The 114,222-nt window shown below is 65.7% G+C and carries 109 protein-coding genes and 2 pseudogenes (3 of these 111 cut by a window edge); 57 read left to right on the forward strand and 54 right to left on the reverse strand.

All coding sequences use genetic code 11. The features are described from left to right. Window positions 1–16: the end of a DUF3556 domain-containing protein gene (locus ADBZ9O_RS10135; RefSeq protein WP_526530781.1), read on the forward strand. Its footprint begins 1,724 nt before the window's first position; the window shows 16 of its 1,740 coding nt (coding positions 1,725–1,740); the start codon falls outside the window, past its left edge; it ends in the stop codon at window positions 14–16. On the opposite strand, the gene ADBZ9O_RS10140 is transcribed toward ADBZ9O_RS10135, so the two are convergent. The 3 genes from ADBZ9O_RS10140 to ADBZ9O_RS10150 all read right to left on the reverse strand — a co-directional run. Further along, window positions 1–1,458, reverse strand: partial view of an FAD-dependent oxidoreductase gene (locus ADBZ9O_RS10140; RefSeq protein ID WP_526530783.1) — the 5' portion only. Its footprint begins 15 nt before the window's first position; the window shows 1,458 of its 1,473 coding nt (coding positions 1–1,458); the start codon lies at window positions 1,456–1,458; the stop codon falls past the left edge of the window. The two genes, ADBZ9O_RS10135 and ADBZ9O_RS10140, sit on opposite strands and share 31 nt — an antisense overlap. Continuing rightward, complete coding sequence (locus ADBZ9O_RS10145) at window positions 1,455–1,868, reverse strand: hypothetical protein (RefSeq protein ID WP_526530785.1); 414 nt, start codon at window positions 1,866–1,868, stop codon at window positions 1,455–1,457. Before ADBZ9O_RS10145 ends, ADBZ9O_RS10140 begins: the two co-directional genes overlap by 4 nt. A 102-nt stretch (window positions 1,869–1,970) precedes the next feature. Beyond that, window positions 1,971–2,618, reverse strand: a complete 648-nt coding sequence (locus ADBZ9O_RS10150; RefSeq protein WP_526530787.1) for an SDR family oxidoreductase — start codon at window positions 2,616–2,618, stop codon at window positions 1,971–1,973. A 137-nt stretch (window positions 2,619–2,755) separates the two neighbouring features. Here ADBZ9O_RS10150 and ADBZ9O_RS10155 point away from each other — a divergent pair, with 137 nt between their 5' ends. Both ADBZ9O_RS10155 and ADBZ9O_RS10160 read left to right on the forward strand, forming a co-directional pair. After that, window positions 2,756–3,901 (forward strand): thiolase family protein, encoded by a 1,146-nt coding sequence (locus tag ADBZ9O_RS10155; RefSeq protein WP_526530789.1) that lies wholly within the window; start codon window positions 2,756–2,758, stop codon window positions 3,899–3,901. After that, window positions 3,898–4,698 (forward strand): enoyl-CoA hydratase/isomerase family protein, encoded by an 801-nt coding sequence (locus ADBZ9O_RS10160; RefSeq protein ID WP_526530791.1) that lies wholly within the window; start codon window positions 3,898–3,900, stop codon window positions 4,696–4,698. The genes ADBZ9O_RS10155 and ADBZ9O_RS10160 overlap by 4 nt, the downstream gene beginning before the upstream one ends. Here ADBZ9O_RS10160 and ADBZ9O_RS10165 read toward each other — a convergent pair. The 7 genes and pseudogenes from ADBZ9O_RS10165 to ADBZ9O_RS10195 all read right to left on the reverse strand — a co-directional run bounded on the left by ADBZ9O_RS10165 (window position 4,695) and on the right by ADBZ9O_RS10195 (window position 13,918). Further along, window positions 4,695–5,918 (reverse strand): hypothetical protein, encoded by a 1,224-nt coding sequence (locus ADBZ9O_RS10165; RefSeq protein ID WP_526530793.1) that lies wholly within the window; start codon window positions 5,916–5,918, stop codon window positions 4,695–4,697. The genes ADBZ9O_RS10160 and ADBZ9O_RS10165 overlap by 4 nt on opposite strands. Before the next feature lie 66 nt (window positions 5,919–5,984). Beyond that, a complete protein-coding gene (locus tag ADBZ9O_RS10170) occupies window positions 5,985–6,743 on the reverse strand; it encodes a fasciclin domain-containing protein (protein ID WP_526530795.1) in 759 nt (252 codons plus the stop codon). A gap of 200 nt (window positions 6,744–6,943) precedes the next feature. Next, complete coding sequence (locus tag ADBZ9O_RS10175) at window positions 6,944–9,802, reverse strand: AfsR/SARP family transcriptional regulator (RefSeq protein WP_526533025.1); 2,859 nt, start codon at window positions 9,800–9,802, stop codon at window positions 6,944–6,946. Between the two features lie 83 nt (window positions 9,803–9,885). Continuing rightward, window positions 9,886–10,419, reverse strand: coding sequence for a hypothetical protein (locus ADBZ9O_RS10180; RefSeq protein WP_526530797.1), 534 nt, complete (start codon window positions 10,417–10,419; stop codon window positions 9,886–9,888). Window positions 10,420–10,820: 401 nt separating this feature from the next. After that, window positions 10,821–11,264: a hypothetical protein gene (locus ADBZ9O_RS10185; RefSeq protein WP_526530799.1), complete on the reverse strand. Its 444-nt coding sequence runs from the start codon at window positions 11,262–11,264 to the stop codon at window positions 10,821–10,823. A 608-nt stretch (window positions 11,265–11,872) separates the two neighbouring features. Further along, window positions 11,873–12,106 (reverse strand): annotated as a pseudogene (locus tag ADBZ9O_RS10190) (PE family protein); the annotation flags it as partial. A 507-nt stretch (window positions 12,107–12,613) separates the two neighbouring features. Then, a complete protein-coding gene (locus ADBZ9O_RS10195) occupies window positions 12,614–13,918 on the reverse strand; it encodes a PGRS repeat-containing protein (RefSeq protein WP_526530801.1) in 1,305 nt (434 codons plus the stop codon). Between the two features lie 143 nt (window positions 13,919–14,061). Between ADBZ9O_RS10195 and ADBZ9O_RS10200 the strand changes: the two genes are divergently transcribed. Further along, window positions 14,062–14,349 carry a nickel-binding protein gene (locus tag ADBZ9O_RS10200; protein ID WP_526530803.1) on the forward strand — a complete coding sequence of 96 codons (288 nt, stop codon included), beginning with the start codon at window positions 14,062–14,064 and terminating at the stop codon, window positions 14,347–14,349. A 15-nt stretch (window positions 14,350–14,364) separates the two neighbouring features. Further along, window positions 14,365–15,552 (forward strand): ABC transporter permease, encoded by a 1,188-nt coding sequence (locus tag ADBZ9O_RS10205; RefSeq protein WP_526530805.1) that lies wholly within the window; start codon window positions 14,365–14,367, stop codon window positions 15,550–15,552. On the opposite strand, the gene ADBZ9O_RS10210 is transcribed toward ADBZ9O_RS10205, so the two are convergent. Beyond that, window positions 15,460–16,818: an MFS transporter gene (locus ADBZ9O_RS10210; RefSeq protein ID WP_526530807.1), complete on the reverse strand. Its 1,359-nt coding sequence runs from the start codon at window positions 16,816–16,818 to the stop codon at window positions 15,460–15,462. The genes ADBZ9O_RS10205 and ADBZ9O_RS10210 overlap by 93 nt on opposite strands. A gap of 82 nt (window positions 16,819–16,900) precedes the next feature. On the opposite strand from ADBZ9O_RS10210, the gene ADBZ9O_RS10215 reads away from it, so the two are divergent. Beyond that, on the forward strand, window positions 16,901–17,866 hold the full coding sequence (locus ADBZ9O_RS10215) for a GlxA family transcriptional regulator (protein ID WP_526530809.1): 966 nt from the start codon (window positions 16,901–16,903) through the stop codon (window positions 17,864–17,866). A 2-nt stretch (window positions 17,867–17,868) separates the two neighbouring features. On the opposite strand, the gene ADBZ9O_RS10220 is transcribed toward ADBZ9O_RS10215, so the two are convergent. Continuing rightward, window positions 17,869–18,909 (reverse strand): aldo/keto reductase, encoded by a 1,041-nt coding sequence (locus tag ADBZ9O_RS10220; protein WP_526530811.1) that lies wholly within the window; start codon window positions 18,907–18,909, stop codon window positions 17,869–17,871. A gap of 91 nt (window positions 18,910–19,000) precedes the next feature. On the opposite strand from ADBZ9O_RS10220, the gene ADBZ9O_RS10225 reads away from it, so the two are divergent. From ADBZ9O_RS10225 to ADBZ9O_RS10240, 4 genes are read left to right on the forward strand one after another with little or no spacing between them, the layout of a single operon-like run. Continuing rightward, window positions 19,001–19,597, forward strand: a complete 597-nt coding sequence (locus tag ADBZ9O_RS10225; RefSeq protein ID WP_526530813.1) for a TetR/AcrR family transcriptional regulator — start codon at window positions 19,001–19,003, stop codon at window positions 19,595–19,597. A gap of 8 nt (window positions 19,598–19,605) precedes the next feature. Next, complete coding sequence (locus ADBZ9O_RS10230; protein ID WP_526530815.1) at window positions 19,606–20,163, forward strand: gamma carbonic anhydrase family protein; 558 nt, start codon at window positions 19,606–19,608, stop codon at window positions 20,161–20,163. A 58-nt stretch (window positions 20,164–20,221) separates the two neighbouring features. Next, window positions 20,222–21,394 carry an NAD(P)H-binding protein gene (locus ADBZ9O_RS10235; RefSeq protein WP_526530817.1) on the forward strand — a complete coding sequence of 391 codons (1,173 nt, stop codon included), beginning with the start codon at window positions 20,222–20,224 and terminating at the stop codon, window positions 21,392–21,394. An 11-nt stretch (window positions 21,395–21,405) separates the two neighbouring features. After that, window positions 21,406–22,095 carry a CPBP family intramembrane glutamic endopeptidase gene (locus tag ADBZ9O_RS10240; RefSeq protein ID WP_526533027.1) on the forward strand — a complete coding sequence of 230 codons (690 nt, stop codon included), beginning with the start codon at window positions 21,406–21,408 and terminating at the stop codon, window positions 22,093–22,095. A gap of 45 nt (window positions 22,096–22,140) precedes the next feature. Here the strand turns inward: ADBZ9O_RS10240 and tet(V) are convergent, their stop codons facing one another. Together tet(V) and ADBZ9O_RS10250 are read right to left on the reverse strand one after the other, a co-directional pair. Beyond that, entirely contained in the window at window positions 22,141–23,433 is a 1,293-nt protein-coding gene (tet(V), locus tag ADBZ9O_RS10245; protein ID WP_526530819.1) for a tetracycline efflux MFS transporter Tet(V), read from the reverse strand. Window positions 23,434–23,505: 72 nt separating this feature from the next. Continuing rightward, complete coding sequence (locus tag ADBZ9O_RS10250; RefSeq protein WP_526530821.1) at window positions 23,506–24,330, reverse strand: enoyl-CoA hydratase/isomerase family protein; 825 nt, start codon at window positions 24,328–24,330, stop codon at window positions 23,506–23,508. A gap of 136 nt (window positions 24,331–24,466) precedes the next feature. Between ADBZ9O_RS10250 and ADBZ9O_RS10255 the strand changes: the two genes are divergently transcribed. Genes ADBZ9O_RS10255 through ADBZ9O_RS10265 form a run of 3 tightly spaced genes read left to right on the forward strand, consistent with a single transcriptional unit; the run spans window position 24,467 to window position 27,381 of the window. Beyond that, complete coding sequence (locus ADBZ9O_RS10255) at window positions 24,467–25,564, forward strand: CaiB/BaiF CoA transferase family protein (RefSeq protein ID WP_526530823.1); 1,098 nt, start codon at window positions 24,467–24,469, stop codon at window positions 25,562–25,564. A gap of 57 nt (window positions 25,565–25,621) precedes the next feature. Then, complete coding sequence (locus ADBZ9O_RS10260; RefSeq protein WP_526530825.1) at window positions 25,622–26,386, forward strand: 3-hydroxyacyl-CoA dehydrogenase; 765 nt, start codon at window positions 25,622–25,624, stop codon at window positions 26,384–26,386. A 5-nt stretch (window positions 26,387–26,391) separates the two neighbouring features. Further along, window positions 26,392–27,381 (forward strand): NAD(P)H-dependent flavin oxidoreductase, encoded by a 990-nt coding sequence (locus ADBZ9O_RS10265; RefSeq protein ID WP_526530827.1) that lies wholly within the window; start codon window positions 26,392–26,394, stop codon window positions 27,379–27,381. Between the two features lie 198 nt (window positions 27,382–27,579). Here ADBZ9O_RS10265 and ADBZ9O_RS10270 read toward each other — a convergent pair whose 3' ends face one another. Further along, entirely contained in the window at window positions 27,580–27,705 is a 126-nt protein-coding gene (locus tag ADBZ9O_RS10270) for a hypothetical protein (RefSeq protein ID WP_526530829.1), read from the reverse strand. Window positions 27,706–28,077: 372 nt separating this feature from the next. On the opposite strand from ADBZ9O_RS10270, the gene ADBZ9O_RS10275 reads away from it, so the two are divergent. From ADBZ9O_RS10275 to ADBZ9O_RS10315, 9 genes are all read left to right on the forward strand, one after another. Beyond that, complete coding sequence (locus tag ADBZ9O_RS10275; RefSeq protein ID WP_526533029.1) at window positions 28,078–30,345, forward strand: MMPL family transporter; 2,268 nt, start codon at window positions 28,078–28,080, stop codon at window positions 30,343–30,345. Continuing rightward, window positions 30,342–31,046 carry a TetR/AcrR family transcriptional regulator gene (locus ADBZ9O_RS10280; protein WP_526530831.1) on the forward strand — a complete coding sequence of 235 codons (705 nt, stop codon included), beginning with the start codon at window positions 30,342–30,344 and terminating at the stop codon, window positions 31,044–31,046. The genes ADBZ9O_RS10275 and ADBZ9O_RS10280 overlap by 4 nt, the downstream gene beginning before the upstream one ends. 43 nt (window positions 31,047–31,089) lie before the next feature. Next, window positions 31,090–31,671, forward strand: a complete 582-nt coding sequence (locus tag ADBZ9O_RS10285; RefSeq protein WP_526533031.1) for a class I SAM-dependent methyltransferase — start codon at window positions 31,090–31,092, stop codon at window positions 31,669–31,671. Window positions 31,672–31,696: 25 nt separating this feature from the next. Beyond that, entirely contained in the window at window positions 31,697–32,368 is a 672-nt protein-coding gene (locus ADBZ9O_RS10290; protein ID WP_526530833.1) for a TetR/AcrR family transcriptional regulator, read from the forward strand. Window positions 32,369–32,527: 159 nt separating this feature from the next. Beyond that, the gene (locus ADBZ9O_RS10295; protein WP_526530835.1) at window positions 32,528–33,376 is read left to right on the forward strand and encodes an ABC transporter substrate-binding protein; all 849 of its coding nucleotides are present in this window, start codon (window positions 32,528–32,530) and stop codon (window positions 33,374–33,376) included. Between the two features lie 42 nt (window positions 33,377–33,418). Continuing rightward, window positions 33,419–34,222 (forward strand): amino acid ABC transporter permease, encoded by an 804-nt coding sequence (locus ADBZ9O_RS10300; protein ID WP_526530837.1) that lies wholly within the window; start codon window positions 33,419–33,421, stop codon window positions 34,220–34,222. A 62-nt stretch (window positions 34,223–34,284) separates the two neighbouring features. Beyond that, window positions 34,285–35,034 (forward strand): amino acid ABC transporter ATP-binding protein, encoded by a 750-nt coding sequence (locus ADBZ9O_RS10305; protein ID WP_526533033.1) that lies wholly within the window; start codon window positions 34,285–34,287, stop codon window positions 35,032–35,034. Between the two features lie 51 nt (window positions 35,035–35,085). Beyond that, complete coding sequence (locus tag ADBZ9O_RS10310) at window positions 35,086–36,681, forward strand: gamma-glutamyltransferase family protein (RefSeq protein ID WP_526530839.1); 1,596 nt, start codon at window positions 35,086–35,088, stop codon at window positions 36,679–36,681. 9 nt (window positions 36,682–36,690) lie between these two features. After that, window positions 36,691–37,395 (forward strand): DUF1275 family protein, encoded by a 705-nt coding sequence (locus tag ADBZ9O_RS10315; protein WP_526530841.1) that lies wholly within the window; start codon window positions 36,691–36,693, stop codon window positions 37,393–37,395. A gap of 4 nt (window positions 37,396–37,399) precedes the next feature. Here the strand turns inward: ADBZ9O_RS10315 and ADBZ9O_RS10320 are convergent, their stop codons facing one another. Further along, window positions 37,400–38,125, reverse strand: coding sequence for an SIR2 family NAD-dependent protein deacylase (locus tag ADBZ9O_RS10320; protein WP_526530843.1), 726 nt, complete (start codon window positions 38,123–38,125; stop codon window positions 37,400–37,402). 36 nt (window positions 38,126–38,161) lie between these two features. Here ADBZ9O_RS10320 and ADBZ9O_RS10325 point away from each other — a divergent pair, with 36 nt between their 5' ends. Beyond that, a complete protein-coding gene (locus ADBZ9O_RS10325) occupies window positions 38,162–38,524 on the forward strand; it encodes an Rv1152 family transcriptional regulator (RefSeq protein ID WP_526530845.1) in 363 nt (120 codons plus the stop codon). Between the two features lie 11 nt (window positions 38,525–38,535). On the opposite strand, the gene ADBZ9O_RS10330 is transcribed toward ADBZ9O_RS10325, so the two are convergent. After that, window positions 38,536–39,375 carry a class I SAM-dependent methyltransferase gene (locus tag ADBZ9O_RS10330; protein WP_526530847.1) on the reverse strand — a complete coding sequence of 280 codons (840 nt, stop codon included), beginning with the start codon at window positions 39,373–39,375 and terminating at the stop codon, window positions 38,536–38,538. Between the two features lie 94 nt (window positions 39,376–39,469). Here ADBZ9O_RS10330 and ADBZ9O_RS10335 point away from each other — a divergent pair, with 94 nt between their 5' ends. Together ADBZ9O_RS10335 and ADBZ9O_RS10340 are read left to right on the forward strand one after the other, a co-directional pair. Next, on the forward strand, window positions 39,470–39,913 hold the full coding sequence (locus tag ADBZ9O_RS10335; RefSeq protein ID WP_526530849.1) for a PPOX class F420-dependent oxidoreductase: 444 nt from the start codon (window positions 39,470–39,472) through the stop codon (window positions 39,911–39,913). A gap of 16 nt (window positions 39,914–39,929) precedes the next feature. Beyond that, window positions 39,930–40,136: a DUF5302 family protein gene (locus ADBZ9O_RS10340; RefSeq protein ID WP_526530851.1), complete on the forward strand. Its 207-nt coding sequence runs from the start codon at window positions 39,930–39,932 to the stop codon at window positions 40,134–40,136. 53 nt (window positions 40,137–40,189) lie between these two features. On the opposite strand, the gene ADBZ9O_RS10345 is transcribed toward ADBZ9O_RS10340, so the two are convergent. The 8 genes from ADBZ9O_RS10345 to ADBZ9O_RS10380 all read right to left on the reverse strand — a co-directional run bounded on the left by ADBZ9O_RS10345 (window position 40,190) and on the right by ADBZ9O_RS10380 (window position 49,057). Further along, window positions 40,190–41,440, reverse strand: a complete 1,251-nt coding sequence (locus ADBZ9O_RS10345; protein ID WP_526524756.1) for an IS30 family transposase — start codon at window positions 41,438–41,440, stop codon at window positions 40,190–40,192. Between the two features lie 83 nt (window positions 41,441–41,523). Continuing rightward, window positions 41,524–42,747 (reverse strand): MFS transporter, encoded by a 1,224-nt coding sequence (locus ADBZ9O_RS10350; RefSeq protein WP_526530853.1) that lies wholly within the window; start codon window positions 42,745–42,747, stop codon window positions 41,524–41,526. Window positions 42,748–42,812: 65 nt separating this feature from the next. Next, a complete protein-coding gene (locus ADBZ9O_RS10355) occupies window positions 42,813–44,450 on the reverse strand; it encodes a monocarboxylic acid transporter (protein WP_526530855.1) in 1,638 nt (545 codons plus the stop codon). Further along, complete coding sequence (locus tag ADBZ9O_RS10360) at window positions 44,447–44,797, reverse strand: DUF485 domain-containing protein (protein ID WP_526530857.1); 351 nt, start codon at window positions 44,795–44,797, stop codon at window positions 44,447–44,449. Before ADBZ9O_RS10360 ends, ADBZ9O_RS10355 begins: the two co-directional genes overlap by 4 nt. Before the next feature lie 150 nt (window positions 44,798–44,947). After that, window positions 44,948–46,678 (reverse strand): sodium/solute symporter, encoded by a 1,731-nt coding sequence (locus ADBZ9O_RS10365; RefSeq protein WP_526530859.1) that lies wholly within the window; start codon window positions 46,676–46,678, stop codon window positions 44,948–44,950. Next, complete coding sequence (locus tag ADBZ9O_RS10370) at window positions 46,675–47,070, reverse strand: hypothetical protein (protein WP_526530861.1); 396 nt, start codon at window positions 47,068–47,070, stop codon at window positions 46,675–46,677. The genes ADBZ9O_RS10365 and ADBZ9O_RS10370 overlap by 4 nt, the downstream gene beginning before the upstream one ends. Beyond that, window positions 47,057–47,836, reverse strand: a complete 780-nt coding sequence (locus ADBZ9O_RS10375) for a LytR/AlgR family response regulator transcription factor (RefSeq protein WP_526530863.1) — start codon at window positions 47,834–47,836, stop codon at window positions 47,057–47,059. Before ADBZ9O_RS10375 ends, ADBZ9O_RS10370 begins: the two co-directional genes overlap by 14 nt. A 30-nt stretch (window positions 47,837–47,866) precedes the next feature. Then, window positions 47,867–49,057, reverse strand: coding sequence for a sensor histidine kinase (locus tag ADBZ9O_RS10380; protein ID WP_526530865.1), 1,191 nt, complete (start codon window positions 49,055–49,057; stop codon window positions 47,867–47,869). 188 nt (window positions 49,058–49,245) lie between these two features. Here ADBZ9O_RS10380 and ADBZ9O_RS10385 point away from each other — a divergent pair. Both ADBZ9O_RS10385 and ADBZ9O_RS10390 read left to right on the forward strand, forming a co-directional pair. Then, window positions 49,246–49,344 (forward strand): annotated as a pseudogene (locus tag ADBZ9O_RS10385) (HhH-GPD-type base excision DNA repair protein); the annotation flags it as partial. Between the two features lie 17 nt (window positions 49,345–49,361). Continuing rightward, complete coding sequence (locus ADBZ9O_RS10390) at window positions 49,362–50,987, forward strand: recombinase family protein (RefSeq protein WP_526530867.1); 1,626 nt, start codon at window positions 49,362–49,364, stop codon at window positions 50,985–50,987. Between the two features lie 522 nt (window positions 50,988–51,509). On the opposite strand, the gene ADBZ9O_RS10395 is transcribed toward ADBZ9O_RS10390, so the two are convergent. The 12 genes from ADBZ9O_RS10395 to ADBZ9O_RS10450 form a co-directional block, all read right to left on the reverse strand. After that, entirely contained in the window at window positions 51,510–51,809 is a 300-nt protein-coding gene (locus tag ADBZ9O_RS10395) for a phage head completion protein (RefSeq protein WP_526530869.1), read from the reverse strand. Between the two features lie 228 nt (window positions 51,810–52,037). Continuing rightward, on the reverse strand, window positions 52,038–52,430 hold the full coding sequence (locus tag ADBZ9O_RS10400) for a hypothetical protein (protein WP_526530871.1): 393 nt from the start codon (window positions 52,428–52,430) through the stop codon (window positions 52,038–52,040). Window positions 52,431–52,976: 546 nt separating this feature from the next. Next, on the reverse strand, window positions 52,977–53,375 hold the full coding sequence (locus ADBZ9O_RS10405) for a hypothetical protein (RefSeq protein ID WP_526530873.1): 399 nt from the start codon (window positions 53,373–53,375) through the stop codon (window positions 52,977–52,979). A gap of 73 nt (window positions 53,376–53,448) precedes the next feature. Continuing rightward, window positions 53,449–54,237, reverse strand: a complete 789-nt coding sequence (locus ADBZ9O_RS10410; protein ID WP_526530875.1) for a hypothetical protein — start codon at window positions 54,235–54,237, stop codon at window positions 53,449–53,451. Between the two features lie 132 nt (window positions 54,238–54,369). After that, complete coding sequence (locus ADBZ9O_RS10415; protein WP_526530877.1) at window positions 54,370–54,765, reverse strand: hypothetical protein; 396 nt, start codon at window positions 54,763–54,765, stop codon at window positions 54,370–54,372. Window positions 54,766–54,858: 93 nt separating this feature from the next. Further along, window positions 54,859–56,736, reverse strand: a complete 1,878-nt coding sequence (locus ADBZ9O_RS10420; RefSeq protein ID WP_526530879.1) for a phage tail protein — start codon at window positions 56,734–56,736, stop codon at window positions 54,859–54,861. A 142-nt stretch (window positions 56,737–56,878) separates the two neighbouring features. Further along, window positions 56,879–57,280, reverse strand: coding sequence for a phage tail assembly protein (locus tag ADBZ9O_RS10425; protein ID WP_526530881.1), 402 nt, complete (start codon window positions 57,278–57,280; stop codon window positions 56,879–56,881). A 108-nt stretch (window positions 57,281–57,388) separates the two neighbouring features. Further along, window positions 57,389–58,366 carry a hypothetical protein gene (locus ADBZ9O_RS10430; protein WP_526530883.1) on the reverse strand — a complete coding sequence of 326 codons (978 nt, stop codon included), beginning with the start codon at window positions 58,364–58,366 and terminating at the stop codon, window positions 57,389–57,391. Then, window positions 58,347–58,520 (reverse strand): hypothetical protein, encoded by a 174-nt coding sequence (locus ADBZ9O_RS10435; RefSeq protein ID WP_526530885.1) that lies wholly within the window; start codon window positions 58,518–58,520, stop codon window positions 58,347–58,349. The genes ADBZ9O_RS10430 and ADBZ9O_RS10435 overlap by 20 nt, the downstream gene beginning before the upstream one ends. Window positions 58,521–59,047: 527 nt before the next feature. Continuing rightward, entirely contained in the window at window positions 59,048–59,506 is a 459-nt protein-coding gene (locus ADBZ9O_RS10440) for a hypothetical protein (protein ID WP_526530887.1), read from the reverse strand. Further along, a complete protein-coding gene (locus ADBZ9O_RS10445) occupies window positions 59,503–59,703 on the reverse strand; it encodes a hypothetical protein (RefSeq protein WP_526530889.1) in 201 nt (66 codons plus the stop codon). Before ADBZ9O_RS10445 ends, ADBZ9O_RS10440 begins: the two co-directional genes overlap by 4 nt. 199 nt (window positions 59,704–59,902) lie before the next feature. Then, window positions 59,903–60,220, reverse strand: coding sequence for a hypothetical protein (locus ADBZ9O_RS10450; protein ID WP_526530891.1), 318 nt, complete (start codon window positions 60,218–60,220; stop codon window positions 59,903–59,905). Between the two features lie 330 nt (window positions 60,221–60,550). Here ADBZ9O_RS10450 and ADBZ9O_RS10455 point away from each other — a divergent pair, with 330 nt between their 5' ends. The 3 genes from ADBZ9O_RS10455 to ADBZ9O_RS10465 all read left to right on the forward strand — a co-directional run bounded on the left by ADBZ9O_RS10455 (window position 60,551) and on the right by ADBZ9O_RS10465 (window position 62,488). Next, a complete protein-coding gene (locus tag ADBZ9O_RS10455; RefSeq protein WP_526530893.1) occupies window positions 60,551–61,123 on the forward strand; it encodes a hypothetical protein in 573 nt (190 codons plus the stop codon). Window positions 61,124–61,225: 102 nt separating this feature from the next. Next, window positions 61,226–61,777 carry a hypothetical protein gene (locus ADBZ9O_RS10460; protein ID WP_526530895.1) on the forward strand — a complete coding sequence of 184 codons (552 nt, stop codon included), beginning with the start codon at window positions 61,226–61,228 and terminating at the stop codon, window positions 61,775–61,777. Window positions 61,778–61,825: 48 nt separating this feature from the next. Then, entirely contained in the window at window positions 61,826–62,488 is a 663-nt protein-coding gene (locus tag ADBZ9O_RS10465; RefSeq protein ID WP_526533035.1) for an HhH-GPD-type base excision DNA repair protein, read from the forward strand. Window positions 62,489–62,492: 4 nt separating this feature from the next. Here ADBZ9O_RS10465 and ADBZ9O_RS10470 read toward each other — a convergent pair whose 3' ends face one another. Both ADBZ9O_RS10470 and ADBZ9O_RS10475 read right to left on the reverse strand, forming a co-directional pair. Then, window positions 62,493–63,530, reverse strand: coding sequence for an Rv1157c family protein (locus ADBZ9O_RS10470; protein WP_526530896.1), 1,038 nt, complete (start codon window positions 63,528–63,530; stop codon window positions 62,493–62,495). A 31-nt stretch (window positions 63,531–63,561) separates the two neighbouring features. Continuing rightward, entirely contained in the window at window positions 63,562–64,182 is a 621-nt protein-coding gene (locus ADBZ9O_RS10475) for a hypothetical protein (RefSeq protein ID WP_526530897.1), read from the reverse strand. Between the two features lie 107 nt (window positions 64,183–64,289). On the opposite strand from ADBZ9O_RS10475, the gene ADBZ9O_RS10480 reads away from it, so the two are divergent. Continuing rightward, window positions 64,290–65,615 (forward strand): mannosyltransferase, encoded by a 1,326-nt coding sequence (locus ADBZ9O_RS10480; protein WP_526533037.1) that lies wholly within the window; start codon window positions 64,290–64,292, stop codon window positions 65,613–65,615. Here the strand turns inward: ADBZ9O_RS10480 and ADBZ9O_RS10485 are convergent. Beyond that, a complete protein-coding gene (locus ADBZ9O_RS10485) occupies window positions 65,551–65,844 on the reverse strand; it encodes a 4a-hydroxytetrahydrobiopterin dehydratase (RefSeq protein WP_526530898.1) in 294 nt (97 codons plus the stop codon). The genes ADBZ9O_RS10480 and ADBZ9O_RS10485 overlap by 65 nt on opposite strands. A 283-nt stretch (window positions 65,845–66,127) precedes the next feature. Between ADBZ9O_RS10485 and ADBZ9O_RS10490 the strand changes: the two genes are divergently transcribed. The 3 genes from ADBZ9O_RS10490 (at window position 66,128) to ADBZ9O_RS10500 (ending at window position 73,243) form a co-directional block, all read left to right on the forward strand. Then, window positions 66,128–69,262 (forward strand): hypothetical protein, encoded by a 3,135-nt coding sequence (locus ADBZ9O_RS10490; protein ID WP_526530899.1) that lies wholly within the window; start codon window positions 66,128–66,130, stop codon window positions 69,260–69,262. Between the two features lie 213 nt (window positions 69,263–69,475). Continuing rightward, entirely contained in the window at window positions 69,476–72,796 is a 3,321-nt protein-coding gene (locus ADBZ9O_RS10495) for a hypothetical protein (protein ID WP_526530900.1), read from the forward strand. 57 nt (window positions 72,797–72,853) lie between these two features. Beyond that, entirely contained in the window at window positions 72,854–73,243 is a 390-nt protein-coding gene (locus ADBZ9O_RS10500; protein ID WP_526530902.1) for a (deoxy)nucleoside triphosphate pyrophosphohydrolase, read from the forward strand. On the opposite strand, the gene ADBZ9O_RS10505 is transcribed toward ADBZ9O_RS10500, so the two are convergent. Then, window positions 73,240–73,512: a hypothetical protein gene (locus ADBZ9O_RS10505; protein ID WP_526530904.1), complete on the reverse strand. Its 273-nt coding sequence runs from the start codon at window positions 73,510–73,512 to the stop codon at window positions 73,240–73,242. The genes ADBZ9O_RS10500 and ADBZ9O_RS10505 overlap by 4 nt on opposite strands. A gap of 82 nt (window positions 73,513–73,594) precedes the next feature. After that, the gene (locus ADBZ9O_RS10510; protein ID WP_526530906.1) at window positions 73,595–73,762 is read right to left on the reverse strand and encodes a hypothetical protein; all 168 of its coding nucleotides are present in this window, start codon (window positions 73,760–73,762) and stop codon (window positions 73,595–73,597) included. A gap of 65 nt (window positions 73,763–73,827) precedes the next feature. On the opposite strand from ADBZ9O_RS10510, the gene typA reads away from it, so the two are divergent. Both typA and ADBZ9O_RS10520 read left to right on the forward strand, forming a co-directional pair. Continuing rightward, window positions 73,828–75,738 carry a translational GTPase TypA gene (typA, locus tag ADBZ9O_RS10515; RefSeq protein WP_526530908.1) on the forward strand — a complete coding sequence of 637 codons (1,911 nt, stop codon included), beginning with the start codon at window positions 73,828–73,830 and terminating at the stop codon, window positions 75,736–75,738. A 20-nt stretch (window positions 75,739–75,758) separates the two neighbouring features. Next, window positions 75,759–77,666, forward strand: a complete 1,908-nt coding sequence (locus ADBZ9O_RS10520) for an ABC transporter family substrate-binding protein (RefSeq protein WP_526533039.1) — start codon at window positions 75,759–75,761, stop codon at window positions 77,664–77,666. Window positions 77,667–77,770: 104 nt separating this feature from the next. On the opposite strand, the gene ADBZ9O_RS10525 is transcribed toward ADBZ9O_RS10520, so the two are convergent. Together ADBZ9O_RS10525 and ADBZ9O_RS10530 are read right to left on the reverse strand one after the other, a co-directional pair. Next, on the reverse strand, window positions 77,771–80,275 hold the full coding sequence (locus ADBZ9O_RS10525) for a beta strand repeat-containing protein (RefSeq protein ID WP_526530910.1): 2,505 nt from the start codon (window positions 80,273–80,275) through the stop codon (window positions 77,771–77,773). Between the two features lie 749 nt (window positions 80,276–81,024). Further along, the gene (locus ADBZ9O_RS10530) at window positions 81,025–82,296 is read right to left on the reverse strand and encodes a chloride channel protein (RefSeq protein WP_526530912.1); all 1,272 of its coding nucleotides are present in this window, start codon (window positions 82,294–82,296) and stop codon (window positions 81,025–81,027) included. A gap of 97 nt (window positions 82,297–82,393) precedes the next feature. Between ADBZ9O_RS10530 and mshB the strand changes: the two genes are divergently transcribed. After that, window positions 82,394–83,275: an N-acetyl-1-D-myo-inositol-2-amino-2-deoxy-alpha-D-glucopyranoside deacetylase gene (mshB, locus tag ADBZ9O_RS10535; protein WP_526530914.1), complete on the forward strand. Its 882-nt coding sequence runs from the start codon at window positions 82,394–82,396 to the stop codon at window positions 83,273–83,275. 75 nt (window positions 83,276–83,350) lie between these two features. Here the strand turns inward: mshB and ADBZ9O_RS10540 are convergent, their stop codons facing one another. Beyond that, the gene (locus ADBZ9O_RS10540; RefSeq protein ID WP_526530916.1) at window positions 83,351–83,488 is read right to left on the reverse strand and encodes a hypothetical protein; all 138 of its coding nucleotides are present in this window, start codon (window positions 83,486–83,488) and stop codon (window positions 83,351–83,353) included. A gap of 263 nt (window positions 83,489–83,751) precedes the next feature. Between ADBZ9O_RS10540 and ADBZ9O_RS10545 the strand changes: the two genes are divergently transcribed. Beyond that, window positions 83,752–84,252 (forward strand): hypothetical protein, encoded by a 501-nt coding sequence (locus tag ADBZ9O_RS10545; RefSeq protein ID WP_526530918.1) that lies wholly within the window; start codon window positions 83,752–83,754, stop codon window positions 84,250–84,252. A gap of 12 nt (window positions 84,253–84,264) precedes the next feature. On the opposite strand, the gene ADBZ9O_RS10550 is transcribed toward ADBZ9O_RS10545, so the two are convergent. Continuing rightward, window positions 84,265–85,341 carry a hypothetical protein gene (locus ADBZ9O_RS10550; protein ID WP_526530920.1) on the reverse strand — a complete coding sequence of 359 codons (1,077 nt, stop codon included), beginning with the start codon at window positions 85,339–85,341 and terminating at the stop codon, window positions 84,265–84,267. Window positions 85,342–85,661: 320 nt separating this feature from the next. Between ADBZ9O_RS10550 and ADBZ9O_RS10555 the strand changes: the two genes are divergently transcribed. After that, window positions 85,662–88,160, forward strand: a complete 2,499-nt coding sequence (locus ADBZ9O_RS10555; protein WP_526533041.1) for a bifunctional FO biosynthesis protein CofGH — start codon at window positions 85,662–85,664, stop codon at window positions 88,158–88,160. Window positions 88,161–88,167: 7 nt separating this feature from the next. Here the strand turns inward: ADBZ9O_RS10555 and ADBZ9O_RS10560 are convergent, their stop codons facing one another. Then, entirely contained in the window at window positions 88,168–89,418 is a 1,251-nt protein-coding gene (locus tag ADBZ9O_RS10560; RefSeq protein ID WP_526530922.1) for a threonine/serine exporter family protein, read from the reverse strand. Between the two features lie 127 nt (window positions 89,419–89,545). Here ADBZ9O_RS10560 and ADBZ9O_RS10565 point away from each other — a divergent pair, with 127 nt between their 5' ends. After that, window positions 89,546–90,094, forward strand: a complete 549-nt coding sequence (locus ADBZ9O_RS10565) for a YceI family protein (protein WP_526530924.1) — start codon at window positions 89,546–89,548, stop codon at window positions 90,092–90,094. A gap of 59 nt (window positions 90,095–90,153) precedes the next feature. Here the strand turns inward: ADBZ9O_RS10565 and ADBZ9O_RS10570 are convergent, their stop codons facing one another. Both ADBZ9O_RS10570 and ADBZ9O_RS10575 read right to left on the reverse strand, forming a co-directional pair. Beyond that, on the reverse strand, window positions 90,154–92,181 hold the full coding sequence (locus ADBZ9O_RS10570) for an oxidoreductase (RefSeq protein ID WP_526530926.1): 2,028 nt from the start codon (window positions 92,179–92,181) through the stop codon (window positions 90,154–90,156). Further along, window positions 92,171–92,746: a PadR family transcriptional regulator gene (locus tag ADBZ9O_RS10575; protein WP_526530928.1), complete on the reverse strand. Its 576-nt coding sequence runs from the start codon at window positions 92,744–92,746 to the stop codon at window positions 92,171–92,173. The genes ADBZ9O_RS10570 and ADBZ9O_RS10575 overlap by 11 nt, the downstream gene beginning before the upstream one ends. 261 nt (window positions 92,747–93,007) lie before the next feature. Here ADBZ9O_RS10575 and fdxA point away from each other — a divergent pair, with 261 nt between their 5' ends. The 3 genes from fdxA to ADBZ9O_RS10590 are packed head-to-tail and all read left to right on the forward strand — an operon-like array spanning window position 93,008 to window position 95,262. Continuing rightward, entirely contained in the window at window positions 93,008–93,331 is a 324-nt protein-coding gene (gene fdxA, locus ADBZ9O_RS10580; protein WP_526530930.1) for a ferredoxin, read from the forward strand. Window positions 93,332–93,349: 18 nt separating this feature from the next. Further along, on the forward strand, window positions 93,350–94,441 hold the full coding sequence (dapC, locus tag ADBZ9O_RS10585; protein WP_526533042.1) for a succinyldiaminopimelate transaminase: 1,092 nt from the start codon (window positions 93,350–93,352) through the stop codon (window positions 94,439–94,441). Beyond that, the gene (locus tag ADBZ9O_RS10590) at window positions 94,438–95,262 is read left to right on the forward strand and encodes a class I SAM-dependent methyltransferase (RefSeq protein WP_526530932.1); all 825 of its coding nucleotides are present in this window, start codon (window positions 94,438–94,440) and stop codon (window positions 95,260–95,262) included. The genes dapC and ADBZ9O_RS10590 overlap by 4 nt, the downstream gene beginning before the upstream one ends. On the opposite strand, the gene ADBZ9O_RS10595 is transcribed toward ADBZ9O_RS10590, so the two are convergent. Beyond that, window positions 95,252–96,841: a PucR family transcriptional regulator gene (locus tag ADBZ9O_RS10595; protein ID WP_526530934.1), complete on the reverse strand. Its 1,590-nt coding sequence runs from the start codon at window positions 96,839–96,841 to the stop codon at window positions 95,252–95,254. The genes ADBZ9O_RS10590 and ADBZ9O_RS10595 overlap by 11 nt on opposite strands. Window positions 96,842–96,925: 84 nt before the next feature. Between ADBZ9O_RS10595 and pruA the strand changes: the two genes are divergently transcribed. Together pruA and ADBZ9O_RS10605 are read left to right on the forward strand one after the other, a co-directional pair. Then, entirely contained in the window at window positions 96,926–98,554 is a 1,629-nt protein-coding gene (pruA, locus tag ADBZ9O_RS10600; RefSeq protein WP_526530936.1) for an L-glutamate gamma-semialdehyde dehydrogenase, read from the forward strand. Between the two features lies 1 nt (window position 98,555). Then, the gene (locus tag ADBZ9O_RS10605; RefSeq protein WP_526530938.1) at window positions 98,556–99,512 is read left to right on the forward strand and encodes a proline dehydrogenase family protein; all 957 of its coding nucleotides are present in this window, start codon (window positions 98,556–98,558) and stop codon (window positions 99,510–99,512) included. On the opposite strand, the gene ADBZ9O_RS10610 is transcribed toward ADBZ9O_RS10605, so the two are convergent. Both ADBZ9O_RS10610 and ADBZ9O_RS10615 read right to left on the reverse strand, forming a co-directional pair. Next, on the reverse strand, window positions 99,509–100,024 hold the full coding sequence (locus ADBZ9O_RS10610) for an Rv2253 family sensor-like surface protein (RefSeq protein ID WP_526530940.1): 516 nt from the start codon (window positions 100,022–100,024) through the stop codon (window positions 99,509–99,511). The genes ADBZ9O_RS10605 and ADBZ9O_RS10610 overlap by 4 nt on opposite strands. 142 nt (window positions 100,025–100,166) lie before the next feature. Then, window positions 100,167–100,706 carry an NUDIX domain-containing protein gene (locus tag ADBZ9O_RS10615; protein ID WP_526530942.1) on the reverse strand — a complete coding sequence of 180 codons (540 nt, stop codon included), beginning with the start codon at window positions 100,704–100,706 and terminating at the stop codon, window positions 100,167–100,169. A 60-nt stretch (window positions 100,707–100,766) separates the two neighbouring features. Here ADBZ9O_RS10615 and ADBZ9O_RS10620 point away from each other — a divergent pair, with 60 nt between their 5' ends. Genes ADBZ9O_RS10620 through ADBZ9O_RS10630 form a run of 3 tightly spaced genes read left to right on the forward strand, consistent with a single transcriptional unit; the run spans window position 100,767 to window position 103,882 of the window. Next, window positions 100,767–102,179 carry an AMP-binding protein gene (locus ADBZ9O_RS10620; protein WP_526530944.1) on the forward strand — a complete coding sequence of 471 codons (1,413 nt, stop codon included), beginning with the start codon at window positions 100,767–100,769 and terminating at the stop codon, window positions 102,177–102,179. After that, a complete protein-coding gene (locus ADBZ9O_RS10625; RefSeq protein WP_526530946.1) occupies window positions 102,176–102,523 on the forward strand; it encodes a VOC family protein in 348 nt (115 codons plus the stop codon). The genes ADBZ9O_RS10620 and ADBZ9O_RS10625 overlap by 4 nt, the downstream gene beginning before the upstream one ends. A 3-nt stretch (window positions 102,524–102,526) precedes the next feature. After that, the gene (locus ADBZ9O_RS10630; RefSeq protein WP_526530948.1) at window positions 102,527–103,882 is read left to right on the forward strand and encodes a glycoside hydrolase family 27 protein; all 1,356 of its coding nucleotides are present in this window, start codon (window positions 102,527–102,529) and stop codon (window positions 103,880–103,882) included. Between the two features lie 3 nt (window positions 103,883–103,885). On the opposite strand, the gene dapD is transcribed toward ADBZ9O_RS10630, so the two are convergent. Beyond that, window positions 103,886–104,839, reverse strand: a complete 954-nt coding sequence (dapD, locus tag ADBZ9O_RS10635; RefSeq protein WP_526530950.1) for a 2,3,4,5-tetrahydropyridine-2,6-dicarboxylate N-succinyltransferase — start codon at window positions 104,837–104,839, stop codon at window positions 103,886–103,888. Window positions 104,840–104,921: 82 nt separating this feature from the next. Between dapD and dapE the strand changes: the two genes are divergently transcribed. Together dapE and ADBZ9O_RS10645 are read left to right on the forward strand one after the other, a co-directional pair. After that, window positions 104,922–105,986 (forward strand): succinyl-diaminopimelate desuccinylase, encoded by a 1,065-nt coding sequence (dapE, locus tag ADBZ9O_RS10640; protein ID WP_526530952.1) that lies wholly within the window; start codon window positions 104,922–104,924, stop codon window positions 105,984–105,986. Window positions 105,987–106,068: 82 nt separating this feature from the next. Further along, the gene (locus ADBZ9O_RS10645) at window positions 106,069–106,548 is read left to right on the forward strand and encodes an AfsR/SARP family transcriptional regulator (RefSeq protein ID WP_526530954.1); all 480 of its coding nucleotides are present in this window, start codon (window positions 106,069–106,071) and stop codon (window positions 106,546–106,548) included. Here ADBZ9O_RS10645 and ADBZ9O_RS10650 read toward each other — a convergent pair. Continuing rightward, window positions 106,509–108,665: an AAA family ATPase gene (locus ADBZ9O_RS10650; RefSeq protein ID WP_526530956.1), complete on the reverse strand. Its 2,157-nt coding sequence runs from the start codon at window positions 108,663–108,665 to the stop codon at window positions 106,509–106,511. The genes ADBZ9O_RS10645 and ADBZ9O_RS10650 overlap by 40 nt on opposite strands. Window positions 108,666–108,740: 75 nt before the next feature. On the opposite strand from ADBZ9O_RS10650, the gene log reads away from it, so the two are divergent. The 7 genes from log to ADBZ9O_RS10685 all read left to right on the forward strand — a co-directional run. Beyond that, complete coding sequence (log, locus tag ADBZ9O_RS10655) at window positions 108,741–109,334, forward strand: cytokinin riboside 5'-monophosphate phosphoribohydrolase (protein WP_526530958.1); 594 nt, start codon at window positions 108,741–108,743, stop codon at window positions 109,332–109,334. A 9-nt stretch (window positions 109,335–109,343) separates the two neighbouring features. Further along, window positions 109,344–111,143: a long-chain-acyl-CoA synthetase FadD6 gene (fadD6, locus tag ADBZ9O_RS10660; protein ID WP_526530960.1), complete on the forward strand. Its 1,800-nt coding sequence runs from the start codon at window positions 109,344–109,346 to the stop codon at window positions 111,141–111,143. A gap of 158 nt (window positions 111,144–111,301) precedes the next feature. Beyond that, on the forward strand, window positions 111,302–112,126 hold the full coding sequence (folP, locus tag ADBZ9O_RS10665) for a dihydropteroate synthase (protein WP_526533044.1): 825 nt from the start codon (window positions 111,302–111,304) through the stop codon (window positions 112,124–112,126). Continuing rightward, window positions 112,123–113,073: a glucosyl-3-phosphoglycerate synthase gene (locus tag ADBZ9O_RS10670; RefSeq protein ID WP_526530962.1), complete on the forward strand. Its 951-nt coding sequence runs from the start codon at window positions 112,123–112,125 to the stop codon at window positions 113,071–113,073. Before folP ends, ADBZ9O_RS10670 begins: the two co-directional genes overlap by 4 nt. A gap of 46 nt (window positions 113,074–113,119) precedes the next feature. Continuing rightward, window positions 113,120–113,455 carry a DivIVA domain-containing protein gene (locus ADBZ9O_RS10675; protein ID WP_526530964.1) on the forward strand — a complete coding sequence of 112 codons (336 nt, stop codon included), beginning with the start codon at window positions 113,120–113,122 and terminating at the stop codon, window positions 113,453–113,455. Then, window positions 113,452–114,042: a DNA-3-methyladenine glycosylase I gene (locus ADBZ9O_RS10680; protein ID WP_526530966.1), complete on the forward strand. Its 591-nt coding sequence runs from the start codon at window positions 113,452–113,454 to the stop codon at window positions 114,040–114,042. Before ADBZ9O_RS10675 ends, ADBZ9O_RS10680 begins: the two co-directional genes overlap by 4 nt. A gap of 175 nt (window positions 114,043–114,217) precedes the next feature. Then, window positions 114,218–114,222, forward strand: the 5' portion of a protein-coding gene (locus ADBZ9O_RS10685) for a DUF3117 domain-containing protein (protein ID WP_005059648.1). Its footprint extends 163 nt past the window's final position; 5 of the gene's 168 nt are visible here — the first part of the coding sequence; its start codon is at window positions 114,218–114,220; its stop codon lies off the right edge, out of view.

The raw sequence follows: 114,222 nt of genomic DNA on the forward strand, positions 1-114,222 counted from the left end.
GGTGGACGCTCCCTGACGGCCCGTCCACTCGGACAGCACCGCGCGCCAGGCGGTGTCCCCTGCCGAGGTCGATCCCGCCCAGGCGATGTAGCCGTCGGGACGCACCAGCAGTGCCGGGCCGGCGTCGGCGCGTTCGACCTCGGTTAGTTCCGAATCGACAGGTGCTGAACCACTTTCGCGGATCAGTAGAAAGCCCGGTGACCGCAGTGCAGTGGTGACCTGCCCCTCGGTCAGCGGCACCATGGTGGCGCGGGTGCCGACCAGCTTCGATTGATGCGCGGCCCGTCGGTAGCGCAGCGTCACCCCGGAGAAGCTGCCCGCGATCGCGCCTGCGAAGGGTGGGATATGCAGCAGGACAACAGAAAGCGCATTGCGCAGCAGCCGGGCCGGCCGCGGGGTCAAGGTGACGGCGCGCATCATCGCTCCGCTTTGCCGTAGCACCCGGCGTCCGATCGGATGACGTTCAGACTGGTAGGTGTCCAGCACCGCATCGGGCGCACCGGCCAGGACCAGATCCAGCTTCCAGGCCAGGTTCACCGCATCCTGGATACCGGTGTTCATGCCCTGGCCGCCCATCGGGGAATGCACGTGCGCGGCATCACCGGCCAAGAACACCCGCCCGTGCCGGTAGTCGACGACTTGCCTTTCCTCGCAATGGAATCGGGATCGCCAGCCGATCGCGGTGATACCAAGGTCGCCACCCATCGCGCGGGTGGCGATATCGCGGATCTCGGAGTCTTCGACGGGTGCGGTATCGGGCAACTGGCGACTGTTGTCCCAGGTCATGCACCGGTACCAACCCTGCATATCGGAGCCGTAGGGAGCCAGGAACGCGAACGCCCCGCGAATGCTGCCGAGGCTCAGCCCGTCGGTCTCGGGTGGGTTGGTCAACTGCACATCGGCCAGTACCACCGACGAGAGCACCTCGCGTCCAGGGAAATTGATGTCCAGAAGCTGGCGCACGGTGCTGTGTGCGCCGTCGGCAGCGACCAGATAGCGGCAGTGCCAACGGGTGTGCCGACCGCCGCCGTGCGGTTCAGAGGTGACGGTGACCCCGTGATCGTCCTGCTCGACGCCGATCACTGCGGCACCCCGGATGATCGTCGCACCTTCGCCGGCCGCGTAGTCCTCGAGGTGCTGATCGACATTGGTCTGCGGGGTGATCAGGGCGAAGGGATATGGCGAGTCGAGCGTGTGTAACTGCAATGCCGCACCGCGCCAGAGATTTACGCGCACGGCCTGGGCGCCTCGGGCCAGTAGCGGTTCGGCCAGGCCGCGGCTGTCGAGCAACTCCAGGGTGCGGGGCATGGTGACGAACGCACGGCTGGCCGGGTTGCGGGTGGGCCACTGCTCCAGCACGGTGACCGCGCGGCCGCTGCGAGCCAGATCCCCGGCGACGGTCATCCCTGTCGGCCCGCCGCCGACCACGATGACATCAGCGGTGTGTGAGTGTGTCATTTTCTTGGCCCTGCTGAATTCGCCGAGTCGAACCATCGGTAGATATCGTTCGGCGTCGAATCGGGTCCACGATTGAAAACGAAACGCGCCGAAGGTAATTCGACATGCACGAGGTTCACCAGTGATTCGAACAGCTCGGTGTGGCCCGCGACCAGTCGAACGCCCGCACCGATCAGGACGGCGTCGTAGCGGGTCTGGGTGATGGCTTCACGGATGACGTCGAGGGCGGTCTCACCGACATCGATCAGTATGTTGTCCACGGAGAATCCCGCAGCCCGCAACGCGTGCACGTTATCGTCGTTGGCTTTGCGCAGCATGTCGCGATCGATACCCGCGAACTGGCCAAAGCCTGGTCGGGTGAAATCGATCAGATCGGGGTCGAGTCCGGTCTGCAGCACCGTGACGGTCATTGCTCCACCTCCGATAAGTCAACAACTGATGACTCCACTCCAGCACGAGTGGAGTGCTATGTCAACAGTCGATGACTTAGTCTGCGGGTTGAGCAACGCGGGTTAGGCCTGGATGGCCTCCGCGATGGGGGTATCGCCATTGTTGAACTCGATGGTCCGGCCGATGGTGGACGGATCGGCAAGCGCGGCGGCGATCACCAGCGCGACATCCTCGCGCGTGGTGGTGCCGTCGGCGGCCTCCGGCCCGACGGTGATCCGTCCCGTCGCCGCATCGAGCGTCAGGCCACCGGGTCCCAGCACGGTCCAATCCAGATCACTGCCTCGCAGGTGGGCGTCTGCGGCGGCCTTGGCTTCGGCGTAGGCGAAGAAGGAGTTGTCCTCGCTGACCCCGTGGGAAGATCCGGCGCCGAAGTACGACACCATGACGAATCGGCGGATACCGGCCTGGCTTGCGGCATCGATGACACGGATGGCGGCGTCGCGATCGACCGAGTAAGTGCGCGCCGGGTCGCCACCGCCCGCACCCGCGGTGAAGACGACGGCGTCGTGGCCATCCAGCAGATCGGCCAACGCATCGGTGTCGAGATGTTCGATATCCGCGACGACAGGGGTGGCGCCGGCGGCCGCGACGTCATCGGTGTGGTCGGCGTTGCGGATGACCGACAGTGCTTCGTCGCCGCGGGCGCTCAGAATCTTGGCCAGGTGCAATGCCACTTTTCCGTGGCCGCCGATGATGACGATATGGGACATGTTCTCGACGCTACCCGCCTGTCTGGACGACCCCACCGGGCACCGGAATCCGGCCGGGTGTTAAGAACGACGGAGCGTTAACCAACTGCTTGGTTGGGCGACGGCCACAAACAAACATTCAAGTGGAGGAGATATCCATGGCAGAAGCTGTGATTGTCGAGGCGGTGCGGTCACCAGTCGGGAAGCGCAACGGTGGTCTTTCCGGTGTGCATCCGTCCGAGTTGTCGGCGCAGGTGCTCAACGGGCTGGTCGAGCGGGCCGGAATCGATCCCGGCCTCGTCGACGACGTCATCTGGGGCTGTGTCATGCAGGCCGGTGAGCAGGCCCTCGATATCGCGCGCACCGCACTGCTGACGGCCGGCTGGCCCGAGACCGTGCCCGGTGTGACCGTCGACCGCCAGTGCGGGTCGAGCCAGCAGTCGGTGCACTTCGCCGCAGCGGGCGTGGTGGCAGGCCACTACGACGTCGTCGTTGCCGGTGGCGTCGAGTCGATGTCGCGTACCCCGATGGGCGCGTCGCTGGCCAACGGCGGGCACCCCTACCCGGACGCCTTCCGGGCCCGTTACACCCAGACCCCCAATCAGGGCACCGGCGCCGAGATGATGGCCGCGCAGTGGGGCTTCGACCGCACCGCGCTGGACCAGTTCTCCCTCGACTCGCACGAGAAGGCCGCAGCCGCACAGGATGCCGGTGTCTTCGAGGACCAGATCGTGGCGATCAAGGACCAAGACGGTAATCCAGTACTCAAAGACGAGGGCATTCGCCGTGGCGGCACCATCGAGAAGATGGCCACCATCAAGCCCGCCTTCAAAGAGGACGGCGTCATCCACGCCGGTAACGCCTCGCAGATCTCCGACGGCTCGGCGGCGCTGCTGTTCATGTCCGCCGAGAAGGCGAAGTCACTCGGCCTCAAACCACTTGCCCGGGTGCACACCGCGGTGTTGGCCGGCGCCGACCCGGTGATCATGTTGAGCGCGCCGATTCCCGCCACGCAGAAGGCCCTTTCGCGTTCCGGGCTCTCGATCGACGAGATCGGCGTGTTCGAGGTCAACGAGGCGTTCGCGCCGGTACCCATGGCGTGGCTGAAGGATATCGGCGCCGATGAAAAGAGGCTGAACCCGAACGGCGGCGCCATCGCACTGGGCCACCCGCTCGGTGGGTCGGGCGCACGCATCATGACGACGATGCTCTATCACATGCGGGACAACGGAATTAAGTACGGCCTGCAGACCATGTGTGAGGGCGGCGGTCAGGCCAACGCGACCATCCTCGAACTGCTGTGACCGATGACGTAACCGTCCCCGCCGCTCTTGTGGAGTGGCGGGGCAACGTCGCGATCATCACCATCAACCGGCCGGAGGCGCGCAACGCCGTCAACGCCGCGGTCAGCACCGATCTCGGTAACGCGTTACACGAGGCGCAGCTGGATCCCGACGTCCGGGCGGTGGTGATCACCGGCGCCGGCGACAAGTCGTTCTGTGCCGGTGCGGATCTGAAGGCTATATCGCGGCGGGAGAACATCTTTCACGCCGAGCATCCGGAGTGGGGGTTCGCCGGCTACGTCAGCCATTTCATCGACAAGCCCACCATCGCCGCGGTCAATGGCACCGCGCTGGGCGGGGGCACCGAACTGGCGTTGGCCAGCGACCTCGTCGTCGCGCAGGAAAGCGCCAAGTTCGGTCTGCCTGAGGTCAAGCGTGGCCTGATCGCCGCGGCGGGCGGGGTGTTCCGCATCGTCGACCATCTGCCCCGCAAGGTGGCGATGGAACTGTTGTTCACCGGTGAACCGATCACGGCCCCTGACGCGCTGCGCTGGGGGCTGATCAACGCAGTGGTGCCCGACGGGACGGTGCTCGATGCGGCACTCGAACTCGCCGAACGCATCAGTTGCAACGCACCTTTGGCGGTGTCGGCAAGTAAGCGGGTGGCCTACGGCGTCGATGACGGGGTGGTCACCGGTGACCAGGCCGGCTGGTCGCGCACCATGACCGAGATCGGTGCGCTGATGCGGTCCGAGGACGCCAAAGAAGGCCCGCGGGCGTTCGCCGAGAAGCGTCAACCGGTCTGGACGGCGCGTTAGGAGAACAGGTCCAGCGGATCGTCCACCACCATCTGCAACGCTTCGGCCACGAGGTCAGCGTCGATGACGTTGTCGTGGAAGATCGCGTTGATGCTGAGCACTGTGGACGTTTCCGCGACCAGGAACGTCATCCCCGTGGGGCCTTCGGAGGGGACACTGCCCGCATAGATGGTGGGCGTGTCGGTCTGGAAGGGCAACTGGTCGATCTCGGGGGACAGGCCAAGGCTGCTGAAGGTCAGCCGCGGTCGTGCCCCGGGGTCGACCGTGGTGGCAACCTCGGCTTGGACGCCGCCCATCAGGGCTGCCTGCGTCTGCGCGGCGATCTGTGCCACCAATGGTCTGGCGCTGCGATTGGTCGCCTTGACGATCGCGGAGGTCACCGTCGGGCTTTGGTGGGCAGCGATATTCATCGATGTCGAGGTGATGAAGTTTCCGTCGATATAGCGCCAGCCCAGATATCTGCGTAGATCGACCACTACCCGCACATCGGGCGAGATGTCGATGCCGACCTTGTCCATGGCCCTCAGCAGCAGACTGACCTGAAGTGCAAACCGGCTGGCCCCGGGAGCGAATTGCCGCCCCCAGTCGTAGATTTCGTCTGCCCGTGCCCGGGAAATGGTGCGGTGCAGAGTCCGCTGCGACGGTGCCCATGGCCGCGCAGGGGCCGGGGCCGACGGCGCCTCACCATGGGGATGGCGATCCTTTATCGCCGCCCGCAGCAACGCCGGGCGCCGTCCCAGTGTGCGAATTGCGGCCGTTGTCAAGGGGAATCGGCCGGCTCGTTGCGCGGGCCACTGCACGACGTCGCCGGTGAGTGCGGTCTGCAGTACCGACGCGATGACCGACAGGAACAACCGGCCATCACCGACACTGTGCGACATTTTCAGACCGATATGAGACGGATACCGGATGAGCGTCAGGGGTGGATCCAAGGTGTCATCGAGCGCCATGGCGTCCAGGCGCGCACCGATGTCCAACGAGCCGTCCCAGTTACTTTCGGCAACAACGGATTCCGGCGATCGATCGTTGACCCAGAACCGCTTGGTCGGGTCAAGGCGCCAGGTGAGGCGGCTGTCTGGATAGCGCCCGGCGATCGCGGCCACCGCGTGCCGCAAGGCGTCGGCCGTCGGCATTTCGAACGGCCCGCACAGAACCGTCACATAGAGGTCGGGCCACGGTCGGTCGCGGCGCTGGATCCGGTTGAACCCGCGCCTGGCCATCACCATGGAATACCAGCCGTACCTGTGCCCTGCAAGGCCTACGCCGGGGAACAGGACATCCGGGCCTTAGGCCGTCGGAGATGCAGGCTTGGGTGCCAACTCCTCCGGTGCGGCCGATGTCGGCGCCGTCGTGGTGGTTGTCGTGGTGGTGGTCGACTCAGAAGGCGTAGTGGTGGCGGTCGCGTTGGCCGGCAGCGCGTTGGCCGGGTCCAACACGGTGTCGATCATGTAGATCCTGGAGTTCGCCGGCTCGATGTCGCCACAGACGACCTTCGCGACATCGTCGACCTTGATATCGCCGCCCTTGCCGGTGACGGTGATCTGCTTACCCTGCTGGGTGGTGAACTTTCCGTGCACCTCGTCGGCGCCCAGCAGGCCCAACACCATGTGGTAGTAGACCACCGACGTCAGTGCGGCGGGATCGGCCTTGAGCGCGTCCAACTGTGCGGGCTCCAGCTTGGCGAACGCTTCGTCGGTGGGCGCAAAAACGATGTAAGGGCCGTTGTCGAGGACGCTGACGATGTTGACCTCGGGGTTCAACTGGCCTGAGATTGCGGCGTTGAACGTCTTGAGGTCAGGGTTGTTGGCGATCGCCTCGCTCGCTGACAGCTTCGCGACGGCAGTGGCACCTCCGGGCGGCAGGCCCGCCTTGTAGGCGTCGCAGCCGGGACCCTGCGGGTCGGGGATAGGAGCCACCGGGGTCGAGACGGTGGTCGTCGGCGTCGGCGTCGGATCATCCGCATACGCAGTGAATGCCGTGGGGATGGAAAACGCGATGGCAGTCAAGGCTGCGGCAACGCCAAGGGTCTTGGTGCGAGTCGTCACGTCTGCTCCTCTTGGCTGGCTCCATGCCGGCCAGCTCCTATTGCCCCGTACGTCGTCGCGCCACGGGCGGGCGTTACGCACTAAGAGCGGTGTATTCCTGGTCGGTGCGACACGACTGACCGCGTCACCACCGCATCGAATTGGGTCAAATCGTAAGCACAGGATCGGGTGGCACCCAAAAGGGCCTGGTCAAGGCTGTCTCAGGTGTATCGGCGCAGGGTGGTTCGCGCGAGGTCGACCGCCTCGCGTCCGGTCGGGACGGTGCCGTCGAGGCGGCCGCCCAGCTCGGCTACCTGGGCCGTGGTCAGCGGGGGTTCGCGCCCCGCCCCGGCCAACGCGTGATGCAGGGCCAGCGCCTCGTCGGTGGCACCGAGACGAACCAGCAGTCGGGTCACGTCCCGCAGGGTGTCCCACTGGTAGGTGCCGATCCCCGGACCACCGAGCTCCCAGTGGTCGACGATCTCGATGAAGGTGCTCGCCGTCTGCACGGGATCGCCATGGACCGCGCGGATTGCCGCATCTTCCGCGCACGCGATACCGATCAACCAGTTGTTGGTCACCGACCCGGCCAGGTCGCGGGCGCGGCCGAACTCAGCCATGGCGCGCTCAGGTGCTGTCTCGGCCAGCGCCCGCCCCAGTGCGCAATGGGCCATCGCCTGCGTCGTCGGATTCACCAACGTTGCGGCCACCTCGATGGCTTCCTGCGCCGCAGGCAACCCGGCTGAGGCGTGCTGCATCGCTGAATGGCAGGTGGTGATGTTGTAGAGGATCCACACCAACCGTCGGGGGTCGCCGACGTCGCGGGCCGTCGCCAGTTCGGCCTCGTAGTGCACCAGGCAGGCTTGTGCGTCGCCTTCGTACCGCGCGACATCGGCCAGGACATCGACGGGGTGCGCACAGAAGGAGACCGGCGGCGAGCCGACGCGCGCGTGCGCGCGACTCGCGAGTGTTCGGGCCGATGCGTACTGCCCGACATACCAGGTCGCGCGGGCCGCCGCTCCCACCGCGGCGACGTAGAGCGGGTGGCCGGGATCGGCGAGTTCGACGGCCGTCTGCGCCCATTCGCCGCAGTGCACGCCGATCCGCATGTACATCAGTTCGGGCAGTGAGGTCACCAAGCGAAGCGCCAGGCCGAGATCGCCTGTGGCGACGGCCCGGTCGAAAGCGACCCGCAGATTGTCGTAATCGAGTGCGGTATACGACGCGGGTTCGGGCATGAGCCGCCCGATCCACGCTTGTTCATCGGCCCCCTTGATTCCCTCGGCGGCGCGCTCGAGGAGTTCGGTGTAGTAGCCGGCGTGACGATCGCTGACCGCGTCGGATGATCCGTTCTGCTGCAGAGCTTCTCGTCCATACGCGCGCAGCGTCTCGAGCACGCCGTAGCGTGTCGTGCCACTGCCGCTGCGAACATCTACCATCGATTTGTCGACCAGCCCGGTCAGCAGGTCAAGTGTGTCGTCCTCGGTGGCCTGGCCGTTGGCACACACCGAATGGGCCGCTTCAAGGTCGAAACTGCCTGCGAAAACTGATAGTTGGGCGAACAGCAGCTGCTCGGGTTCCGACAGCAGCCGGTAGGACCAGTCGATGGTGGCCGTGACGCTGTGCTGTCTTGGGTGGGCGCCGCGGACCCCGCCGCTGAGAAGGCGCGGCCGGTCCAGCCGCAGTAGCAGATCGGCGCTACTGAGCGCCCGCATCCGGGCAGCCGCCAACTCGATGGCCAGCGGAATTCCGTCGAGCCGCCGGCAGATTTCCGCAACCGTGTCCGCCTGATCCTGCGCCGGATCGAAGTCCGGCCTGCTCGCACGTGCGCGCTCGGTGAACAGCTCGGCGGCGGCGTGATCGCCCAACGGTCGCACCGGCACCACCTGCTCACCCTCGACGTTGAGCGGTTCTCGGCTGGTGGCAAGGATTTTCACGCGAGGACATTGTCGTCCGATGCGCGCGATCAGCTGTGCGGCTTCGGCGAGCACGTGTTCGCAGTTGTCCACCACCAGCAGCAGCTCGCGTGGTCGCAGGAAGTCGATTGCCGTGTCCTCGTAGCCGCGGTCTTTCTCTGATGGCAGCCGCAGTGCAGCGCACACCGCCTGGCTCACGGCGGTCCCAGACGCCAGCGGGGCAAGTTCGCAGACATACGCGCCGTCGGCGACGTTCGTCGCAGCCACGTCCGCCGTGGTCAGTGCGAGCCGGGTCTTGCCGACGCCACCGACGCCGATCAGGGTCACCACCGGGCTGGCGTCCATGGCGACCAGCACCTGCCGCATGTCGTTGTCGCGGCCGATGAGTGTGCTTGGGCGCCTGGGCGCCACGAGTCGCTGCCCTGGCGCCGGTGGCCCGGCGGCATCGCCGCTGAGGATCTGGGTGTGGACAGCCTGCAGGGCCGGGCTCGGATCCACGCCGAGTTCCCCGACCAGTCGCTCCCGCATGAGGCGGTAGGTGTCCAACGCCTCGGCCTGGCGGCCGCTGCGGTACTGCGCCAGCATGAGTTGCCCGGCGACGCGTTCGTCCAGCGGGTGGGTCTGCATGGTCGAGGTCAGCTCACCCAGCAGGTCGACGTGACGACCGGCCCGCAGCGCTGCGTCATTGCGGTCGAGTATCACCGAAAGACGTTCGGCCTCAAGTGAAGTACGTAGCTCGTTGACCCAGGGCGTGTCCATCGCGACGAGCGGTTCACCATGCCACATATCGAGTGCCTGGTTGAACGTCGTCGCGGCCTGGCGGGGACTCGCCTCCGCACGCGCCACCGCGACGTGATGCCGGAAGAGGTGCAGATCGACCGAATGGGCGTCAGCCCGCAGCGTGTAACCGCTGGGCCCGCGGACTATCTCCGTCTCATCGGTACCAGCGAGCAGTCGGCGCAACCGAGAGATATAGGCGGCCAGCGCATTGCGAGCTTTCTGCGGGGGCGCGTCCGCCCAGACCCGGTCGATCAGCTGGTCTGCTGACACCGGCCGGTTCACATCGACCAACAGGGACACCAGCACGCAGCGCTGCCGCGCATGACCGACGTCCAGGCGGCGTCCGTCAATGTGCGCGTCGACATCACCGAGGATGCGAAACATGACCCCCACCCGGTACAGGGTTCACCATCGACGGGCGCGCGGCAATCATGCCAGCCCGGGAACCGGATGTTGAGCAGGAATTGTCAGCCGTCGGCGCCGGGGGAGCCCGCTTTGCCGTCTGCCTTCGAGCCCTCACCACCCTTGCCGCCGGAGCCGCCTTTCCCGAAGGTGCCGCCGTCGCCGCCGGCGCCGCCGTCACCACCGAATCCCTTGGCTTTCGTCGACGTTCCCGTTCCGCCCAGGCCGCCCGCCCCTCCGGCCCCGCCGAAACCACCTCTGCCGCCAACGCCGCCGGTGCCGCCGTAGGCGTCGGACGTCTCCGATTGTGCGTTACCGCCCCATCGGCCTTCACCGCCGGCAGAACCCAGGCCGCCTTTTCCGCCGGCGCCGCCATTACCGGCGAAAGCCGAGGCACCTTTACTGATCGCATTGCCCGCGTAGCCGCCGTTGCCGCCTGCGCCGCCCAGTGCACCGCCATTGCCGCCACTGCCCGCCGAGGCGCCGTTGGTAATGGTTCCGCCGGCCGCCTGACCGCCGTCACCGCCGTCACCGCCCTTCCCGGTGACCAGGCTGTCACCGCCTCGGCCGCCGAGGCCGCCCGACGCGTTTGCGCTCACACTGCTGGCGCCTCCGCCCCCGCCGCCCTTGCCGCCGTCGCCGGTGATGGAATCTCCGCCGCGGCCGCCGACACCGCCGAGTGCAAAGCCGTCGTTGGTGAAGGAGCTACCACCGTTCCCACCTTCTCCGCCAGGGCCGGAGAGTCCAGCGCGCCCGCCGTTGCCGCCTGCACCGGCGACCGCACCGCCTGCGCCGCTCTGGTTGATGGTGGATCCGCCGAAACCGCCGTTGCCCGCGGTTCCCCCGAAGAGGCCGGCGTTGCCACCGTCACCGCCGTTGCCGCCTACCCAGCCGGTGGCGGCCGTACCGAGGGTGCCGTTGCCGCCGTTACCGCCGTTGCCGAATAACAGGCCGCCGTTGCCGCCGTTCTGGCCGAATCCGCCGTCAGCACCATTACCGATCAGGAGGCCGCCGTTTTCGAGGGTTCGTCACCGTCGCTGATGAATACCGCGATGAACGCCCCGATCGGATCATCGGCCGCAGCAACATCGAGGGTGACGTGCCGCGGTGCGGTGGTCGAAGCGCGGTGCCGTGGAGGGGTCGGCGCAAAAGTGGTTGTGGCGGTGATGAATCGGGTCGGTGTGCGGTGAATGACGTTGCGGTGTCTCAGGGTGATGGTGGTCGGAAACAAGCGTGAGCCAGGTGCCTGCGCCGCTACCCGGGGCAACGCGGCAACGGCGGGGGTCGGCCTCGCTGCCGGCGTCGGGGGAGCGGCCGCTGCGACCGCAAGTCGAAGGAGAGTCGGCGGGGTCGGCACCGGTGGTGCCGCCGGGTGCGGGGTGAACGTGACGCCCGCGCCGACGACCACGGTGACCACACCAACAAGGGCGGTCCGGCTTTTCACTGCACCGGACTCCGCCCGGCGCCATTGGCGCCCTTGTTGCCATTCGCAGTTTTGCCCAGGCCGCCGAAGCCGCCGCGTCCTGCCGTTCCGCCGAGGCCGGCGTCCCCACCGTTGCCGCCGCCCCCGCCGAACCCCGTGCCGTTGGTCGAACGTCCCGCGCCGCCCTGCCCGCCGGTTCCGCCGTCGGAGAACCCGCCGCCCTTGCCGCCGTTTCCACCCAAGCCGCCGAACCCCTGCCCGTCGGTGCTCTGCGCGTCGCCGCCATAACCGCCGAGACCCCCTGCGCCGCGGAGGACGCCGCCGCGACCACCTGCCCCACCCGCCCCGGCGTCGGTGAGGGCCTTTCCGGCCGCCTGGCCGCCTGTCCCCGCATTACCGCCGTTGCCGATGATGATGCTGTTGCCGCCGTCACCGCCGCGCCCGCCCAGTGCTTCGTGTTTGCCGCTGGATGCGTTGCCGCCGCTGCCACCGCTGCCGCCATTGCCGCCGACGGCGTCCCCGCCGCTGCCGCCGTTACCGCCGACGGCGCTATTCGAGATGCTTGCCGCGTTGCCGCCTCCGCCGCCGTAACCGGCTGTCCCAGAGAATAATCCGGACCTCCCGCCGTCACCGCCCGCCCCGCCGGTGGCGCTGCCGTCATTGGTGGCGTTGCCGCCGCCGCCACCGTTGCCCCCATTGCCGCCGAACAGGCCCGCGTCTCCGCCGTCGCCTCCTGCGCCACCCGTGCCGCCGGAGGCACTGGACGCATTGATCCCACCGCCGCCGTTGCCACCGTTGCCGAACAACAACCCGCCGCGGCCGCCGTCCTGACCGGTACCGCCATTGGCGCCGTTGCCGATCAACAGGCCGGCATTCTCGCCGGGTTCGTCACCGTCGCTGATGAATACCGCGATGAACGCGCCGATGCCGTCGGTCGCGGCTGCCGGATCGACCGTCGAGAGAGTACGGACCGGCGCGTCGGTGTTCGCGTGGCGATCATGCTTGGGCGCGATCAGTTTTGCATTGACGCTCAAGGTTTCGAATTCTTTTGCAGCACAGCCGCGGTGCGTTGACATCGAATGAGGGACGACGTCCGTCGTCGACGCGACGGCCGTCGACGACGCAGCCAGGGCGGGTAGGCGTCGTACCAGAGGCGTTTCCGCTGTGGCACTGGCAGGAATCGTCGCCGTTGGTGCAGAGCTTGCGGCCGCCAGTCGCACAGCGATCGGCTGGCCCGGCTCGCGCGGCGCCGAAGAGGAAGGAGTGAGCACGACGCCGACACCGAGGGTCAGGGCGAGAATTCCGATCCGCCCGATGTGGGCGGCGTTTGATTCAAACACGTTGTCTCCGTTTACTTTGCGTGAGATTGATCAGGACCTGGCACCGACGCCGCTGGCGCCGCGGGAGCCGTTCTTGCCGTTCGATGGCGTCCCCGTACCGCCGTTGCCGCCCGAGCCGCCGAGCCCGCCGATGCCCCCATCGCCGCCATTGCCGCCGTCTCCGCCGCTGCCGGCGACCTTGGGCGAGCTCGCGGCCCCGCCGTTGCCACCACCGCCGCCACCCCCGCCGAAACCGCCGTTGCCGCCGTCGCCGCCGCGGCCCCCGACGCCGGAACCGACATCCGAATACCCGCCGCCGCCCTGCCCGCCGTAGCCGCCATAGGAACCGAGACCGACACCGTCGCCGCCGTCACCGCCGCGACCACCGACACTGTTACCGCTGCCGAGTCCGGTGCCGCCTAGGCCACCCGTTCCGCCGATCGAGCCCAAACCGCCTGTGCCACCGGCACCTCCGGCGCCACCGGTGGCTTTACCCGAGCTCTTCGCGTCCCCACCGTTGCCGCCCAAGCCGGCGGTTCCCGCCAGCTGCCCGGCGTTGCCGCCGTTACCGCCTGCCCCGCCGACGGCATTGCCGCTCCCGTTCACGCCTTCCCCGCCGCGGCCGCCCCCTCCGCCGTTGCCAACCAGCAGACCGCCATTGCCGCCGTTGCCCGCGGCACCAGCCACCCCACCCGTGGCATTGGTCGACTCGGCACCGGTTCCGCCCTCGCCGCCGTCGCCGAACAGTCCGGCGTTACCGCCGTTGCCCGCGGGATGGAACATGTCGCCATAACCGCCGTCGCCGCCATTGCCCCACAGCAGACCGCCGTTGCCGCCGTTCTGACCGACGCCGCCTTCGGCTCCGTTGCCGATCAGCAGTCCGCCGTTCTCACCGGGTTCGTCGCCGTTGCTGATGAAGACCGCGATGAACGCGCCGACCGGGTTGTCCGCGGCTGGGACGACCGATGCGCTGGTGTACGCCGGCGCATCGGCATCGGCATCGGCATCGCCATGGGCGTGGCGGTGGTGTGTCGGCGCAGCCAGGGGAGCGTTCACGGCGGGGATGACGGAGTCCGGTGCGGCAGAACCCCGTCGGGTGAACACCGTGGGCGCCTCGGCGTCACCTGTTGGCTCGGCGAGCTTCGGCCGTTGGGACAGAGCGGGACGCGGCGGTGTGATCGTCGACGATGCGATTGGGCCCGGCACCGACGCAGTCGGGATTGTGCGTGCAGTCGCGATCGTCGGGCTCGCCGCGCGGGTCGTCGCAGGAACGGGGGTGAAGGCGATGCCGACACCCACGGCGACAGCGAGCATCCCGACTCGTCCGATGGGGCGAAGATGGGTTTCGAACATCATGTCTCCCCACGTTTCCCCGCGGCTGTTCAGCGGCGATGAAGAGATCGTGAAATGTCCTGGTTCACGAATGTTTCAGGACTTGCTGTCACCGTTTCGGCGCCTGTGACAGACGTCGCCGGCAGCCACGCAGACAGGAGAATTCAGTGCAGCGTTTCGTCATCGAACGGGACATTCCGGGGGCAAGCCAACTCAGTGCCGCCGAACTCGCCGAGATCGCGGCGAAGTCCAACGCGGCCGTCGCGTCCCTGGGGGTGCCGTATCGGTGGGTCACCAGCTATGTCGCCGGCGACACGTTCTATTGCATCCACGAGGCAGAGAGCGAGGACGCGATCCGCGAGCACGCGCGGTGCGGCGGCTTCCCCGCCGACCGGGTGACCGCCGTGAGCGCCGAGATCGGTCCGGACACCGCGGACGCGTCGACGACGGAGTAGTGGTTCAGTAGGTCCATGACCTCGGAGGCCAACCCGTCCGCGGCGGCATCCGCCGCGCTGGAAGAACTCCGGTCGCTCGTGGTGGACCTGGCCCGGATCGACGCCGCGGTGGCCGAGGCGCAGTGGGATGACGGCAGCGCGCTGACCGAGGTGGTCGCCAAGGCCGGGGCACAGCTGACATCGGCAGAGGGTGCCGTCGGCGGCGATATTGCGGCTGCCGGCGCGTCCCCGCATTGGCAACAGCGCGCCGAGGACTACCTGCAGGGAGCCGCAAAGGTCCGCGGGACGTCGCTGCCGGAGCACACCGGCGCAGATGCTGTGGTCGCTGTCGGTCTGGCCAGGGTGGCGGTGGCCGAGGCCATCCTGGCGGTCTCGGAAGCCAACCGAGTGGCCGCGGATGGGGTGCGACGCGCTGGGGGTCGGCGGGACGTCTTCGGTGGTGTGAGTACGGTACTGCGCGATCTCGGCCGACGGATCCGCGCCGAGGTGCGGCACGTGTGGGCCGACAAACCGCGGTCGATCCTGCTCCGGTTGGTGATCACGCTGGCCATCAGTCTCTCGCTGGTCGCTGCCTACAAAATCACGGGTTTTGCAAGTTATGACGCGCCCAGGCTGACGCTGTATCTGTTCTCCGCTGTGGTCGGCAGCGTGGTCTGCACCAACGCGTTGTGTTTCGAGGCCCAACGGGTCAGGGCCGCGCTGGCCGGCGGTGAGCGGTTGTGGCGCATCCTGGTGTCGAAGAACCTCGCGATGGCCGCGCTGGTCACCGTCGCCGGACTGCCGGTGGTGGGACTGCTGGCCATCACCGGGTACGGAAATCCGGTGGCGCTGATCGATCAGCTGATCACCATGGTGTTCATCTGGCTGGGTGTCGGCAATGTGCTTTCGGTGGTGTATCCGATTCGGCACGAACCACTTTCGGCTCGACTCGGGGACGGCACCTGGCTGCCGTTCCTATTCTCGTTCGTGGTGTCCTACGGTGTCGGGTTGACGGTCAACCTGATGATCTACTGGCGATTGTGGGCCAGGCAGACCGCCGCCGCCGAGATGAAGGGCGGCACCTGGGCGGCGTTCGCGATGGTACTGGCGAGTGCGGTGATCCTCTGGCTGTTATTGACCGTGCTCGCGGTCGCCTGCAGTCGCGAGCCCAGTCTGCGCCGGGTCCTGTCCCGAGAGATGGTCGTCTACCGCAAGTTCAGCTGACCGTCGCACGGACAGGCATAGCAGCGCGGCGATGACGCACAGGCCGGCGGCCAGGTAGAACGCCAGGTCGTAATCGCCCCTCAGGTCGCGGATCCAGCCCGCGCCGGCTGCGGCCACCGCGGCCCCCAGCTGGTGTGCGGCGAAAATCCAGCCGAAGACGATCGGCGTTCGAGCGCCGAAGTAGTTGCGGCACAACGCGATGGTGGGTGGAACGGTGGCCACCCAGTCCAGGCCGTAGAAGATGATGAACACCCAGGTGCCCGGCTCGGCATGCGGGGAAAGCAGCACGGGCAGGGCGACCAGCGAGGCGCCACGACCGAGGTAGTAGATGACCAGCAGTAACCGTGGGTCGACGCGGTCGGTCAGCCAGCCGGAGAACACCGTGCCTGCCACGTCCAGCACGCCGACGGTCGCCAACAATCCGGCGGCCACCGTCGTCGGCATTCCGTGGTCGTTGGCGGCCGGGATGAAATGTGTACCGATCAGGCCGTTGGTGGTCATCCCGCAGATCGCGAAGCTGGCGGCCAGTAGCCAGAACGCCGGGACTTTGGCGCCGAGCAGGAGACCGCCGAACGCCGCGCCGAAGCTGCTCCCAGGCGGCCGCGTCTTTTCGGCGGAGCCGGTCTGCACCTCGGGCTCAGCCCCGTAAGCTCCTAAACCCTTGTCGTGCGGCCAATTTCGCATGAATACCAGCACCAGCGGCACGACGGCGATGGCGGCGGCCGCCACGATGATCGACGCCCAGCGCCAACCATGGTGGTCGGTCACCCGGGCGATGACCGGCAGGAAGATCAGCTGGCCGGTGGCGCTGGCCGCAGTCAGGACACCGGTGACCAACCCGCGGCGCGCATCGAACCAGCGGGTGGCGATCGTCGCGACGAACCCCATCGAGATGGCGCCGGTGCCGGTACCGACCAGCACACCCCAGAGCAGGACCAGCTGCCAGCTGGCCGTCATCATCACGCTCAGTGCGCTGCCCGCCGAAATCAGCGCCAGCGCCACGGTCAGCACCGGTCGCACCCCGAAGCGGTCCATCAGCGCCGCGGCGAACGGCGCGGTCAGGCCGAACAGCGCCATATTGACCGACATCGCGAGCCCGACGACGCCATGTGACCAGCCGAATTCCATGTGCAGCGGCATCATGAACACCCCAGGCACCGAGCGGAAACCCGCGGCCCCGAGGATCGCGATGAAGCTGACCGCAGCCACCACCCAGGCCCAGTGCAGACGCGGGGAGGCGCGGATATCGGCGGGTTTCACACTCACCGGTCGACTATCTCCGAAAGGTGATCCCGACGGCTAGTGGCATAAATGACGACATTCGTTAAAAACATGCCAAACTCGTGAGATGTCCCGACCCCATCGCGTGGTGGTGCTCCTTCTGCCGCCTGTTGTCGGCTTCGACGCGGCGATCGCGCCGCTGCTCTTCTCCCACGCCGTCGCCGCCGACGGCACCCCCCTCTATGAGGTCATCACCTGCGGCCTGACCGAGGGGCCGGTCGCCGCGACAACAGGGTTCGATCTACTGCCCCATGCCGGTGTCGATGCATTGGCGACCGCCGACACCGTCGTCATCCCCGGCACGCGGTTCGCACCTGCCCGCGTCGACGGCGTGCTGACTCCCGCACTGGCGGCGGCCCTCGCCTCGATCAGGCCGGGCACCCGGATGGTGTCGATCTGTACCGGTGCCTTCGTGCTGGCGGCGGCGGGACGCCTGGCCGGGCGGCGGGCGACCACACACTGGCAGCACGCCGCCGACCTCCGTGCGCTGCACCCTGATATCGAGATCGACGAGAACGTGTTGTTTGTCGACGACGGTGACATCCTGACGTCGGCCGGCCTGGCCGCGGGAATTGACCTGTGCCTGCACATCATTCGGTGCGATCACGGTGCCGCGGTGGCGAATGCGGTGGCCAGATACTGCGTGGTGCCGCCCTGGCGCGAAGGCGGGCAGGCTCAGTTCATCGACCGCCAACTACCGCCGGCTGATCACGCCTCGACAGCCAGCGCCCGTGCCTGGGCCGCCGAGCACCTCGATGAACAGCTCAGCGTGCAGCAGCTGGCCCGCCGCGCCGGGATGAGCCCGCGGACGTTCAACCGCAGATTCCGTGAGGAGACCGGCCAGTCGCCCGGAGTGTGGGTGCGCAATCTGCGGGTCGACAAGGCCCGCGAGCTGCTCGAGCAACGCGACCTGCCCGTCGACGAGGTGGCGCGCCTGTCCGGCCTCGGCTCCGGCGGCAACCTGCGCCATCACCTGCGCCGCGGTCTCGGGATGTCACCGTCGAGCTATCGCAAGGTCTATCAGGGCACGTGAGGTCAGCGGCGCAACAGCGGCGGGTTGATCTGTGTGAAACCCTCCTGCCGGAAATACGGGAAGTAGGGATACGGCGCTTCCCGATGGCTGACCGCGTCGAGGCGGGCGACCTGCTCCTCGGTCAACTTCCAGCCCACCGCGCCGAGGTTGTCCCGTAGTTGGCCGATATCACGCGCACCCACGATCACCGACGACACCGTCGGGCGGCGCAACAGCCAGTTCAATGCCACCTGCGGAACCGACTTACCGGTTTCTGCGCCGATCGCGTCCAGCACGTCGACCACGTCGTACAACACCGCATCCTGCACCGGCGGGCCCGCGTCGGCCGTCTTGTGTAAGCGGCTGAGTTCCGGCAGCGGATGTCCCCGCCGGACCCGGCCGGTGAGTCGGCCCCAGCCGAGCGGGCTCCACACCAGCGCGCCGACACCTTCTTCGTGGCCGAGTGGCAGCAGCTCCCATTCGTAGTCCCGCCCGAGCAGCGAGTAGTACACCTGGTGCGCGACGTAGCGCGGACGATGCCCGGCGTCGGCCGCCGCCAGGGACTTCATCAACTGCCAGCCACTGAAATTGGACACCCCGGTGTAGCGGATCTTGCCCTGCTGGATCAGCATCTCGAGGGTCTGGAGGACCTCGTCGATCGGGGTGTAGGCGTCGTATCCGTGCAGCTGGAACAGGTCGATCCGGTCGGTCTGCAGCCGTCGGAGTGCCTTTTCCACGGCGCCGATCAAACGTGACCGCGACGTCCCCCAATCCGTCGGACCGCCACCGAGAGGCAGCGCGGCCTTGGTCGAGATCAACACATCATCACGGCGACCTTTCAATGCCGTGCCCAGCACCTCCTCGGATGCGCCATCGGAGTACACGTCAGCGGTGTCGAACAGGGTGACGCCGGCACTCAGACACTCATCGACGATCGCCCGGGCCTGGTCCGGCCCGGAGTCGCCCCACGCGCCGAAAAACTCGCCACGGCCACCGAATGTGGCAGCGCCGAAACTCAATTCGGAGACAACCAGCCCTGAGCTGCCGACCCGTCGATACTCCACCCGCACTCCTTAATGAGACTGAATTCCCGATAAGCCTCACGGTAGCACCGGGTTGACCTTAATGAAACTCTTCTCCCGTTAAGATCTGCCTATGTCATCACCGAGCAGACCGGGCGGCCGGACCGCTGCCGTCCGGGCCGCGGTACTGCGCGCCACCGCCGACCTGCTGGTCGACTCCGGATTGGGCACGGTGGAGTTGACGGAAGTCGCGAATCGGGCCGGTGTCGGAAAATCAACCGTGTACCGCAGGTGGGGAACGGTGCCGGGGCTGGTCGCCGATCTGCTGGTCGATATGGCCGAAACATCGCTGCCGCGTGCGGATACCGGAACACTGCGTGGGGATCTTCTGGCCAATGCCGTCCTGATCCGCCAGACACTCGCCGATCGGCGTCAGGGCAGGCTGTTCAAGGCGATCATCGCCGCCGCCGCATGTGATCCGTTGACGGCCGATGCACTCGCCGGTTTCTATGCGGCGCGGCTGGCCGAATTGGCGCCGGTGGTGACCGACGGCGTCGCCCGCGGTGAAGCGCCGGCCGGGACCGACGCCGCCGAGGTGATCCGCTATGTTTCGGCGCCGTTGTACTACCAATTCCTCACCGACACAAAGCCATTGGCCGCCACGGATGCCGAACGGGCCGTCGATGCCGCGCTGGCCGCGGTCACCGCCGGTGTGTTCGTCAATCGGTGACACCTAGGATGTCGGCCATGCCCGAGCCCCTGATTCTCACCGTGAACGGCCAGACCCCGCAGCTGCACGACCAGGCGTGGGTGGCCCCGAACGCGAGCCTGCTCGGCCAGGTCAGCCTCGCCGAGGGGGCCAGCGTCTGGTACTCGGTGACGCTGCGCGCCGAGTACGAACCGATCGACATCGGTGCGGGCAGCAATATCCAGGACGGTTCCACTATCCACGTCGACCCCGGCTTCCCGGCCACCATCGGAGCCGACGTGACCGTCGGGCACAACGCGGTGCTGCACGGGTGCACGGTCGAGGATGGCGTCCTGATCGGGATGGGCGCCATCGTCCTCAACGGGGCGATCGTCGGCGCGGGATCGCTGGTGGCCGCCGGTGCCCTGATCCCGCAGGGCATGGTGGTGCCGCCGCGCTCGCTGGTGGCCGGTGTACCGGGCAAGATCCGTCGTGAGCTCAGCGACGAGGAGGTGGCGGGTAATGCGACAAACGCGCAGGTGTACCGGCATCTGGCCGAGATGCACCGGGGTGCGATCGGGTCACCCCAGGCCGATTCCGAGGCCTAGGCGACAGGGCGGGCGAATGTCACAGTCAAAGGTGCGCTCCGGTGGGTAACCCCCAACAGTGAAATCAATGCGGATTCTGGTCACCGGCGCCACTGGCTACGTTGGCTCACGGCTTGTCGGAGTGCTGCTTGACGCCGGGCACGACGTCGTCGTGGCCACCCGTAACCCGGCCAAGCTGGCCGGGTTCGGCTGGCACGACAAGGTCACGGGTATCGAACTGGACGCCGACGACCCGGACTCGGTGGCTCGGGCGTTCGGGCCTGAGGGTTCCTTGGGGACGATCGACGTCATCTACTACCTGGTGCACGGCATCGGGCAACCTGGGTACCGCGAACGCGATAACGCCGCGGCTGAGTCGGTGGCCATCGCCGCCAAGGAGGCCGGCGTCGGCCGGATCGTGTACCTCGGTGGTTTCGTCCCTACCGAGGACACACTGTCGGAGCACCTGGCGGGCCGCGCCGAAGTGGCCGAGGCGCTGACCGTCGAGGGTGGTCCCGAAGTGGTGTGGCTGGGTGCGGCGGTCATCATCGGTGCCGGATCCACCTCGTTCGAGATGGTGCGGTACGTCGGGGACCGGCTTCCGCTGATCCCGTTACCGCCCTTCGCCGGCCACGCCATCGATCCGATCTCCATCCGGGACGTGCTGCACTATCTGGTCGCGTCCGCAGATTCCGAGCTGGTGCCCGCCGGTGCCTACGACATCGTCGGACCCGATACCACCACCTACGGCGGCCTGATCGGGAGCTACGTGCGCGCGGCCCGCACTCTGCGAGCGGGCTTGCCCATCAGCGCTTTTCACCAGGCGCTCCTGACCAAAACGGTGATCAACAAGGTGGCCGGGGCGGTCGTGCCGGTGCCCAGTGGCCTGGCCGTGGATCTGATCGAGTCGCTGGACTATCCGATGACGGCGTCCGCATCGCTGCTGAGCGCGGTCGTCCCTGACCCGCCGGGTGGCCTGACCGCCCTGGACGACGCTATCGATGCGGCGGTGGCCTCACCACCGCCGCGGCCCGTCGACCAGCTCGCCGACCCGCATGACCTGGCCGATAGTGACGCGTCCTGGGCCGGTGGCGACGTGCTGCGGCTGCGCCAGCTCGCCCGCCCCTTCGTGTTGCCGATTGCGCGGCCTGCGCTGCGTCTGCTGTCGTCGGTACCCGGGCCCGTCGCAGGCGCAGTTCGCACCGGCCTTGATCTGTTGGTCGGGCTGATACCGAAGGAGGATCCTGCGTGACAGACACCAGCATGCGCGACGAGATGCTCGCTGTAGTCACCAATGTGGCTCCGCCACATCAGGAGACACCTACGGTGGTGAAACGGCGCCGAATCGTCGTCGTCGCGGTGATCGTGATAGGTGCAGCGCTACTGAGCTTTTCGCTCTCGCGCAAACCCGGTGATCCCAGCTTCTATTGGTTGACGTTCGGGTTGGCTGCGGTATGGGCTGCCGGGGCGCTGCTATCGGGGCCGGTGCATCTGGGCAGCGTCCGCTGGCGCGGCAATGAACGACGTCCGGTCGTCACCGGTGCGCTGGTCGGATTGGCGCTCGGTGGTGTGTTCGTGGTCGGCGCGTTGATCACCCGAGAGATCCCGCCGATCGCCGAATACATCACCCGGGTATTGGAATTCGCCAACAAGGGCAGCCTGCCACTGGTGGTGGTGATCACCCTGGTCAACGGTGTGGCCGAGGAGATGTTCTTCCGCGGGGCGGTCTACCCGGCATTGGGCAGGCACCACCCGGTGATCATCTCGACCGTGCTGTACGCGCTGGCCACCTCCGCCGGCGGTAACCCGATGCTCGGTTTTGCCGCGATCATCCTGGGCGCGATCTGCGCGCTGGAGCGCCGGGCCACCGGGGGAATCCTGGCGCCGGTGCTCACCCACCTGGTGTGGGGCCTGGTGATGGTGCTGGCGCTGCCACCGCTGTTCGGTCTGTGATCTTGGCGCGTAAACCCGCGCTGAGCGCGGCTCAGCGCGCCGAAATCACGAGTGCAGCGGGTGGGCCAGCTCGTCGTGGGGCATCCGCGCCGCCAGGTAAGCGATCGCGGCCAGTGCCACCGGCGCGATACCGGCGACGAGGAAGATGGTCTGCATCGATACCACCTTCGACAGCGGACCGGCGACTGCCATCGACAACGGCAGGAATGCCAGTGAGACAAAGAAGTCCAGGCTCGAGACCCGACCCAGCATTGCCGGCGGCACCCGTCGCTGCAGCAGCGTTCCCCAGATCACGCTGCCCGCACCGTCGGTGACGCCGACGATGAACACTGCCACCGCCATCAAGGCAAACGAATCCGTCCAGCCCACCACCACCAGCGGTAGCGCGCCGGGACCCCACATCAGCATCATCACCGTGAGATAGCGCTTCGGCAGCCGACGCGATGACACCGCGAGTGCACCGAGCGCGCTGCCAATCCCGAACGCCGCCAAGATGAATCCGTAGATCCGTTCGCCGTGTTCGAAGCGCTCGCGGGCGATGAACGGCAACAGCACGTCGATCGGCCCGATGACGGCGAATACGAAAACGCTGGCGAACAGCACCGTCCACAGCAGCCACCTGGTCTGGGCCACGAAGCGCAGGCCGTCGCGCAAGTCTGTCAACGGATGCGATCGTTGCACCTCGGCCGCCGGCGGTCCCTGCACCGGACGGGTGGCGATGAGCAGCAGCAGGGCGATACCCAACAGCGTCGCCACCGTGATCGAGCCCAGCGTCGGGAACGTCGCGCCGATCAGCACACCGGCCACCGCAGGCCCGATCGCCTGTTGCAGTGTCGGGCGGATCGCGCCCTCAACTCCGTTGGCGGCCAACAGTTGTTCGGCGGGCAGGATCCGCGGCAGGTATGCGCTGTAGGCCGGGAAGAAGAACGCCGCGCCGACACCGAGCATGAAGGCAGCGACGGCCATGTGCCACAGCCGCAGTTCGCCGATTACGCCCAAGACCGCGACGGCCGCGACCGCCGCAAAATTCACCGCCTCGACCAGGATGATGATGGCGCGTTGCGGGAACCGGTCGGCAGCGATACCGCCGATCAGAACGAACGCCACCAGGCCGACACCCATGCAGGTCGCGACCAGCGAGAGTGAGGTGGGGTCGTCGTCGAGTGCGATGACCTGCAGCGTCATCACGACGGTCCACATGCCCTCGGCGAGGATCAGGATCGATACCGCGGAGATTAGCAACCGGTATTCGTGAAACTGGAACGGGGCGAGTACGTGCCAGCCGCCGGGCACGCGTAATTCGCGTGCATCCGGTTGATGGTCGGTATTTGTCCCCATGCTGATGATGGTCGCCGACCGGGTGGGCTGGCGTCCAACGATTTTCGGGCCGCAGCCCGTACCCGTGGGGGTCTACGTGTCGGTGAAAGAAGGCGCGCGGTGCTGCTGAAACGCCTTGATGCCTTCGCGGAAGTCGTTACCCGACAGCAGTGAAATCTGACCGTCGGTCTCGCGTTGCAGTGCGTTGTCCAACTCGGTCAGCGTTGCGGCGTTGATGGCCTTCTTGCTGTTGGCGAACGCGCGCGACGGGCCGGTGAGCAGGCCGGCGATCACCGCGTCGACGTCGGCGGCGAAGGTATCGGCCGGGTAGACCGCGCTGACCAGTCCCCAGTCCAGCGCCTCGTCGGCCTTGATCCGTTCGGCCAGCAATGCCATCCGCATCGCCCTGGTCCGACCCACCGCGGCGGCCACCAGGGCCGAGGCGCCGCCGTCGGGCATCAACCCGATCTTGGTGAATGCCAGCATGAAAAAGGCTTTGTCCGAAGCCAAGACAAGATCGCAGGCCAGGGCCAGGGAGACACCGACGCCAGCGGTCGGGCCTTGGACCACCGCGACGACCGGCCGCGGCATATCCACGATCGACTTCACGGCACGGTTGGCCATGTACAGGGTGTCGACGGGATCGCCGCCTGCCTCGCTGCTGCCGGCATCATCGGCGCCGATACCCGCACCGGAGCTGAAGCCGCGGCCGGAACCACCGAGGCGGACCACCTTCACCCGTGGATCGGTCGCCGCCCGTTCGAAGGCTTCGGACAAACCGGTCAGCACGGGCGCCGTCAGCGAGTTCAGGCTGTCGGGCCGGTCGATGGTCACCGACAGCACGCCATCGGTCAAGGAGACGATCAGGCCGTCGACCGTTTCGAGCGCGTCAAGGCCGGAATCTTCTGTGGTGGTCATACAGACACCATAGAAACCTCCGATCGCCAAACTGCAGCCCACCCGCCGGTTGGTTGACTCGGGTTGAGAAGATGCCCTCGCGGGCATGACGGCATTTCGTGACGGACCTCATTTGAGACAACTTGGAGGCAGCACCATGGCGGGACCACTAGACGGATTGCGGGTTGTCGAGTTGGCGGGGATCGGGCCCGGCCCACACGCGGCGATGATCCTCGGCGATCTCGGCGCTGACGTGGTGCGGGTGGAACGCCCGACCGCCGCCGCGGTCCCGGCCCGCGATGCGATGCTGCGTAACCGCCGTTCGGTGACCGCAGACCTGAAATCGCCCGAGGGTAAGGAACTGGTCCTCAAGCTCGTCGCAGCAGCCGATGTGCTGATCGAGGGATTCCGGCCAGGCGTCACCGAGCGTCTCGGCCTCGGCCCCGAGGACTGCGCGGCCGTCAACGAACGCCTGATCTACGGGCGGATGACCGGTTGGGGCCAGACCGGACCCCGCGCGCTGCAGTCCGGTCACGACATCAACTACATCTCGCTCAACGGCCTGCTGCACGCGGTCGGACGTAAGGGTGAGCGCCCGGTGCCGCCGCTGAATATCGCGGGCGATTTCGGTGGCGGCTCGATGTTCCTGCTGGTCGGCATCCTTTCGGCGCTGTTCGAGCGGCAGACCTCGGGCAAGGGTCAGGTGGTCGACGCCGCCATGGTCGACGGGTCCTCGGTGCTGATCCAGATGATGTGGGCCTTCCGGGCCAGCGGTCTGTGGTCCGACGAGCGCGGCACCAACATGCTCGATACCGGTGCGCCGTACTACGACACCTATGAATGCGCCGATGGCCGTTATATCGCCATCGGTGCGATCGAACCGCAGTTCTACGCCGAACTGCTGGCCAAGCTGGGTCTCGATGCCGCTGAGCTGCCCGGACAGAACGATATGGCCCGCTGGCCGGAACTGCGGGCGGTCTTCACCGAGACCATCGCCAAGCACGACCGGGACCACTGGGCGCAGGTATTCGCCACCTCCGATGCCTGCGTGACGCCGGTGCTGTCGTTCGGTGAGGTGCTCGACGAGCCGCATATCGCTGAGCGCGACACCTTCTACGACAGCGGCACCGATGGCCTGCAGCCGCGGCCCGCCCCGCGCTTCTCGCGCAGCGCGCCCGGCACACCCACGCCGCCGCGGGTGCCCGGAGCCGATAACGACGCAGTGCTCAGGGACTGGGCGTCGGCTGCTGAATAGACCGGATATAGTCCCAACCAACCAGTAGGTCGATAGCGACGGAAGGATTACCTGCACGTGGAGATCAAGGATTCAGTAGCCGTAGTGACCGGCGGGGCGTCGGGTCTGGGCCTGGCGACGACCAAACGCCTGCTTGAGCGGGGTGCATCGGTGGTGGTGATCGACCTCAAGGGTGAAGAGGTCGTCGCAGAACTCGGCCCGCGGGCCCGGTTCGCCAAGGCCAACGTGACCGACCCGGAATCGGTCTCGGCCGCCCTCGATATCGCCGAGGAAATGGGCCCGCTGCGCATCAACGTCAACTGCGCTGGTATCGGTAATGCCGTCAAGACCCTCGGCAAGGACGGACCCTTCCCGCTGGACTGGTTCAACGCCGTCATCCAGGTCAACCTGGTCGGCACGTTCAACGTGCTGCGCCTGGCGGCCGAGCGGATCGCAAGAACGACACCGATCGACGGAAAAAACGGAGCGGAGCGCGGCGTCATCATCAACACCGCGTCTGTCGCCGCATACGACGGCCAGATCGGTCAGGCTGCGTACTCGGCATCCAAGGGCGGCGTGGTCGGTATGACACTGCCCATCGCCCGCGACCTGTCGCGTGAGCTGATCCGCGTGATGACCATTGCGCCCGGGCTGTTCAAGACCCCGCTGCTGGCCGGATTACCCGAAGAGGCGCAGGCCTCACTCGGCAAGCAGGTGCCGCACCCGGCCCGGCTCGGTGATCCCGACGAGTACGGCGCGCTGGCCGTGCACATCGTGGAGAACCCGATGCTCAACGGCGAGGTCATCCGCCTCGACGGCGCGATCCGGATGGCGCCGAGGTAGACACCATGGGCCTGAAGACGAAGTTCACCGAGGCGTTCGGGGTCGAGCATCCGATTGCCCAGGGCGGTATGCAGTGGGTAGGTCGCGCGGAACTTGTTGCGGCCGTGGCAAACTCGGGAGCGTTGGGGTTCATCACCGCACTGACTCAGCCGACGCCTGCCGATCTGGCCAACGAGATCGCCCGCACGCGCGATCTGACCGATAAGCCGTTTGGGGTCAACCTGACGATCCTGCCGTCGATCAACCCGCCGCCGTATGACGAGTATCGCCAGGTCATCGTCGACTCCGGGGTCAAGATCGTCGAGACGGCCGGCTCCAACCCGGCGCCGCATCTGCCGATGTTCCACGACAACGGGATCAAGGTGCTGCACAAATGCACTTCGGTCCGCCATGGCGTCAAGGCGCAAAGCCTGGGTGTCGACGGCATCAGCATCGACGGTTTCGAATGCGCCGGCCATCCCGGCGAGGACGATATCCCCGGGCTGGTGCTCATCCCGGCGGCCGCTGCGCAGATCGAGATCCCGATGATCGCCTCGGGTGGGTTTGCCGATGCCCGCGGTTTGGTGGCGGCGCTGGCGTTGGGTGCTGACGGCATCAACATGGGCTCACGGTTCATGTGCACGGTCGAGTCCTGCATCCATCAGAACGTCAAGGAAGCTATCGTCGCGGGTAAGGAGACAGACACCGAGCTGATCTTCCGCAGCCTGCACAACACCGCCCGCGTCGCGTCGAACGTGGTGTCACGCGAGGTCGTCGAGATCCTCAAGGGTGGCGGTCAGTTCGAGGACGTGAAGGATCTGGTGGCCGGGGTCCGCGGGCGTCGGGTGTACGACGAGGGCGACGTCGACGCCGGGATCTGGAGCGTCGGCACCGCGATGGGCCTGATCAACGATATTCCGACGGTCGACGAGCTGGTATCGCGGATTGTGGCCGAGGCCCAGGAGCTGATCACCGGCCGCCTGGCCGGCATGGTGTCGGTGGCCGTCCACTCGTAACAGGACGCGAGACTGTGTTGAGGGCTGTGGATCGAGGAAGATTCACAGCCCTCAGCGCATTCTCGACACCGGATCAGCGCATAGAAAAGGTGCGTTACCTCAGAGAGGTAACGCACCTGGGCGAGCAAACGCTTTTGCTCAGGGCGCACTCACGGTAGACACGATGGTGATGCGCGCCCGTCGGGCGTCAGGTGCCAGCTAGCTGGCGAGCGGGTGCAAGTAGTCGAGCTGTTCCGAGGTGTCGCCCTCTACCAGGAAATCTCCGTGGTAGAGCGCTTCGAAATCAACCTTGATGACATCTGCACTGGTGTCGTCGATCCACATGACACTGAGCGTATGGGTAACTATTAAGAGTTCATTGAGTCACGTTTCGGAAAATGGTGGCAATTATTACTGCTGGGTAGGGTCGCGGCCGGGCCGTTGCTACTCGCGAGTAGGCCGGTTTTCGGTCTGGACACGCCATCTCGGGCCGACTTTAGCCCTCTGAACTGCACTGATGCCCGCAATCTTCGAGCTCGCGGCGCGCCGGACCCTGGTTGTCAGGTAAGGGTCCCCTGTTAAAGACCTTCACAAGTGAACATTGTGGCCAGCAAGACCGTGTTCCTCAGTGTGACCCACCGTTCGGCGCCTGACCTTGCTAAGTTATCGCCGATAAGTTACCGCCGGGGACCGGGGGAGCGGAAGGACGGGGCCGTGTTGCTGCACAAAATTGCTCGGCTGGCGATCACCGCACCGAAGCGCGTCATCATGGTGGCGGTACTGGTGATGATCGGCGCAGCTGTCTTCGGTGTGCCGGTCGCCAAGAGCCTGTCGTCGGGCGGTTTCCAGGATCCGACGTCCGAGTCGGCCAGCGCGGCGCACCTCCTGTCCGAGAAGTTCGGGCAGAGCGATATGCAGCTGCTGTTCACCGTCACCGCACCCGGTGGCGCCAACAGCGCTGCGGCCCGCGATACCGGCATGGACATCCTCAGCAGGGTTACTGACGCGCCGCACGTCATGGGAGTGGTGTCCCCGTGGACATCGCCACCGGCGGCCGCGGCCGATCTGATCAGTAAGGACGGCTCGTCCGGGTTGATCGTCATCGGGCTCGGCGGTGGGGAGAACGACGCGCAGAAGTACGCGCAGGCACTGGCCGATACCGTCACCGCCGAGGTGCTGCCCGCACACGAGGGCGTCACGGTGCGCGCCGGCGGCTCGGCGATGGTGTACTCCCAGATCAATTACCAGACGCAGCGCGATCTGCTGCTGATGGAGTCCATCGCGATACCCCTGAGCTTCCTGGTGCTGGTCTGGGTGTTCGGCGGACTGCTGGCCGCGGCCTTGCCGATGGCCGTCGGCGCGCTGGCGATCGTCGGTTCGATGTCGGTGCTGCGGCTGATCACCCTGTCCACCGACGTCTCGATATTCGCGCTGAACCTGTCCACCGCGATGGGCTTGGCGCTGGCGATCGATTACACGTTGCTGATCATCAGCAGGTACCGCGATGAGCTGGCCGGTGGCGCGGCACCGGATCAGGCGCTGATCCGCACGATGGCGACGGCCGGTCGCACCGTCGCGTTCTCGGCCACCACCGTGGCGCTGTCGATGGCGGCCATGGTGCTTTTCCCGATGTACTTCCTGAAGTCCTTCGCCTACGCGGGGATCGCGACGGTGGGATTCGCCGCACTGGCGGCGATCATCGTCACCCCCGCGGCGATCGTATTGATGGGCCCCCGACTGGATTCGCTGGACGTGCGTCGGCTGCTCCGGAGGGTGCTGCGACGAGAAGATCCCGTATCCAAACCTGTCGAGCAGTTGTTCTGGTACCGGTCAACGAAATTTGTGATGCGCCGGGCGGTGCCGATCGGTCTGGCCGTGGTCACGCTGCTGGTGTTGCTCGGGGTGCCCTTCATCGGCGTGCGATGGGGCTTCCCCGATGATCGGGTGCTCCCGAAATCGGCATCGGCCCACGAGGTCGGCGACCAGCTGCGCTCCAGCTTCGCGGCCAACACCGATACCGCGGTTACCGTCGTCATTCCCGACGCGAATGGCCTGCCGGCAGCCGATATCGAACGCTATGCGGCCGAATTGTCCAGGGCCTCGGATGTTTCCATGGTGTCGGCACCGACGGGAACATTCGTGGGCGGCAATCTGGTGGGTCCGCCCGCTGCGCCGACGGGTGCGACGGACGGCAGCGCGTTTCTCACCGTCGGCAGCACCGCGCCGCTGTTCTCCGACGCCTCGGAGAGCCAACTGAGGCAACTGCACGATGTGGCCGGCCCTGGAGGTCGTGCCGTCGAGATGACCGGTGTCGCTCAGGTCAACCGGGACAGTGTCGACGCGATCACCTCGCGGCTGCCGTTGGTGCTCGGAGTCATCGCCGTCATCACCTTCGCGCTGCTGTATCTGCTGACCGGCAGCATCGTGTTGCCGCTGAAAGCGCTTGTGCTGAACATCCTTTCGCTCACCGCTGCGTTCGGAGCACTGGTGTGGATCTTTCAGGACGGTCACCTGGGCTCACTCGGCACGACATCGACGGGCACCCTGGTGGCGAACATGCCGGTGCTGTTGTTCTGCATCGCGTTCGGTCTGTCGATGGACTACGAAGTCTTCCTGGTCTCGCGGATTCGTGAATTCTGGCTGGAGAGCGGGCGGACAAGGGCTGACAACGATGAGAGCGTCGCCCTGGGGCTGGCCAGAACGGGCCGGGTGATCACCGCTGCGGCACTGGTGATGTCGATATCGTTTGCCGCGCTGATCGCCGCCGAGGTGTCGTTCATGCGGATGTTCGGAATCGGTCTGACCTTGGCCGTGCTCGTCGATGCCACCCTGGTGCGGATGGTCCTGGTGCCCGCATTCATGCATGTCCTGGGCCGGTGGAATTGGTGGGCACCCAAGCCGCTGGTCTGGTTGCACGACAAGATCGGTATCAGCGAATCCGGGGCCCCGGACAAGACGCCCGCCGCAGCGTCGGTGGCCAGATGACGCTGGGCCCGCGCTCGCGTCGTCGTCGCGCAGCCCGTGGTTCCGGTGACCGGCTGCACGACGAGATCCTCAACGCGGCAACCGAACTCCTGTTGAAGACCGGTGATGCCAAAGCTGTCTCGATTCGGTCGGTAGCGCTGCGGGTGGGGATCACGCCGCCGTCGATCTACCTGCATTTCGCGGATAAGGACGCGCTGCTGGATGCGGTGTGTGCCCGCTTCTTCGAGAAGCTCGATGAGGCGATGCAAGGGGCGGCAGTCGGGCAGCCATCCGCACTGGACGTGCTGCGTGCCCAGGGGCTGGCCTACGTCCGGTTCGCCATCGCGACACCGGAGTTGTACCGGATCGCGATGATGTGTCCCGGCGCCGCGGACAGCGATGTCGACGCCACCCTGGCTAGTTCGGCGTTCGGCCATATGCGTGATTCGGTACAGGCCCTGATGGATGAAGGTGTCTACGCCCCAGGCGATCCGACCTCGGTGGCGCTAGAACTGTGGAGCGCCGGGCACGGTGTTGCGGCCCTGCTGATCGCCAAACCGCATCTGCCCTTCGGGGATATCGAGATGTTCGCCGACCACGTACTGCGCGCAGTGTGCTGCGGCCATATCGTCGCGGGCATCGTCGGCGTAGACGCTACGCCGCAGCGGACCGTCGACTGGCTGTTCAGCCGACCCCTCGAAAGGATGACCAGTGGCACCTGAAACTACTGTCGACAACCCGTTCTTCGCACGGCTGTGGACAGCGATGTCTGCCCGCGAACCGGAGGTGATGACGCGGCTGCGACGGGAGAACCTGGCCGGCCTGACCGGGCGGGTGCTGGAAGTCGGGGCCGGTACCGGCACGAACTTCGCCCTCTATCCCGAGACCGTCGGGCAGGTGGTGGCAATCGAACCGGAGGCACGCCTGGCGGTATCGGCTCGTGCGGCCGCGGCCGCCGCGTCGGTGCCTGTCGAGGTCACCGGCGAGACCGTCGAGGCGATGGTCGATTCGCCGCCGTTCGATGCGGTGGTGTGCTCGCTGGTGCTCTGCTCTGTCGGTGATCCCGATGACGTTCTGCGCCAGCTGTATTCGCGACTCCGGCCGGGCGGTGAGCTGCGCTATCTGGAACATGTGGCCAGCGCCGGTGTGCGCGGTGGACTGCAACGCGCTGCCGATGCGACGGTCTGGCCCAGGCTACTGGGCAACTGCCATACCCATCGCGATACCGAGCAGTCGATGCGCGATGCCGGGTTCGTGCTCACCACGGCGCGGCATGAGTGGACGTTCCCGGCGTGGGTACCGCTGCCGGTCTCGGAATTCGCGCTGGGCCGGGCGATCAAGCCCTGACGCCGGAGTGTGTCAGAGTTTGTCGGTGAAGTACGGACAGGACTGGGAACCCAAATCGGTCGATTGGTCGTCGACGCGGGGGCGCATCCTGCTCGCGGCGTCGGAGCTGTTCGCCCAGCGCGGGTACTTCGGCACCTCGACGCGAGATATCGCCGACGCCGTGCAGATTCGTCAGCCGTCACTGTTCCATCACTTCCAGGCCAAGCACGAGATCTTCCGCGCACTTGTCGAACTGGACCTCGGGCCGTCGATCGAACGAATGAATCAGCGGCTCGTCGAGAAGTCGAGTTGGGCGGAGAAGCTCCATCTCGCCATTGCGTGCGACGTACGCGAGATTCTGGTGCAGCCATTCGACGCCAGGGGGTTATATCAGGACGCAGTCCTGGCACTGGACCACTTCGAGGCCGAGCGCGAGGGTATCGCGCTGTTCCATGACCAGATCGAGCGCGTGATCAAGGGTGGCCGCCGGGCTGGTGAATTCGTGCCATCGGACCCGAGTTTCGTACAGCGCGCCATCAACGGCGTGCTGTTCGAGACGCTGCGTGAGCAGGGCGGCCCCACCGGGCGGAAGCGCCGCGAGCGTCCGCTGCAGGCCGCGGACTTCGTGGTGCGGTCACTTCTCGTCGATCAGGCGCGATTGGTCGCCATCCGAGAAGCCACCGGTACTCGCCTGCGCGCGCTCGAACCAACCGGCTAGCTCAGCGGGGCTTCTACCCGCCGCGACGCGCCCCGTGTGACAACCACGTAAAAACTTTGTCCAAACAGTTCCCTATCGACCGATAGGGCCCTATCGTTCGATAGGACGGCAGGTATCGCCTGGCCGACGTCCGTGGCACTGCTGATCCTTGGAGGAAAGTTGAAGAAGGCGTTCATTGCCGGTGTCGCCGGTGTAGTTCTGTGCGGAATCGCGGGTTGTTCGTCGTCCTCCACCGAGGCGGGACCCAGCCCGGCAGGTCCGGCGAAGGTACAGCCGCCGACAATTCTGGAAGCGGGCACGCTGACGATCTGCGCGCCCAACGACGGCACACCGCCCAACGTCTACCACGACGAATCGGGTGAATTGGTCGGCAGTGAAGTCGAACTCGGCAAGGCACTGGCGACCCAGATGGGGCTCAAGTCGAAGTTTCACGAGTCCTCGTTCGCCACCGTGATCCCGACCCTGCAGGCCAAACAATGCGATGTGATCATGGCGCAGCTCTACATCAAACCTGAGCGCGAAGCGGTCGTCGACTTCGTGCCGTATGTCTATTCCGGAACCGGCATCGCGGTCTCGCGGGCCAAGCCCGCCGCGATCACCGGGCTCGACGACAGTCTGTGCGGCAAGAAAGTGATCCTCGCGGTGGCCACCACTGCCGAGTCGTTGGCCCAGGAACAGTCGGACAAGTGCACGGCGGCAGGCAAGCCACCGGTTGATATCACCCGCAGCAACCAGGCTGATGTCTCCATCCAGCAGGTGCAGAACGGTCAGGTTGACGCATACATGGACACTGCGGAGACGCTCGGCTACTACGCCACCAAGACCGGCGCGCAGATTGACTCTGTGGGTAAGCCGTTCGGCACCATCAAGATTGGCGCGGCGACGCTCAAGGGGAACACCGCGCTGCATGACGCCATCGCGTCGGCACTCGGCGAGCTGGAAGCAAACGGCACCTACGACAAGATCCTCGGCGAGTGGGGAATGACCGACCTCAACATCAAGAACTGACCCCACCGATGGTGGGCGGTCGGTTCATCGAAAGGCTATGTTGTGGCTTTTGATTGGGCTTTCTTCTGGAAGTCTCTGCTGCGGCCCAGCGAGGCGTTCCTCGACGGGCTGGTGCTGACCATCGCGATCTCTGTCATCGCCATGGTGCTGGCCACCGTGGTCGGGCTCGCCATCGCGTTGATGCGACGTTCGCGGTTTGCGGCAGTGCGTTGGTGTGCCGGGATCTACATCTGGGTGATCCGCGGGACGCCGTTGCTGGTGCAGTTGGTGATCATTTACACCGGCCTGGCGGCCATCGGCCTCTACCAGTTCCACGATGTCTCGCTGCTGGGCTTGTCGGTGAAGGCAGCGGTGCAGGCCGCGATCCTCGGTCTGATGATCAACGAGAGCGCCTATATCGCCGAAATCATCAGGGCAGGTTTGGATTCGGTGCCCAAGGGACAGTTCGAGGCAGCGGCCTCACTCGGCATGACACCGGCCAAACTGATGCGGTTCATCATCGGCCCGCAGTCATTGCGCGTCATGGTTCCGCCGATGGGCAACTCATTCAACGGGATGATGAAGACGACATCGGTGCTGTCCGTGATCGGCGTCAGTGAGATGTTCCTGGTCACCCAGTCGATCAGTTCGGCGACCTTCCACACCTTCGAGATCTTCATCGTTGCCGCCATCTATTACCTGGCACTGACCACCGTCTGGACGTTCATCCAGGCCGGTATCGAGAACCGGCTGACCCGCCAGCTCGGCATCGCACAGCGGGTGCCGATCACCCAGCGATTGCTGGGAGCGCGGCGCGGGGGTACCAGCACTGAGCCGGCCGCTGCAACACTGCAGCCACACGGATGACCCTCCGGGGCAAGGACATCACTATGAATTCAGATACTGGATCCACGCCATCCGACGGGCCTATCGTGTCTGTTCGGAAGGCGTGTTGCACGCTCGGCGGACGACGTGTGCTCGACCAGGTCGACCTCGACGTCCATCGGGGTGAGGTGGTGGTGCTGATCGGACCTTCCGGTGCGGGCAAGACCACGCTGCTGCGATCGCTGAACCACCTGGAATCCCTCGACAGTGGCGAGGTTCTCATCGGTGGCGTGCCGATCGCGCAGCGCGAACTCGGCTCCCAGCGCAAGGTGGGCACCACCGAACTCGCCCGTCGGCGGCGTGAAATCGGGTTCGTCTTCCAGCATTTCAATCTCTTCCCGCACATGACGGCGTTGGAGAACGTCTGGAACGCCCCGGTCCGGGTGCTCGGTCAGTCCAAAGACAAAGCCAGAGCGGACGCGCAGGCGTTGCTCAGCCGAGTGGGGTTGGGCGACAAAGGTGAATCCCGTCCGAGCCAGCTCTCCGGCGGGCAACAGCAGCGCGTCGCGATCGCACGTGCTTTGGCGATGCGACCTAAGGTCATGCTCTTCGACGAACCGACGAGTGCGCTCGACGTCGAGATGGTCGGTGAGGTCCTCGAGGTGATGCGCGAGCTCGCCCGGGAACAGATGACGATGGTGGTGGTGACCCACGAGATGCGGTTCGCCCGCGACGTCGCGGACCGGATCATCGTGATGGATGCCGGTCGCATCATCGAGGATGCACCGCCGCAGGAGTTGTTCGCCCATCCGAAGAACGAACGGACCAGAACGTTCCTGTCGACCATCAATTGACCCTTCACTTCGACGATCACCAACCCATCCTCACGAGGAGGTAGTTCACGCGTGCCCACGTCCGACCGGTCCACGTCCTTCAGTGGTGCCATCGCCACACCGCATGCCCTGGCCACGGAGGCGGCGATAGGTGCCTTCCGGGACGGCGGAAGTGCGATCGACGCCGCCATCACCGCGGCCGCCGTGCTGGCCGTGGTGTATCCCCACAACGTGGCGCTGGGCGGCGATCTCATTGCTCTGGTGCGGGCAGCCGACGGCACGGTCACGTGCGTCAACGCATCGGGCTGGGCCGGGGCCGCCGTCTCCGCGGTCGCAATGCGGGCCAAGCACGGCGCATCGTTGCCCGTGCGCGGAGCCGACGCGGTCACGGTGCCCGGTGGCATCCGCGGGTGGGAAACCCTGTGCAGCTTCGGTGGTCGACTCCCGTGGAGTCGACTCCTGCAACCGGCGGAGCAGGCCGCGAGGGACGGGGTTCCCATTGCCCGGTCACTGGCCACCCACCTCGCCGATCCCGAGAACGAGGACCTGATCGGTGGGGAAGACTTCGACCGGGTCTTTCGTCCCGACGGTCGACTGCTGCGCGGCGGCGAGGACTTTCGGCAGCCGGCCCTGGCCGCGACGATCGCCGCACTTCGTGATGGCGGGGCCGACGAGTTCTACACCGGCGCGTTGGCGGCCCGCACTGTGCAGTACCTGCGCTCCCACCAATCCGTGCTCGGAGCAAGCGATTTCGCCGAGTTCCGACCGGAGGTCACCGCCCCCATCGCCGTTGAGTACGGGGGACTGTCGGTGATGAGCAGCCCGCCCAACACACACGGTTTCATGATGCTGCGCGCACTGGCCGCCATCGACGAACTCGGCACGACGGACCCACTCGGTGACGGACTCGGCACCCTGATGCGGTTGTTTCACCACGGCAACCGGCTGAGGTCGACCCTGCTGGCCGACCCGCGGACCGACCCGGTGGACGTGACCGCCCTGGTGCATGGCGACCTGAGGGCGGCTTCACCGATCGGCGATGCCGTCGCCGCCGCTGCGCCGGTGCCTCGTGGCGATACGGTCGGAATCGCCGCGGTCGACAGCGACGGTATCGCGGTGTCGTTGATACAGAGCGTGTTTCATGCCTTCGGTGCTGGGCTGATCGACCCCCAGACCGGCATCCTCTTCCACGATCGTGGCACCAGCTTCTCGTTGGATCCGCAGTCGCCGAACGTCCTGGCGCCGCGCAAGAGGCCCCTGCATACCCTGATGCCGGTGATGACGACCGAGGGCGGTGAGATCCGGCATGTGCTGGCGACCATGGGCGGACAGGGGCAACCGCAGATCCTCACCCAGGTGCTGCTGCGGATGCTCGGCGGCGCCCCCGCGGTCGATGCAGTCGCCGCGCCGCGTGCGATCGTAGGTCCCCAAATGCAGCGCTGCTCTTCGGATTCCGTCGTCATCGAGGTAGGCACCGATACCGCGGCGGTCTCCTCGCTCGTCGCATCTGGGCTTGACATCGTCGACGTTCCCCGGCACACCGAGGATCTCGGCCAGGCAAACGTGGTGGCGGTCGACGGTAATGGGCAGCTCACTGCGGCGGCAGATCCGCGGGCTGACGGCTCGGCCGTCGTGGTCCAGTACGCGCGGCACCGCCGACCCGCGTAGGTCAGGAGGATGACCCCGCAGTACGGCACGCAACGGCCGTTCGCCCATCGCCACCTGCCGCTGTGGCTGATGATGACGCTCACCGTGGTCACCGGCGCCCTGGACGCGGTCGGGTATTTGGGGCTCGACCGGGTGTTCACCGGCAACATGACCGGAAACGTTGTCATCCTCGGCATGGGTATCGCCGCCGAGGATGACCTTCCGGTGGCGGGCCCGGCGATCGCCCTGATCGGCTACGTGCTGGGAGCGGCCACCGTGGGCAGGCTCATCCGCGGACGGGACCGCGCGTGGACTACGGCCGTCACGGCGACGATCTCGGTGAACGCCGCCGTCCTGGCTGCCGTGGCGACCGTTCTGCTGGTGGCGCCGATCCCCGGCCAATCGTGGGGTGGCATCGCCACCGCAGCGACGATCGCGATCGTGATGGGCGCGCAGGCGTCGATCGCACGTTTCCTCGCGGTGCCCGATATGACGACCGTGGTGGTCACCTCCACGATCACCTCCTATGCCAGCGAGACCCTGTTCCTGGGCGGTCTGTCCTGGTTCACCCACCGGCGGCTGTGGGCCGTGGTGGCGATCTTTTCGGGGGCACTGGTCGGCGGACTGTTGATGAAACTGCACATCTGCGTTCCCGTGTACGCGGCGGCGGTCGCCACTGGCCTCTGCGGTGTGATCGGGCATCGTTACTGGCAGCGAGCGACGGCACCCGGCTGACCCGCTAACCGAGCAGGATCGGCAAACGCTCCAGCAGGGTGGGTAGCGCCGTGCTCGCGCTTTCCCGGATGGTGACGGTGGCATTGTCTGACAGCGGTGTTGCTTCGGGATTGACCTCGACGACCACCGCTCCACGCGACATCGCGATATCGGGCAGGCCGGCGGCGGGGTACACCAGCCCCGAGGTTCCGACGACGACAAGGACATCGGCCAGGCTGACCGCGTCCACTGCTGCCTGCCATGGTGCGTCGGGCAGCGGTTCGCCGAACCAGACGATATCGGGTCGGATCAGGCCTGCGCAGATCGCGCACACCGGCGGCGCCAGCTCCAGGATGGGCTCCGGAACATCTTGCAGCGGCCCGTGGTAGCGGGAACCGCAAGCATCGCAACGGAATTCGAACAGACTGCCGTGCAGGTGGTGTACCGGGGTGCTGCCCGCCCGCTCGTGCAGGTTGTCGACATTCTGGGTGATGACGGTGGCGTTGCTGACCCCAGAATGGCTGCGCCAGTCCGCGACCGCGCGGTGGCCGGCATTCGGCTCGACCCGCGTAACCAGATGGTGGCGCCACAAATACCAGGCCCACACCCGCTCGGGATGCTCCGCCCAGCCTTTGGTGCTGGAGAGCTCATAGGGATCGAACCGCGCCCACAACCCGTTCTTGTCATCGCGGAAGGTGGGCACGCCGCTTTCCGCGGAGATGCCCGCACCGCTGAGGACCGCTATGCGCACATCACCAAAATAGCTGGTCTGTTGGATACTGAACACGTGGAGCTGGGGGATTGGTTACGGGTTGACGGGCACGCCGCGAAACCGTTGTTCGATCAACTGCGGGGTCAGATCATCGACGGGGTGCGCGATGGCAGGCTGCCGCCGGGGACGCGGCTGCCCACCGTGCGCGAGTTGGCGTCACGGTTGGGGTTGGCGGTGAACACGGTGGCGCGGGCCTACCGCGAACTGGAAACCGCGGGCATTCTCGAAACCCGCGGCCGCTTCGGCAGTTTCATCGCCAGGGCGGATCCGGCCGACGCGGCGATGGCGTCGGCCGCACACGCCTATGTGGAAGCGGCCCGGGCGCTGGGGCTCGGGAAGGTGGAGGCGCTGCGCTATATCGACACCGCTTTCGACTGAGCCGAACCGGGTCAGCCGAATTCCAACAGGGTCAGGGTTGGCCGCAACGGGTCGAGCAGGCTCACCTGATACACGGTCGACAGCAGCGTGTTGAACACCCAGCCGCGTCCCGGTGGCATCTGCAGATCACGGACGGCACGGATCCCGGGAATGGTGTTCGCGAGCTCCGCCAGATCATCTGTCGATCGGCTGAACGGCATCGCGGGCACCGTGTAGCGCAGCGACGGCCGCAGCATGCCCCATCGTGCGATCGCGCTGAACCAGGTCGGCGGTAGGTCAAAGAGCATCTGCCCGCCGGGGAATCGTTTGGCGCACTCGGCGATCAACCCGAGCGCCTGTTCGGGCTGCAGATACATCAACAGGCCTTCGGCGGTGATGAAGACGCCGTCGCCGGTCTTCGAGCCGGTGTCCACCCGGTCCATCCAGCTGTAGTCCAGGGCGGACTGTGCGCATAGCGACACCCGAGGTGTGTCCGGCAGCAACCGGCGCCGGATCTCGATGATGGGCGGCAGATCGACTGTCAGCCAATGGAATCGGCTGGCGTGCAGGCTGGCGTCAAGCCGCCAGAAGCTGGTCTGCAAACCTTCGGCCAACGCGACGACGGTAGCGTCGGGGTGACTGGCCAGATAGCGCTTGGTGATCAGGTCAAAGGCGCGGGCCCGCAGCGCGATCTCTTGGCGGGGCGACCCGAATTTGCCGAAATCGGCGTCGATCGCCTCGACCAGGCTGATCGCCATCGGATCGTCGATGATCGCGTCAGCTCGGCGCGCCTCCTGCGCACGCGCGTTCAGCGTCAGCAACGCGGTCTCGGAGACTCCGGTCAGTTCGGCTTTATGTCGGATGGCACTCATCGGAGATAAACCCTACCGGTCGGAGCTGTCGGCTCAGTTCGACCGGCGTGGCCGAAACGGGGGCTCTGCCGGCCCGGCGACGTACGCTCGGAAGATGGCCAGACAGGTTTTCGACGACAAGCTGCTCGCCGTCATCAATGGCAACTCGCTGGGCGTGTTGGCCACCATCAAAGGTGATGGACGACCACAGCTGTCGAATGTGAGCTACCACTTCGACGCGCACAACCTCGTCATCGCCGTATCGATCACCGAACCGCGGGCCAAAACGCGCAATCTACGGCGCGACCCGCGAGCATCGGTTCTGGTCAGCTCCGACGACGGCTGGTCCTATGCGGTCGCCGAGGGCGACGCCGTGCTCACTCCGCCTGCCACCGCACCCGACGATGACACCGTCGAGGCGCTGATTGCCCTCTACCGCAACATTGCCGGTGAGCATCCCGACTGGGACGACTACCGCCGCGCGATGGTGACCGACCGCCGGGTCCTGCTGACGCTGCCGATCTCGCATGTCTACGGGATGCCGCCGGGCATGAGATAGGCGCTACGCTGCGAGCATGGCCAAAGAATCCGCACCGGCGGACTCCGCACCGCAAGACTCCGCGCCCGAAAGTGACAACAAGCGAAAGTTCCGCGAGGCGCTCGAACGCAAGAACACCAAGGCGGCCTCCGGTTCCGAGCACCGCGATGGCGGATCCAAGCAGTCCAAAGCGCAGGCCGGCCCGGTCGAGAACCGCAGGGAATTCCGCCGCAAGAGCGGGTAGATCGGTTAAATCTCCGCGAACGTGCACCGATGTGCACTCTGTGCCGGGCAGTTTTAAGCTGTGGATGCAACAGCTGGTGGTTTGAACGGGTTCGACAGTAGCTCGTCGAGGGCTTCGGTTGGGGTTTTCCAATCGAGGGTTTTGCGGGGTCGGTTGTTGAGTTTGATGGCGATGTAGTCGAGATAGTCAGCCGGAAACACCGATAGGTCGGTGCCTTTGGCAAAGTATTGGCGCAGCAGTCCGTTGGTGTTCTCGTTGGTGCCACGCTGCCACGGCGAATGCGGGTCGCAGAAGTAGATGTCCAAATCGGTCGCCGCGGCGACCGCGGCGTGGTTGGTCATCTCCCGGCCCTGATCCCAGGTCAGGGTCTGACGCAGGATCGCCGGCAGCGCGGCCATCTTGGCCACAATCGCCTCTTGTACCGCGGTGGCGCCGTGACCATCGGGCAAGTGCAGCAGCATTAGGAACCGGCTGGCGCGCTCCACCACGGTGCCGATCGCCGAGCCAGACGCCACGCTGCCCATGATCAGATCGCCTTCCCAATGCCCAGGCACCGCGCGGTCCTCCACCTCAGGTGGGCGCTCACTGATGTTGACCATGTCCCGGATACGTCCGCGACGCTCATCGGCACGGCGATGCGGTCTACGTAACGCCCGCCCAGTGCGGAGACACTGATGTAGCTCGCGGCGCAGATTCCCTTTGCCCTGAACGTAAATCGCTTGATAGATGGTCTCGTAGGACACCCGCATCTCCGGATCGTCGGGGAAGTCGATCACCAGCCGTGCAGCGATCTGCTCGGGGCTGTGCTGCTCGACGCTCAACCGAGTCTGCACCTCCTCGTGGAGCCGCGCATTAGTCGCGAGCCTGCCCGGCCTGCCACGCCGGGCCCGCCGCCGGGCATGCCCGTGAGCGGTGCTGGCCCGATACCGCGGCTGGGCATCCCACCCACCCTGACGGACCCCGAACCTATACCGCGATCGATACCTACCGCGGCACTTGCCATTACGGTTGATCTCGCGCATCACTGTCGAGGCCGCGCGCTTCAATCGCCGCGCTATCGATTGGATCGACTCACCGCGAGCAATACCGTCTTGGATCTCTTCGCGTTCCTCGAGGCTAAGCCGAGGCCTCCGCCGTACTCCGTTGTCGGGAAATCGTGGTTTCACCCCACCGAGCTCAGCAAACCAACGATAACCGGTGAGCCCTGACACGCCGACAGCGATCCCGGCCTCTCGGGGCAGTATCCCGTGGGCAATCAAATCCCAGAACTGACGCTCTACACACGCCAACCGCATCGCACCCATAACAACCCCTCAGATGGAGGCTGTTGCAATGACCGCTTAAACCCAAGCCGGGCGAAATGCACATGGCTGCACGCTCGCCAGAGCTAGATCTTGTTCGCGCGTTCTTGGAGTAGGACTGCGACCAGGCAGACGGCCGACAACACTGCGACGGCGATCGCGAACGTCACGCCTGCGGTCCGCAGTCCCCAAGCCTGGCTGGCCACGCCCTCGCCGATCACCGGAACCGAGATGGCGATATAGGCGATGACGAAGTAGGTCGAGCTGACCTCGGCCCGACGCTCCGGCGGGGTCCGTTCGGAGACCGCCGCCAAACCGCGCCCGAAGCTCATCCCCTGTCCGACGCCGGCGACCACAGCGGCCGCGATCAAGCCGACCAGCGACGAAAAGTGCAGGGCCACAGCCAACATGGCCATACCCACCACCAGCAGCGCGCAGCCCACCGCCACGGCGCGTGCCGAGGGGATCCGGATCGCCAGGAGTTGTGCCACCGCTGACGCGGCGAACACCGAGGACACGATCAGCCCGGCGACCGCATGGTTGCCGATCCCGATCACCCCGGAAACAAACGATGGTGCCACCGCGGTGAACAGTCCCGTCACCGCAAAACCGGCGAACGCGGCCGTCACGGCGGTGTAGAACACCGCTCTGGTCTCCGGCGGGATGGCCAGCCGTTGGACGCCGATTTTCCCTTGGCGCTCCGAGGTTTCGGCGGCGAACAGCACGGCGCCGCCGGCAAGAAGCATCAGCACGATATGCACGCCGAAACTCAGATACAGCGGTGCGGGCGCGTACTGCACCAGAATCCCGGCGATCAACGGGCCGAGCCCAAGTCCGCCGATATTGGCGACCGTGGCGACCGCGGCCGCCCGGGATCGCCAGCTCTGCGGCGCGGCCTCGATGACGGCGGCGGTGGCGGTTCCGGTGAACAGGCCGGCCGACAGACCGGATAACACGCGGGCCACCAACAGCTCAGGCACCGAATGGGCGAACAGAAAGAGCACGGCGCTGGCCAGGGCGCACCCGACACCGGCAAGCAGCATCGGTCGTCTGCCGACCGCATCGGACCATCGACCGAACGCCAGCAGCGCAACGAGCACACCCACCGCATACGTCGCGAAGATGACCGTGGTGGTGACGACCGTGAAATGCATTCGGTCGGCGTAGAGCGCATACATCGGGGTCGGCAGCGTGGTGCCGATCATGACGGCCACGAATGCGTAAGTCAGGAGGGCGAATCCGAAGCGCCTGCGGGCCGAGGGCACGGCTGATGGTACGGCCGCCGCGACGTCTCGCCGAGTGTGGGGCATGTGGTGGGTCAACGCATCAGGACCGCAGCACATGCCCCACACAAGGCGAGAGACTCACCACACAATCAGTGGCTGATCGCCTTCTCGGCGCCGACACCGGTCAGGGACCGAACTTCCATCTCGGCGTTGACGCCAGGGTCGCCGCGCTCCGAGGAGGTCAGCGTGCCGACGACGCCCAGGATGAAGGCCAGCGGAATGGAGACGATGCCGGGGTTAGCCAGCGGGAACCAGGCGAAATCCACGCTGGGGATCATCGCTGTTTTCGCACCGGACACCGCAGGCGAGAAGACGATCAGCACCAGCGTCGAAATCAGCCCGCCGTACATGCTCCACAACGCGCCGCGGGTGTTGAATCGGGCCCAGTACAGCGAGAAGATGATGGTCGGCAGGTTCGCCGCGGCGGCGACCGCGAACGCCAGCGCCACCAGGAAGGCCACGTTCTGCCCGTTGGCCAGAATGCCGAGGCCGATCGCCATCACGCCCAGCACCACGGCGGTGATCCGGGAGACCCGGACCTGCTCCTGCTCGGTGACCTTGCGTTCCCCGTGGCGCACCAGGTTGGCGTAGATATCGTGCGCGAAGGACGCCGAGGCCGTGATCGTCAGACCGGCGACGACGGCCAGGATGGTCGCGAAAGCGACCGCCGAGATGATGCCAAGTAGTACGACGCCACCCAGTTCGAACGCCAGCAGCGGTGCCGCCGAGTTCACCCCGCCGGCCGCGGACAGGATGCGGTCAGGACCGACCAGTGCCGCAGCGCCATACCCGAGCACCAGGGTGAACAGGTAGAACGCGCCGATCAGTGCGATGGCCCAGACCACCGAGCGACGCGCTTCCTTGGCGGTCGGCACGGTGTAGAACCGCATCAACACGTGCGGCAGGCCCGCGGTACCGAGCACCAGGGCCAGCGCCAGTGAGATGAAGTTGATCTGTGAGGTCAGCGAGCCGCCGTACTGCGCGCCGGGGGCCAGCACGTCGCGCTTGGCGACACCCTCGGTGGTGGCCCCGGAGATGGCCGTCTGCGCCGAACCGAGGATCTCGGAGAAGTTCAGCCCGAACTTGGCCAGCACCATGACCGTCATCAACCCGGCACCGGCGATCAGCAGGCAGGCCTTGATGATCTGCACCCAGGTGGTGCCCTTCATCCCGCCGACGAGCACGTAGACGATCATCAGGATGCCGACGACCGCGATCACCAGTGACTGGCCGCCGCGGCCCTTGATATCGAGCAGCAGTGCGACCAAACCACCGGCGCCGGCCATCTGGGCCAGTAGGTAGAACAGCGAGACCGTCAGGGTGGAGGTGGCGGCCGCCATCCGCACCGGACGCTGCCGCAGCCGGAAGCTCAGGACGTCGGCCATCGTGAATTTGCCGGTGTTGCGGAGCAATTCGGCCACCAGTAGCAAGGCCACCAGCCACGCCACCAGGAACCCGATGGAGTAGAGGAAGCCGTCATACCCGTAGACGGCGATAGCGCCGGCGATACCGAGGAAGCTGGCCGCTGACAGGTAGTCACCGGCGATGGCGATGCCGTTTTGCGGTCCGGAGAAGGAGCGGCCGCCGGTGAAGAACTCGTCGGCGGTCGCGTTCTTCTTGCTGGCCTTGATCACCACGACCATCGTGATGACGACGAAGGCGGCGAAGATGCCGATATTGGCCGCGGGATTGCCGACGGTCTCGGCGGCGAGGACGGTGAAGCTCATGTGGCCACCTCTTCTGATCCTTCAATCTCGTTGCGAAGGGCCGCGGCCCGTGGATCGAGTTCACGATTGGCGAACCGGACATAAAGGCCGGTGATGATGAAGGTGGTCAAGAACTGGCCCAGCCCGATCAGCAGGCCGACGTTGACATTGCCGAATACCGGTGTGGCCATGAAGTCGTCGAAGAAGGCGCCCAGGACGACGTAGGTGGCGTACCAGATGAGGAAGAACGCTGTCATCGGAAAGACGAAGCGACGTAAGCGAGTCCGGAGTTCCTGGAACTCCGGACTGGCCTGGATGGCGATGAACTGCTCCCCGGTGGGGGCAGATGGCAGATCGGTGGTGGACACCGCGGGTGCTCCTGACCTCGATGTGAACTGCGTGTGCGGAAAAGCCTATTGAGACCGGCATCACATTCACAGGGCTTTTCCAGGGTGGTCCGTGGAAGCTGGCAGGGCCTGCGGCAAGCGGTGCGTTGTCTACGACGAGCGGTCGGTGGCTCAGTCGCGGGGCAGGCGCTCGACGCCGAGGCCGAGTCGTTCGGGGACGTGCATCCTGGCGAAGATGCGCGCCACATCCGGCGGCGCGGTCGATTTCGTCAGCAGGCTGACCACCACCATCGTCAGGAATGCCAACGGCACCGTCACCGCGGCGGGAAAGCCGATCAGCGCGGCCGGCCAGCCGCCGAACAGCGTGTCGTCGATGCCGCCGGTGACCGCCAGGGTGGTCGCTGTCCCCGACAGCACACCACCTACCGCCAGCCCGCAGATCGCGCCGACGCTGGTCAACCCGCGCCACCAGATGCCCAGAACCAGAAGCGGACACAGCGTCGAAGCCGCGACGGCGAAGACCATCCCGACGCTGCGGGACAGTTCGATGGACGAGGCCGCCAAGGCCAGCGGAATCGGGACCATGCCGCCGACGAGTGCGGCGAGGCGGAAATCGCGGACCCGCCCGGGCAACACGTCGGTGGCCAGTGCACCGGCGATGCTGACGAGCAGACCCGATGAGGTGGCCAGGAACGCGGCGATCGCACCCGCTGCCACCAATGCGGCCAGGCCGGCGCCGATGACGCCGCCGATGGCCGCGCTCGGCAACAGCAGCACGGCCGCGTCTGCGGTGCCGGTGATCAGCAGTTGCGGCACATACAGGCGGGCGAACACGCCGAGCAGCGTCGGGAACAGGTAGAACAACGACAGCAACGCGATCACCGCCAACGCGGTGCGCCGAGCGGCTCGCCCGTCGGGGTTGGTGTAAAACCGCACCAGCACGTGCGGCAGCCCCATGGTGCCGAGGAATGTGGCGATGATGATCGAAAGCACTTGGTACAGCGGATGATCCCCACCGAGTCCGCGACCTGAGGCCAGCCATTCGTCACCGTTGGCCGGGGTGCCTGCCACCACCGGGGTGGCGGCTCCGGCGGCCAGTGTCAGCGTCGTCCCCTGGCCGACGGTGTACCGACCGGGTCCGGGGATGGCGGCATTGTCGAGGTGTCGTCCGTCCAACGTGCCGGTGACGGTGATCCCGGTCGGCTGCGCCACCTGGACCACCACATCGGTTTCGACGGTGACGGTGGTCTGGTGCGGGACGGTGGGCGGCAGCGGGCCACCCAGTTCGGTGCGATCGGAGAGGAACAGCGCCAACAGGGCCAGTGCGGGGACAGCGATCGCGGTCAGCTTGAGCCAGTACTGGAATGCCTGCACGAAGGTGATCGACCGCATTCCGCCGCCGACCACGTTGGCGATGACGATCGCCCCGACCGCCACCGGACCTATCCAGACAGGCACGCCGAGAAGGATTTTCAGGGTGAGACCGGCCCCTTGGTACTGAGGGACCAGGTACAGCACGCAGATCACGACGACCACGAGCATGCTCACCGTCCGCAATCGCGCCGAGCCCAGTCGGAATTCGGCGAAATCGGGCACCGTGTAGGCACCCGATCGGCGCAGCGGGGCGGATACGAACAGCAGCAGCCCCAGGTAGCCTGCGGTGAATCCGACCGGATACCACAGCGCGTCGGCACCGTACTTGGCTACCAGTCCGGCAACCCCGAGAAATGATGCAGCGGAAAGGTATTCACCAGAGATGGCGGCCGCGTTCCAGCGTGGACCGACGGTCCGCGAGGCGACCAGGAAATCGGAGGTGGTGCGCGATAGTCGACCGCCGTAGGCGCCGACCAACACCGTTGCCAATGCCGCCAGAATCAGGGCGCCGGCGGTCAGGATGCTCATGTCTCGTCGGTGCCGTCGTGGTGGCCATCGTTGACGATGCCGATGAAATCGCGTTCGCCCTGTTCGGCCAGTCGGACGAACAAGCGGGCGACACCGTAGAGCAGCGGATACAGCAGCACGCTCAGAATCAGCCAGTTCATCCGGACACCAAATAGCGTCAGTGCCTCCAATGCGGGAAAAGCGTTACCCAGCAGAGGGATCGCGGCGATGATGCAGACCACCACCGCGGCCAGCCGCAAGGCCAGACCGAGTTGTGTGCGGACCAGTCCCCGTACCAGCGCGTCACCGACCTCGGTCTGCTCTTGGAGTTCGACGCGGGTCCGCACCATGCGCGCGCCCCGGCGATGGGCGAGCACGACGCGCTTGCGGGGACCGGGGTCAGGGTTGGTCATCGGCGCCGGGTCGGTAGTTGCGCATCGGGTCGCGCACCAGGCGGTCGCGGAGTTCACGGGTCTGGCGGCGGCTGACCGGCAACTCGACGGCGGGGGATTCACCGTTGGCCTTCACTCGGACCAGCACGCCTGCGTCGGTGCTGCGCAGTCCGGAAACCTGATGTAGCGCCACCAGGTATGAGCGGTGTACCCGTTGAAATCCTTTTGTCCGCCAACGGCTTTCAAGCAGCGACAGCGGAATGCGGACCAAATGTGAACCGGAGGTGGCATGCAGCCGGGCGTAATCGCCGTCGGCCTCGACCCAACCGATGCTGTCGCGGCGCACCAGGTGTGTGACTCCACCGAGTTCGACGGGCAGCACTTCGTCGCTGTCGTCGGAATCGACCGGTTCGGTGCTGCGCACGGCCAGCACGCGACGGATCGCCTCGTCGAGGCGCTGTGCGCGTACCGGTTTCAACAGATAGTCGGTTGCGCCGACGTCGAAGGCGGCGACGGCCTTGTCTTCATGTGCCGTCACGAATACCACCGCAGGCGGCGCCGTGAAATTGGCCAGCACCGCGGCGAGCTCGAGACCGGACAGGCCCGGCATGTTGATATCGAGGAAGATTGCGTCGTGGCGGCGTTCGGAAAGTTCGCGCAGCGCCGAATTGGCGTCGCCGACGCTGTGGACCGCGCCGACGAACGGGTGATTACCCAGCAGATAGGCCAATTCGTCGAGTGCAGGTTTCTCGTCGTCGACGGCGAGCACGTCGATCACCCGTGTCACGTGCCGCCACCTCCAAGCTGAAGACGTGCTCTAAACGTGGACACCTGATCGGAATTTCGGCACCCGCATGATCACTTTGGTACCCGCGCCGAGGGATGTCTCCACCACCAGACCGTAATCGTTGCCGAACGCCGCTCGCAGCCGATGGTCGACATTTGTCAGTCCGACGTGTGCGGTCTGGTCACCGGAGGTATCGGTGCCGAGGGCATCGGCGTGCGCAGACTCCAGGACCTCCGGATCCATCCCGACGCCGTCGTCCTCAACGGTGATGACGCAATCAGCGCCCTCGTCGCGGGCGATCAGGGTGATCGCTCCGCCGGGGCGACCGGCCAGACCGTGACGAACGGCGTTCTCCACCAACGGTTGCAGGGCCAGAAACGGGACCACCACGTTGAGCACCTCGGGAGCGACCTGCAATTTCACCTCCAGTGCCGCGCCGAAGCGGGCGCGCTCCAGGGTGAGGTAGCGGTCGATATTGCGCAGCTCGTCGGCCAGCAGCGTGTAGGGCCCGGCCGCGCGGAAGGAGTACCGGGTGAAATCGGCGAAATCCAGAATCAGCTCACGGGCCCGGTCCGGGTCGGTCCGCACGAAGGAGGCGATGGTGTTCAGTGCGTTGTAGACGAAGTGCGGGCTGATCTGGGCCCGCAGCGCCAGGACCTCGGCTCGGTCCAGTCGCGCCCGCGAGGCGTCCAGTTCGGCTAGCTCGAGCTGACTGGTGGCATACCGGGCGACCTCGCCGACCGCGCCGAGCATGCCGGGACCCGGCGTCGCGTTGGTGACGATGACCAGGACGCCGTCCACGGCGCTGTCATCGGGTAGCAGAGGTTGAGCCACCACCGCGGGTAGCTCGCCACCGGTCAGTACCCGTCGCTGCCCGGCGATCGATACCTGTGCCGCGCGTTCGCACCGGGCCAGCAAGAAGGGCGTCCACATCGGATCGCCGGGCGGTTCGTAGGCCAGCAGCTGGGCGTCGCGGTCATAGAGGGCGACACCCTCGGTACCGGTGAGGTCCCGCAGGTGCGGCACCGCGCGGGCGGCGGAGTCGGAGTCCAGTCCCTCGCGCAGTGCGCGGGCGGCCAGTGACGCGGTGTGCAGGGTGGCGTGCACGGCCCGCTCGGTCGGGGTCGCGACCACCCGGCGGGTGCGCACGACGATGACCGCGGCGATCAATGCGACGACGAGCAGCGCCGTGGCCACCACGACTGTGAACTCGCCGGACATGGTGGTGAGGGTATTGCCAACCGGGTGACCGGGTCCATCGCGATAGGCGCGTGCCGTCGCGCGCGGTGGAGTGTCTCTCTGTTCGCCTTGTAGCGACAACCGCCTGGGCGACGCGTGGTCAACCCCGTTGTCGCTACGAGGCGGACAACTCGAGGTGTCCGCCTCGGCGAGGGTTTTAGACTGTCGGCATGTCGAAGCTGCAGCTTGTGCAGGATCCCGCGGCCGATGAGCTGCTCGAGTCCAATCCGTTGGCGTTGTTGGTCGGGATGATGCTCGATCAGCAAGTGACCGTACGATTGCAACCATGACCAAACAGCTGAGGGCACTCGTCGGCGCTCGCGTGTCGGTAGTCCAGGGACCGCAGAAGGTCTCGCATATAGCGCAGTTGGAGACCACACGAAAGTGGGCAGAGGCCAACGGCTACAACGTGATTGGGCAGTTTGAAGACCTAGGCGTGTCTGCCGAGAAGCGGCCAGAGGATCGGCCAGACCTGGGCCAGTGGCTCACCGAAGAGGGAGCGTCCAAGTGGGACGCTATCGTCTGGTCGAAGATGGACCGTGCGTTCCGATCCACCCGGCACTGCGTCGACTTCGCCCAGTGGGCTGAGGAGCACGACAAGGTGGTGGTGTTCGCAGAGGACGGGTTGAAGCTCGACTATCGCCCTGGTGCAACCAAGGGCATCGACGCGATGATGGCAGAGCTATTCGTGTACCTCGGGTCGTTCTTCGCCCAGCTGGAGCTGAACAGGTTCAAGTCACGCGCGGCCGACTCCCATCGGGTGCTGCGCGGGCAGGATCGTTGGGCCTCCGGTGTCCCTCCTCTGGGCTTCAAAGTGGTTGACCACCCATCCGGCAAGGGCAAGGGCCTGGAGCGCGACACAGAGGGCTACGGCCTGTTGCACGGCATGGCGGCGAAGCTTCTAGAGGGCTGGTCGTTCATCCGAATCGCTGCGTGGCTCAACGAGTCAGGCGCGCTGACGAACATGGACAGGGCGAGAGTGGCCAACGGTAAACCTGCGAAGGCGAGACCGTGGTCGGTCAACTCCGTAATAGACGGGTTGACCTCTCCGAGGACACAGGGTCTGAAGATGACCGGTCGGGGTAAGCACGTAATGACCGTGCTCGACGCCGAGGGCGAGCCGATCAATCTCGGACCCCCGACGTTTGACGCGGACACATGGAAGCAGATCCAGAAGGCTGCCCAACTCCGAAAGATTGGCCGGCGGACGCCCAGCAAGACGACTAACCCGGTTCTCGGTGTCGCTGTCTGCGGCTGCGCCGGCTGCCCTGCGTGCGGGGTCACCGATGGCGTCTGCGGATCCTCGTTGGCGCAACAGATCACTCGTAAGAGGCTGGCAAGCGGCGAGATGGGGGAGTGGCGTTCGTATAGGTGTGGCCGAACACCTCTGAATTGCAACGGTGTTTCCGCACGGGCCGATGATGTGGACTTCCAACTGGCACACGAGTTCGCCTTCTTCCGAGGAGATGAGCCAATGACGCGAAGCGTGTTCGTGCCGGGAGAGGACCACAGCGCCGAGCTTGATCAGGTCAACGCAACCATCGACCGACTACGGATGGAGTCCGACGCCGGTCTGTTGACGACATCGGACGACGATCGCCTGTGGCTGGAGCGGATGAAGGCTCAGGTAGCCAAGCGTGACCAGCTAGCAGCGACACCGAGCCGTGCTGCTGGCTGGATCACCGAGGAGACAGGCCAGACTAAGCAACAGGCTTGGCAGGCAGCAGACGCGGGAGACCGGAGGCAGCTCTACCTAGATGCTGGTCTCCGGTACGTGCTGACCCGCAAGGGGGAGCGCGATTACTTCGACCGGCCACAGACCCCAGTGACTCCAGCGTGGATGGACGCCGAGCACCGGGAGTATTACCTGGACCAAACGCGCCTAGACACACCCCGAAACGAAAATGGCTAGTGTCCCTGGTCATGTCACGCAAGACAAGATTCGAGTACACGGTAACCGCCCGCTTATCGCTGGGGTGGTCGGACAATCGCAGCGGGTGGTCGCACAGCGAATCGGGAAACTATGAGCAATGTGCTCAACAGGCGGTGCAGTGGGTGGCTGAGATGCGTTCTGCGGGTGCGGACTCAGCTACCCGCACCGTGACGCTGAGGCGTTGGGACGATTGGGATAGGGACACACTCAAGTACCGTTGTCCGCCGATACTCGAGGCGTCTTACTTCGATGATGAGCAAGGCCTGACCAAAGCGGAGGTCTACTCCGCGCGTGTGCACGACTGGCACGTCATGTCCGACAGTCACAACAGGGTTGCCAGCCTTGGGCCATTCGAATACCGGCCGTGGCAAGAGAACTGGGGCCTAGAGCCCGCCGCCTGTCAGGCGTGCGATGCCGTCCTAGAACCCCAGAACTTCTACAAGTACAACGGAGAAGTACTGGTGCGGCTGGATGGCACTCGGCGTCTGCTAGGCGCTTGAGCTACTTGCGGACCATCACGTAGTCGACGTGAGCCGTTCGGGGGCTCCCTGTGTAGTCCAGTCCTTCCCCCTCGATGCCGTACCGCTTGCCTTTCCACTGGATCCGGGACCGAGCGCCTAGAACTCCCCGGTACCGGATCAGTCGCAGCCGGTACCGGGTGGTGGTGATGAAACCCCCGTCTTGGTTCTCCTTAGCGGAGATCGGCTGCACGACAGCCCGATGCGTCGTGCCGATCGGTGCAGCTCGTGTGAGGATGTTGCCGTCGGAGTCGGTGTAAGCCTCCTCCGGGAACACGGTCACAGAGTCGTTCCCCCTATCGAGCAGTGACATTCGCACATCCCTCCAGCCGGTGTAGCAGGGCAGCGATGGCAGGATTCGGCTGCCCCGCTGCTTGCTTGGTTCGGATGTCTGCGATGAACTCCGCGTGCGTGCGCGGATCACTCGTGAGTCTGCTTTTCATAATCTGAACAAACACAGCGCCTGCGTTGACCGTAGGAGCGGCTGACTTGCCGTACCTCACCCCTGGTCTCATCGGTTCCACCGTGCAGAGGCTGCGACAGTGCCTGCCTGGCTGCGCGTCATCTTGCCGCCGTCGCTGTCGTCGGCCACCCTGATCGACTTCAACATCGACAACAGCAGCGTCTGGTTCTTCCGTAGGTCATCAACCTCGGGCATAGAGGCTGGCTGGCCGTTGTAGCCTTCCACCCGTGTGTCTGCGCCGGCGGCACTGACGAATTCACGTAGCCGGTCTACCTCATCAGCGAGGTAGCAGACCTCCTCGATGACGGTTCGCGTCTCCGGGCTTCCCGTGAAGTTGGCTGACTCGTGGAGTTCCCTCCATAGGCGTCTGCCCCGACCGCGCGCCTTGAGGCCCGTCGGATACTTCGGTATCTGTGGCTTTTCAGCCTCGTTTTCGGCCATTTCCGGCCCCCTTCTGTTGTGTTTTAAGTGGCCCCGGCAACGGGCCTCTTGGGTGTCTCTGCAGCTCAGCGATGTTGCTGAGCGCTGCCGGTTATGCACTCGTTGTGTATATTCATACGAAAAACTAGGCTATGCGACGCATCCGGTGGCTCACCCGCATTACGTCCCGGTCTCGGGAGGGGTCATAGGGGGTCTCCCCCTGGGGGGTGGGTGCATAAGTATGCAGATGTTATGCAGACCTCGAAGGTTGCTGACACATCGGTAGGGGTAGTCCACGCTCACGTATCTCACGAGCCAATGCCCCTCTCACACTGGCGAACTCGGACCAGTGGTCCGCGATGGACACCAGCGCCACCCATGCGTCTGAGCTGAGTGCCTGATCCCCAGCGACGTGATACAGCTCTTGCAGCCTGGTCAGTTCGTAGTCCAGCGCTCTACACATCGGGCCGCAGTACGCGCTTCTGTCTGACCTGCGCTCGCATCCCTCGCGGGCACACGACTTGGATCTTCGCCGCCCTCGACGTTGCGGCTTCTGCGTTGGATCGGTCACGTTGCGCTGCCGTTGATAGTTCCGCTTCCCCCGTTGAGGGCAGCGCGTAGAACGCTTGCGCCGTTGAGGGGCATGGTTCCAGCGCTTCCCCTCTCGCCATGGATGGCTGCTGCCAATAATCCTGCGGTTGTCTGTGGCGCGTTATGCGCCTCCTCCTCGGCCTTGCGCCGTGCGTCGCGTTCTTTCTGGAAGGCGACGTTTCGGTTGTGCATTTCGATGGCCAGGTCGAACCACTCGAGGTGATTAGCCGGTCCTGGTAGGTCATCCACGGTGGCGATGCCACGACTTTCCAACTTGTGGGCGACTGCTTGGGCGAATTCTTCGGTGATCGGTTCCGGTCGGTGGCCCCTGCCGCTTCTCTCGATGGCGGCTTTCAACGTGCGTGCGGCGTTCATGCAATTCCTTCGGGTGGGACGAGAAAGGCCCTCAGCGTTGAGCCGAGGGCCGTTCCGTGGGTGTTGTTGTGGGTCAGGCGAACCGGACGGACTTGGCGGCAGCCTCTTGCAATTCTGAGCGGATACCAGCCGCCTCAGAGAGGGTGTTGATGCCGAACTCCACCCGCCCGCGCACTGCGGCGAAGAACACCGGGTCGATCGCGGCAATCGCCGGATCGGTGTTACGTCGTCGCGCCGCAGCGTCAACACGCTCAAGCTCGGAATACGTTGACGGCCTGAGGATCCGCAGCGCCACCTCCATATCCGTTGTTCCTGACAGCTGGCCGGTACTGGCAACCCACGAGCTGACCCTGTGCAGGTACTGGACCTCCTGCTGAGCCTGTCCGAAGGCGGTGACGGCGTCCGGGCCGGCCGCAACGAGCCGCTCCGAGAGGGTGGTCGTGGACTTCTTGCCGTTGTTGACATCTGGATCTCCGGGGAGCTTGCGGACCGCATCGGCGTAGGCCTCGGCGTGTCGGTTGAACTCTGGGGTCAGCAGCTCGATGACCGCTGATACCGATGCGCGTGCGACGGCGTTGACGCGGCGTGCTGCAGCTTCGACGGCGTAGTTCTTCGCCTTGCCGAGCACCGATAGGCCGCCGCCTGGCACCTCAGACAGGACAAGCTGGTCGGCGAACTCCTTGATCTTCTCCTCGGCGTTGGCTGCGGTGACCTCCGCGAGATCGAACTGGGCCTGATACCCGACCTCGGTGTAGAGCAGCGCCTCGAATACGTCGATGGCGGTGGCGAGTTCGTTGGGTAGCTTGACCCCCAGCCCGGTCCAGCGACTGACGGCTTTGGCGATAGCGGTGTGATCGAACATTCGGTGTTTCCTCCTGGTGGTGGTGTTCATAAAAAGCGGCCTCCAGCTCGGATGCTGGAGGCCGAATACAGATGTGGTGATGAGTTGGATAGCGTGGAACCTACGAACGCTTAGAATCGACCTGAGAGCGATTCATGGTGACGCGTTGGCCTGCAGGAAACTTATGACGGCTTCCTCTCCGTCGAGAACGATTCCGGCGGTTGCGATGTAGCACTTGCCGAGGTCCTCACGGGAGCGCGCCAGTTCCGGGGTGCTCTCAGCTCCTGGCCTGATGTAGACCTCGTGTGACAGGTCAGCTGTCATCTCCCGCGCAGGATGGAGCGCCTGCTTGGTTGACTCGTCCCAGTCGTCCGGTATCTGTCGTTGCATTCCTGCGCGCTGAAAATGGTGCAGCACCAGACCTTCGGACTTGGTGAACCCGTGGGCGAGACGAACCACGACGTGGTCTTCTGGGACATCTGCACCTCGCAGGATGTCGACTCGCTGGCTGTTGCCGGTCGCCATCACACCGGGGTAGACCAGCTGCAACAAGCTCTCGGTACCGATGATCCTTCTCCTATTCTGTTGGGTTGAAAAGCGAGAGGCCCCTAGACCCCGTAACGGGTTTGGGGCCTCTCGTCGTTACGTCCTGCCTACGACAGACAACGCCTGCCGGGATTCGGTCCGGTCCTTGATCGACAGGGCCTCATCGACAGATCCGATCTGGAAGATGTACTGAATGCCCTCGGTGATGGCCTTCGAGAGGATGCCGTTTCCGCCGATGCCGATGTCCGACAAGAACTGCTGCCCAGTCGCTTTCGCGAAGTTGACGGGTGCGCTCATCAGGCCAGCGGCTGCCTTGGCGAACGGGTCTTCCCCGCTGGCTGCGACGTCTCCGTACTTCGCCTCGTTGCTGATCCGGTCTTCCTGCAGCGCGAGGATGTCCTTCTGCGCCTGGAGCTGATCCATCAGACTCTGAATAGCCTTGCGACCGGTTCTGTCGTCTGCGGCCAGAGCGTTCTTGTCGACCTTGAGTGACTTCTTCTCCAGGTCGATCGCGTCCAGCGTCTTCTCGATCTCGTTGGAGTAGTCGACACCTGAGAGTGACAGCCCGCTGTCGAAGGCGTCGGAGAGCTTCTTCGCGAGAGCCTTCGCCTGGTCGATGACCGGCTGGAACCCCTCCACGAGCCCTTTACCGAACCCCTCGGCGGTGTATCCGCCGTAGTCGGTGAACAGCTTTGAGGGCGAGTTGATCCCGAGGAAGCCGGTGACGGCGTTGGCTACCGAGCTGGCGAGTTCCTTCGCCTTCGCGACGGCGGAGCTGATCATCCCTCCGATGCCGTTGATAAGGCCTTGAACGAGGTTCTTGCCTGCGTCCAAACCTGCCTGCGCCAGCCCAGCGAGTGCGCCGGCGACCCTGCCGGGCCACGAGGAGACCTCTGCGAGGACCTGCCCGCCGGCGGAGACGACCGATGCCACAACGGCCAGGAACGAGGAACCGAAACCGGATACGGAGGCTGCGGCCTGTCCGATCGCCGAGACGACCGAGGCGAACAGGCTTTTGACGCCTTCCCAACCTGCTTTGATTCCGTCGGCGGCTCGGGTCATTCCCTCGAACAACGCTCCGGATACCGTCACGGCTCCGCCGAGGACTGCTCCGAGGACTTCGATGGCGGCTGTGAGCGAGTTGACCTTCTCGGGATCCCCCATGAAGTCGATCCCCTGCTGGAACAGCGGGGCCAGCGAGGTCACGAGCGCGTTGATCGTGGCTCCGAGCCCGTCGAACGCAGCCGACAGCGAGCCGTCTGCGCTGATCTTGTCGACCCACGAGGTGAACTGAGCGCCCATCTCGGAGAACCACCCGGAGATGGCCGGGAGCTTCGCGGCGAACTCGTTGGCGAGCGTCAGCAGCCCGTTGGTGAACAGCGTCACGCCGGGAGCCGCTGCGGTCAGCGCGGCGGAGATGTTCGAGATGATCGAATCGATCTGGGCCATACCTCCGCTGGAGGTGATCGCGGAGGTGAACCCGCCGAACAAATCGGCCACGCCTTGGCTGACCTTCGGCAGCGACTTCTCCAGCGCCGGGAGGATCTTCCCGAGCTGGTCAAACACCGGTGTGAACTGGGCCTCTGTCGCTATCGACATCGCCGACTTGAGCTTCTCGAACGGGTACGTCAGCCCGGAGGCTGCCGCTTTGAGGCCGTCCAATCCGAGGGCTATCGCCCCGATCGGGACGGCCACCGAGGCCAGCAGGCCCGGTATAGCCAGCAGACCCGTCGCGACCACACCGACGATGGGGGCTGCCGCCGCCAAGGCTGCGAGAGCCACCAGGAGCGTCCCGGTGTCGGGGATGCCCATACCCTTGCCACCGCCTGCGCCACCTGAGAGGGCTTGGCTGACCTGACTCAGGGCGGATCGGTCGACTTCGAGTTCGACCTTCGCCTTCAAACCGGTTGTGGCAGCTCGTATCTGCTGCCGTAAACCGGAGGTGTCCGGCTCTACTTCGATGTTGAGCTTCAACGACTTTTCGATGGAGCTGAGATCTCGTCGGAGATCTCTTCGAAAGTCGTCGGTGTCGGGTAGGACCTTGACAGATACCCGACCGACCTCTACGCCTCCTGGACCTGCTATTTCTCAGCCCTCCTCTTTCTCTGCGCGGCCATCATCGACGCCGCGATGGCAGCGAGGGCTCTGCTTCCCCCAGCTGGGAGTTACCGATCCACTTGGTGAGCACTGCGGTGTACAAACTTGCCTTGACCTGTGGGTCGTCGTGCTCGAGCTCGGCGATCAGCTTCCTCGGCGAAGAGGCGATCAGCCGGAAGACCTTGGAGACGGATTCGACTACCAGCTCGGACCACTCGTCCAACGAATCTTCGTCCTCTTCATCCTCTTCGTTCGAGTTGATGTCTTCGACAGCAGCGAGCACTTCCTCGCGAGCCTTCTTCTTCAAGCGAAGGATGCTCTTGAGCTCGACGGAAGAGCCGTCGGGCAGCTCGATCTTGGTGGGGGCGTACTTGTTGATGGTCTCTTCGCGGAGAGCATCGAGAGTGAAAACGTTTGACATGGCGAACCTTTCGTTAGTGGTTGTGCTGCCTGGCCTTTGCCTAGGGCAGCAGAAGATAAAGCCCCGGTTGCACGAGGCCTCGGTTGTATATTGCGGAGAGAACCGCTCTCAGAGGGTCGAGAGTCGCCGGTAGCTGCCTGGGTAGGCAGATTTGTTCGCGTTCTGCCTCTGCTCGATCTCCCAGCGTTTGATCTCCAGGTGCCCGTAGATCCCGAGCGAGTCCGCGACCGCATCGAGCGGTGTAGCGACTGCGAAGTAGAGCGTCGGCCCGCCGGGACCGGAGGGCTTGATGCCCGCCAAGCAATGGTTAGCTAGGATCCTGAGGAATCTCTTGACGCTGGGCACCGCCATCCCGGTTCGCTCTGCGACGTACCGGGCCGTCACAGGATCATCGGTCAGAACCTCGTGAACCCGTTGGGCACTCGGTCCCAAACCCCTGCGTGACCACAGATCAAAGGGGGGTGTCAATTCGTGACTCAATGAGGCTTTGCCGGTACTCCTTGAGCCAGTATTTGATACCCCCCATCGAAGTGATAGTTGGTACCTCTTGGTGGACCTGACAGAGGTCCGCCTGTCGGTACGCTCCACTTCTCGGATTAGTCCGATGTCAGTAAGCGCCGTCAGAGCGCGGCTGACTGTTCGTTGGGACATTCCCGATGTCCACTTAGCCAGCTCGTAGCTGGAAAGTGTTCTGGTGAAGCAGTTGTGCTCGATGCAGAAGCTGATCAGGGCGAGCGCAACCGCGCGGTCGCGGGATCCGGTTGTGCCCTTCCAGCCGGTATGAGCGCTTACCCTGGCAGCGAGCTCGGTCAGAGCAGCCTCAAGGTGGAACGGCTTAGATTCCTTGGCCTTGAGCCACGCGCCGGCCAAACTGGCGTCCTGCTTCTTGGCCTTGTCGGTGGTGCTGTTCATGTATGACGACCACAGGTGCGACGACATCACCCAACGCTCGTAATCGTCTGCGTCGCCGCCTTGATTGCGGATCCTGCTGGCGATCGGCAGCAGCTCGTGACCGACCCACGTGCCGTTGGCGTGCTCTGACTGCAGCAGCTCCAGCGTCAGAGCGTCAGGTGCGAACGGTTCCACGTGAGGCCTTCATGGCTTCGATCTGGTCGATTAAGTCCGAGAGGGTCGCCTCGGTGAACAGCAGGAACTTGCCGGTGCCCTCGATGGCGATTTTGTACGACGTCTCGCGGCGGCGAGCATCCCAGCTCGACGTGAGTACGGGCGACCGGATCATTGGCGTTGTCTTCTTTCTCGATGAGGCGTAACGACTTTGGACGGCTGCTACGGCAGCGTCTCTGGCTGTGCGGTGATTCCTGCCGCCAGTAAGGCGGCGAGCCGTTGCAGGTTTATCGGTGGTTCGGATCGGGTTACTTGCACTCCGTGCGATTCCAGGGCGAGCGCCAGCTCCAACGCTGCCCGCTGCCGCCCTCGATACGTCACGTTCTTCGACTTTCGGCACTGCTTGCACCAACCGTCGGCGTCGCGGTCAGCGGTTGTCTCAATCGCGTGCCCGTGTGGGCATGCGTTGTCCATGAGGTGATACCTCCAATCTGTTTGAACAGGGGTTCGGTGAAAAAGAACAGCACCCCAACCGGATCGGGGGTGCTCTGTATAGATAGAAGTCTGAGCGGCCGGGACATGACCCGACCGCTAGAGCGGCGCTCAACAGATAAGGCCAGGAGGACCACAGGGGCGACACGCAGCGAGGGGGATCTCTACCCGCTCACTATCTAATGTTGTAACTGTTAACAATCTTCGAGGTCAGAACCGCTCGCGGAACTCGAAGTCACGTTTCCTAGACGATGGATCTCTCCGTAGCCGTGCCATCCCTCGACGCGCCTTGTCGGCGCGCTCTTGCTCGCGCCGTTCACGACACCCGGCGCAGAACTTGGGCCACCGGCCTCTAGGCCCAGCGTTCCTTTTCCCTCGGAACTCCGGGGCTGACGCGTCGCGCTCGGAGTAGATCCAACATCCGCAGGCACACTGGCCGAACCACCATCGGGTTCCTCGCATCTCGATGCAGGTGCCTCTCTGCACCTCCCATCGCTTCATCGTGGTTCCGTTGGGGTTTCTGGTGTCGAGCTGCGGCTTGAGCATCTGCTTCTGCCTGAACTCCTCGGTCAGCTTGTACATGCTGAACGGAAGCCTCGTGCTGTAGCGGCGTGTCGACATTGAACCGCCACCGTCGCAGAAGTCGGCGTAATCAAGGTCCATGCTCACGCAGTCAACCTGGCGTAGCTTGCGGACCGTGAGGCTGGCGGGACGTACACCGACACCTCAACCTCGCCGAACATCCAATCGTCATCTTCGAACTTCTCCCGCGCGGAGAGCGCGAGACCGTACTGCGCGATGAACCGGCGCACCGGTTCGTACATCGAATCCGATTCGCGGACAAGAGGACTCCGCAGAACCTCCAAGCGTTCTGCGTCGCCCGTGGCGATGAGAAAGCACGGTTCGACCGCCTCGAATGGGAATAGGCCTGGTAGTGAAGCGGTGTTGGTGTCAGCTATTGATGTGGCCAAATTCGTTTCCTATCTTGATGATTGGTTGTTTGGTAATAGAGGGGGGGTGCCGTCTGCCTCCCGGCGATGGCTCCCGCGCCTCATTGGCTCAGAGTTAGTAGGTGAATTCGCCTTCTGATCCACGCAGCTCTGCGCTCAGGATGGCCGGCTTGATCAGCCATCCCAGAACCGTCTCCACCTGGCTTGAGGCATCGGTCGGCGCGTCATTGATCGACCTGCGTGCGGGGAAGTCGGTATCGGTCGGCTTGATGCTGACGACGTGTCGAACTCCGTTGTAGGTCGTCAGGGTGGCGATTACGGTCTCGTCATCGAGCGCTAACACTTCCCATCCGGCGGCTTTCGCTGCCCACGTCAGAACGTCGGCGACTGCTACGTGAGCAAAGCCGGCGGTGGCGGTTTGAGTTCCAGTCATGATCTCTCCCTTAGTTTTTGGCAGCTGATACCCGCTGCCGGGGTTGGCCCTATCGGGTCGTCAAGCACTTATTTGCTCTCCTGCATGTCGAACCATCTGGTTACCTCGCGTCCCCGTCGCTGACGGCAGTCGATGCTCGCGGTGTAGGGCGGTCGCTACTCGCCCCATATCTGTGGTGGTCCCTGCTATTCGGTAGGAGGTCCCGGCCCCGCTTCGGTACTGCCCGAGTTCCCTGTTTTGTTGCGTCGCCATCTCTGACGATGCCAATCAAACCATGACCAAACTGTTTTGGCAACACTGTTTCGTCCGATCGGGTTGTACGATGGGTGCATGCGAGAGACGTACAAGGAGAAGCTGGGCGAGTGGTCGGTACTCATGGAGTGGCCGGAGGGTGCTGAATCCGGCGGGCCAGTAAGGCTCGTCATAGAGCCGGTCGATCCAGACAACCCACCGCCAGGCGGACTGTCCTCGACCGTCCTCCGCGACGTTGACTTTCAGAAAGCAGCGGCCAAGCTTGCCGGGTTCTTCGAGATGGCGCGTGACCAGAACCGATCTCAGGACGAAAGCACAGGTGGACGGCTCCGGGAATTGCTTGCAGTCGGAGTGACGACCAACTATCTGGTGCGCCTCTGCGAGGAATACATCGAGCTAGTCAAACGTGGAAGGGCGCACCCGTCCGAATACCTAGCCGAGTTGATCGGCAAGAATCCGAGCACGATCAAAGGGCACCTATGGAAGGCGAAGAAGGTAGGGCTATTTGCCGGCGGGCACGGTCGTGTCGGCGGCAAGTTGACCCCCGAAGGCGTGCGTGTGGCACACCGCCTGTTCCTCGATTCCATGAGCGAAGCCGACCGGCGACGCTGGATTGACGAGTTCGGTGAGGATCCCCCGCAAGATGACTGAAACTTGACACCGTTACGACATTGGTTATGGGCAGAACGCCGTTCACGGTGTTGGTAAACCCCCATATATCTCGGTTGACACCTCGCAGGGGACAATCTGCGTATGGCGTGGGAATGGGTGCCGCCGGTCGCGACGGCGGTTGGCGTTGGGGTGGTTGGCGTAGTCGGGCTGACTTTGACCTGGTACAGCGGTAAACAGGGTAGAGATCACGCCGAAAAGGTTGCGAAGGACACTTTCGCTCACCAGCGGATGCTCGCCGGCCAGGAGCGAAAGCAACAGCGACTAGAAAACGCTTACATTGAGCTTCTCGACGTGGCCGAGCAGACCGGGCATTGGGCGCAGATTTCCTACCCGCTCTTCGACACCCACCCACCTGCGCCAGTGCCCCCGTTGCCGACGCTAGAGGCACAGGCGCGTGTTGATGCCCTAGTTAAGGCGTTCGGATCGACAGAAGTCCTCGCGTGCGCTGATCGCTGGCGGACCGTGGTACTGAAGTTGATCAAGGAAGATCGGCTGATCAAGATGGGCCTTGAGCACGAGGTAGAGCACAGCCCCAGGGGTAGATTCTTCGAACTGCAGAAAGAGGAGCGCGCTACGCGTGAAGCTCTCGGCAATCAGGTGGCAATTGAGCTCGGACACCGGCGGGTCGACTGACTCGGCGTGTTCAACCACTTGGCGGAGGCGCAAAATGCAGGTATGCCGATACCGAAGCTCTGCATAGCTCAGGACCCTGACGCGGATCAACTGCTGTCTGAGAGCCCGTTCGCCCTGCTTGTGGGAATGATGCTGGATCAACAGATTCCCCTCGAAGTCGCCTTCCGGGGACCGAAGAAGATTGCCGACCGCATGGCAGCGGATCTACAATGTGTTGGTACTTCTCAGCAGATCGCGATGGAAGTCGCATTCGCCGGCCCCAAGAAGATCGCCGACCGGATCGGCGGTTTCGACGCCGAGCTGATCGCCGGCTACAACCCGGACAAGTTCGTTGCGCTCTGCTCGGAAACGCCTGCCATACATCGCTTTCCGGGGTCGATGTCCAAACGGGTGCAGGCGCTGGCGCAGATCATCGTCGATGAGTACGACGGTGATGCCGCCGCGGTGTGGACCGAAGGTAACCCCGACGGGCGGGAAGTGTTCATCCGGCTCAAGAAGCTGCCGGGCTTCGGCGATCAGAAGGCGAAGATCTTCCTGGCCCTGCTCGGTAAGCAGTACGGCATGAAGGCCAAGGGCTGGGAAGAGGTCGCCGGCGATTACGGCAAGAAGGGCACGTTCGTCTCCGTCGCCGATATCCGCGACCAGGCGTCACTGGACAAGGTGCGCAGTCACAAGAAGCAGATGAAGGCGGCCGCGAAAGCCAAGGCCTAGGGCCTTACGGCACCACCGTCGAGCCGATGGTGGGCATGAACTGGCACTGCTTATCGGTCGTGGTGACCTGGCCGAAGATCGTCGACATGATGCTGCCGGAACCGGTGTCGACCACCGCGGTCAACGTGGTCGGGCCCTGCGGGTTGATATCGGAGCGCGGTTTGAGCGTGGCACTGCCCGATTTGCCGGTGGTCAGGTTGACCCAGGTGACGTTCAACGGAAGCTTCTGCACCTCGGCGGGTCCGGATGTGCCGACCGCGGTGAACACGTATGCGGTCTGTGCGGCGGCTGGACCGGGGGTCGGGATATTCGCGGGCCCGGCCACCGAAATGGCTGTGGCGAGGGCGTTTCCACCATCGGGCAAGCAGCCATTACCGATCGACGGGTACATGAAGTCCTGCGTCGGTGGCGTGTCGGGCGCGTAGCCGGGAGGCGCGGTGTTGGGCCCGGTGGAGGTCGCGCCGCCCGGGGACGGCGTTGAGGCTGCCACCGGGCTGATATCTGCACCCGGCGCGGCCGGGGTGGCTGCGGCAGGCGCAGCCGGGGTGGCGGCGGTGGCCGCAGCGGGTGCCGGGGTGGTGATGACCGGGCCGACCGCATGGGCCGGATCCACACCTGGCAACAGATGAGCCTCCATGCCGGGGATCACCCCGGGCGCCGGGACGTGCACGTCGCTCGCCAGAGGCGCAGGGGTAGACCCGGGAACCGCCGCTTGTTTCGTGATCACCGCGGCCGCCGCAGGATCGGACACGAACTGACTGACGGCGCTGGCCAGGCCCTGCGAGTCGGCCGGAGCCGCTTGGTTGCCCGCGAACGCCGCCGCGGCCGCCATCAGCATCGACGCGGCGTTGCTCGGGTCCGCGGCGGCCTGTTGGATTGCCGGACTCAGGGACTGCACGGCTGGTAGGCCAGGAGCTGTCAGCCCGTCGATCGGCATCGGGCTTGGCGCTGCCGGATCAGCGGTGGCGATACCGCTGAACAGCAGTGCCGCCGATGAACCCATCGCGATGGCGGTGGTAGCAAACAGCGTCCTGGTCGACATCAACAAACGTCCAATCCTGGTGAGGGGTCGATCAGGGCAATGCGGACACGGGGAACAGTGCCGGCACCGGCGCGATGGGGGCGGCGACGGGCGCTGTCCCGATCGGCGACACCGGGTTGCTGCCCAGGTTGGGCGAGGGGAGTCCGGCAGCCGGGAACAGGGCCGTCAGATCCGTCGGGAAAGGCAGGTTTGCCGGCAGCGGCACGGGCAGTCCGGGGATCGTCGACAGGCCGGCCGGGGCGGGGACCGCCGCGGTTACCGGCATACCGGGAAGGGCGGCGCCGGGCAGTGCCGCGGCGGCGGCAGGCAGGGCTCCCGGCAGGACGCCGGGCAGGGCTGCGGCCGGCTGAGGCAGGTTCACCGAGGCAGTTGCCAGCGATGGCGAGGCGGTACCCAGGGTAGGTAGCGCCGAAGCCGGGATTGACGGTGTGGCAGCCGAAGTCGCATTCAGCCCGGTCAGCATTGCGCTGGCCTGCTGCAGTAGCTGAGGTGCCTTCGCCGGGTCCATCAACTGCTCCATGATGTTGATGCCGGGGATGGTCGGACTTGGCGGCAGAGCGGGCTCTGCCTTGGCGATTCCACCCGTCAGCAGCGCGGCCGACGAGCCCACGACAATGGCGGTTGCACTGAATAGGCTCTTGGTGCGTGACATGACTCTCCCAGTTCCTCGATAGCGGTATGACCCGAACGTACGTTGTTACTGGAGTTACTCAAGTGACACGTGTGGCATTTATCCAACCGTTACGGTTCCGACGGGCGATGGTGATGTGGGCACCGCCTCGACGCCCCTGCGACACGGCGCCGGTGCCGGGGTGCCACTCGGAGCGCAGAGCCCATGCGGTCGATAGAGTCGAGCAAATAAACACGACCGTCCGCCGGCTGACTGCGCTGGCCCCGCTACTGCTCGCGGCGAGTATCGCGGCGCGGCTGGGCTGGACGTACTTCGTGCCCAACGGCGCAAACTTCGTCGATCTACACGTCTACATCGGCGGTGCGGAGGCACTCAACCGGGCGGGCACGCTCTATGACTACGTCTACGCCGATCAGACGCCCGACTTCCCGCTGCCGTTCACCTATCCACCGTTTGCCGCGCTGGTGTTCTATCCGCTGCATCTGTTGCCGTTCGGCGTCGTGGCGTTTGCCTGGCAGGTCGGCATCATCGCTGCGCTCTACGGCGTGGTGCGGGTCAGTCAGCGACTGCTCGGTATCGAAGGTGGCCAGCGCTCGGCGATGCTGTGGACCGCCGCGTCGATCTGGATCGAGCCGCTACGCAGCACCTTCGACTACGGCCAGATCAACGTGGTGCTGGTGCTCATGGTGCTGTGGGCGGTGTCCAGCAGCAGATGGTGGCTGTCGGGTCTGCTGGTCGGCCTGGCCGCGGGTATCAAACTGACACCGGCGGTCAGCGGACTCTATTTCGTCGGTGCCCGGCGCTGGGGCGCGGTGGTGTTCTCCGCCGTCGTGTTCCTGGCGACAATTGGCGTGTCGGTGTTGATCGTCGGTCAGCAGGGTCGTTACTACTTCACCGATCTGCTCGGGGACGCCAGCCGCGTCGGACCGATCGGGACATCGTTCAACCAGTCGTGGCGCGGCGGCATATCGCGGATCCTCGGTTACGACGCCGGCTTCGGACCGTTGGTCCTCGGCGCGGTTGCGGTCACGGCCGTGCTGGCGTTCTTCGCCTGGCGGGCCGTCAATAGTTCCGAGCCCGACCGATTGGGTTCGATCATCGTCGTGCAGTTGTTCGGTCTGCTGCTATCGCCGATCTCCTGGACGCATCACTGGGTGTGGTTGGTACCGCTGATCATCTGGCTCATCCAGGGGCCCTACCGGTACCTGACCGAGGCGCGGATCTTGGGCTGGGGCTGGCTGGTGCTGACCGGAATTGGTGTGCCATGGCTGTTGAGTTTCGCTCAGCCCACCATCTGGCAGATTTCGCGACCCTGGTACCTGGCTTGGGCCGGCCTCATCTACATCGTCGCGACGCTGCTGACCCTGGGGTGGATCGCGTTGGCGCCGCTCAGGTTCCCAGCTGGTCGACGATCCCGTCGATCTCCTTCGCCATCGCCACATCCTTGCGGGTAATGCCGCCCTCTGAGTGCGTCACGAGTGCGAAAGTCACTGTCCGCCAACGGATATCGATATCGGGATGATGATCCTGGGCTTCGGCATGCTCGGCTACCCGGCGCACGGCGTCGATACCTTCGAGGAAAGCGTCGAACGTTATCGACCGGCGCAGCGCACCGTCGGCGCGCTCCCATCCGTTCAGATCTTTGGTAGCGGAGTCCACTTCGTCATTGGTTAACACGGCCATCGTGTCATTGTCCCCGGTGTGGCGTCTGCCCAAACTCCCGTCCGATACCAGGCGGGAAACGCCACGGTTAACACCAGGCGACACGACGTGGATTATTGCGTTCGAAATGAATCGAACCTCTGACATAACCGTCAATTATGTCTATGCTGCGTTTGCTGAGAGGTTGACGGGTCTCGACCGCGAAGCTGTTACCGGTCCGATTCCTAGGGGAAGTGAAAATACATTGAGTACAGGCGTTGCGATGGAGGCTGCCCACATTCGGGGGCGTTCGGCTGGACTGCGAATGAGTCGCGTCGAGTTCGGGCTTGGGGCACTGGGTAATTCGAGGGCATTGACCTGGGTGGGTGCATCCGCGATCGCCTTGGGTGTCGGCGCGGCGCTGGCCTCGATGCCGGCTACGGCCTCGGCCGACACTGGTGGATCATCCGGTGCGAAGGATTCGAGCGCGTCGAGCAGTTCAGCGGCTGCCGGCCCGTCGAAGTCGACAGGGCAGGCCAGCTCGGCCAAGGCGAAGTCCCGTCCCGGACCATCCAGCGCGGTGTCATCGTCGGGGGGTTCCACCGCCGGCGCATCGAAGCGGGCAGTCACCTCTGCCGCCGCGGTGAACGCGGCCCCAAACTCGGCCGCTGTCTTGGCTTCTCCCGATCCAATCTTCAGCTTCTTCGTCGGCGACGGCACGGCAGAGCATCCCAACGCCGGAATCCTTGTTGGCAACGGTTACTCGTGGACCGCCGCGACGTGCACCGGCACCACCGCCTGCACCGGCGGGAACGGCGGAGCTCTCGGTAACGGAGGTAGTGGATACAACGGTGGCAACGGCGGCGCTGCCGGCATCGCCGGTAACGGCGGTAACGGCGGCACTGGCCTGGCCGGAGTCAACGGCGGCGCCGGCGGTAACGGCGGCAACGGCGGTTTGCTCTTCGGTAATGGCGGTAGCGGTGGTTCGGGCGGTGTCGCCGTGGACGGTGTCGACCTGACTGTCACCGGCGGTGTCGGTGGCAAGGGCGGCGGCGGTGGCCTGCTGACCGGTAATGGAGGTGCCGGTGGCACCGGGGGTAGTGCGATACCGAACGGGGCCACCGGCGGTGCAGGCGGCCGCGGTGGCGATACCGGGTTGTTGTCGTATTCAGGCACCGGCGGCGCCGGTGGGGCCGGCGGGCAAGCGACCAACGGTGGCGCGGGCGGCGCTGGCGGGAGCGGCGGATTGTTGTCACTGTCGGCCACCGGCGGTGCCGGCGGTGCCGGGGGAGTGAGCCCATTTAAGGGTTACGGCAGTGATCACGGCGGTAACGGTGGCAAGGGTGGTAACGGCGGATTCTGGTCGGGCAACGGCGGTATCGGCGGTGACGGCGGTGTCGGCGGTGGCGACGGCGGCCGCGGCGGTGACGTCGGGCTGCTGTCGATGTTCGGCAGGGGCGGCAATGGCGGTGCCGGCGGTTGGGGGCAGGAGGGCAACCCAGGCGTCAATGGCACCGAAGAAAGCGTCAATGGCGGCGATGGCTCGCCCGGCGGCACCGGTGGCAGTGGCGGCGACGGCGGCGCGGGCAGCCTGATATTCGGGACCGGTGGTGAAGGCGGTGACGGCGGGGGCGGCGGCGCGGGCGGCAAGGGCGGTGCAGGTTTCAACGTTGCGAGTGTCCAAACCGGCGATGCCCCGGACGGCGGCAACGGCGGTAATGGCGGCGTCGGTGGTGACGGTGGTGCTCACGGCGGTGCCGGCGGCACCGGTCGGTACTTCTTGGTGATCTCGTCGACCGGCGCGGACGGCACCAACGGTTGGGGCGGTAAAGGTGGTGCCGGCGGTAAGGGCGGCGCGGCGGGCAATACCCAAGACCGTGCAGCAAGCGGCGGTAATGGCGGAGTTGGCGGGGCAGGTGGTCGCGGTGGGGCTGGCGGTGCCGCTACCGGTAGTGCTGCCGGTGGCGGGGGTGACGGCGGTGCTGGCGCTGCAGGAGGCCCCTCAGGTTGGGGTGGCACGGCCGGTAACGGCGGTAACGGCGGCGTCGGTGGTGACGGCGGTTCCGGAGGTGCCGGGAACTCGACCTATGTCGGCGGTAACGCCGGCTCCGGGGGCGACGGCGGTGCCGCAGGAGCGGGCGCCAACGGTTGGAGTAACGGTGGCAATGGTGGCAACGGTGGCAACGGCGGTGACGGCGGCGCAGGCGGTGTCAACGGCGGCGCGGGAGGTGGCAACGGTGGTACTGCCGGCGACGGCGGTGCGCTCGGGGTCGGCGGCTACGGCCCGATCAGCAAAGGCACGAGTGGCAGCGCGGGCGTAGACGGAAAGCCAGGAGATTCTGGTGCCAGCGCAGCAGTGACCGCGCTGGCGTCGGTGTCGGCGACGGTTACTCCGCAGGCGGCAGCGCCGGTGACGTTGCAGTCGCTGTGGTCGGATCTCTCTTCCCAACTGACCTACATCTTCTTTAACCAAGCACCCACCGGGTACGACAGCCAGAAGCCGCAGACCGGGCAGGGCACGATCGGCGGGACCGTTTACGGCACCAGCCATAACGGCTACGGAGTGACCTACTCCCTGTCGACGCCGCCCAAGTACGGCACCGTGGAGCTTGACGAAGCCACGGGGCAGTACACCTACACGCCAGGCACCGGTCTGGCCCAAGCCGGGATTACCGACACCTTCACCATCACCTTGAACAACGGATCCGGTGCACAGCTGCCCGGGCTGTTGGGTGGGTTACAGGGTGCGTTGCATTACCTGGCCGTCCAGATGGGCGTATCCCAGCCCGACACCAGCCTGACAACCGTCACCGTCAAGGTCACCGGCGACGGCCAGTATGGCGATGTGGCCAACGCGCAGTACGCCACGGAGCAGCACTTCGACAACTGCGCGCTGATGGCGACGGCCGCGTCAATCCAGCAGCTCACCGGCAAGACAGTGACTGAGAAGGAGATCGTCGGGCTCGCCAAGACCACGAACAGCGTCGCCCACCCGGGTAGCAAAATGTACTTGGGCGAGGATATTTCCGAGGGCGTGGGGATGCAGGACGCTGCTGTGCTTCTGCAGAAGTACTACGGCCTGAATGCGACCGTCACCCATTACGGGACGGATACCACGGCGGCACTTTCGCAACTGGAGGCCTCGCTGGCCAACGGAGACGCGACGATGACGACCGTTGCTATCGGCGGGATCTGGAATTCGGTTCCCGGAGCGTCCACCGTCACCAACCCCAACTACACCGTTCTGGACCACGAAATTGTGGTCATCGCGGTGGATGCGGCCAACGGTTGGGTGTATGTCAACGACAGTTCGGCCACCAATACTGAGGGCGACTACATCGGTAAGGGCATGAAGGTGTCGTTGGGCGCTTTCCTGACCGGGTGGCAGGCCAGCAAGTACGAGCTCACGGTTGTCAGCAAGCCGGCGGCAGTGTCCGGCGGGGCTGAGATCGCCGCCTAAGGCGGGGCTTCGGGCCGTCGGCTCGGCGGGCAAATCGCGCCGAGCCGACGATCCGCGGTCATGGACAGGGCATCGCCTTCTCTGATGTGAGTTCGACAAATGAAGTGAATTACTGACGTATGCGTCAATAAGTTTTATGCTCGCTTTGCTGCGGCGTGCGCGGATCGGCTGCGGCACGGTTGCCGGCCGCGATTCCTGGGGGAGTGAAGAAACATGAGTTCTGCCTTTGCGACGAAATCTGCTCACGTTCGTGGACTGCGGTTGAACCGCGTCGAGTTTGGGCTTGGGGCACTGGGTAATTCGCGCGTCTTGACGTGGGTCGGCGCGTCGGCGATCGCCGTGGGTGTTGGCGCCGCGCTGGCTTCGATGCCTGCCGCGGCTTCGGCTGACACCGGCGGTTCGGCCGGTGCGAAGGACTCGAGCGCGTCGAGTAACTCGGCGGCGGCCGGCCCGTCGAAGTCGACAGGGCAGGCCGGCTCGGCCAAGGTGAAGTCCCGTCCCCGGCCGACCAGTGAGGTTTCGTCGTCGGGCGGCTCCACCGTCAGTACGGCCAAGCGCTCTGCGGTGACCGCGGTACCGAACTCGATCGCGGCGACGCCCGATCCGATCAGCTTCTTCTTCGGTGACGGCACCGCGACCAACCCCAACGGCGGGGTCATCGTCGGCAATGGCTACTCCTGGACCGCAGCGACGTGCACCGGTGCGACCTCCTGCACCGGTGGTAACGGTGGCTTGCTGGGCAACGGGGGTAACGGTTTCAACGGCGGCAATGGTGGCGCGGCCGGCGCCATAGGTAACGGCGGCGACGGCGGGGCCGGAGAGGCCGCGGTAAACGGCGGTACCGGCGGCAACGGCGGGGCCGGTGGTTGGTTGACAGGCAACGGCGGTGCGGGCGGCGCGGGCGCCAAGGCCCCGAACGGAGCCGCAGGCGGTAAGGGCGGCTCGGCCGGCATGGTCGGCAACGGTGGTGCTGGCGGTGCGGCCGGCGATCTGCTGGGCGATGTTGCAACCGTGGGAGCCAGCGGCGGCAGCGGCGGTGATGGCGGGTCGCTGTATGGCAACGGCGGCCAAGGTGGCGCCGGCGGGAACGCAATCCCCGAGGGTGCCACCGGCGGCACCGGCGGTCGTGGTGGCAACACGGGACTGCTGTCGATATCGGGTAACGCAGGCAATGGCGGTGACGGCGGCGGCGCCACCAACGGCGGCACGGGGGGCAACGGCGGCAGCGGCGGACTGCTGTCCGTCTTTGCCAACGGCGGGGCCGGTGGTGTGGGCGGTGCAGGTCCGGCAAACACCAGCACCGGCGGTGTCGGGGGCAAGGGCGGTGCCGGCGGCAACGGCGGCCTCTGGTCGGGCAATGGCGGCGATGGCGGAAAAGGCGGCTATGCGGGCGGTGATGGCGGCAACGGCGGCAGTGTCGGGCTGCTCGCCCTCCTCGGTAGGGGCGGCGACGGCGGCGACGGTGGTCTGGGCCAGACCGGCAGAGTCGGCACGAACGGAACGCGCGATGGCAGTGGTCCGGTCGACGGCGGTGACGGATTCGCCGGTGGTGCCGGTGGCACTGGTGGGAACGGGGGCTCGGGCAGCTGGGTCCTCGGTAACGGCGGCGACGCCGGGGATGGTGGCGCCGGCGGAGCAGGCGGTAACGGGGGTAAAGGCGCTAATGGAGGGGAACCGGTCACCGTAGATGCCGGGCTGGTCGGCGGCGATGGCGGCAGCGGCGGTACCGGCGGCGTCGGCGGTGCCCGCGGTAGCTCGGCTGGTACGGGCCGCTACTTCTTTGTGTTCGCCTCCAACGGCGAAGCCGGTGACACCGGCGCCGGTGGCGTGGGCGGCAAGGGCGGTAACGGTGGCGAGGGTGGCGACACGAAAGCGCCTTCAGGAACCGGTGGCGCCGGGGGACGCGGCGGTAACGGCGGTGTTGGCGGTACCGGTGGGGCCGGCACCGACGTCGCGCCCGGCGCATCCGGCGGCAATGGCGGCATCGGCGGCACCGGAGGCGGAGGCGGCACGGGTGGCTACAACCCGAACGACTCCACCAACCCCACCGGGATCGCAGGAGCGGCCGGCGCGGCCGGGACCGGCGGCGCGGGCGGCAATGGCGGGGCCGGTTCAGCCACCCAGACCAGCGGACCAGGCGGGGCCGGCGGCGACGGTGGTGAGGGCGGCATCGGTGGCGCCGGAGCCAACGGCAGCAACGGCGCCACCGGAGGCGCCGGCGGCGATGGTGGTGATGGCGGCATCGACGCCGGCGGTGGACGTGGAGCCGGCGGCTACGGCGGCTCCGGCGGAGAGGGAGGCGGCGGCGGTTCCGCCGCCGAGACAGGCACTCCGGGCAACAAGGGTGCGTACGGGGTTAGCGGCGACAATGGGACACCCCCGCCGGCGACGCAAGCGGTCAGCGCGTCGTCGAGTGGTGTCACAGCCGCGGCTGCCGAACAGTCGCCATTGTCTGGCTTCATTGCGCAGCTCAATTACATCTTCTTCAACCATGCCCCGAGTGTGGACCCGAACCAAAGTTCAAACGCCGCGGGCACGAAGCTGGTCACTGGTGACGTAAATGCCAAGAGCAACAATGGTTTTGGCGTCACTTACACCCTCAGTGGTGAACCAAAGTACGGCAAGGTTGTCCTGGATGAGGCGACCGGAAAATACACCTACACCGTTGATTCGACGCTGGTGACACCCGGTATCACCGATTCGTTCACGGTGACCGTCGACAACGGAGTCGGTGCCCAGCTACCCGGGCTGGCGGGCGTGGTGCAGAGCGCGCTGCACGCTTGGGCCATCCAGATGGGATTGGCCAAACCCGACACCCATACCGAGACCATCACCGTCAAGATCGCCGGAACCGGTTCGTACGGCAATCCGGCACTGAACCAGAAATGGTGGGTGAAGCAGAGTTACTACAACTGTGTGCTCATCGCCGGGGCAATGGCGGTTGGTCAGGTGACCGGAACTGAGCCGGATGAAGCCGACATCGTCGGGCTGGCCAAGATCACCAACAGCATTTCCAAACCGGGCTCCAAGATGTTCTTAGACGAGAACATCGAAGACGGCGCCACCTACGAGGACCTGGCGGCGCTGCTCAAGGCCAACTACGGGGTCGATACCGATGTCAAGATCTACGAATCGACCTACCAGCAGGACGGCGAGACGGTAAAAGTCTCCACGCCCGAAGACGGTCAGAGGGCGCTTGATGATCTGAAAGCCATCCTGGCCAACGGGAATGGGGCGGTGGTCGCGGTCAACAGCACCATCATCTGGGCCGCCGTCGAAGGCCAGAATAACGAGCCGGGAGTCCCCAATTACACCAATTCCGACCACGCGGTAGCGGTGATCGGTGTGGACCTCCAAAAAGGCATCGTGTATCTCAACGACAGCGGACCTGCGTTCCAGGGGCAGACCATCACGAACTCGGATGGAGAAGTGGTCAAGAAATACCCGCTGGGCGAGCCGGTCACGCTCGGTGCCTTCATGAGCGCGTGGCAGACCAACGGTTACCTGACAGTCGCGGTCTCGAAGGCAACATAGCCGTCGGGGCAGACGAATGTATCTACTGCGGGCCGGCGGTCGGTAGCGTGACGCGCCATGCCCACCCAGATTGTCGTCGCCGGGGCGCTGATCATCGAGTCGGCGCTGCTGGTGGCTCAACGTGAGCGGCCACCGGAGCTGGCCGGGCTCTGGGAATTGCCCGGTGGCAAGGTCGCCCCTGGGGAGAGCGACGCGGCGGCGCTGATCCGCGAATTGCGTGAGGAACTCGGCGTCGATGTGATGGTCGGCGCCCAACTGGGCGTCGATGTCGCATTGAGCCCGACCGCGACGCTGCGTGCCTATCTCGTCACGCAGACCGGCGGCACGTTGCACCCGCACGATCACCGGGCACTGCGTTGGGTGCGGCTCGGCGAGCTGCGTGCGTTGCCATGGGTGCCCGCTGATACCGCGTGGCTGCCAGACCTGACCGCAGCGTTGGCCGGCTAGTACTTCAGCCGGTCACCCACCACCCGGACGGCTGACGTCTGACCCAGGTGATGCGCCGCGTAGAGCGGATGCGTCAGCACCGGGTGTCGGCAATGCAGGCAAGACGGCTGTGCCAGGTTGGTCGAAGACAGCGTCAAATGGTGACACGCGGCACACCGGACGATGAACAATGCGCCCAGCCAATTCAACAATCCCAGGTAGATCGCGGCAGTGGCAGCCGTGGCAAGCACGGCGATAACGACGACTGTGAGAACTTCGTAAACCGTCATGATGGGGACCTCCAGACACGTCCGACGGATACCACGACGGTACGCTCCCCAAGCTGGGAGGTCACAGCGTTCTACCAGGTCATCACGCTTTTCGAGCGCGCTTGAAGACCTTTTCCAGCTCCTTGCCGCGGATACCTAACAGCTCTGCCTTGTGCACCTTGTGCAATACCAGCGGGCAGCGCTTGCAGCGCGGCTTACTACGGCAACACTTCTTCTTCGGCTTGATGCCGGTCAGATCGGGATACTTCACGCTGAGCTGGTCTTGCCTCTCGGTCGTTCATGCCGTTTTCGTGATCGGGTACTTGCACTGCGACAATGGTTGACGTGGATTTTCAGTCTGATTTTCGGAACGTCGCCATCGTCGCTCACGTCGACCACGGTAAGACAACCCTGGTCGATGCGATGCTGCGGCAGTCCGGCGCCCTTTCCCATCGCGGCGATGACTCTGTCGAGCGCCTGATGGATTCCGGTGACCTGGAAAAGGAAAAGGGCATCACCATCCTGGCCAAGAACACCGCGGTGCACCGACACCACCCCGACGGCAGCATGACGGTCATCAACGTCATCGATACCCCGGGGCACGCCGACTTCGGTGGCGAGGTGGAGCGCGGTCTGTCCATGGTCGACGGGGTGCTGCTGCTGGTCGACGCGTCCGAGGGGCCGTTGCCGCAGACCCGGTTCGTGCTGCGCAAGGCGCTGTCTGCGCACCTGCCGGTGATCGTGGTGGTCAACAAGACCGACCGACCCGACGCGCGGATCGCCGAAGTGGTCTCCGAGAGCCATGACCTGCTGCTCGACGTCGCATCTGACCTCGACGACGAAGCGCAGAAAGCCGCCGAGGACGCCCTCGGCCTGCCGGTCCTCTTTGCCTCCGGCCGGGCCGGCATCGCCAGCCTGGTCGAGCCCGCCAACGGCGAGAACCCCGAGGGTGAGAATCTCGACGCGCTCTTCGACGTGCTGCTCGAGCACATCCCTGCCCCGCAGGGCGATCCAGAAGCACCGCTGCAAGCGCTGGTGACCAACCTCGATGCGTCGGCGTTCCTCGGCCGACTCGCACTCATCCGCATCTACAAGGGCAAGCTCCGCAAGGGGCAAACCGTGGCGTGGATGCGCGAGGTCGACGGCCTGCCCGTCGTCACGAACGCGAAGATCACCGAACTGCTTGCGACCGAGGGCGTGACGCGCCAGCCCACCGAAGAGGCCATCGCCGGTGACATCGTCGCCGTGGCCGGGATGCCCGAGATCATGATCGGCGACACCCTCGCCGATCCCGATCACGCACACGCCTTGCCGCGGATCCACGTCGACGAACCGGCCATCTCGGTGACGATCGGCACCAACACCTCGCCGCTGGCAGGCAAGGTCTCCGGTCACAAGCTGACCGCGCGAATGGTCAAGAACCGCTTGGACAGTGAGCTGATCGGCAACGTGTCGGTCAAGATCGTCGATATCGACCGACCCGACGCGTGGGAGGTCCAGGGCCGCGGTGAGCTCGCGCTGGCCGTACTCGTCGAGCAGATGCGCCGCGAAGGTTTCGAACTGACCGTCGGCAAGCCGCAGGTGGTCACCAAGACCATCGACGGCAAGCTGCACGAGCCGTTTGAGGCGATGACGATCGACTGCCCCGAAGAGTTCGTCGGCGCCATCACCCAGCTGATGGCCGCGCGTAAGGGCCGCATGGAAGAGATGGCCAACCACGCCGCAGGCTGGGTCCGGATGGACTTCATCGTGCCCAGCCGTGGGCTGATCGGTTTCCGTACTGACTTCCTGACGCTGACCCGCGGTACCGGTATCGCCAACGCGGTGTTCGACGGTTACCGACCGTGGGCCGGGGCGATCCGCGCCCGCCACACCGGCTCGCTGGTCTCGGATCGGACCGGAACGGTGACGCCGTTCGCGATGATCCAGCTCTCCGATCGTGGTCAGTTCTTCGTCGAACCCGGTGATGACACCTATGAAGGCCAGGTTGTCGGGATCAACCCGCGCTCTGAGGACCTCGACGTCAACGTGACCCGTGAGAAGAAGCTGACGAATATGCGCTCGGCGACCGCCGACGTCTTCGTGACCCTGGACAGGCCACTGGAATTCGACCTCGAACAGGCCATGGAGTTCTGTAGCGACGATGAATGCGTCGAGGTGACGCCCGAGATCGTCCGCGTCCGCAAGGCGGAGCTGAATGCGACGGCCAGGGCCCGCAGCAAGGCGAGGGCCAAGGCGCAAGGCTGAGCCCCAAGCTGGTCGATACGCTGAAGGGCGTGCCGACCGGATTACGCCCGCTGCTGAACATCGGCGTGGTGTTGGTTGTGGCGGGGTGCACGGTCAGCCCGCCGCCGGCGCCGCAAAGCACGGAGACCACCCAGAGCACACCGCCGCCGCCGGCCAAGGCGACGCAGATCATCATGGGTATCGACGCCATCGGCGCCGGATTCAATCCGCATCTGCTCTCCGATCAGTCGCCGGTCAACGCCGCGATCAGTGCGTTGGTGTTGCCATCGTCGTTTCGGCCGGTGCCGGATCCAGCCAGCCCGACGGGATCACGCTGGGAACTGGACAGAACCCTGCTGGACTCCGCGGAAGTGACCAGCCAAAACCCTTTCACCGTCACGTACAAGATCCGGCCCGAGGCGCAGTGGACGGATAACGCGCCGATCGCCGCCGACGATTTCTGGTATTTGTGGCGGCAGATGGTCAGTGAGCCCGGAGTGGTCGATCCGGCGGGCTATGACCTGATCAACGGCGTGCAGTCGATCGACGGCGGGAAGACCGCTGTCGTCACGTTCTCGCAGCCATACCCCGCCTGGCGGGAGTTGTTCAACGACATCGTGCCTGCCCACATCGTCAAAGATGTGCCCGGCGGCTTCCTGGCCGGGCTGGCCCGAGCGATGCCGGTCACCGGCGGACAGTTCCGGGTCGAGAGCATCGATCCGCAGCGCGATGAGATTCTGCTGGCCCGTAATGACCGGTACTGGGGTCAACCGGCCCAGCCCGATCAGATCCTCTTCCGCCGCGCCGGCGCACCCGCTGCGCTGGCCGACTCCATCCGCAACGGCGATACCCAGGTCGCCCAGGTGCACGGCGGCGCGGCGGCATTCGCGCAGCTCTCGGCGATCCCCGATGTCCGGACCGCACGCATCGTGACACCGCGTGTCATGCAGTTACTGCTGCGGGCCCAGCAGCCGCAACTCACCGATCCCCAGGTCCGCAAGGCGCTGCTCGGCCTGCTCGATGTCGATCTGCTGGCCGCGGTTGGCGCGGGCAGCGACAACACGGTCACGTTGGCTCAAGCGCAGGTCCGGTCCCCATCCGATCCCGGTTATGTGCCGACCGCGCCGCCGGCGATGACGCAGGACGCCGCGCTCGCGCTATTGGCGCAGGCCGGTTACGTCATCGATCGGGATACCCCCACCTCGTCGACGTCACCGGCCCCGTCGGCCGGCTCGCGGACGTCGAGCACGCCGACGCCGCCGCCTGAGGTCACTCGCGGTCGGATCAGTAAGGACGGCGAGCAACTGTCGCTGGTGCTCGGGGTTGCCTCAAACGACCCGACATCAGTGGCCGTCGCCAATACCGCGGCCGATCAACTTCGCAATGTGGGGATCGCGGCGTCGGTCTCGGCGCTGGATCCCGTTGTGCTCTATGGCGATGCGCTGGCCAATAATCGGGTCGATGCGATCGTCGGCTGGCACAGCGCCGGCGGTGACTTGGCGACGTTGTTGGCATCGCGTTACGGCTGCCCGGCTTTGGAAGCGACGGCCGTATCACCGGCCCCCGCCCCCGGTTCGACGCCGACGCCGACGACGACATCGGTGGCGCCATCTTCAACGGGTGCCGCGACGACGACTGCGACCACCGGAACCGCAACGCCGGTGCCTGCGCCCGAATCCGGCGAACTCGTGATGGCGCCATCGAACCTGACCGGGATCTGCGACCGTAGTATTCAGCCCAATATCGATGGGGCACTTGATGGTTCGATGAACATCAACGATGTCATCACCGCGGTCGAACCCCGGCTGTGGAACATGTCAACCGTACTGCCGATCCTGCAGGACACCACGATTGTCGCCGCTGGCCCGTCCGTGCAGAACGTCAGCTTGACCGGCGCAGTGCCGGTCGGCATCGTCGGGGATGCGGGCAACTGGGCCAAGACTCCGTAGCGGAGTTCGCCACGTCAGTCGTGAAACAAACCGTCTCTGAACAAAACTCGGCCCCGCTCCGGAAGATTCCAGAGCGGGGCCGAGGTTTGGCCGGTAGCGACTACTTACTTGTCGGCGCCACTGCCCGCTGACTTCGCGGACGTCTTGTCGGCTTTCTTGTCTGCACCGACTGCCTTCTTCACCTGATCGCGGATCTTCTTGATCGGGTTGTCCGCCTTGGCCGGGGCATCGGCCTTGGTGGGCGAATCCGCCTTGGCCGGGGCGTCGGCCTTGGTGGGTGCGTCGGCCTTGGTGGTGGTGCTGTCAGTGCTTGACGTAGACGAATCGGCGGCCGCTGTGGCCTTGGTTGCAGCCTTCGTCTTCGTCGGTGCCGGCGCCGCAGTGAGGGCCTTCGGCACGGACAGTGTCGTCACCGCACTGGCGGCCGGTGTCGACGGGTCGGCGACCTTGGCCAGGCTCGTCGAGTTGTCGGCCACCTTCGCTGCGGCCAGTGACGTCGTTGCGTTCGGAGTCGGCGTGGTGCTCGCCGGATTCGTCAACGCGTTCAGCGCATTGAGGCTGGCAGTGGTCAACGTGGTGTTGACCGCTGCAGCTGTGCCAAGACCGGTCTCGGTGACGGCCGCCAATGTGCCGAGCCCGGTTGCGATACCGGTGTTGAGGCTGGCCAGATTCTGGTTCAGGGCCGTGGAGCCGCCCTGGGCCAGGATCGCCCCTGCCGCAACGTAACTCGCCGGATTCAGCGGAGCCGACGCAACCGTGTTGAGCGCAGCCAGGGTGGCCGCGGTCAGGGTGGTGTTCGTCGCTGCGGCGCTGCCAAGTCCGATGCTCGTCAATGCGGCGAGACCGCCAAGACCCTGGCTGATCTGCGTGTTCATGCCGGCAAGGCTCTGGTTGAACGCCGTCGAGCCGCCGTTGATCAGGAAGCCCAGCGCCGTCGCCACATCACCCGGGCCAGGAATGCCCAGAGCAGAGGCCGCCGCGGTCGGTACTGCCAGCGCGTTCGTGGTGGCTGCCGCGAGCGTGCTCGTGGTGGTCACCGGAGGCGTCAACAGAGCCGCCAGGGCGGCCAGCGTGGTGTTGGTCAGCGTGGTGTTGACCGCCGAGATACCGCCGAGCGCGGTGCTGGTGACCGTCTGCAGCGTGCCAAGGCCCTGCCCGATGGCCGTGTTCATGGTGGCCAGGTTCGAGTTGAATGCCAGTGATCCGCCAGTGATCAGCAGTCCGAGCGCCGTCGCGTAGGAGGCCGGGTTGAGCGGCGCCGCTGCGACCGAACCCAAGGCCAGCAATCCGTAGTTCGTCAGCAGGTTGTTGACCGCGACAGCGCCACCGAGAGTGGTGCTGGTGACCGCGGCCAAACCGCCCAAGCCCTGCGAGATTTCGGTGTTGAGGGTGGCCAGGCTCTGGTTCAAGGCGGTCGAACCGCCGGAGATCAGGATGCCCAGCGCGGAGGCGACGTCATTTGGTCCCGGGATCACCAGCGCCGAGGCGGAGGCTGTGGCCGTGACGTCGGCCGCCGGAGTGACAGCCGCCGTAACAGTTGCGGTGGCGTCCGCCACGGGTGTGACCTCTGGCGGCGCGGTGAGCGCTCCCAGTGCGGCCAGCCCATAGGTGGTCAGGATGCTGTTGACCGCTGAAACTCCACCCAGTTCGGTGGAGGCGACAGCCGACACCGTGCCCAGCGCCTGGCCGATTCCGGTGTTGAGGCTGGCCAGACCCTGATTGAACGCGGTCGAGTGTCCGGTGACCAGCAAGGTCAGCGCGGCAGCGTAGCTGGCCGGGTTGAGCGGATTGGCCGCCACCGCACCGAACGCGGCGAGGCCGGAGTTCGTCAGGGTGGTGTTGATCGCCGAGAGGCCGCCGAGGGCAGTGCTGGTGACGGCTGACACTCCACCAAGTGCCTGGCCGATAGCGGTGTTGGTGGTGGCCAGGCTCGAGTTGAATGCCAGGGATCCGCCGGTGAGCAGGAGGCCCAGGGCCGAGCCGATATCGGTTGGGGTGGGCAGCGCCAGCGCAGCGGCAGTCGGGATGGCGGCGGCGATGGCGGCCGGTGTGGCCGCAATGGCCTCCGCCGGGGAGGTCAAGAGGTTCAGCGCCAGCAGGGCGTACTGAGTCAGGGTGCTGTTGATCGCGGACACTCCGCCGAGCGCGGTGCTGGTCACGGTCGCCAGACCGCCCAAGCCCTGGCTGACGCCGGTGTTCGTACCAGCCAACGACTGGTTGACCGCCAAGGACCCACCCTGAACCAGGATGCCCATCGCGGTGGTGAAGCTCGCCGGGTTCGTCGGGTCGGCCGCAACGGCCTGCAGCGCGGCCAAGCCGTACTGGGTCAGGGTCGAATTGATCGCCGACGTCGTGCCGAGAGCGGTCGACGAGACCGCCTGGACCGTCCCGAGTCCCTGGGCGATACCGGTGTTCGTGCTGGCCAGGCCCTGATTGAAGGCAACTGACCCGCCAGTGATCAGGAGGCCGACGGCGCCCGCAATATCGGAGGGGGTGAAGGCGGACAGCTCGATGTTGTCGACCGCCACTACGGGATGACCGGCGTGGAGCTGGATGTCGGGCGGTGAGAGCTGAAGCGGGGCCAAAGCGATCGCTCCGGCTCCGACCATAGCTACGCCTGCCGTGAGATATGAACGAACTGAAACTTCCATGAAGACCCCTCTGATAAGTGCGCTGGTGCGGCTGTTGCAACCCCGACGTGATGGAACCGTAACCGCGAAAACAGGGCGAGAACAAGTCCAAGATCAAAAAAAATCGTTTGCTGACGTTCGCGTCAAATATTTGAAAACCAGTCTTTGAACTGGGATTTATTGCTGGCAATGATCCAAGAAGGCGATTGCTGATTTGCTAGCAAAGTTCGCTGGCATAAGTCGACCTATTCGGGATCCGCACCGGCGGAGCGCCCGGCCGCATCGAGATGTTGTGCATGGCTAATTAGCTGAGCTGGCGACGTCGTGCGCAAGCTCCAACCCTGTGACTGATGTTGCACGTGTGCCAGTTTGTGCTGCAGGGTCGATGTGCTGCGCTTCGCCGACTTTTCCGAGATGCCCATCGGGCCCCGACATCCGTGGCGCAGGGAACTGGATCGCTTGGTTCCAGTTACCAACAAGCCCATGTGTAAGTAGTTTGCTGAATGAAGGCGCCACGGTTCGCCTGGCAGAATTGTCATAGTTGCGACATGGAAGCCGTTGTCGGCGTGTCGGAAGTTTCCTGAGAACGATTTAGGTTGTCGCGTGCAGCTTTACAAATACTGCTCAGGTAAAGCTCAGCTCTGTCTCAGGTATCAATCGTTAACTGACCCCTGTACCCCATGTTGCCCGGAGCTAAACAATGCGGTGCGACTATTTGCTCCGCCGGGTCATGGGGCAGTGTCGCCATGCCTACGCTCGCCGAGCACCCGCAGGCCGTGCGCGGTGGTGGCAGTCGCGAGGAATACCACCAAAAGCCACCAGGGCGGGCGGGCTAACTCCCAGACGAAGATCGCGGCCCAGACCGGGGAGCGTTGGGTAATGGCGAGAACCCCCGCCGCGCATGCCAACGACAGCGCGGGCACGCTGACAGTCAGATCCGTGCAGGTGTCGATGGTCAAAGCGATCACCGAGCCGAGTGCGGCGCCGGTGGCCAACGACGGAGTGAGCATCCCTCCGACGGCTCCTGCCCGCAGGAAGGCCGCGGTGAGCAGTGGTTTCAGCAGGAGGATCACGGCGGCGGCACCCAGAGTCATTCCGCTGTTGAGGCTGACCGTGAGAATGCTCTTGCCGTTCCCTGGTAATTCGGGGAACCAGTGCGAACAGATCCCGACCAGCAGTCCGGCGGCGGCGATGGCGGGGATCAATACCCACGACGTACGCACCTGCTTGGGCTGGGCGATCGACATCAACCGGTTGAACAGCAGCCCCGCAGCCAGCGCCAGCGGGGCCAGCAGCACGGCGAATGCGGTCAGCAGATAGGACAGACTCGGATCGGGCCACGCCAGCGGGGTGGCGTCACCGGTGACCGGCGACGCGACCGCGACACCGAGGCTGGAGGTGATCAATGCGGTGCCCAGGACGCGAGGGTGCCAGGAACCCAACAGGATTCGGGCCGCGAAGAGGGCGCCCCCGATCGGCACGCTGTAGACCGCACCCAGTCCGGCCCCGGCCGCGCAGGCGAGCAGGATCTCACGGTCTCGCGGCGTCAGCGAGCCCATCGTCGACCCCAGCTTGGAACCGGTCGTCATCCAGCGCGATATGCCCAGATCGCCGAGGGCGGCGGAGAACTGTCGGGGCGCACCTTCGCGCCCCAGCGAGGCGCCGGACCCGACGGTCAGTACCTGCAGCGCGGCATCGATGCTCATTGTCATGTGCGGGAACCGCTGACCTGGCTTGATGACCTGAGTCAGGGCTGGCACCACGGTCCGGCGTCGCAACAACCACCAACCGCAGCCGGCCAGGGCGCCACCCACCATCGGTCCAAGGGCGCGTCGGACCGGGCTGCTCTGCGAAATACCGTCCAGCAAGGTGCCGAATGAGTAGTGGTAAGTCAGGTGTTCGACGCCGTGCAACAACAATGTCGTCGCTGCCCCCGCCAGCCCGGCCAGGATGCCGATCAAGACCACTGCACAGCCGTATTCGAGATGGCGCCGTGTCACCGGCTGAATCTATGGCAGCGGCAGCCGAACCGTCGTAGTTCAGGACTGCCGCCGGTGAGAGAAAGCCCGCCGGAGCCCACTTGAGTAGGGTGGCCCGATGCTGTCAGACGGCTCTCCTCGGCTGCTTTTCGTCCACGCCCACCCCGATGACGAAAGCCTGAACAACGGTGCCACGATCGCGCACTACGCGGCACTCGGCGCCGAGGTAAACGTCGTGACGTGCACGCTCGGCGAAGAGGGTGAGGTGATCGGCGACCGCTGGGCACAGCTCGCCGTCGACGGTGCTGATCAACTCGGCGGCTACCGGATCGCAGAACTCACCGCCGCCCTGCGCGCGCTGGGGATCGGCGACCCGATCTTTCTCGGTGGAGCTGGACACTGGCGAGATTCCGGGATGGCGGGCACCGAAGCGCGTTCGGGTGCGCGGCGATTCGTCGATTCCGACGATTCTGAGGCGGTCGGTGCGCTGGTCTCGATCATCCGGGAGTTGCGGCCGCACGTCGTCGTGACCTATGACCCGGACGGCGGTTACGGGCACCCGGACCATATCCGGGCCCACGAGATCACCACCGCCGCGGTGGAAGCAGCCGAGGGGGAGCAGTACCCCGGCTCGCCGTGGACCGTGCCGAAGTTCTACTGGACGGTGATGGCGACCAGTTCGTTCGAAGCCGCTGCCGCCCAGCTCGAGGAGCGGGATCTGCAACCCGGCTGGGAACTGGCCACCGGCGCCGGTGAACGCGGGTGGGCCGATGAAGTGATCACCGCAGTCATCGATGCGACGCACGTACTGAGCGCCAAGACCGCGGCGCTGGCCGCCCATGCGACGCAGGTGACGGTCGGGCCGACGGGCCGGGCCTGCGCCTTGTCCAACAATCTGGCGCTGCCGGTTCTGGGCCGCGAGCATTATGTCCTGGTCCGGGGTGAAGCGGGCGCACGCGATGACAAGGGTTGGGAGACAGATCTCCTGGCCGGCCTGTAGCGACCGATAAGCGCCGGCGGGGCTGCCCCCTCTGCAGCCCCGCCGACGAGTCCGGGTGGTCGGTCGAGCGGGACGTCAGTCCTGAATTCGACGGAACCGACGCGTCCGGCGTTTCGACTTGTCGGCACCCCTGACCTGCCTGCGCCCGCTGGCGGAGTCATGTTCGGTGAAGGCCACCTGCGCGATGATCGCGGCGCATGCTCTGCTGCTCATGTCCTCGTCCCCCTGTTGTCGAGTAGTCCTGGCGTAGAACTGAAATTACGGTCATATCCAGGTAAAACAAGGCGCTGACCAGTACTCACGTAGCGCCAGAACGACATTCGAGTAGCCACTACTCAGTCAGTCGGCCGCTTAGGCCGTCACCACAAACCTGGCGGGGTAAGCTGCGCTGCACGCGGAACGTTTGAAGGGACGACCATGGACCCAGATCTGGACCCGAATCTGCAGCACTGGCAGGACCGCCTGGACAACTTCCAGTGGGTGGTGGGTTCGCTTACCGCGCTGCTCGACAGCATGCCGACCTGACGGTCGTTTCCCCGAGTTCGACGGTCCGTGACGTCCACGCGGCGGTTCCGATGATGCGCGCGTTCGTGCTGGCGCTGCTAGCGGTCGACGGCATCCTGTGCGCGGTAGCGTCTGCGCTGCTTCTCCCGCTGCATATCGGCGCGATCCCATTCCCGATCAGTGCGCTGGTAGCCGGCCTGGTGAACATGGCCCTGGTATGGGCGGGGATGTACTGGTCGCCGTCGAACAGACTTGCCGCACTTCCGCTTTGGACGTGGCTTCTGAGCATCGGGGCCCTGACGTTCGCAGGTCCCGGTGGCGATATCGTCTTCAGCGACGTAGGCCCGATGTTGTTGATCCTCGTCGTCGGCGCCGCACCGGCCACCTGGCTTCTCTGGCGGCGCACGCAGACCAACCAGCTGCCACCGTCACCATCACTGCCGGTCAACCGCAAGCGGATTCGGCAGGGCTGAGCTACCTCGCGCTCACTCCCCGCCCGCGCCGGAACCGGCCGCCTTGGCCGCCGAGCGGGTGGACTTCCCGGACTTCGTTGCGCTCTTGGCCGCTTTCTTCTCTCCGGTGGCGGCTCCGGAGGCCGCTGCGGTGGGGGATGCGTTGGCGGGAGTGCTCGACTCCGATGCGTCGGCGACCTTCCCAATGGTGACTGTCCCCTTGGCGCGCGGCGGCGTGGCGACCGTTGTCTCCGCGGCATCCGCCACATCGGCCACGACGTCGGCCACTGTTGCAGTCGAGGTGTCAACGACAGTCTTGACCGTATCGGCGGCGGTCTCGGTGGTAGCGCTTGCGGTCTCCACCCCGTCCTCGACGGGGTCGCTGACGGGCGCCAGGGCCGCCTTCGTGCCCTTCGCGAGCGGTGAGGTCGACGCCAGATCCGCGGTGAGGCCGGAGGTCAGGGTCGCCGTGCTGGTGGCGTTGGCGGTCGATGCGGTCGCGAGAATCGGTGGCCACGGCGGAATCGGAGGCAGCGGCGGGATCCACGACAGGAAATAGCTGATGACGAGGTTTACCTCGTTGATGCCGACGTTGAGCAGTGACGCCACGGAGGTGTAGGCCACAGCGGCGATTCCATTGGCCCAGACCGCCAGGTTCAGCGGGTCATTGAGCACCGGTGTTACCAGGTCGTAGACCACGCTGTCGGTGACATCGGTGATCGGTGGGTAGATGGCCCCGATCTGGTTGGAGATGATCCAGCCGAACGGGACGAACTGCAGGACGTAAGGCGCCAGCTCGAGCGCGAAGTAGTCCGCGTAGGTCATGACGAAGTTGTAGGCATTGATCACGGCGTCGGACACCGCGTTCTGGGTGGTGATGACATCGGCGGCGGCCGGCACACCGGCAGCGGCGGCGTACGTTCCGATCTCGGCCAGAGCCGAGGTCACCTGCTGCGCAGACAGCGTCTGTACCGCGGCCGAGAGATCGACCGACCGGGTCACCGCGGCATGCGGGGTGGGCACGGGGGCGATCGACGGCGCCGCCACGATCGCCGTCGCCGTGATGGCGGAAACCCCGGCGGCAAGCACCGAGCGCATCGAGATATCCATGAAGACTCCTGGTGAGGTGGGCCGACCCGAGATGAACTTACGCGTGAGTCAGGCGTGCCGCCGGATTTCTGTGCGTGTGTGTCGCAAACCCTGTGAACCTGCTGGGTCGCCTAGGCAGTCACTCGAGTCGCCGCTCAACGCGCCAGCGTATGGGGCTAATGTGGCCGTCATGGCACGTGCCGAAGTTTCAGATAGTGGGACGCACGGATGAATCGCAGTCACCTAGTGGTTACAGGGGAGTGGCTCTGAACCCCCAGCACGGCGCAGCTCTGCCAAGCCCGGTCGTTCCACCCGCAGGCGGTGCACCCAGTCCAGCAGCGATGCGGCGAGTGCTGCGGCGGGCCAGGGACGGCGTGGCGCTCAACGTCGACGAGGCGGCCATCGCGCTGACCGCCCGCGGGGACGATCTGGCCGACCTGTGTGTGAGCGCGGCCCGGGTCCGCGATGCCGGACTGGAGTCTGCCGGTCGGCGTGGGGCGACGGGTCGGCTACCGGTGAGCTATTCGCGCAAGGTCTTCATCCCGATCACCCATCTGTGCCGCGACACCTGCCACTACTGCACGTTCGTCACGGTGCCCGGCAAGTTGCGTGCCCAAGGCAAGGGCATGTTCCTTGAGCCCGACGAGATTCTGGAGATCGCCCGCCAAGGCGGCGCCCTCGGGTGCAAGGAAGCGCTGTTCACCCTGGGCGACCGACCTGAGACGCGGTGGCCCGAGGCCAAGCAGTGGCTCGACGAGCGTGGTTATGACTCGACGCTGGACTATGTGCGAGCGATGGCGATCCGGGTGCTGGAGGAGACCGGGCTGCTACCGCACCTGAACCCCGGTGTGATGAGTTGGACAGAGATGTCGCGACTGAAGCCGGTCGCACCGTCGATGGGCATGATGCTCGAAACGACGTCGCGCCGGTTGTTCGAAACCAAGGGACTGGCGCATTACGGCAGCCCGGACAAGGACCCTGACGTCCGGCTGCGGACGTTGACCGACGCGGGGCGACTGTCCATCCCGTTCACCACCGGCCTGTTGGTGGGGATCGGTGAGACGCTGACCGAGCGTGCCGAGACCATTCATGCGATCCGGAAGTCGCACAAAGAGTTTGGGCATATCCAAGAAGTCATCGTGCAGAACTTCCGGGCCAAGGATCACACGGCGATGGCGGCGACGCCGGACGCCGGGATCGACGATTTCCTGGCTGTCATCGCGGTATCGCGGCTGGTACTCGGTCCCGCAATGCGTATTCAGGCGCCGCCGAACCTGGTCTCACGGGAGGAATGCCTCGCGCTGATCGGTGCGGGTGTCGACGACTGGGGTGGCGTTTCCCCGCTGACCCCTGATCACGTCAACCCTGAACGGCCCTGGCCGGCGCTGGACGAGTTGGCCGAAGTGACCGCCGAAGCCGGTTATGACCTGGTGGAGCGACTGACAGCGCAACCGAAATACGTCCAGGCCGGCTCGGCGTGGATCGATCCCCGGGTAGGCGCGCATGTCAGCGCGCTCGCTGATCCGGACACCGGTTGGGCCCGTGACGTCATTCCGGTCGGGCTGCCGTGGCAGGAACCCGATGAGGCGACCGAATCGCTGGGGCGGACCGATCTGCATACGGCCATCGACACCGAAGGTCGTAACACCGAGACCCGGTCGGATCTCGATAGTGCATTCGGCGACTGGGACTCGATTCGTGACAAGGTGCACGAGCTGGCTGCCCGGGCCCCGGACCGGATCGACACCGATGTGCTCTCTGCACTGCGCTCCGCCGAGCGTGACCCCGCCGGTTGCAGCGATGACGAGTATCTCGCGCTGGCCACCGCAGACGGTCCGGCGCTGGAAGCTGTTACTGCACTGGCCAACTCGCTCCGCAAAGACGTCGTCGGTGACGACGTCACCTTCGTGGTGAACCGCAATATCAACTTCACCAATATCTGCTATACCGGCTGCCGGTTCTGCGCGTTCGCCCAGCGCAAGGGCGATGCGGACGCGTTCTCGCTGTCCACCGGCGAGGTTGCCGACCGGGCGTGGGAGGCGCACGTCGCGGGTGCCACCGAGGTTTGCATGCAGGGCGGGATCGACCCTGAGCTACCGGTGACCGGGTATGCCGATCTGGTGCGGGCGGTCAAGGCCCGGGTGCCCTCGATGCACGTACATGCGTTCTCGCCGATGGAGATCTCCAATGGTGTTACCCGCAGCGGGCTTTCGCTACGGGAGTGGCTGACCAGCCTGCGGGAAGCCGGCCTGGGCAGCATCCCCGGTACAGCGGCGGAAATCCTCGACGACGAGGTCCGCTGGGTACTGACCAAGGGCAAGCTGCCCACCTCGGAGTGGATCGACGTGATCACCACCGCTCATGAGGTGGGGCTGCGCTCCAGTTCGACGATGATGTACGGCCATGTCGATACCCCGAAGCACTGGGTGGGACATCTCAACGTGCTACGCGGAATCCAGGACCGCACAGGCGGTTTCACGGAGTTCGTGCCGTTGCCGTTTGTGCACCAGTCTTCGCCGCTGTACCTGGCCGGGGCCGCTCGCCCAGGTCCGACGCACCGCGATAACCGGGCCGTGCACGCACTGGCACGGATCATGCTGCACGGCCGGATCGACAACATTCAGACCAGTTGGGTCAAGCTCGGCGTCGAGCGCACCCAGGTCATGCTCCAAGGTGGCGCCAATGATCTTGGCGGCACGTTGATGGAGGAGACCATCTCGCGGATGGCCGGATCGGAGAATGGATCGGCGAAGTCGGTTGCCGAGCTGGTCGCCATTGCCGAGGGCATCGGTCGTCCCGCCCGGCAGCGCTCGACAACGTACGCGCCGCTGGCCGCCTGAGGCGCCTCTATCCGCGGAAGGCCCGCGGATCCGGCGCACCGCGCAGCCGGGTGACCGCTTGTGAGATGAGCAGCCCGGATTGAATTCCGAGGGCAATGGAGATCATCGAGATGATGGTGGCACCGAACACGGCGCTGCTGTGACTTCCGACCAACTCGGTGATACCGATCAGCCCGAGCGAACCGGGTACCAGTAGCCAGAACCCGGGCAGGATCAGCGCCATGGTCGGGGGTGTGTTCGGCAGTCGGGAGATCAGCACCGCGCCAATGGTCAGCGCCAGCCCGCCGGAGAAGCCGCTGGCGTAGCTGCCGAGAAGGGCGTTCCCCAGGACCTGCCCCGAGTAGGCCACCAGCAGGATCGCCAGCATCCAGGGCAGGAATCCGCGCGGCGGGCCGAAGAACAACGTGGTGCCGATGGCGTACACCAGCACGCCTAGCCACGGCGCCCACGGCCCGATCAGATTCGCCGGGTTGTCGACCAGATTGGCATCGCCCAAACCCGTCACCTGGGCCGCGATCAGGATGCCGAAGGCCAGCTGTGCGATCCGGATGAAACCTGAGATCAGTCGGCTGGAGCCGGAAACCATTTGGTGAGTGGATAATTCGATGACCGCAAGGGTGATGGCGGCGCCGGGCAGGAAGCAGGCCAGCGGCGCGATCAGCACCCGCAGGCTGCCGATGTTGTAGTGCAGCCGATGGGTGATCCAGAACGAGATCAGCGCGACCAGGAAGGCGCCGATGATCGGGAGCAGCTGCTCGAAGGCGTCGCTGACCCTGGCGACGGTGCTGAGCAGGCCGATCAACAAACCCAGGCAGAGAGCGGCGGCCAGCGCCCACGGAGACGGTTGCAGGATCAGGGCCAGGCCGGCGCTCTGCACGGCATACCCGATGACGCTGACCCAGATCGGGAAGCGCATCGGCAACGCGTCGATGCGATCCAATTCGGCCATCCCGGCATCAGGTGAAATCGAACCGGTCTGCGCCCGGGCGACCAGGCGGGCCAGCGCGAAGGTCTGGTCGTAGCGCAGGTCCCGCTCGGGTCTGGCGATATGCAGGGCGCTGTCGCCGCCGCCGTCGGTGCCGCCGATGTGCACATAGTTCGGCAGCACCAGGATTTCGTGCTGCAGGCCGTAGGCCCTGGCTGTGCTGAGCATGGTCTCTTGGACCAGCGTGACCGGGTAGTTCGCGCCTGACATCGTCGCGCCGAGGCGGGCGACGAAGCTGAGAGCGCCTTGGGTGCAGTGATCGCCGGCGTTCACCCCGCGAATGTAACTCGGATGCGCAGCGATACCGGCCAACCGGCCCGGGAATAGATACGGACTGTGGTCCGGTTATTGTGGGCGATGGCGCCGGGCTGGCCGGCACCCAAGCCAAGGAGTAACCACCATGACCGCAGCAGTAGCCACCGAACTCGGTACCGGAACCTGGGCCATCGACCCGGTCCACTCGTCGATCAGCTTCTCCGTCCGCCACCTGGTGGTAAGCAAGGTGCGCGGTAGCTTCGGTAGTTTCAGCGGTGCCATCACCGTGGCCGAGGATGGCACGCCGTCGGTGACCGCGCAGATCGATGTCGCGTCGGTGCACACCGGGAACGAGCAGCGCGACGCCCACATCAAGGCCGCCGATTTCTTCGATGTCGAGAAGTTCCCGACCGCTGAGTTTGCCGCGACGGGTGTGCGCGCCGATGGCGACAACTACGTCCTCGATGGCGATTTCACCCTCAAGGGCGTTACCAAGCCGATCAGCCTCAGCCTCGAGTTCAATGGCACCAACCCGGGTATGGGACACGGCGCGGTCGCAGGTTTCGAAGCCTCAGTGGTGCTCAACCGCAAGGATTTCGGCATCGATATCGATATGCCGCTGGAGACCGGTGGCGCCGTTGTCGGCGATAAGGTCACCATCACCCTCGAGATCGAAGCGCTCAAGCAGGGCTAGTTCTGACGTGTGATGTCGGCGTGCTCAGTCGCGGTAAAAAGCGAGCGAGCACGCCGAAATCACAGTCGGGCAGCCAGTTCCGTGCCCTGGCGGATCGCGCGTTTGGCATCGAGTTCGGCAGCGACGGCAGCGCCGCCGATGATGTGCGCGATGACACCGCGTTCGCGCAGGTCGTCGTCCAGATCGCGGACCGGCTCCTGTCCAGCGCAGACGATGACGTTGTCGACGTCGAGAACCTGCGGCCGGGCCCGGTCAGAGCCAAAGCTGATGTGCAGACCGTCGTCGTCGATACGCTCGTAGTTCACCGAAGAAAGTTGCTGCACGCCTTTGGCTTTCAGTGACGCACGATGCACCCAGCCGGTGGTCTTACCCAGCCCCCGGCCCTGGGCACCCTTGCTGCGCTGAAGCAGATAGACCTCGCGGACCGGGAGCGCAGGGATCGGGGTGGTCAGCGCGCCGCGGGCCTCCTGCGGGTCGGCCACCCCCCATTCGGCCTTCCACTCCTTGAGGTGCAGCGTCGAGGACTGGTCGGTCACCAGAAACTCACTGACGTCGAAACCGATTCCGCCCGCACCGATTACGGCGACCTTGCGACCGATCGGCCGGGCACCGTAGATGGCCTCCGGGTAGCTCAGCACCTTGGGGTGATCGATACCGGGGATCGACGGCAGCCGCGGTGCCACGCCGGTGGCCAGCACGATTTCGTCGAAACCCACCAGGTCGTCGGCAGCCACCCGGGTGCCCAGTCGGACCCGCACGCCGTACTTGTCGAGCATCGCCGTGTAGTAGCGGATGGTTTCGTTGAATTCTTCTTTACCGGGGATCCGTCGCGCCATATCGAACTGGCCGCCGATGAACGGGTTCGCATCGAACAACGTCACCCGGTGACCGCGTAAGCCTGCGTTGACAGCGGCCGCCAACCCGGCGGGGCCCGCCCCGACGACAGCTACCGAGCGGGCCGTGCGGGTGGGCCCCAGCAGCAGCGTTGTTTCGTGGCCGGCCCGCGGGTTCAGCAGGCAGGACACGGTTTTGTGCACGAACACGTGATCCAGGCAGGCCTGGTTGCACGCGATGCAGGTGTTGATCTCCTCAGCGTGATCGTCCTGCGCCTTGCGCACCCACTCCGGGTCGCTGAGTAGCGGGCGCGCCATCGAGATCAACTTGATCTGTGTCTCGGCCAGTATCTGCTCGGCTGAGGCAGGCATGTTGATCCGGTTGGACGCCACCACCGGGATGCTCACCTGCTCGGCCACCGAATTGCTGATGTCGACGAATGCGTTACCCGGCACTGAGGTGACGATGGTGGGCACGCGGGCCTCATGCCAACCCACCCCGGTGTTGATGATCGTCGCGCCCGCGGCTTCGACTTCGCGTGCCAGCGCGACGATCTCGTCCCAGCTCTGGCCGTCCTCGACATAGTCGGCCATGGACATCCGATAGCAGATGATGAAATCGGTTCCCACCGCCGCCCGGATCCGGCGCACGATCTGCACCGGCAGTCGGCGGCGTTTCACCGGTGTGCCACCCCAGGCGTCCGCTCGTTTATTGGTGCGGGGCGCCAAGAACTGATTCAGCAGATAGCCTTCGCTGCCCATGACTTCGACACCGTCGTACCCGGCCTCACGGGCCAGCGTCGCGCACCGGACGAAATCGTCGATGGTGTCCTGCACCCCCTTGGACGACAGCTTCCGCGGTCGAAAGGGGTTGATGGGGGCTTTGATTGACGACGCACTCGCCGAGAGCGGGTGATAGGCATACCGGCCCGCATGCAGGATCTGCAGCAGGATCTTCGCCCCGCCGTCGTGCACTGCGGTGGTGATGGTCCGGTGCCTGCGGGCTTCCGTCGAGGTCAGCAGTTGGGCGGCGAAGGGCAGCAGCCAGCCGGTGCGGTTGGGCGCGTAACCGCCAGTGATGATCATGCCGACGCCACCGCGGGCGCGTTCGGCAAAGTACTCGGCCAGCCGGTCGGTGTCACGGGCACGGTCTTCCAACCCGGTGTGCATCGAGCCCATGATCACCCGGTTGCGCAGCGTCGTGAAGCCAAGGTCCAGGGGGGACAGCAGATTCGGATAGGGATCAGCCGTCATGGGAGCCTCCCAAGGCCGTCAATATCTCGTCGAGCCAGTCGATGGAGCTTTCCTCGGCGCGGATACCGCCGCGAAGCACCAGGTGCTGGTGCAGCGCGGTGCCCCGCAGAGCGCCGGGGTCGGGGAACTGCTGCTTCTCCAAGCCCCGGTACACATCCAGTAGTGCGGCCCGCTCGGTGCGCAGTGCGGCAATTTGCTCACGCAGCAAGCGGACATCTCCGTACTCGGCGCCGCGCAGCTTGACGGCCAGATCGCGGTTGCGGCTGTCGCCGACCGCGCTACGGATGCCCTTTCCGGCCCCGGGGCCAGGATCGGCGATCCACCGGGCCAACTCCGCGCGGCCCGCCTCGGACACCGTGTACACCTTTTTGTCGGGTCGCCCGTGCTGCGTCACCGGTGTCACATGCACCCAGCCGTCGACCTCCATGGTCCGCAGCGTTCGGTAGATCTGCTGATGGGTGGCCGACCAGAAATACCCGATGGATCGGTCGAATCGCCGCGCCAACTCATAGCCGGATCCGGACTGCTCGGACAGCGACACCAGGATCGCGTGCGGGAGTGCCACGGCGGCAGCCTAGGTGGTAGCGCGGGGCCTATGCAACTGGTTGCAGTGCAGCGGTGTGCATAGGGGTGGCACCGTTGCACGTTTTCTATATGCAACGTCTAGTATCAGTAACTGCGTTGCCGCACTTCTGAAATAGAAGGGGGCGCGCGGAAAGTTAGGGCACACTGACAAGGCCATCCGGTTTCAGCCACCGGATACTTGGTCAGCAGCTCATCAGAACGGCATCACAGCAGCCCACTGAAGAACCTTGAGGAGAGTTCTGTGACGTACACGATCGCGCAGCCATGTGTCGACGTCAAAGACAAGGCATGTATCGAAGAGTGCCCGGTCGATTGCATCTACGAGGGCGCCCGGATGCTGTACATCCACCCGGACGAATGCGTCGACTGCGGTGCGTGCGAGCCGGTATGCCCCGTCGAGGCCATCTTCTATGAAGACGATGTGCCCGACCAGTGGAGCAGCTACACCCAGGTCAACGCCGACTTCTTCGAGGAGCTCGGTTCGCCGGGCGGGGCCTCGAAGGTGGGACAGACCGATAACGACCCGCAGGCCGTGAAGGATCTGCCGCCGCAAAGCGAAGACTGAGCCATGCCACGCCGACCCGTGTCGGCGGAGTTGCCGGTCTTTCCGTGGGACACCCTCTCGGATGTCACCGCCAAAGCCCGTGCGCACGTCGACGGCATCGTCGACCTCTCGGTCGGCACTCCGGTTGATCCGGTCGCCCCACTGATCCGTGAGGCGCTGGCCGCTGCCAGTGGCGAACCGGGTTACCCCACCACCGCGGGGACAGCCGCATTGCGGCACTCGGCGGTGGCTGCCCTGGAACGTCGGTACGGCGTCACCGGTATCGGCGAGCACGCCGTGCTGCCGGTCATCGGCACCAAAGAGTTGATCGCCTGGCTCCCGACATTGTTGGGGTTGGGCACCGGCGACCTTGTCGTTGTTCCAGAACTGGCCTATCCGACCTACGACGTGGGTGCGCGCCTGGCCGGAGCACACGTCTTGGCGGCCGACTCACTGACGCAAATCGGTCCGCAGTCCCCGGCGCTGGTCTTCGTCAATTCACCGAGCAACCCCACCGGCAAGGTGCTGGGTGTCGACCATCTACGCAAGGTGGTCGACTGGGCTCGCGAGCGCGGCGCGATCATCGCGTCCGACGAGTGCTACCTGGGGTTGAGCTGGGGCACCGAGCCACCGCTGTCGGTGTTGCATCCCTCCGTCAGCGGGGGCGATCACACGGGCCTGCTCGCGGTGCATTCCCTGTCGAAGACCTCGTCGTTGGCCGGCTACCGGGCGGGCTTCGTCACCGGTGACCCCGCGCTGGTCACCGAGTTACTCGCGGTCCGAAAGCATGCCGGCATGATGGTGCCGACGCCGGTGCAGGCGGCCATGATCGCAGCGCTCGACGATGATGCGCACGAGAAGCAACAGCGCGAGAAGTATGCGCGGCGCCGCGATCTGTTGCTGCCCGCGGTGCGGGCGGCCGGGTTCACCGTCGACCATTCCGAAGCGGGACTGTATCTGTGGGCAACGCGGGGTGAGCCGTGCCGTGACACCGTGGCCTGGCTGGCTGAGCGCGGAATCCTGGTGGCGCCGGGGGAATTCTACGGAGCGCGCGGTGCTCAGCATGTCCGGATCGCACTGACGGCTACCGATGAGCGGATCGCTGCTGCGGTCGAACGCCTCACGCCATGACGCACGACGAACACTTCGCGGTCAACAAGGCCTATTGGGATGAACGGGCGCCCGCCCATGCTGAATCACGCGATTACGCAGTGCAGGAACTCATCTCGGATCCGGATCGGCTATCGGACGTAGTTCGGTTCGACCTGCCTCGACTCGGCGATATCAGCGGGATGCGCGGCGTACATCTGCAGTGTCACATCGGCACCGACACCCTGTCGCTGCATCGCCTCGGCGCCACCATGACCGGGCTCGACTTTTCCACTGCTTCGATCGCAGTCGCCCGCCAGCTGGCTGCCGACGCGGGCGCGGACATCACCTTCGTCGAAGCTGATCTCTACAGCGCGGCGGATGTGTTGACCAAGAACAGTTTCGACTTCGTCTTCACTGGAATCGGTGCATTGTGCTGGCTGCCTGATATCGAGCGGTGGGCCGCGACGGTGGCGGCGTTGTTGCGACCAGGGGGCCGGCTGTTTCTGCGCGAAGGCCATCCCATGCTGTGGGCCGTTGACGAAAATCGAACTGACGCACTGGTAGTGGGCTACCCGTATTTCGAGCAATCGGAGCCCGATGAATTCGATAACCCTGGAACGTATGTCGAGACCGACGCACAGTTCAGCCACACCGTGTCGCGCGGATGGAATCACGGACTCGGCCAGATCGTCAGCGCAGTGCTGGCGGCGGGCTTGGAGCTGACCATGCTGGTCGAGCACGATTCTGTGCCGTGGGAGGCGCTACCGGGGCGGATGCGGGGTAACGAAGGCGAATGGCGGCTGGTCGATCATCCTGAGCGGTTGCCGCTGTCGTACACCCTGCAGGCGATCAGGCCGTAACTCGCAGACTCAGCGAAAGTAGCAGCCGCACATCGGGATCGGCCAGGGACGTGGCAAGTACCTGCTCGATTCGACGTACGCGGTAGCGAACGGTGTTGGGGTGCACATGCAGCCATTTCGCGGCCGTCGCGATATCGCCGAAACTGTCCAGATAGGCCCGCAGTGTCTCGGCGAGTATTGGATCCTGTTCGCGTAGAAGATGAATGCGGGGGTCGGTCAGCCGCTCGTTCGAGCCGATCATCGTGACGATCTCGTCGAGCAACACCGTGGTGCGTGCCTCGGCAAGTGAGGTGACGTCGCCGATCGCGCCGGGGTGGCGCTCCGCACTGTCGAGCACGCGGTCCACCTCGGCGCGCGCCGTCGCAGCATTCGCCAGCCCGTCGACCGGCGTGGCGATCACGGCCCGCATCTGCAGGCCCAGCTCAGTGCGCAGTGCGGCGATAGTGCCGCGGATCCAGGACGTCACCGAGGCCGGCTTGCCGATGTCTGGAAACAGCACGTACACCCGGGAGCCGTTCGCCGCCACCTGGGCATCACCACGAAAAGCGTTGGCGCTCAATGCGAGCACATCGGCCACCCGCAACCCGGGCGTGTTCGTCTCGAACGCGATCACCGCCGCCCGCCCATCGGGGGAGATGCTCAACTCGCGGGCGGTGGTCAGTACGTCGACCACGTCGCCGCTACCAGCGTCGCGCAATCCGAGCAGCTGGGCGACGCGCGCCGTGTGGGTCGACGGCGTCGCGGCCAGGCGGGCCATGATCCGCGCGGCCAGCACCGCCCCGCCGCGAAGCACACTGTCGATATCCTCGGCCAGCGGTCGGGAGCCCTGTTGTACCCAGATGGTCCCGGCGAATATCGGTGCCCGCCGCTCATCGGCGGACGGCTGATGGATGCCGATGGCGACCCGCGGTCGCAGGCCGAGTTCTGGCCGCTCATCCACCCGAACCACCTCGCTACCGCCGCGCAGCGCGTCGAAAATGCCCCACTGGGCGATCCATTGCAGATGGTCCGGCGGTCCTGCGCGGCCCAGGATCGACAGCCGCCGCAGATCGTCGGCCTCATCGTTGGACGCCGAGTAGGCCAGCACATGCGATTGTGCATCCTCGATGCTGACCATGCCGTGGGTCCGGTCGGCAATCGACTGGGCCAGTCCGAACAGATCCGTGCCGGAGTCGTGCAACGGGTCGGCGCGGTCCCCGTGATGGTCGAAGACGTGGTTGACCAGACGGTAGAGCCGTTCCCAGCGGGCGCGGGGATCGACGGCCACGACGGCACTGCCCGCCGCCACGGCCTTCGCGACCACGGCGGCAGACGGCTCCTTGATGAAAATGGCGGCCGGCACCCGGGTGGCGATCTGACGGTCGATCCAGCGCAGTGCGTCATCGGCGCCGACCCCCAGCAGGAAGAACGCGTCTGCGGACCCGGCGCTGGGCGCCAAGCCGAGGCGAACGTCGTCGGAATCGATCAGCGCCGCCGACGCCACCGGCAGGTCAAGGCCGCGCGGCGCCTCGACCAGGGTCACCATCGTGGCATCGAGAGCAAGGAGCAGCTGGCCAAGTCCAACCCCGGCAGCCTCCATATTGTCCGATGCTACTAGGTGGCCGCCGCAGTCTTGTCCGTTCAGCTAAGAGATTTGCCACCGGCGTCGGAGATCCTGAACGGCATGGATGCCATCACCGATGTGCCGTTGCCCACCAATGAGCCGGTCCGCGATTACGCACCCCAATCACCAGAACGGGCCCGACTGACCGTCGCGCTGGCCGACCTCGCCGATGCCGCGATCGATCTGCCGCATGTCATCGGTGGGAAACACGCGATGGGCGACGGCGCCCGCATCGACGTCGTTGCGCCACATCGACACGCGTCTGTGCTCGGCACGCTGACCAACGCCGAGCACGCCGACGCGGCCGCCGCTGTCGAAGCGGCTGTGGCCGCCAAGGCCGCGTGGGCCGCGACCCCGTTCGATGAGCGCGCCGCGGTGTTCCTGCGCGCCGCGGACCTCTTGGCCGGTCCGTGGCGGGAGAAGATCGCCGCCGCCACCATGCTGGGGCAATCGAAGACGGCCTATCAGGCGGAGATCGACGCGTCCTGCGAGCTCGCCGATTTCTGGCGGTTCAATGTCGCCTTCGCCAGGCAGATCATGGCGCAGCAGCCGGTCAGTTCCGCCGGGGTCTGGAACCGCACCGATTACCGTCCGCTGGAGGGGTTCGTCTACGCGATCACCCCGTTCAACTTCACCGCCATCGCAGCGAACCTGCCCACCGCACCCGCCTTGATGGGTAACACGGTGATCTGGAAACCATCTGTTACTCAGGCATTTTCGGCGTATCTGACGATGCAGCTGCTGGAAGCCGCCGGTCTGCCACCTGGTGTGATCAACCTGGTCCATGGTGACGGGTTGGCAGTTTCGGAGGTGGTGCTGGCCGATCCTCGCCTCGCCGGTATCCATTTCACCGGTTCGACTGCGACGTTCCAACATCTCTGGCGCGAGGTCGGTGCCAACATCGACCGGTATCACACCTATCCGCGGCTGGTCGGTGAGACCGGCGGCAAGGATTTCGTGGTGGCGCACGCCTCAGCCCGACCGGATGTGCTGCGGACGGCCCTGATTCGTGGTGCGTTCGATTACCAGGGCCAGAAGTGCTCGGCCGCGTCGCGGGCGTTCATCCCACGCTCGGTGTGGCAGCAGATGGGCGATGATTTCCTGGCCGCCACCGAGGCGCTGACGTATGGGGACGTTGCCGATCTGTCGAACTACGGTGGTGCGCTGATCGATGCCCGCGCCTTCGCCAAGAACGTCAACGCGATCGAACGTGCGAAGGGGGCGGCCGGTGTCACGGTCGCCGCCGGTGGCGAATACGACGACAGCGAAGGGTATTTCGTGCGACCCACGGTTCTGCTGTCCGACGACCCGACGGATGAGGCGTTTCGAGAAGAGTACTTCGGCCCGATCCTGGCCGTGCACGTCTACCCCGATGAGGCATACGAGGACATCCTCGACGTGGTCGACTCCGGTGCCAAGTACGCGCTGACCGGTGCCGTCATCGCCGACGACCGCGCCGCCGTATTGACGGCGCAGAACCGATTGCGTTTCGCCGCAGGCAATTTCTACGTCAACGACAAGCCGACCGGCGCAGTGGTGGGACAGCAGCCGTTCGGTGGATCACGGGCATCGGGTACCAACGACAAGGCGGGTTCACCGCTGAACCTGCTGCGGTGGACGTCTGCCCGCTCCATCAAGGAGACGTTCGTGCCGGCGACCGATCACCGCTACCCACATATGGGGGCATGAGATGTCGATCTTCGCTCACGTTGCCCGGCCGGCCATCATGGCGGCCAGCCGATCACACGCGCTGCGGCACACCGCGGAACGGTTACCCGTGACCCGCAAGGTGGTGCACCGGTTCGTTCCCGGCGAAACAGTCGGCGATGCGATGGATTCCGTTGCCACGCTGCGCGAATCGAACCGATTTGTCAGCATCGACTATCTGGGTGAGGACGTCGGCGACGTCGACGCAGCCGCGGCCACCGTGCAGGCCTACCTGGGCTTACTCGATGCACTGGGGGATCGACACGACCAGCGCGACGGTCCTGCGCCGCTTGAAGTCTCACTGAAATTGTCGGCGTTGGGCCAAGCCCTGCCCCGCGATGGTGAGAAGATCGCGCTGGAAAACGCCCACACCATCTGCACCAAGGCGCGTGAGGTCGGAGCCTGGGTGACCGTCGATGCCGAAGACCACACCACCACCGACTCGACACTGTCGATCGTGCGTGACCTGCGATCGGACTTCGAGTGGCTCGGCACGGTACTGCAGGCCTACCTCAAACGCACCCACGGCGACTGCGAGGAGTTCGCCGCCTCAGGTGCGCGAATTCGGTTGTGCAAGGGCGCCTATGACGAACCGGCCTCGGTGGCCTACCGTGACCGTGATGCGGTGACCGACTCCTACCTGCGGTGCCTGCAGGTGCTGATGAGGGGCTCAGGCTATCCGATGGTGGCGTCGCACGACCCGGCCGTCATCGCCGCCGTACCTGCTCTGGTCCGCGAAACTAACCGCGGAACAAGCGATTTCGAATACCAGATGCTCTACGGAATCCGCACCGATGAGCAGCTACGACTGGTCGGCGACGGGAATCACCTGCGGGTGTACGTACCGTTCGGCACCCAGTGGTACGGCTACTTCGTCCGGCGATTGGCTGAGCGCCCAGCCAACCTGACCTTCTTCCTGCGAGCCTTGGCGCAACGTTAGGCGGGTGCGGCGGCCACCGGCATGATGACGTTCCCGCGGCAGGGGCCGTCAGCGATATCGGTGTACCAGCTTCCGCGTAACGATCCGTCGGACTGCGGGGCGTAATACACCCAGGAGGTGGCGGGGCTGAACACCTTTGGCACCCCGTCGCCGCGGAAGCACTCCCACTGCCAGTCGTAGGTGACCGCCCACTTGGCGCCATCCCAGATATAGCGGGTGGGCTGCGGGATGGTCGGATTCGTCGGTGCAGGGCCATCGACAACAGTGGCGATGCACGCCGACGCGGAGCAGGCGGTGGAGAAGGTGAACGCGGCGCCGAAATCAGCCTCGGCCTGGCGCGCCGCCGCGCTGGTCCCGGCTTTCTGCGAGGCGAAGGTCACCACGTTGTAGCGCCCGTTCCAGGCCTGGCCCGCAGCGGAGGCCGTGTCGAGTGCCGCGGTGTCGATCACGGAAATCAGTCCAACGGCCAGCAGCGCACCACATAACGCGGCGCGCAGGCGACGGACAGACATGGCGTTCCTCTGCGGTGCTCTGAACTTGGAAACACCACGTTAACGGGACGCTCTGACGAAAATAGCGATCCATTGGGCGCCCCACGCGAGTCGTTACAGTCTCGATGCCAGACCTTGCCCGGATCTTGGCCGGATTGCGGCGTCAGCGGCGCTCGTGCAGCAGAAACAGCGCCCACCCGGCCAGCGTCTGCGCATCGGTGAGTTCGCCGTCGAGCATCATCTGCTCCAGTTCGCCGCGGGTGAACCAGGCACTGCGCATGTCTTGTTCCTCGTGCTCACGATCGGGCTCGCCCTCGGTCAGGTCGGTTGCGACGAAGACCTGGCCGCGCTGGCTGCTCAGGCCCGGCGCGATATCGATCGTCCCCAGCGCCGTCATCGTCGCCGCGCGGAAGCCCGTCTCCTCCCGCAACTCGTGGGCCGCCAACTGAAGTCCATCGATCTCCACCTGACCGGGTGCGGTGCCCTGCGGAAACTCCCATGATCGCTTCCCCAGCGGGTACCGGTACTGCTCCACCAGATGAAACCGATCACCGTCCTGGGGTATGACCAGGGCATAGGTGGGTCGATCGACGAAAGCGTAGATCCCCTCGCTGCCATCCGGTCGGCGGATGACGTCCTCGCGCACAGTTATCCACTCGTTGCGGTAGGCGACCCGGCCCGATATGCGCTCGATGCGATCCACGACGACCAGTATCCGTGGTGAGAGCTATCGCCGTACGGTGCGCCCGGTAGCGTCACAGGCGTGTTGCTGAGCTCCCTGAACCCCGCCGCTGTTGCCGCCGGTATCGATATCCCCGATGCCGTGACCATCGGGGGAACCACCTTGAGCCGCAGCGACCTGGTCGGTGCGGCGACGTCGGTGGCCGAGCGGGTTGGTGGCGCGTCGCGGGTGGCGGTGCTGGCCACCCCGACGCCGACGACGGTGCTGGCCGTCACGGGTTGCCTCATCGCCGGGGTGCCGTTCGTCCCCATCCCCGCCGATGTGGGCGCGGCCGAACGCGCGCACATCCTGACCGACTCCGGCGCGCAGGGCTGGCTGGGTGAGGTGCCCGATGATCCGGCCGGGCTGCCGCACGTCCCGGTCCGAATGCATGCCCGCTCCTGGCATCGCTACGCCGAACCGCATCCCGACGCTCCCGCCTACGTGATGTACACCTCCGGAACGACGGGTCCGCCCAAGGGTGTGCAGACCAGCCGTCGCGCGCTGGCCGCCGTTATCGATGCATTGGCCGCAGCCTGGGAGTGGTCGCCCGACGACACGTTGGTGCACGGCCTGCCGCTGTTTCATGTGCACGGTCTCGTGCTGGGGCTGCTCGGATCGCTGCGGATCGGAAACCCCTTCGTACACACCGGAAAAGCGACTCCGCAGGCCTACGCCCAAGCGCGCGGTTCGCTCTATTTCGGTGTACCCACAGTGTGGTCGCGGGTGGCTGCCGACCGAGAGGCCGGGCTGGCGCTGTCCTCGGCGCGGCTACTGGTATCGGGGAGTGCGCCTCTGCCGGTCCCGGTGTTCGAGCGACTGGCCGAACTCACCGGACACGCACCCGTCGAACGGTATGGCAGTACCGAATCGCTGATCACGTTGAGCACGTTTGTCCATGGTGAACGCCGGCCCGGTTGGGTGGGGTTGCCACTGCACGGCGTCGAGACCCGTCTTCTCGACGACGCCGGCGCTCCGGTCCCGCATGACGGCGAAAGCATTGGGCACCTTCATGTTCGAACGCCGTCGATGTTCGACGGTTATCTCAACCGGGCCGATGCCACCGCCGAGGTGCTGGCACCAGATGGCTGGTACCGCACCGGCGACGTCGCTGTCATCGACGAGTCGGGTATGCATCGCATCGTCGGCAGGGAATCGGTGGACCTGATCAAGTCTGCCGGGTACCGCATCGGTGCGGGGGAGATCGAGACCGCGCTGCTGGGGCACCCCGCGGTGGCCGAGGTGGCGGTCGTCGGCCTGCCCGATGATGACCTCGGGCAGCGGATTGTGGCATTCGTCGTCGCGGCCCCTGGCGGGCAGGCCGTGCCGAGTGAACTGATCGACCATGTCGGACAACAGTTATCGGCACACAAGCGGCCGCGGGAAGTCCGGATTGTCGATGCATTACCGCGAAATGCGATGGGCAAGGTGCTCAAGAAGGAGCTGATGACATGACGTTGCGCTTGCATGAATTGTGCATCGACGCCACCGATATCCACGCCCTTGGCCGCTGGTGGTCCACAGTCCTTGACTGGCCGATGGAGGAAACCAGCGACGGTGACGTCATGTTGACCCCACCCGAGGGGCAGGGCCCGATCTGGCTGTTTCTCGCGGTGCCGGAGGGCAAGGTCGTCAAGAACCGCATTCACGTCGACTTCACCCCTGACGATCACGCCGCCGAAGTGCAGCGGGTGATCGGCCTGGGCGCCCGGCAGGTCGATATCGGCCAGGGTGAGCAGGACTGGGTGGTGCTGGCCGACCCGGAGGGCAACGAGTTCTGCATTCTGTCCGGCGAATAGCGCGTGCGTCGACTCGCTGCCACGGCGGCCATTGCCATCCTGGTGGCGGCAGGCTGCTCCTCTTCACCGGTAACCCAGCCGCCGGTTGCTCAGTCCCCGCCCGCGCTGACCCCGCCGATGGGGTGGAACTCGTGGAATTCCGGGGTGCCACTGACCGAACGGAACACAGAAGCGACCATCGATGCGATGGTTTCGTCGGGTATGCGCGACGCGGGCTACCGCTTCGTCAACCTCGACGCAGGCTGGGCCGCGTCGACCAGGGACGCCGACGGCAACCTGCGTGCCGACCCGAGAACCTTTCCCGACGGTATCGCCGCACTGTCGCGTTATGCGCATGATCGTGGATTGTCACTCGGGCTCTATGCCAGCCCGTTCAACGAGATCTGCGGACAGGACCCGCGGATCGGCAGTGCCGACCACGAGACCGCTGATGCGCACATGTTCGCCCAGTGGGGGGTCGACTACCTCAAATACGACTGGTGCCGGTTCGACGCCGACCATGACGAGCAGGTCAAGTATTTCACCGCCATGCGGGATGCGTTGCGCGACAGCGGCAGACGGATCGTGTACAGCATCAACCCGAACAGTTCGGCGGTACCGAGCGCCGGTTCGCGCTACGACTGGTCGGGTATCGCCGATCTGACCCGCAACTCGATCGACCTGATCCCGGCCTGGGGTGATGACACGCTGTGGGCGCAGGGGCTGGCCGGTGTCAGTCTGGAATTCGCGGCGGCCCTTCCCGTCGCCGAGCGCAGCAGGCCGGGTTATTGGAACGACCCCGACATGCTGGTTGTCGGAATTCCCTGGGGCAGGTTCGCGGCCGGTCATCCGACGATGCTGGTCAGTCTGGCACTGCCGGGCACCGTCAGTGTCAGTGACGTTTCGCAGCAGCCGGTTCCCGCGCAGATCATCGCCACGGTCGCTGATCAACGCCCGGATCTGACCGAAGCCGAACAGCGCGCCCACTTTTCGCTATGGGCGATGCTGGCTGCACCGCTGCTCGCCGGGAACGATCTGGCGACTATGACCGCACAGACGCGGGCCATTCTGACCAACCGCGATGTGATCGCCGTGGATCAAGATCCCCTGGTACTACAAGGCATACCACTGCGCAGTGATCGCCGGGTCATCGTCAAACCGCTGGCCGACGGATCGGTGGCGGTCGCACTGTACAACTCCGTCGAGCCGCCCGTCGCGATCCGGACGACAGCGAAAGCCGTTGGGCTGCCTACGGTGCCGTGCTACACCGTTCGCGATCTCTGGTCGCATACCGAGACCACGACCAGCGGCAGCTTCGGGCAGGACGCCGTTCCCATCCACGGGGTGGCAATGCTGCGGGTCACGCCGGGCTGCCGCTGAAGTTCAGTTGGCGTGCAGGGCCTCGTTGAGCGTGATGCCATGCCCATCGCGCCTGACCACTTCCACCGCTCCGGTCAGCGAATTGCGGCGGAACAGCAGATTGTTCACCCCGGACAGCTCGCGCGCCTTCACCGAGGTGCCATCAGAAACGCTGACCTTTGTCCCCGCGGTGACATACAGCCCGGCCTCGATGACACAGTCGTCACCCAGTGAGATACCCAGCCCCGAGTTGGCGCCGAGCAGGCAGCGCTTACCGACCGAAATGACCTGACTGCCACCGCCGGACAGGGTGCCCATGATCGAGGCGCCGCCGCCGACATCGGAACCGTCGTCGACGACAACACCCGCCGAGATCCGGCCCTCCACCATCGACGAGCCCAACGTGCCGGCATTGAAATTCACGAAGCCTTCGTGCATCACCGTCGTACCCGCGGCCAGGTGCGCACCGAGGCGCACCCGGTCGGCGTCGGCGACCCGCACTCCGGCGGGCACGACGTAATCGACCATTCGCGGGAACTTGTCGATGCTGTAGACGGTGACCGTGCCGCGCGCACGCAACCGCGCCCGGACCAGCTCGAAGCCCTCGACCTGGCACGGGCCGAAGTTGGTCCACACCACATTGCTCAGCAGTCCGAAGAAGCCGTCGGTGTTCAGGCCGTGCGGTGCCACCAGTCGGTGTGACAGCAGATGCAGGCGCAGATACACGTCGTAGGCGTCGACAGCCTTGTCCGCGATATCGGCGATGGTGGTCTGCACCACCACCGTCTCGGTGCCGCGCGCCTCGTCGCGACCGGTCAGCGCTGCCAGGTCATCGGTGACCTGGGCCACCGATACCTTTGAGGTGCCTGGCTCGCCATAGGTCGCCAGTTCTGGTGCGGGGAACCAGGTGTCGAGCACCGTTCCGTCCGCAGCCAGTGTCGCCAATCCAATACCCGAAGCTCCAGTCACGGTGCTCACGCTACTTCATCGCCTTTGCCCAACTCCTCTTCATCGCTCGTTCCTCGCTCTGCATCGTCGTCGGGCGGTAGCCTTATCCCTCGTGCTCGACCTAACCGGAGATCCGATCGCCCTGGCTGCGGCACTGGTGGATATTCCCAGTGTCTCGCGCGACGAGGCCCGCATCGCCGACCAGGTGGAGGCTGCGCTGCGCGACCAGACCAGCGCTTTCGAGATCCTCCGCAGCGGTAACGCGGTGCTGGCGCGCACCAACCGCGGCCTACCGTCGCGCGTCATGCTCGCCGGCCACCTCGATACCGTGCCGGTGGCCGATAACCTGCCGTCGCGCCGCGACGGTGACATTTTGCACGGCTGTGGGACCGTGGATATGAAATCTGGGGACGCCGTCTTCCTGCACCTGGCAGCGACCATCGCCAACCCGGCCCACGATCTGACCCTGGTCTTCTACGACTGTGAGGAAATCGATTCCGCCGCAAATGGATTGGGCCGCATTGAGCGGGAGCTGCCGGACTGGCTACAGGCCGATGTCGCGGTGCTGGGCGAACCCACGGACGGTCTGATCGAGGCCGGCTGCCAGGGCACGCTGCGCGTCGTCATCAGTACCACCGGCACCCGGGCGCATTCGGCCCGGTCCTGGCTGGGCGAGAACGCCATCCACCGACTCTCCGACGTGCTGGCACGGTTATCGGCCTATCAGGCGCGCAGTGTCGATATCGACGGTTGCGTCTACCGCGAAGGGCTCTCGGCGGTGCGGATCGACGGCGGTGTCGCGGGCAACGTGATACCCGATGCGGCGAGCCTGACGGTGAACTTCCGGTTCGCCCCGGACCGGACGCCCGCTGATGCGTTCTCCCATGTGCTCGGGGTCTTTGACGGGCTGCCGGTCGGCATCGAGCTGACCGATTCGGCTGCGGGTGCCTTGCCGGGGCTGACGCAGCCTGCGGCGGCGCAACTGGTGGCTGCCGCCGGTGGGCGGGCCAGGGCCAAGTACGGCTGGACCGATGTGTCCAGGTTCGCCGCGCTGGGCATCCCCGCGGTGAACTATGGGCCCGGTGATCCGAACCTGGCGCACCGTCGTGACGAATGTGTGCGGGTTTCCCAGATCACCGACGCCGTCGATATGCTTCGCGGGTATCTCAGCGCGTAACGGGTAGTCCGCTACGCATGCAGGACCCCGGAAAAGAACCAAGGCTTACCCGGTAACTCACTCACCACTTCAGGAGCAGTGCATGCCGGGACGCTTCTCTGTCCACATGATCGGGACCTTCCGCGTCCACCGCGGGAAACACCCCGTCGCGCTGCCGCCGTCGTGTCAGCGCGTGATTGCGCTCACGGCCCTGGCGGGCCGGCCGATCCACCGGGCCTGGGCGTGCTCCCAGCTGTGGCCCGACATTCCGGCGAGCAGCGCATCCGCCAGATTGCGGACGACGCTGTGGCGGTTGCGCCCACTCGGCGCTGACGGGTTGTTTTCCGTTGATGCTCAGACGGTTTCGCTGGCACCTGATGTCCACGTCGACTGGCGTCGCGCAGTCGAGTTGTGCAATATCATGCTCGACGCAGACTCCGCGCCCGATGCCGCGGTGATCGACGAGCTGCTACCGATCCTGCACCGGGGCGCGCTGCTCGACGGATGGACCGATCATTGGCATGCTGGAGAACGCAGCAGATATCACGGCATGCGGGTGTCGGCTCTTGGCATGCTGGCCTGAGCCGCCGCATCCGCCGCCGCCGACAGCAGGCCGATCGCCGACAGTTCGGCCGAGACCGCGCGCAGTGCGTCACCGTCAGCCGCGGTCAGTGCCCGCGCATGTTCGGCCGCCAGACGTCCTAGGACACAATCGGTTTCGGCGTTAAGACGAGCCAGCGGGTCAGCCGCCCGGACATCGCCCAGGCGTGCCGCGTCGTGCCACGCGCGGATAGCGGCCGCATTCTGGCCTGACCGCTCGGCCATTCCCGCAGCGTGGCGGGCGGCGCTGACGGCCCCATGGTTGTCACGGGCCGCCGCGAGCCGCCAGGCCCGCGCCAAACCCAATTCCGGGGCGAACAGCGCCGATTTGGTGCCGTGTCGAGATTCGGCCCGCGACAACACCTTTGCTGCCTCGGCAAGCTCACCCAGATGCGACAGTGCGGTCGCCAGCAACATCAGCGACAGTGGCCCCCACGAGTACCCGGTGCGATCCAGCGTCGCCGATGCCGGACCCAGTAGCGCGGCCGCGGCGGCCAACTCGTCGTGGCCGCCCCTGGTGATGAGCACCTGAGCCAACAATACTTCGCCGATTGCCCGGCCAGGCTGCTGCAATTCGGCAAAATCGGTGTACTGCTTGGCCATTGCCTCGGCACCGTCGAGATCGCCTGCCATCAGCAGCGTGGTGGTCTGGCCGAGGCCGACGGTGAACCGCAACAACCCGGGATGTTCGGCGGCGCGCGCCCGATCGGCGAACGCGTCGACGTCACCGAAGTGGCCCATCCGGGCCGAAGACAAGGCGGCGGCGCTGGCCGCCCACGCGATCGCCATCTCGTCGGCCGCCGCGCAGGCCAGCACGGCGGTGGCGATCTCCAGTGCCCGTGCAGGATTACCCGCGTTCATCGCGAAGGTGGCACTCAGTGCATCGACGGTGGCCGTGGCGCTCGGCTCGGTCAGGCGGTTGCGGGTGGAGCGGAGGAACGCCGTCGCGCGTTCGGGCTCGCTGAGCATCCAGAACTGGTTGGCCGCGCGGGGCAGCGCCCACGCCATCAGCTCCGCTTCCGACAGCGGGGCGGGATCGACTGCCGCCAGCACCGCATCGGCATCGCGTCCGCGACCCTGCCAGGCCACCGCATGCGCCAGGAGCAGCCGGGCCGCCAGCGGACCGGAGCGGTCCACCGCCGCCCGTGCCAACCGCTCGGTCAGCACCACATCGCCCAGCCGCAGTGCCTCGGCCGCGGCAAGGGTGACGTCGTCGACGGTTTGGGGTGCATCGCTGTCCAGCGCGAGTGCGGCCAGCCGCAACCGGTCGCTGGGATGGTCGCGGCACCGCGCAGTCAGCAGCGGCACCAGGTCGGTACGTAACCGGCGGGTGCCGTCGGCCCCGAGCCCCGCCAGCGCCCGCTCGGCGAACGACGGATGAGCGGTGAACACGACAGGGACATCACCGTCATTGCCGCGCAGGTGGACTTCCACCGCACCGGCCGCGACCGCCTGGTCGATCGCCTCGGCCGACGTCACCGACTGTAGATCCGCCAGCGTCAGCGGTTCCTGCACAGCCAGATAGTCCAGCGCAGCGCGGGCACCGGTCGGCAGCTCGGCCAGATAGGCATCGACGTCCCGCGCCTGCGTCGCTGCTTGGGTGGGTCCGAGCTCGATCCGTACCAGCAGATCATCGGTCCACAGCGCGGCCAGCGCGTCGGGCACAGCGCCCGAGCCGAGGGTGATCAGCATCCGGGTCTGGCCGGCCCGGGCCAGCTGGTACACCAACGTCGCGGACAGCTGATCCAGCTGCGTCGCGTCGTCGACGATCAGCAGGTCCCGGGTCGATGAGCGGCCCAGCGGCAGTGACTCCCGCGCCGCCCGCAGCAAGGCGGCGGGCTTGCCCATCTCGGCGACCTGCACCAGGTCACTGAACGCCCCGAACGGGACCGTGCGCTCGGCCGGTGTGCCCGTCACCCAACGGATCACCGCACCCGGATGTGCGCGGGCGAAGTCTTCGGCTGCGGTATGGGCCAAGGTGGATTTTCCGACTCCGTCGGGTCCGATGACTACGGCGCCGGCCCGGACCGGGTCGGCAAGAGCCGCCGTCAACTCTGCGAGCGCAGCCTCATGCACGGGGACGCTCCAGCGCATCGGCACCGCCGGATTGTATGGCGAGGGCAAGGGCCGTCAGGCCCGAATGAGTGCAGCCGGAGTCTGGTCTACCTTGTCGGTGTGCGCAGCGATACCGGACCGGATGACCAGTGGGCGGTGTGCGTCTACTGCGCATCCGGGCCCACCGATCCCGACCTGCTCAAACTCGCCAAAGCTCTGGGAGCGGCGATTGCCGACCGTGGCTGGACCCTGGTCTCCGGCGGCGGCAACGTCTCGGCGATGGGTGCGGTGGCCGCAGGCGCGCGGGCCCACGGCGGCAACACGGTCGGGGTGATTCCGAAGGCGCTGGTGCATCGTGAGCTTGCTGATGTCGACGCGGGCGAACTGATCGTCACCGACACGATGCGCGAACGTAAACAGGTGATGGAGGACCGGGCCGACGCGTTCATCGCGCTGCCCGGCGGGATCGGCACCCTGGAGGAGCTTTTCGAGACGTGGACCGCCGGCTACCTCGGTATGCACCCCAAACCGGTGGTCATGCTCGACCCGCTCGGGCATTACGACGGGTTGCTGACCTGGCTGGCCGGACTCGTCGACGCCGGTTACGTCTCGACGGGCGCGATGGATCGGATGCCGGTGGTCCGGGACGTCGACGCGGCCCTCGATCTGTGCGGACCCGGCTCCCCGGTACCGGGGGTATCGGCTCGCAGTTAGGCTTTCTGCATGTCGGATCACGATGCGGGTTCACGTACTTCGGTGGGGCTGAGCGACCTCGCCAGCCAGGTTCCCGGTTTGCTCAAGGACGCACCGGTGATCTTGCGCGGTGTGACCACCGGTTTGCTGGCCCGGCCCACGTCCAAAACCTCGATCGGCAAGGTGTTCCAGGACCGAGCCGCCCGGTTCGGCGACCGCACGTTCATCCGGTTCGGCGATGAAGCGCTGACTTATGCGCAGGCCAACGCGACCGCCAACCGGTATGCGGCGGTGCTCGCGGCCCGCGGAGTCGGACACGGCGACGTCGTCGGCGTCATGCTGCGCAATTCGCCTAATGCGGTGCTGGTGATGCTGGCGGTGGTCAAATGTGGCGCCGTCGCAGGCATGCTGAACTACCACCAGCGCGGCGATGTGCTCGCCCACAGCATTGGATTGTTGAACGCGACCGTGGTGGTCGCCGAGTCCGACCTGGTCGAGCCGATCGTCGAATGCGGCGCAGTGGCCAACGGCGCCCCGGAGCCCACCACCATCGAGGAGATCGAACGCCTGGCCATGACGGCCCCGGCGGGGAACCCGGCGTCGGCGTCGGCGGTGCTGGCCAAGGACACCGCGTTCTACATCTTCACCTCGGGAACCACCGGGAACCCGAAAGCCAGTGTGATGACGCATTTCCGGTGGCTGCGCGCACTGGCCGCCTTTGGTGGCCTCGGCCTGCGGCTCAACAGCAATGACACCCTGTACTGCTGCCTGCCGCTCTATCACAACAATGCGCTGACGGTCGCGGTGTCGTCGGTGATCAACGCCGGTGCGACGCTGGCGCTGGGTCGGTCGTTCTCGGCGTCCCGGTTCTGGGACGAGGTGATCGCCAGCAACGCGACGGCCTTCATCTATATCGGCGAATTGTGCCGGTATCTGCTGAACCAACCGCAGAAACCCACCGACCGCGCACACCAGGTCAGGGTGATCGCCGGTAACGGGTTGCGCCCCGAAATCTGGGACGAATTCACCACCCGGTTCGGGATCAAGCGGGTCTGCGAGTTCTACGCCGCCAGCGAGGGTAATACGGCGTTCATCAACATCTTCAACGTCTCCAAGAGCACCGGCATCAGTCCGATGCCGCTGGCCTATGTCGAGTACGACGCCGACACCGGAGCCCCCAAGCGCGACGGTGCCGGCCGGGTCACCAAGGTGCCTGCCGGACAGCCCGGTCTGCTGATCAGCCCGGTGAACAAGCTATCCCCGTTCGACGGTTATACCGATCCGGCGGCCACCGAAAAGAAGTTGGTGCGCAACGCTTTTCGTGAAGGGGACGTGTGGTTCAACACCGGTGATGTGATGAACCCGCAGGGGATGGGGCATGCCGCATTCGCCGACCGGTTGGGCGACACCTTCCGGTGGAAGGGTGAGAACGTCGCCACCACGCAGGTGGAGGGCGCGCTGGTCGATCTGCACGATATCGAGGAATGCACCGTGTACGGGGTAGAGGTGCCCGATACCGGTGGCCGCGCGGGGATGGCGGCCATCAAGCTGCGCGACGGTGCCGAATTCGATGGCGCCGCGCTGGCCTCTGCTGTGTACGCGAAGCTGCCGTCGTATGCGATGCCGTTGTTCGTGCGGGTGGTGGAGACGCTGGAACACACGTCGACGTTCAAGAGCCGCAAAGTCGATCTGCGTGAGCAGGCCTACGGGTCCGCCGACGCGACGGTTGATGATCCGCTGTATGTGCTGGCCGGGCGGGCTGATGGTTATGTGCCGTTTTTTCCGGAGTACCCCGACGAGGTGGCGGCCGGCCAGCGTCCGAAGGGCTGAGGCGCCCGACGCCGCGCGAGATTGCCATGAGGGCTGTTCGACGGGTCAGATCACGACCCTGGCGGCAATCTCGCGGAGTACCACCCGGGCACAACTAGCCTGGACGTGTGCAGGGGACCTTTTTGGGCCGACCGGTGGCCGGTGACCGGGCGCTGATCATGGCGATCGTCAACCGCACCCCGGATTCGTTCTACGACCGCGGTGCCACCTTCTCCGACGAGGCCGCCAAAGCCGCTGCGCACCGCGTCATCGAAGAGGGCGCCGATGTCATCGATATCGGCGGCGTCAAGGCAGGCCCCGGCCAGGTGGTGGACGCCGACGAAGAGATCGCCAGGGTGGTGCCGTTCATCGAATGGCTCCGCGATGCCTATCCCGATCAACTCATCAGTGTCGACACCTGGCGGGCCGCGGTGGCCAAACTTGCCTGCGCAGCCGGCGCGGACCTGATCAATGACACCTGGGCAGGCGCGGATCCCGGTCTGCCCGAGGTGGCCGCCGAGTTCGGTGCCGGGCTGGTCTGCTCGCACACCGGGGGCGCGGTTCCGCGGACCCGGCCGTTCCGGGTGAATTACGGCCACACCACGCGCGGTGTGGTCGACGACGTCATCCGCGAAGTCACCGAGGCCGCGGAACGGGCGCTAGCAACCGGAGTGCCGCGGGACGCGATCGTGATCGATCCGACCCATGATTTCGGCAAAAACACTTACCACAGTCTTACTTTGTTGCGGCACGTAAAAGATCTTGTTAAGACCGGATGGCCGGTCCTGATGGCGCTGAGCAACAAAGATTTTGTCGGGGAAGCTTTGGGTGTGGGTCTGACCGAACGCTTGGAAGGCACCCTGGCGGCCACCGCCCTGGCGGCGGCCGACGGAGCGCGGATGTTCCGGGTACATGAAGTGGGGCCCACTCGACGCGTACTGGAAATGGTCGCGTCGATCCAAGGCGAGCGTGCACCGACGCGCACCGTGAGGGGACTGGCATGACCGCAACACCGGAGTTGGCTACCGACGGCACACTGCCCGCGGACGCGTGGCTTTTTGACCACAGCTGGAGCCGTCCCACCTGGACGGTCGCGGAGCTCGTGGCCGCCAAGAAGGGTCGGACGATCTCGGTCGTCCTGCCTGCCCTCAACGAGGAAGAGACTGTCGCGTCCGTCGTCGACACCATCTCGCCTCTGCTCGGCAACCTGGTCGACGAGCTCATCGTGCTGGACTCGGGCTCCACCGATGACACCGAAATCCGGGCCATCGCCGCCGGGGCCCGGGTGGTCAGCCGGGAGCAGGCGCTGCCCGAGGTGCCGCCGAACCCCGGTAAGGGCGAGGTGCTGTGGCGTTCGTTGGCAGCCACACGAGGCGACATCATCGTGTTCGTGGACTCGGACCTGATCGAACCCGATCCGATGTTCGTGCCGCGCCTGGTCGGGCCCCTGCTGACCCGCGACGGTATTCACCTGGTCAAAGGGTTCTATCGGCGCCCGCTGAAGGTCAGCGGCAGCGAAGATGCCAATGGCGGGGGACGGGTGACCGAATTGGTCGCGCGACCGTTGCTATCGGCGCTGCGCCCCGACCTCGGCTGCGTGCTGCAACCGCTGGGCGGTGAATATGCGGGCACCCGCGAGCTGCTGACCTCGGTACCGTTCGCGCCCGGATACGGCGTCGAGATCGGGCTGCTGATCGACACTTACGACAGGTTGGGCCTGGATGCCATCGCGCAGGTGAACCTCGGGGTCCGCGCGCACCGCAACCGCCCGCTGCCGGAACTGGGTGCGATGAGCAGGCAGGTGATGGCCACGCTGCTGACCCGATGCGGAATTCGGGACTCCGGAGTGGGCCTGACCCAGTTCTTCGCCGACGGTGAGGGCTTCACCCCGCGCACCTCGTCGGTCTCGCTGGAAGACCGGCCGCCGATGAACACCCTGCGCGCACGCTGACTGGCACTGTCAGGGGTTGTCGGGGGCATCAGGCAGTATCGGTGACGTGACACTGGTTCTGCTGTACCTCGTCGTCCTCATCCTGGTCGCCGTCGTGCTGTTCGGCGTCGGCAGTCTGATCTTCGGCCGCGGTGAGCGCCTGCCACCGCTGCCCCGCGCCACCACGGCCACCGTGCTGCCCGCCTCCGGGGTGGTCGGGGCCGACGTGGAGGCGGTCAAATTCACCCAGGTACTGCGCGGTTACAAAACCAGCGAAGTCGACTGGGTGCTGGACCGCCTCGGCCAAGAGCTCGACTCGCTGCGTGCCGAGCTGACGATGCTGCGTGGTGACGTTCCTGCCGAGCTTGCCGACGACGTCTCCGCCGGTGAGGTCGGGCAGTGACCGCCCCGGACGACGGGCGGGTGCGCTGCGGCTGGGCTGTTTCTGCTTCGGGAACTGACTTGAGCCTGTACCGCGACTACCACGACCAGGAGTGGGGCCGCCCGCTGCACGGCCGTATTGAGCTCTTCGAACGGATGAGCCTGGAGGCCTTCCAAAGTGGACTGTCGTGGCTGATCATCCTGCGCAAACGGGAGAACTTTCGCGCAGCCTTCGACGGTTTCGATATCGAGAAGGTGGCCCGATTTGGGGATGGCGATGTCCAACGGCTGATGGACGACACCGGCATCGTCCGCAACAGCGCCAAAATCGCCGCCACCATTGCCAATGCGCGCGCGGCAATCGATCTCGGGACTGATCTGTCGGAGTTCCTGTGGTCCTTTGCGCCGCCGTCGCGGCCACGACCCAAACAGATGTCGGACGTACCGGCGGTCACCCCGGAGTCCACCGCGATGGCCCGCGAGCTCAAGCGCCGCGGGTTCAAATTCGTCGGGCCCACCACCGCCTACGCGTTGATGCAGGCCACCGGAATGGTTGACGACCACGTCCGATCCTGTTGGGTCCCGAGCGCACAAACGGGGGCCGCATAGCGATCGTCCGGAGGCTCACCAGCCCCCCAGAACCGGGTCTTGCACACGCGTCGCATGCGATAGGGAACAATGGGGGAGTGAAGTGGCAGTTCGGTGCCGCCGGTTTCAACGGGCGGGCGGCCCAGGCGCCGCATCCCGTAGCGGCGGGTCAACTCAGATTTGGAGGGAGCACTCGATGGC

The sequence above is a fragment of the Mycobacterium sp. genome (assembly GCF_965229105.1).
In the GTDB taxonomy this organism is placed as follows: Bacteria; Actinomycetota; Actinomycetes; order Mycobacteriales; family Mycobacteriaceae; genus Mycobacterium.

Coding starts and splice junctions, on each gene's coding strand:
- ADBZ9O_RS10410 (WP_526530875.1), bottom strand. CDS start 54,237: ATGTTCGATCACACCGCTATCGCCAAAGCCGTCAGTCGCTGGACCGGG.
- pruA (WP_526530936.1), top strand. CDS start 96,926: ATGGATGCCATCACCGATGTGCCGTTGCCCACCAATGAGCCGGTCCGC.
- ADBZ9O_RS10550 (WP_526530920.1), bottom strand. CDS start 85,341: ATGGATATCTCGATGCGCTCGGTGCTTGCCGCCGGGGTTTCCGCCATC.
- ADBZ9O_RS10670 (WP_526530962.1), top strand. CDS start 112,123: ATGACCGCAACACCGGAGTTGGCTACCGACGGCACACTGCCCGCGGAC.
- ADBZ9O_RS10195 (WP_526530801.1), bottom strand. CDS start 13,918: ATGATGTTCGAAACCCATCTTCGCCCCATCGGACGAGTCGGGATGCTC.
- ADBZ9O_RS10610 (WP_526530940.1), bottom strand. CDS start 100,024: ATGTCTGTCCGTCGCCTGCGCGCCGCGTTATGTGGTGCGCTGCTGGCC.
- ADBZ9O_RS10255 (WP_526530823.1), top strand. CDS start 24,467: ATGGCGGGACCACTAGACGGATTGCGGGTTGTCGAGTTGGCGGGGATC.
- ADBZ9O_RS10265 (WP_526530827.1), top strand. CDS start 26,392: ATGGGCCTGAAGACGAAGTTCACCGAGGCGTTCGGGGTCGAGCATCCG.
- ADBZ9O_RS10270 (WP_526530829.1), bottom strand. CDS start 27,705: ATGTGGATCGACGACACCAGTGCAGATGTCATCAAGGTTGATTTCGAA.
- ADBZ9O_RS10490 (WP_526530899.1), top strand. CDS start 66,128: ATGAGTCGCGTCGAGTTCGGGCTTGGGGCACTGGGTAATTCGAGGGCA.
- ADBZ9O_RS10365 (WP_526530859.1), bottom strand. CDS start 46,678: ATGAGCATCCTGACCGCCGGCGCCCTGATTCTGGCGGCATTGGCAACG.
- ADBZ9O_RS10555 (WP_526533041.1), top strand. CDS start 85,662: ATGCGGCGAGTGCTGCGGCGGGCCAGGGACGGCGTGGCGCTCAACGTC.
- mshB (WP_526530914.1), top strand. CDS start 82,394: ATGCTGTCAGACGGCTCTCCTCGGCTGCTTTTCGTCCACGCCCACCCC.
- ADBZ9O_RS10400 (WP_526530871.1), bottom strand. CDS start 52,430: ATGGCCGAAAACGAGGCTGAAAAGCCACAGATACCGAAGTATCCGACG.
- ADBZ9O_RS10330 (WP_526530847.1), bottom strand. CDS start 39,375: ATGAGTGCCATCCGACATAAAGCCGAACTGACCGGAGTCTCCGAGACC.
- ADBZ9O_RS10280 (WP_526530831.1), top strand. CDS start 30,342: ATGACGCTGGGCCCGCGCTCGCGTCGTCGTCGCGCAGCCCGTGGTTCC.
- ADBZ9O_RS10480 (WP_526533037.1), top strand. CDS start 64,290: ATGGTGATGTGGGCACCGCCTCGACGCCCCTGCGACACGGCGCCGGTG.
- ADBZ9O_RS10500 (WP_526530902.1), top strand. CDS start 72,854: ATGCCCACCCAGATTGTCGTCGCCGGGGCGCTGATCATCGAGTCGGCG.
- ADBZ9O_RS10380 (WP_526530865.1), bottom strand. CDS start 49,057: ATGTCCGGCGAGTTCACAGTCGTGGTGGCCACGGCGCTGCTCGTCGTC.
- ADBZ9O_RS10495 (WP_526530900.1), top strand. CDS start 69,476: ATGAGTTCTGCCTTTGCGACGAAATCTGCTCACGTTCGTGGACTGCGG.
- ADBZ9O_RS10525 (WP_526530910.1), bottom strand. CDS start 80,275: ATGGTCGGAGCCGGAGCGATCGCTTTGGCCCCGCTTCAGCTCTCACCG.
- ADBZ9O_RS10390 (WP_526530867.1), top strand. CDS start 49,362: ATGACCAAACAGCTGAGGGCACTCGTCGGCGCTCGCGTGTCGGTAGTC.
- ADBZ9O_RS10460 (WP_526530895.1), top strand. CDS start 61,226: ATGGCGTGGGAATGGGTGCCGCCGGTCGCGACGGCGGTTGGCGTTGGG.
- ADBZ9O_RS10145 (WP_526530785.1), bottom strand. CDS start 1,868: ATGACCGTCACGGTGCTGCAGACCGGACTCGACCCCGATCTGATCGAT.
- ADBZ9O_RS10455 (WP_526530893.1), top strand. CDS start 60,551: ATGCGAGAGACGTACAAGGAGAAGCTGGGCGAGTGGTCGGTACTCATG.
- ADBZ9O_RS10175 (WP_526533025.1), bottom strand. CDS start 9,802: ATGTTTCGCATCCTCGGTGATGTCGACGCGCACATTGACGGACGCCGC.
- ADBZ9O_RS10350 (WP_526530853.1), bottom strand. CDS start 42,747: ATGCCCCACACTCGGCGAGACGTCGCGGCGGCCGTACCATCAGCCGTG.
- ADBZ9O_RS10475 (WP_526530897.1), bottom strand. CDS start 64,182: ATGTCACGCACCAAGAGCCTATTCAGTGCAACCGCCATTGTCGTGGGC.
- typA (WP_526530908.1), top strand. CDS start 73,828: ATGGTTGACGTGGATTTTCAGTCTGATTTTCGGAACGTCGCCATCGTC.
- ADBZ9O_RS10505 (WP_526530904.1), bottom strand. CDS start 73,512: ATGACGGTTTACGAAGTTCTCACAGTCGTCGTTATCGCCGTGCTTGCC.
- ADBZ9O_RS10205 (WP_526530805.1), top strand. CDS start 14,365: ATGACCTCGGAGGCCAACCCGTCCGCGGCGGCATCCGCCGCGCTGGAA.
- ADBZ9O_RS10230 (WP_526530815.1), top strand. CDS start 19,606: ATGTCGGCCATGCCCGAGCCCCTGATTCTCACCGTGAACGGCCAGACC.
- ADBZ9O_RS10435 (WP_526530885.1), bottom strand. CDS start 58,520: ATGATCCGGTCGCCCGTACTCACGTCGAGCTGGGATGCTCGCCGCCGC.
- ADBZ9O_RS10340 (WP_526530851.1), top strand. CDS start 39,930: ATGGCCAAAGAATCCGCACCGGCGGACTCCGCACCGCAAGACTCCGCG.
- ADBZ9O_RS10425 (WP_526530881.1), bottom strand. CDS start 57,280: ATGTCAAACGTTTTCACTCTCGATGCTCTCCGCGAAGAGACCATCAAC.
- folP (WP_526533044.1), top strand. CDS start 111,302: ATGGCGATCGTCAACCGCACCCCGGATTCGTTCTACGACCGCGGTGCC.
- ADBZ9O_RS10485 (WP_526530898.1), bottom strand. CDS start 65,844: ATGGCCGTGTTAACCAATGACGAAGTGGACTCCGCTACCAAAGATCTG.
- ADBZ9O_RS10355 (WP_526530855.1), bottom strand. CDS start 44,450: ATGAGCTTCACCGTCCTCGCCGCCGAGACCGTCGGCAATCCCGCGGCC.
- ADBZ9O_RS10450 (WP_526530891.1), bottom strand. CDS start 60,220: ATGACTGGAACTCAAACCGCCACCGCCGGCTTTGCTCACGTAGCAGTC.
- ADBZ9O_RS10315 (WP_526530841.1), top strand. CDS start 36,691: ATGACCCCGCAGTACGGCACGCAACGGCCGTTCGCCCATCGCCACCTG.
- ADBZ9O_RS10565 (WP_526530924.1), top strand. CDS start 89,546: ATGACCGCAGCAGTAGCCACCGAACTCGGTACCGGAACCTGGGCCATC.
- ADBZ9O_RS10590 (WP_526530932.1), top strand. CDS start 94,438: ATGACGCACGACGAACACTTCGCGGTCAACAAGGCCTATTGGGATGAA.
- ADBZ9O_RS10215 (WP_526530809.1), top strand. CDS start 16,901: ATGTCCCGACCCCATCGCGTGGTGGTGCTCCTTCTGCCGCCTGTTGTC.
- ADBZ9O_RS10285 (WP_526533031.1), top strand. CDS start 31,090: ATGTCTGCCCGCGAACCGGAGGTGATGACGCGGCTGCGACGGGAGAAC.
- ADBZ9O_RS10150 (WP_526530787.1), bottom strand. CDS start 2,618: ATGTCCCATATCGTCATCATCGGCGGCCACGGAAAAGTGGCATTGCAC.
- ADBZ9O_RS10225 (WP_526530813.1), top strand. CDS start 19,001: ATGTCATCACCGAGCAGACCGGGCGGCCGGACCGCTGCCGTCCGGGCC.
- ADBZ9O_RS10345 (WP_526524756.1), bottom strand. CDS start 41,440: ATGGGTGCGATGCGGTTGGCGTGTGTAGAGCGTCAGTTCTGGGATTTG.
- ADBZ9O_RS10335 (WP_526530849.1), top strand. CDS start 39,470: ATGGCCAGACAGGTTTTCGACGACAAGCTGCTCGCCGTCATCAATGGC.
- ADBZ9O_RS10370 (WP_526530861.1), bottom strand. CDS start 47,070: ATGACCAACCCTGACCCCGGTCCCCGCAAGCGCGTCGTGCTCGCCCAT.
- ADBZ9O_RS10570 (WP_526530926.1), bottom strand. CDS start 92,181: ATGACGGCTGATCCCTATCCGAATCTGCTGTCCCCCCTGGACCTTGGC.
- ADBZ9O_RS10645 (WP_526530954.1), top strand. CDS start 106,069: ATGCCGGGACGCTTCTCTGTCCACATGATCGGGACCTTCCGCGTCCAC.
- ADBZ9O_RS10250 (WP_526530821.1), bottom strand. CDS start 24,330: ATGACCACCACAGAAGATTCCGGCCTTGACGCGCTCGAAACGGTCGAC.
- ADBZ9O_RS10625 (WP_526530946.1), top strand. CDS start 102,176: ATGACGTTGCGCTTGCATGAATTGTGCATCGACGCCACCGATATCCAC.
- ADBZ9O_RS10470 (WP_526530896.1), bottom strand. CDS start 63,530: ATGTCGACCAGGACGCTGTTTGCTACCACCGCCATCGCGATGGGTTCA.
- ADBZ9O_RS10540 (WP_526530916.1), bottom strand. CDS start 83,488: ATGAGCAGCAGAGCATGCGCCGCGATCATCGCGCAGGTGGCCTTCACC.
- ADBZ9O_RS10165 (WP_526530793.1), bottom strand. CDS start 5,918: ATGGCCAGGCGCGGGTTCAACCGGATCCAGCGCCGCGACCGACCGTGG.
- fadD6 (WP_526530960.1), top strand. CDS start 109,344: ATGTCGGATCACGATGCGGGTTCACGTACTTCGGTGGGGCTGAGCGAC.
- ADBZ9O_RS10595 (WP_526530934.1), bottom strand. CDS start 96,841: ATGGAGGCTGCCGGGGTTGGACTTGGCCAGCTGCTCCTTGCTCTCGAT.
- ADBZ9O_RS10240 (WP_526533027.1), top strand. CDS start 21,406: ATGCGCGACGAGATGCTCGCTGTAGTCACCAATGTGGCTCCGCCACAT.
- ADBZ9O_RS10605 (WP_526530938.1), top strand. CDS start 98,556: ATGTCGATCTTCGCTCACGTTGCCCGGCCGGCCATCATGGCGGCCAGC.
- ADBZ9O_RS10155 (WP_526530789.1), top strand. CDS start 2,756: ATGGCAGAAGCTGTGATTGTCGAGGCGGTGCGGTCACCAGTCGGGAAG.
- ADBZ9O_RS10405 (WP_526530873.1), bottom strand. CDS start 53,375: ATGAACGCCGCACGCACGTTGAAAGCCGCCATCGAGAGAAGCGGCAGG.